This window comes from Nocardioides sp. S-1144, assembly GCF_005954645.2.
Lineage (GTDB): Bacteria > Actinomycetota > Actinomycetes > Propionibacteriales > Nocardioidaceae > Nocardioides > Nocardioides dongxiaopingii.
Map to the genome: position 1 here is coordinate 2163766 of NZ_CP040695.2, position 115343 is coordinate 2279108.

At 74.5% G+C, this 115343-nt stretch carries 106 protein-coding genes, 1 pseudogene and 1 riboswitch (2 of these 108 only partly in view); of the genes and pseudogenes, 50 read left to right on the forward strand and 57 right to left on the reverse strand.

Features of this window, described 5'->3' with window-relative positions:
• The 4 genes from tatC to FE634_RS10210 all read left to right on the forward strand — a co-directional run.
• A protein-coding gene (gene tatC / locus FE634_RS10195; protein WP_137291849.1) for a twin-arginine translocase subunit TatC crosses the window boundary here: on the forward strand, positions 1-359 show its 3' portion. 490 nt of this gene lie to the left of the window's left edge; only the last 359 of its 849 coding nucleotides appear in the window; its start codon lies off the left edge, out of view; it ends in the stop codon at positions 357-359.
• A 4-nt stretch (positions 360-363) separates the two neighbouring features.
• The gene (locus FE634_RS10200) at positions 364-762 is read left to right on the forward strand and encodes a hypothetical protein (protein ID WP_138875803.1); all 399 of its coding nucleotides are present in this window, start codon (positions 364-366) and stop codon (positions 760-762) included.
• A gap of 70 nt (positions 763-832) precedes the next feature.
• Positions 833-1723, forward strand: coding sequence for a YegS/Rv2252/BmrU family lipid kinase (locus tag FE634_RS10205; protein ID WP_138875804.1), 891 nt, complete (start codon positions 833-835; stop codon positions 1721-1723).
• Complete coding sequence (locus FE634_RS10210; protein WP_138875805.1) at positions 1723-4560, forward strand: DEAD/DEAH box helicase; 2838 nt, start codon at positions 1723-1725, stop codon at positions 4558-4560. The genes FE634_RS10205 and FE634_RS10210 overlap by 1 nt, the downstream gene beginning before the upstream one ends.
• A gap of 1 nt (position 4561) precedes the next feature.
• Here the strand turns inward: FE634_RS10210 and FE634_RS10215 are convergent, their stop codons facing one another.
• The 5 genes from FE634_RS10215 to FE634_RS10235 are packed head-to-tail and all read right to left on the reverse strand — an operon-like array spanning position 4562 to position 8727.
• Positions 4562-5104 (reverse strand): hypothetical protein, encoded by a 543-nt coding sequence (locus FE634_RS10215; RefSeq protein WP_137291845.1) that lies wholly within the window; start codon positions 5102-5104, stop codon positions 4562-4564.
• Positions 5101-6192 (reverse strand): hypothetical protein, encoded by a 1092-nt coding sequence (locus FE634_RS10220; RefSeq protein ID WP_148240561.1) that lies wholly within the window; start codon positions 6190-6192, stop codon positions 5101-5103. The genes FE634_RS10215 and FE634_RS10220 overlap by 4 nt, the downstream gene beginning before the upstream one ends.
• The gene (locus tag FE634_RS10225; protein ID WP_137291843.1) at positions 6185-6532 is read right to left on the reverse strand and encodes a hypothetical protein; all 348 of its coding nucleotides are present in this window, start codon (positions 6530-6532) and stop codon (positions 6185-6187) included. Before FE634_RS10225 ends, FE634_RS10220 begins: the two co-directional genes overlap by 8 nt.
• Before the next feature lie 43 nt (positions 6533-6575).
• Positions 6576-7778, reverse strand: a complete 1203-nt coding sequence (locus FE634_RS10230; protein WP_138875808.1) for an NAD(P)H-binding protein — start codon at positions 7776-7778, stop codon at positions 6576-6578.
• A gap of 7 nt (positions 7779-7785) precedes the next feature.
• Positions 7786-8727, reverse strand: a complete 942-nt coding sequence (locus FE634_RS10235; protein WP_187366875.1) for a 5'-3' exonuclease — start codon at positions 8725-8727, stop codon at positions 7786-7788.
• 102 nt (positions 8728-8829) lie between these two features.
• Here FE634_RS10235 and FE634_RS10240 point away from each other — a divergent pair, with 102 nt between their 5' ends.
• Entirely contained in the window at positions 8830-9285 is a 456-nt protein-coding gene (locus FE634_RS10240; protein ID WP_187366876.1) for an Lrp/AsnC family transcriptional regulator, read from the forward strand.
• 136 nt (positions 9286-9421) lie between these two features.
• Here the strand turns inward: FE634_RS10240 and FE634_RS10245 are convergent, their stop codons facing one another.
• A complete protein-coding gene (locus FE634_RS10245) occupies positions 9422-10372 on the reverse strand; it encodes a type IV toxin-antitoxin system AbiEi family antitoxin domain-containing protein (protein WP_138875809.1) in 951 nt (316 codons plus the stop codon).
• Positions 10373-10574: 202 nt separating this feature from the next.
• On the reverse strand, positions 10575-12038 hold the full coding sequence (locus FE634_RS10250) for a KamA family radical SAM protein (protein WP_138875810.1): 1464 nt from the start codon (positions 12036-12038) through the stop codon (positions 10575-10577).
• A gap of 157 nt (positions 12039-12195) precedes the next feature.
• Here FE634_RS10250 and kdd point away from each other — a divergent pair, with 157 nt between their 5' ends.
• From kdd to FE634_RS10290, 8 genes are all read left to right on the forward strand, one after another.
• Complete coding sequence (kdd, locus tag FE634_RS10255) at positions 12196-13257, forward strand: L-erythro-3,5-diaminohexanoate dehydrogenase (protein ID WP_138875811.1); 1062 nt, start codon at positions 12196-12198, stop codon at positions 13255-13257.
• Entirely contained in the window at positions 13250-14671 is a 1422-nt protein-coding gene (locus FE634_RS10260) for an amidohydrolase (RefSeq protein ID WP_138875812.1), read from the forward strand. Before kdd ends, FE634_RS10260 begins: the two co-directional genes overlap by 8 nt.
• Complete coding sequence (gene kamD, locus FE634_RS10265) at positions 14671-16263, forward strand: lysine 5,6-aminomutase subunit alpha (RefSeq protein ID WP_137291837.1); 1593 nt, start codon at positions 14671-14673, stop codon at positions 16261-16263. The genes FE634_RS10260 and kamD overlap by 1 nt, the downstream gene beginning before the upstream one ends.
• Positions 16260-17012, forward strand: a complete 753-nt coding sequence (gene kamE, locus FE634_RS10270; protein ID WP_262347646.1) for a lysine 5,6-aminomutase subunit beta — start codon at positions 16260-16262, stop codon at positions 17010-17012. Before kamD ends, kamE begins: the two co-directional genes overlap by 4 nt.
• Entirely contained in the window at positions 17012-17464 is a 453-nt protein-coding gene (kal, locus tag FE634_RS10275) for a 3-aminobutyryl-CoA ammonia lyase (RefSeq protein WP_138875813.1), read from the forward strand. Before kamE ends, kal begins: the two co-directional genes overlap by 1 nt.
• Before the next feature lie 398 nt (positions 17465-17862).
• Entirely contained in the window at positions 17863-19416 is a 1554-nt protein-coding gene (lnt, locus tag FE634_RS10280; RefSeq protein ID WP_262347647.1) for an apolipoprotein N-acyltransferase, read from the forward strand.
• A gap of 1 nt (position 19417) precedes the next feature.
• Entirely contained in the window at positions 19418-20167 is a 750-nt protein-coding gene (locus FE634_RS10285; RefSeq protein WP_138875815.1) for a polyprenol monophosphomannose synthase, read from the forward strand.
• A 76-nt stretch (positions 20168-20243) separates the two neighbouring features.
• Positions 20244-20723 (forward strand): FxsA family protein, encoded by a 480-nt coding sequence (locus FE634_RS10290; RefSeq protein ID WP_148240562.1) that lies wholly within the window; start codon positions 20244-20246, stop codon positions 20721-20723.
• Positions 20724-20755: 32 nt separating this feature from the next.
• On the opposite strand, the gene FE634_RS10295 is transcribed toward FE634_RS10290, so the two are convergent.
• The 4 genes from FE634_RS10295 to FE634_RS10310 all read right to left on the reverse strand — a co-directional run bounded on the left by FE634_RS10295 (position 20756) and on the right by FE634_RS10310 (position 25292).
• Entirely contained in the window at positions 20756-21142 is a 387-nt protein-coding gene (locus FE634_RS10295; protein WP_137291833.1) for an RNA polymerase-binding protein RbpA, read from the reverse strand.
• Positions 21143-21317: 175 nt separating this feature from the next.
• Positions 21318-22694, reverse strand: a complete 1377-nt coding sequence (locus tag FE634_RS10300) for an MFS transporter (protein WP_137291832.1) — start codon at positions 22692-22694, stop codon at positions 21318-21320.
• A complete protein-coding gene (locus tag FE634_RS10305; RefSeq protein ID WP_246060470.1) occupies positions 22694-23494 on the reverse strand; it encodes a glycerophosphodiester phosphodiesterase in 801 nt (266 codons plus the stop codon). Before FE634_RS10305 ends, FE634_RS10300 begins: the two co-directional genes overlap by 1 nt.
• A 277-nt stretch (positions 23495-23771) precedes the next feature.
• Positions 23772-25292: a helix-turn-helix domain-containing protein gene (locus FE634_RS10310; RefSeq protein ID WP_137291830.1), complete on the reverse strand. Its 1521-nt coding sequence runs from the start codon at positions 25290-25292 to the stop codon at positions 23772-23774.
• 107 nt (positions 25293-25399) lie between these two features.
• Between FE634_RS10310 and FE634_RS10315 the strand changes: the two genes are divergently transcribed.
• Positions 25400-26416 (forward strand): zinc-dependent alcohol dehydrogenase family protein, encoded by a 1017-nt coding sequence (locus tag FE634_RS10315; protein WP_138875817.1) that lies wholly within the window; start codon positions 25400-25402, stop codon positions 26414-26416.
• Positions 26417-26435: 19 nt separating this feature from the next.
• Here FE634_RS10315 and FE634_RS21020 read toward each other — a convergent pair whose 3' ends face one another.
• Entirely contained in the window at positions 26436-26582 is a 147-nt protein-coding gene (locus tag FE634_RS21020; protein WP_170981398.1) for a hypothetical protein, read from the reverse strand.
• 164 nt (positions 26583-26746) lie between these two features.
• Here FE634_RS21020 and FE634_RS10320 point away from each other — a divergent pair, with 164 nt between their 5' ends.
• Positions 26747-27721 carry a helix-turn-helix transcriptional regulator gene (locus FE634_RS10320; RefSeq protein ID WP_262347648.1) on the forward strand — a complete coding sequence of 325 codons (975 nt, stop codon included), beginning with the start codon at positions 26747-26749 and terminating at the stop codon, positions 27719-27721.
• Positions 27722-27746: 25 nt separating this feature from the next.
• On the opposite strand, the gene FE634_RS10325 is transcribed toward FE634_RS10320, so the two are convergent.
• The 4 genes from FE634_RS10325 to FE634_RS10340 are packed head-to-tail and all read right to left on the reverse strand — an operon-like array spanning position 27747 to position 31810.
• On the reverse strand, positions 27747-28760 hold the full coding sequence (locus tag FE634_RS10325; protein WP_148240563.1) for a hypothetical protein: 1014 nt from the start codon (positions 28758-28760) through the stop codon (positions 27747-27749).
• A gap of 55 nt (positions 28761-28815) precedes the next feature.
• Positions 28816-29667: an ABC transporter ATP-binding protein gene (locus FE634_RS10330; RefSeq protein ID WP_138875819.1), complete on the reverse strand. Its 852-nt coding sequence runs from the start codon at positions 29665-29667 to the stop codon at positions 28816-28818.
• Complete coding sequence (locus FE634_RS10335) at positions 29664-30722, reverse strand: FecCD family ABC transporter permease (RefSeq protein ID WP_138875820.1); 1059 nt, start codon at positions 30720-30722, stop codon at positions 29664-29666. Before FE634_RS10335 ends, FE634_RS10330 begins: the two co-directional genes overlap by 4 nt.
• A complete protein-coding gene (locus tag FE634_RS10340; RefSeq protein WP_138875821.1) occupies positions 30719-31810 on the reverse strand; it encodes an iron chelate uptake ABC transporter family permease subunit in 1092 nt (363 codons plus the stop codon). Before FE634_RS10340 ends, FE634_RS10335 begins: the two co-directional genes overlap by 4 nt.
• A 74-nt stretch (positions 31811-31884) precedes the next feature.
• On the opposite strand from FE634_RS10340, the gene FE634_RS10345 reads away from it, so the two are divergent.
• From FE634_RS10345 to FE634_RS10355, 3 genes are read left to right on the forward strand one after another with little or no spacing between them, the layout of a single operon-like run.
• On the forward strand, positions 31885-32907 hold the full coding sequence (locus tag FE634_RS10345; protein WP_148240564.1) for an ABC transporter substrate-binding protein: 1023 nt from the start codon (positions 31885-31887) through the stop codon (positions 32905-32907).
• A 26-nt stretch (positions 32908-32933) separates the two neighbouring features.
• A complete protein-coding gene (locus tag FE634_RS10350; RefSeq protein WP_138875823.1) occupies positions 32934-33740 on the forward strand; it encodes an alpha/beta fold hydrolase in 807 nt (268 codons plus the stop codon).
• Between the two features lie 37 nt (positions 33741-33777).
• Positions 33778-34407: a GrpB family protein gene (locus FE634_RS10355; RefSeq protein WP_138875824.1), complete on the forward strand. Its 630-nt coding sequence runs from the start codon at positions 33778-33780 to the stop codon at positions 34405-34407.
• Positions 34408-34419: 12 nt separating this feature from the next.
• Here FE634_RS10355 and FE634_RS10360 read toward each other — a convergent pair whose 3' ends face one another.
• Positions 34420-35145 (reverse strand): VOC family protein, encoded by a 726-nt coding sequence (locus FE634_RS10360; protein WP_138875825.1) that lies wholly within the window; start codon positions 35143-35145, stop codon positions 34420-34422.
• Positions 35146-35249: 104 nt separating this feature from the next.
• Here FE634_RS10360 and FE634_RS10365 point away from each other — a divergent pair, with 104 nt between their 5' ends.
• Genes FE634_RS10365 through FE634_RS10375 form a run of 3 tightly spaced genes read left to right on the forward strand, consistent with a single transcriptional unit; the run spans position 35250 to position 38543 of the window.
• Complete coding sequence (locus FE634_RS10365) at positions 35250-37364, forward strand: HelD family protein (RefSeq protein ID WP_262347649.1); 2115 nt, start codon at positions 35250-35252, stop codon at positions 37362-37364.
• A gap of 11 nt (positions 37365-37375) precedes the next feature.
• On the forward strand, positions 37376-38029 hold the full coding sequence (locus FE634_RS10370; RefSeq protein ID WP_138875826.1) for a nucleotidyltransferase domain-containing protein: 654 nt from the start codon (positions 37376-37378) through the stop codon (positions 38027-38029).
• 10 nt (positions 38030-38039) lie between these two features.
• Positions 38040-38543, forward strand: a complete 504-nt coding sequence (locus FE634_RS10375; protein ID WP_222847700.1) for a GNAT family N-acetyltransferase — start codon at positions 38040-38042, stop codon at positions 38541-38543.
• A gap of 8 nt (positions 38544-38551) precedes the next feature.
• Here the strand turns inward: FE634_RS10375 and FE634_RS10380 are convergent, their stop codons facing one another.
• Entirely contained in the window at positions 38552-39547 is a 996-nt protein-coding gene (locus FE634_RS10380; protein WP_138875827.1) for a phosphotransferase enzyme family protein, read from the reverse strand.
• A 60-nt stretch (positions 39548-39607) separates the two neighbouring features.
• Between FE634_RS10380 and FE634_RS10385 the strand changes: the two genes are divergently transcribed.
• On the forward strand, positions 39608-40084 hold the full coding sequence (locus tag FE634_RS10385) for a group II truncated hemoglobin (RefSeq protein WP_137291818.1): 477 nt from the start codon (positions 39608-39610) through the stop codon (positions 40082-40084).
• Positions 40085-40150: 66 nt separating this feature from the next.
• The gene (locus FE634_RS10390) at positions 40151-40501 is read left to right on the forward strand and encodes a hypothetical protein (protein ID WP_138875828.1); all 351 of its coding nucleotides are present in this window, start codon (positions 40151-40153) and stop codon (positions 40499-40501) included.
• 594 nt (positions 40502-41095) lie between these two features.
• Here FE634_RS10390 and FE634_RS10395 read toward each other — a convergent pair.
• Positions 41096-41767 carry a histidine phosphatase family protein gene (locus tag FE634_RS10395; RefSeq protein ID WP_138875830.1) on the reverse strand — a complete coding sequence of 224 codons (672 nt, stop codon included), beginning with the start codon at positions 41765-41767 and terminating at the stop codon, positions 41096-41098.
• 223 nt (positions 41768-41990) lie between these two features.
• On the opposite strand from FE634_RS10395, the gene FE634_RS10400 reads away from it, so the two are divergent.
• Positions 41991-43217, forward strand: a complete 1227-nt coding sequence (locus FE634_RS10400; protein WP_138875831.1) for an HNH endonuclease signature motif containing protein — start codon at positions 41991-41993, stop codon at positions 43215-43217.
• A 22-nt stretch (positions 43218-43239) separates the two neighbouring features.
• Here the strand turns inward: FE634_RS10400 and FE634_RS21025 are convergent, their stop codons facing one another.
• On the reverse strand, positions 43240-43446 hold the full coding sequence (locus tag FE634_RS21025; RefSeq protein WP_187366877.1) for a hypothetical protein: 207 nt from the start codon (positions 43444-43446) through the stop codon (positions 43240-43242).
• Positions 43447-43584: 138 nt separating this feature from the next.
• On the opposite strand from FE634_RS21025, the gene FE634_RS10410 reads away from it, so the two are divergent.
• Positions 43585-45387, forward strand: coding sequence for a CocE/NonD family hydrolase (locus FE634_RS10410; RefSeq protein ID WP_138875832.1), 1803 nt, complete (start codon positions 43585-43587; stop codon positions 45385-45387).
• Between the two features lie 7 nt (positions 45388-45394).
• Here the strand turns inward: FE634_RS10410 and FE634_RS10415 are convergent, their stop codons facing one another.
• Positions 45395-46138 (reverse strand): sortase domain-containing protein, encoded by a 744-nt coding sequence (locus FE634_RS10415; protein ID WP_262347650.1) that lies wholly within the window; start codon positions 46136-46138, stop codon positions 45395-45397.
• Complete coding sequence (locus FE634_RS10420; RefSeq protein ID WP_138875833.1) at positions 46125-46994, reverse strand: LLM class F420-dependent oxidoreductase; 870 nt, start codon at positions 46992-46994, stop codon at positions 46125-46127. The genes FE634_RS10415 and FE634_RS10420 overlap by 14 nt, the downstream gene beginning before the upstream one ends.
• Positions 46995-47041: 47 nt before the next feature.
• On the opposite strand from FE634_RS10420, the gene FE634_RS10425 reads away from it, so the two are divergent.
• Both FE634_RS10425 and FE634_RS21775 read left to right on the forward strand, forming a co-directional pair.
• Positions 47042-47497: a hypothetical protein gene (locus FE634_RS10425; RefSeq protein ID WP_137291809.1), complete on the forward strand. Its 456-nt coding sequence runs from the start codon at positions 47042-47044 to the stop codon at positions 47495-47497.
• Positions 47498-47528: 31 nt separating this feature from the next.
• Positions 47529-48860 carry a peptidylprolyl isomerase gene (locus FE634_RS21775; RefSeq protein WP_138875834.1) on the forward strand — a complete coding sequence of 444 codons (1332 nt, stop codon included), beginning with the start codon at positions 47529-47531 and terminating at the stop codon, positions 48858-48860.
• Here FE634_RS21775 and FE634_RS10435 read toward each other — a convergent pair.
• On the reverse strand, positions 48857-49297 hold the full coding sequence (locus FE634_RS10435) for an OsmC family protein (RefSeq protein ID WP_148240565.1): 441 nt from the start codon (positions 49295-49297) through the stop codon (positions 48857-48859). The genes FE634_RS21775 and FE634_RS10435 overlap by 4 nt on opposite strands.
• Positions 49298-49420: 123 nt before the next feature.
• Here FE634_RS10435 and FE634_RS10440 point away from each other — a divergent pair, with 123 nt between their 5' ends.
• From FE634_RS10440 to FE634_RS10465, 6 genes are all read left to right on the forward strand, one after another.
• Positions 49421-49702 (forward strand): Fe-S cluster assembly protein HesB, encoded by a 282-nt coding sequence (locus FE634_RS10440; protein WP_137291806.1) that lies wholly within the window; start codon positions 49421-49423, stop codon positions 49700-49702.
• A 128-nt stretch (positions 49703-49830) separates the two neighbouring features.
• Positions 49831-50415 (forward strand): CAP domain-containing protein, encoded by a 585-nt coding sequence (locus tag FE634_RS10445; protein WP_138875835.1) that lies wholly within the window; start codon positions 49831-49833, stop codon positions 50413-50415.
• Between the two features lie 27 nt (positions 50416-50442).
• Positions 50443-52911, forward strand: a complete 2469-nt coding sequence (gene pepN / locus FE634_RS10450; RefSeq protein ID WP_138875836.1) for an aminopeptidase N — start codon at positions 50443-50445, stop codon at positions 52909-52911.
• 9 nt (positions 52912-52920) lie between these two features.
• Entirely contained in the window at positions 52921-53742 is an 822-nt protein-coding gene (locus tag FE634_RS10455) for a formate dehydrogenase accessory sulfurtransferase FdhD (protein WP_138875837.1), read from the forward strand.
• Positions 53743-53820: 78 nt separating this feature from the next.
• The gene (locus tag FE634_RS10460; protein ID WP_138875838.1) at positions 53821-54996 is read left to right on the forward strand and encodes an exonuclease SbcCD subunit D; all 1176 of its coding nucleotides are present in this window, start codon (positions 53821-53823) and stop codon (positions 54994-54996) included.
• Positions 54993-57974 (forward strand): AAA family ATPase, encoded by a 2982-nt coding sequence (locus FE634_RS10465; RefSeq protein ID WP_148240566.1) that lies wholly within the window; start codon positions 54993-54995, stop codon positions 57972-57974. Before FE634_RS10460 ends, FE634_RS10465 begins: the two co-directional genes overlap by 4 nt.
• Before the next feature lie 50 nt (positions 57975-58024).
• Here FE634_RS10465 and FE634_RS10470 read toward each other — a convergent pair whose 3' ends face one another.
• On the reverse strand, positions 58025-58582 hold the full coding sequence (locus FE634_RS10470) for a type 1 glutamine amidotransferase domain-containing protein (RefSeq protein WP_138875839.1): 558 nt from the start codon (positions 58580-58582) through the stop codon (positions 58025-58027).
• A gap of 190 nt (positions 58583-58772) precedes the next feature.
• Positions 58773-59465, reverse strand: a complete 693-nt coding sequence (locus tag FE634_RS10475) for a sulfotransferase family protein (protein ID WP_187366671.1) — start codon at positions 59463-59465, stop codon at positions 58773-58775.
• 37 nt (positions 59466-59502) lie between these two features.
• Between FE634_RS10475 and FE634_RS10480 the strand changes: the two genes are divergently transcribed.
• The 3 genes from FE634_RS10480 to FE634_RS10490 are packed head-to-tail and all read left to right on the forward strand — an operon-like array spanning position 59503 to position 63176.
• Positions 59503-61044, forward strand: coding sequence for a TldD/PmbA family protein (locus FE634_RS10480; protein ID WP_148240567.1), 1542 nt, complete (start codon positions 59503-59505; stop codon positions 61042-61044).
• Entirely contained in the window at positions 61044-62438 is a 1395-nt protein-coding gene (locus FE634_RS10485) for a metallopeptidase TldD-related protein (protein WP_138875841.1), read from the forward strand. The genes FE634_RS10480 and FE634_RS10485 overlap by 1 nt, the downstream gene beginning before the upstream one ends.
• Positions 62439-62483: 45 nt before the next feature.
• Positions 62484-63176: a hypothetical protein gene (locus FE634_RS10490; RefSeq protein ID WP_138875842.1), complete on the forward strand. Its 693-nt coding sequence runs from the start codon at positions 62484-62486 to the stop codon at positions 63174-63176.
• A gap of 80 nt (positions 63177-63256) precedes the next feature.
• Here the strand turns inward: FE634_RS10490 and FE634_RS10495 are convergent, their stop codons facing one another.
• From FE634_RS10495 to FE634_RS10565, 14 genes are all read right to left on the reverse strand, one after another.
• Positions 63257-64786 (reverse strand): CYTH and CHAD domain-containing protein, encoded by a 1530-nt coding sequence (locus FE634_RS10495; RefSeq protein WP_138875843.1) that lies wholly within the window; start codon positions 64784-64786, stop codon positions 63257-63259.
• Between the two features lie 35 nt (positions 64787-64821).
• Positions 64822-66081: a serine hydrolase domain-containing protein gene (locus FE634_RS10500; RefSeq protein ID WP_148240569.1), complete on the reverse strand. Its 1260-nt coding sequence runs from the start codon at positions 66079-66081 to the stop codon at positions 64822-64824.
• Positions 66078-68993: an aminomethyl-transferring glycine dehydrogenase gene (gene gcvP / locus FE634_RS10505; RefSeq protein ID WP_148240570.1), complete on the reverse strand. Its 2916-nt coding sequence runs from the start codon at positions 68991-68993 to the stop codon at positions 66078-66080. The genes FE634_RS10500 and gcvP overlap by 4 nt, the downstream gene beginning before the upstream one ends.
• 79 nt (positions 68994-69072) lie before the next feature.
• Positions 69073-69182, reverse strand: a riboswitch (glycine riboswitch).
• 249 nt (positions 69183-69431) lie between these two features.
• Positions 69432-70046, reverse strand: coding sequence for a MerR family transcriptional regulator (locus FE634_RS10515; RefSeq protein ID WP_137295553.1), 615 nt, complete (start codon positions 70044-70046; stop codon positions 69432-69434).
• A gap of 217 nt (positions 70047-70263) precedes the next feature.
• Positions 70264-70734: a bifunctional nuclease family protein gene (locus FE634_RS10520; protein ID WP_137295554.1), complete on the reverse strand. Its 471-nt coding sequence runs from the start codon at positions 70732-70734 to the stop codon at positions 70264-70266.
• 77 nt (positions 70735-70811) lie between these two features.
• Positions 70812-71579 (reverse strand): transcriptional regulator FtsR, encoded by a 768-nt coding sequence (ftsR, locus tag FE634_RS10525; protein WP_137295555.1) that lies wholly within the window; start codon positions 71577-71579, stop codon positions 70812-70814.
• 7 nt (positions 71580-71586) lie between these two features.
• Positions 71587-72120 carry an FHA domain-containing protein gene (locus FE634_RS10530; protein WP_138875845.1) on the reverse strand — a complete coding sequence of 178 codons (534 nt, stop codon included), beginning with the start codon at positions 72118-72120 and terminating at the stop codon, positions 71587-71589.
• Between the two features lie 118 nt (positions 72121-72238).
• Entirely contained in the window at positions 72239-72625 is a 387-nt protein-coding gene (gene gcvH / locus FE634_RS10535) for a glycine cleavage system protein GcvH (protein WP_138875846.1), read from the reverse strand.
• A 72-nt stretch (positions 72626-72697) separates the two neighbouring features.
• The gene (locus FE634_RS10540; protein WP_262347377.1) at positions 72698-73489 is read right to left on the reverse strand and encodes a DUF881 domain-containing protein; all 792 of its coding nucleotides are present in this window, start codon (positions 73487-73489) and stop codon (positions 72698-72700) included.
• Positions 73486-73818 (reverse strand): small basic family protein, encoded by a 333-nt coding sequence (locus FE634_RS10545; RefSeq protein ID WP_134765958.1) that lies wholly within the window; start codon positions 73816-73818, stop codon positions 73486-73488. Before FE634_RS10545 ends, FE634_RS10540 begins: the two co-directional genes overlap by 4 nt.
• Positions 73815-74708 (reverse strand): DUF881 domain-containing protein, encoded by an 894-nt coding sequence (locus FE634_RS10550; RefSeq protein WP_138875847.1) that lies wholly within the window; start codon positions 74706-74708, stop codon positions 73815-73817. Before FE634_RS10550 ends, FE634_RS10545 begins: the two co-directional genes overlap by 4 nt.
• A complete protein-coding gene (locus FE634_RS10555; protein ID WP_137295559.1) occupies positions 74701-75321 on the reverse strand; it encodes a CDP-alcohol phosphatidyltransferase family protein in 621 nt (206 codons plus the stop codon). Before FE634_RS10555 ends, FE634_RS10550 begins: the two co-directional genes overlap by 8 nt.
• Before the next feature lie 35 nt (positions 75322-75356).
• A complete protein-coding gene (locus FE634_RS10560) occupies positions 75357-76406 on the reverse strand; it encodes a hemolysin family protein (RefSeq protein ID WP_138875848.1) in 1050 nt (349 codons plus the stop codon).
• The gene (locus FE634_RS10565; protein WP_137295561.1) at positions 76403-77809 is read right to left on the reverse strand and encodes a hemolysin family protein; all 1407 of its coding nucleotides are present in this window, start codon (positions 77807-77809) and stop codon (positions 76403-76405) included. Before FE634_RS10565 ends, FE634_RS10560 begins: the two co-directional genes overlap by 4 nt.
• Before the next feature lie 201 nt (positions 77810-78010).
• Between FE634_RS10565 and FE634_RS21030 the strand changes: the two genes are divergently transcribed.
• Positions 78011-78163 carry a hypothetical protein gene (locus FE634_RS21030; protein WP_187366672.1) on the forward strand — a complete coding sequence of 51 codons (153 nt, stop codon included), beginning with the start codon at positions 78011-78013 and terminating at the stop codon, positions 78161-78163.
• Here FE634_RS21030 and FE634_RS10570 read toward each other — a convergent pair.
• Complete coding sequence (locus FE634_RS10570) at positions 78144-78914, reverse strand: spermidine synthase (protein ID WP_148240571.1); 771 nt, start codon at positions 78912-78914, stop codon at positions 78144-78146. The two genes, FE634_RS21030 and FE634_RS10570, sit on opposite strands and share 20 nt — an antisense overlap.
• Before the next feature lie 39 nt (positions 78915-78953).
• Between FE634_RS10570 and FE634_RS10575 the strand changes: the two genes are divergently transcribed.
• The 4 genes from FE634_RS10575 to FE634_RS10590 all read left to right on the forward strand — a co-directional run bounded on the left by FE634_RS10575 (position 78954) and on the right by FE634_RS10590 (position 83803).
• Positions 78954-79268 (forward strand): DUF1330 domain-containing protein, encoded by a 315-nt coding sequence (locus tag FE634_RS10575; RefSeq protein WP_137295563.1) that lies wholly within the window; start codon positions 78954-78956, stop codon positions 79266-79268.
• Positions 79265-80029: an enoyl-CoA hydratase gene (locus tag FE634_RS10580; RefSeq protein ID WP_262347378.1), complete on the forward strand. Its 765-nt coding sequence runs from the start codon at positions 79265-79267 to the stop codon at positions 80027-80029. Before FE634_RS10575 ends, FE634_RS10580 begins: the two co-directional genes overlap by 4 nt.
• A 109-nt stretch (positions 80030-80138) precedes the next feature.
• Positions 80139-82067 carry an N-acetylmuramoyl-L-alanine amidase gene (locus tag FE634_RS10585; RefSeq protein WP_138875849.1) on the forward strand — a complete coding sequence of 643 codons (1929 nt, stop codon included), beginning with the start codon at positions 80139-80141 and terminating at the stop codon, positions 82065-82067.
• Between the two features lie 59 nt (positions 82068-82126).
• Positions 82127-83803 (forward strand): metallophosphoesterase family protein, encoded by a 1677-nt coding sequence (locus FE634_RS10590; RefSeq protein WP_138875850.1) that lies wholly within the window; start codon positions 82127-82129, stop codon positions 83801-83803.
• 19 nt (positions 83804-83822) lie between these two features.
• Here the strand turns inward: FE634_RS10590 and FE634_RS10595 are convergent, their stop codons facing one another.
• Positions 83823-84635 carry a CPBP family intramembrane glutamic endopeptidase gene (locus FE634_RS10595; RefSeq protein ID WP_262347379.1) on the reverse strand — a complete coding sequence of 271 codons (813 nt, stop codon included), beginning with the start codon at positions 84633-84635 and terminating at the stop codon, positions 83823-83825.
• Between the two features lie 51 nt (positions 84636-84686).
• On the opposite strand from FE634_RS10595, the gene FE634_RS10600 reads away from it, so the two are divergent.
• From FE634_RS10600 to wecB, 8 genes are all read left to right on the forward strand, one after another.
• Positions 84687-86324, forward strand: a complete 1638-nt coding sequence (locus FE634_RS10600) for an ABC-F family ATP-binding cassette domain-containing protein (RefSeq protein WP_148240572.1) — start codon at positions 84687-84689, stop codon at positions 86322-86324.
• Positions 86325-86356: 32 nt separating this feature from the next.
• On the forward strand, positions 86357-86497 hold the full coding sequence (locus FE634_RS21035; protein WP_170981679.1) for a hypothetical protein: 141 nt from the start codon (positions 86357-86359) through the stop codon (positions 86495-86497).
• A 194-nt stretch (positions 86498-86691) separates the two neighbouring features.
• A complete protein-coding gene (locus FE634_RS10605; protein WP_262347380.1) occupies positions 86692-87987 on the forward strand; it encodes an MFS transporter in 1296 nt (431 codons plus the stop codon).
• A complete protein-coding gene (locus FE634_RS10610; RefSeq protein ID WP_138875851.1) occupies positions 87984-89012 on the forward strand; it encodes a TolB-like translocation protein in 1029 nt (342 codons plus the stop codon). The genes FE634_RS10605 and FE634_RS10610 overlap by 4 nt, the downstream gene beginning before the upstream one ends.
• The gene (locus FE634_RS21335; RefSeq protein WP_138875852.1) at positions 89009-90166 is read left to right on the forward strand and encodes a hypothetical protein; all 1158 of its coding nucleotides are present in this window, start codon (positions 89009-89011) and stop codon (positions 90164-90166) included. The genes FE634_RS10610 and FE634_RS21335 overlap by 4 nt, the downstream gene beginning before the upstream one ends.
• Positions 90163-91053, forward strand: coding sequence for a WecB/TagA/CpsF family glycosyltransferase (locus tag FE634_RS21340; protein ID WP_138875853.1), 891 nt, complete (start codon positions 90163-90165; stop codon positions 91051-91053). The genes FE634_RS21335 and FE634_RS21340 overlap by 4 nt, the downstream gene beginning before the upstream one ends.
• Positions 91046-92302 (forward strand): UDP-N-acetyl-D-mannosamine dehydrogenase, encoded by a 1257-nt coding sequence (gene wecC, locus FE634_RS10625; RefSeq protein WP_138875854.1) that lies wholly within the window; start codon positions 91046-91048, stop codon positions 92300-92302. The genes FE634_RS21340 and wecC overlap by 8 nt, the downstream gene beginning before the upstream one ends.
• A complete protein-coding gene (wecB, locus tag FE634_RS10630; RefSeq protein WP_316043810.1) occupies positions 92299-93543 on the forward strand; it encodes a non-hydrolyzing UDP-N-acetylglucosamine 2-epimerase in 1245 nt (414 codons plus the stop codon). The genes wecC and wecB overlap by 4 nt, the downstream gene beginning before the upstream one ends.
• 34 nt (positions 93544-93577) lie before the next feature.
• On the opposite strand, the gene FE634_RS10635 is transcribed toward wecB, so the two are convergent.
• From FE634_RS10635 to FE634_RS10655, 5 genes are all read right to left on the reverse strand, one after another.
• Positions 93578-94246 (reverse strand): hypothetical protein, encoded by a 669-nt coding sequence (locus FE634_RS10635; protein WP_148240573.1) that lies wholly within the window; start codon positions 94244-94246, stop codon positions 93578-93580.
• Positions 94247-94257: 11 nt separating this feature from the next.
• Complete coding sequence (locus tag FE634_RS10640; RefSeq protein WP_148240574.1) at positions 94258-95241, reverse strand: right-handed parallel beta-helix repeat-containing protein; 984 nt, start codon at positions 95239-95241, stop codon at positions 94258-94260.
• 95 nt (positions 95242-95336) lie between these two features.
• Positions 95337-96647, reverse strand: coding sequence for an O-antigen ligase family protein (locus tag FE634_RS10645; RefSeq protein ID WP_138875857.1), 1311 nt, complete (start codon positions 96645-96647; stop codon positions 95337-95339).
• Positions 96644-97324 (reverse strand): YveK family protein, encoded by a 681-nt coding sequence (locus tag FE634_RS10650; RefSeq protein ID WP_148240575.1) that lies wholly within the window; start codon positions 97322-97324, stop codon positions 96644-96646. Before FE634_RS10650 ends, FE634_RS10645 begins: the two co-directional genes overlap by 4 nt.
• Complete coding sequence (locus FE634_RS10655; protein WP_138875859.1) at positions 97311-98534, reverse strand: glycosyltransferase family 4 protein; 1224 nt, start codon at positions 98532-98534, stop codon at positions 97311-97313. The genes FE634_RS10650 and FE634_RS10655 overlap by 14 nt, the downstream gene beginning before the upstream one ends.
• Before the next feature lie 74 nt (positions 98535-98608).
• Between FE634_RS10655 and FE634_RS10660 the strand changes: the two genes are divergently transcribed.
• A complete protein-coding gene (locus FE634_RS10660) occupies positions 98609-99508 on the forward strand; it encodes a glycosyltransferase family 2 protein (protein ID WP_138875860.1) in 900 nt (299 codons plus the stop codon).
• Here FE634_RS10660 and FE634_RS10665 read toward each other — a convergent pair.
• From FE634_RS10665 to FE634_RS10710, 11 genes and pseudogenes are all read right to left on the reverse strand, one after another.
• Entirely contained in the window at positions 99421-101337 is a 1917-nt protein-coding gene (locus tag FE634_RS10665) for an asparagine synthase-related protein (RefSeq protein ID WP_138875861.1), read from the reverse strand. The two genes, FE634_RS10660 and FE634_RS10665, sit on opposite strands and share 88 nt — an antisense overlap.
• Positions 101334-103754 carry a glycosyltransferase gene (locus FE634_RS10670; protein ID WP_148240576.1) on the reverse strand — a complete coding sequence of 807 codons (2421 nt, stop codon included), beginning with the start codon at positions 103752-103754 and terminating at the stop codon, positions 101334-101336. Before FE634_RS10670 ends, FE634_RS10665 begins: the two co-directional genes overlap by 4 nt.
• Position 103755: 1 nt before the next feature.
• A complete protein-coding gene (locus tag FE634_RS10675) occupies positions 103756-105276 on the reverse strand; it encodes a lipopolysaccharide biosynthesis protein (RefSeq protein ID WP_222847567.1) in 1521 nt (506 codons plus the stop codon).
• On the reverse strand, positions 105273-106448 hold the full coding sequence (locus FE634_RS10680) for a DegT/DnrJ/EryC1/StrS family aminotransferase (RefSeq protein WP_148240577.1): 1176 nt from the start codon (positions 106446-106448) through the stop codon (positions 105273-105275). The genes FE634_RS10675 and FE634_RS10680 overlap by 4 nt, the downstream gene beginning before the upstream one ends.
• Positions 106445-107110 carry an acetyltransferase gene (locus FE634_RS10685; protein ID WP_148240578.1) on the reverse strand — a complete coding sequence of 222 codons (666 nt, stop codon included), beginning with the start codon at positions 107108-107110 and terminating at the stop codon, positions 106445-106447. Before FE634_RS10685 ends, FE634_RS10680 begins: the two co-directional genes overlap by 4 nt.
• Entirely contained in the window at positions 107107-108285 is a 1179-nt protein-coding gene (locus FE634_RS10690) for a DegT/DnrJ/EryC1/StrS family aminotransferase (protein WP_262347381.1), read from the reverse strand. The genes FE634_RS10685 and FE634_RS10690 overlap by 4 nt, the downstream gene beginning before the upstream one ends.
• Positions 108282-109298, reverse strand: coding sequence for an NAD-dependent epimerase/dehydratase family protein (locus tag FE634_RS10695; protein WP_262347382.1), 1017 nt, complete (start codon positions 109296-109298; stop codon positions 108282-108284). The genes FE634_RS10690 and FE634_RS10695 overlap by 4 nt, the downstream gene beginning before the upstream one ends.
• Positions 109295-110320, reverse strand: coding sequence for a Gfo/Idh/MocA family protein (locus FE634_RS10700; RefSeq protein ID WP_262347383.1), 1026 nt, complete (start codon positions 110318-110320; stop codon positions 109295-109297). Before FE634_RS10700 ends, FE634_RS10695 begins: the two co-directional genes overlap by 4 nt.
• Entirely contained in the window at positions 110205-112439 is a 2235-nt protein-coding gene (locus FE634_RS21605; protein ID WP_316043811.1) for a DUF4082 domain-containing protein, read from the reverse strand. Before FE634_RS21605 ends, FE634_RS10700 begins: the two co-directional genes overlap by 116 nt.
• 166 nt (positions 112440-112605) lie before the next feature.
• Positions 112606-115227, reverse strand: a pseudogene (locus tag FE634_RS21780) (N,N-dimethylformamidase beta subunit family domain-containing protein); the annotation flags it as partial.
• On the reverse strand, positions 115220-115343 hold the 3' end of the coding sequence (locus tag FE634_RS10710; RefSeq protein WP_148240579.1) for a glycosyltransferase. The gene runs 767 nt beyond the window's last position; the window shows 124 of its 891 coding nt (coding positions 768-891); its start codon lies off the right edge, out of view; its stop codon occupies positions 115220-115222. The gene FE634_RS10710 and the pseudogene FE634_RS21780, both read right to left, overlap by 8 nt.

Below are 115343 nucleotides of genomic sequence, written 5' to 3' on the forward strand. Positions count from 1 at the left end.
ACGGCCTGGAGAACCTGGTTGAGTTCGGCGAGTACTTCAGCTTCCTGACCCGCATGCTGCTCGTCTTCGGCATCTCCTTCGAGATCCCGCTGTTCGTCATCATGCTCAACCTGGCCGGGGTCGTCACCGGCAAGCAGCTCGGCCGCTACCGCGCCTGGATCATCCTCGGGACCTTCATCTTCGCGGCCGTGGCGACGCCGTCGACGGACCCGTTCTCGATGATCATGCTCGCCCTGCCGATGCTGGTGCTCTTCCTCCTCGCCGAGGTCATCGCCCGCTGGGTCGACCGGGCCCGCGGCCGGCGCGGCTCGGCCACCGGCACCGACCGCTGGGACGACGACGCGGTCTCCGACCTGTGAGGCCATGAGCGCCGCCCCCCGCGCGATCGAGCCGGTCGACCCGTTCGACCTGCCGGAGGTGCTCGGCACCGCCGCCGTCACCTGGACCGCCGACGACGGTCTCGACGGCCACCTCGTCCGGGGCCACCTGCTCCCGGACGGCGGCGACCCGGTCGGGTGCGACCTGCTCGCCGTCGACCAGGCCTACCCGTCGGCGGTCGCCGACGACGGCACCCGGCTGCGCGTCCACCAGGCCTGGCAGCACGGCCAGGTCGGCCTCGCCACGTGCGGTGGACGGCTGACCATCCTCGTGCCGGGCCGCACGTTCACCGCCGAGACGGTGCTGGAGTCGGTGCGACGCTTCGCCAAGGCCCTCGGCGCGTCGCCGTCGAGGTACGCCGTGCTGCTGCGCCTGGGCCCCTGAGACCGGCTCGTGGCCGCCGGACGCCGGGCGGGTGCCGAGCGGCTCACACGCCAGGTCCTAGGCTCGGTGCGTGTCGTCGTCGCGCGAGATCGCGCTCCTCACGAACCCCGCCGCCGGCAAGGGCCGCGGGCTGCGGGTGCGCGACGAGGTGCTGCCCCGGTTCCGGTCCGCCGGGCTGACGGTGCGCTCCCTCGTCGGCCGTGACGCCGACGAGGCGCTCGACCTCGCGCGCGCGTCGGTGGCCGACGGCGTCGAGGCGGTCGTGGTCGTCGGCGGGGACGGCATGGTCAACCTCGGCCTCCAGGTCACCGCGTCGACACCGACCGCGCTCGGCATCATCCCGGCCGGCACCGGCAACGACGTCGCCCGCACCGTCGGGCTGACCCGCAAGGACCCGATGGCGGCCGCCGACCGCATCGTGCGGGCCCTGGCGACGGGGGAGCGGCGCCGGATGGACCTGGCCCGCACCGGCGGGCGCTACTACGCCACCGTGATGGCGGCCGGCTTCGACGCCGTGGTCAACGAGCGGGCCAACACGATGCGCTGGCCCCGCGGCCAGATGCGCTACAACCTGGCCACCCTGGCCGAGCTGCGGACCTTCACCCCGCGGCCCTACGTGCTCGACCTCGACGGCACCGAGGTCCGCCTCGAGGCGATGCTCGTCGCGATCGGCAACGGCCCGTCGTTCGGCGGCGGCCTGCGAATCGCCGAGGGAGCGCTGCTCGACGACGGCCTGCTCGACGTCGTCGTCATCAAGCCGATGTCGCGCCTCGGGCTCGTGCGCACGTACCCGAGGCTCTTCCGGGGTACCCACACCACCCACCCGCAGTACGAGCGGCACCGCGCCCGCCGCGTCACCGTCGCCGCGCCCGGCATCGTCGGGTACGCCGACGGGGAGCGGTTCGGACCGCTGCCGCTGACCATCGAGTGCGTCCCCGACGCCCTAGGAGTGCTTGCCTGATGTCCCCGTCCGACCCGAGCGACACCGGCCTGACCCCGGCCGAGCGGTACGCCTCGTACCGCAAGCAGGCGCGGCACCCCGTCGTCCGCGACTTCGCCGCCCACTACGACTTCCCGCTCGACGACTTCCAGGAGCGGGCCTGCATCGAGATCGAGGAGGGCCGGGGCGTCCTCGTCGCGGCCCCCACCGGCTCGGGCAAGACGATCGTCGGCGAGTTCGCGATCCACCTCGCGATGGCCACCGGCCGCAAGGCGTTCTACACGACGCCGATCAAGGCGCTGTCCAACCAGAAGTACCACGACCTCGTCGACCGCTACGGCCCGGAGAACGTCGGCCTGCTCACCGGCGACAACGTCGTCAACGGTGAGGCGCCCATCGTGGTGATGACCACCGAGGTGCTGCGCAACATGCTCTACGCCGGCTCGCGCACCCTCATCGGGCTCGGCTTCGTGGTGATGGACGAGGTGCACTACCTCGCCGACCGCTCCCGCGGCGCGGTCTGGGAGGAGGTGATCATCCACCTGCCCGACTCGGTCACCCTGGTCTCGCTGTCGGCGACGGTCTCGAACGCCGAGGAGTTCGGCGAGTGGCTGGCCACCGTGCGCGGCGAGACGACCACGATCGTCGAGGAGCGCCGCCCCGTGCCGCTCTACCAGCACGTCATGGTCGGACGGCGCCTGCTCGACCTCTTCGCCTCCTCCGACGTCGACGCGGCCGCCGGCTTCGTCAAGGAGGGCGCCCCGGTCAACGACGAGCTGGTGAAGATCGCCCGCGACGACTGGGCGTCGTCCCGGCTCAAGGACCGCCGCACGCCCAAGGGGCAGCGTCACCACCGCGGCGGGTCCGGGACCGGCGGCGCCAAGCAGGTCGGCAACGGGCGCCGGGTCTGGATCCCGAGCCGCTACGACGTCGTCGACCGGCTCGAGAAGGAGGGCCTGCTCCCGGCGATCTACTTCATCTTCAGCCGGGTCGGCTGCGACGCCGCGGTCAGCCAGTGCCTCAACGCCGGGCTCCGGCTGACGACGCCGCAGGAGCGCGACGAGATCGTGGCGCACGTGGACTCCGCGTGCCGCGACCTGCCGCCCGAGGACCTCCACGTGCTCGGCTACCACGACTTCCTCGACGGGCTGTCGCGCGGCGTGGCCGCCCACCACGCCGGGATGCTGCCGGCGTTCAAGCAGGTCGTGGAGGACCTCTACCTGCGCGGGCTGTGCAAGGTCGTCTTCGCCACCGAGACGCTGGCGCTGGGCATCAACATGCCGGCCCGCACCGTCGTCATCGAGAAGCTGTCGAAGTGGAACGGCGAGACGCACGCCGACATGACGCCGGGGGAGTACACCCAGCTCACCGGTCGCGCCGGGCGCCGCGGGCTCGACGTGGAGGGCCACGGCGTCGTCCTGTGGCAGCCCGGGATGAATCCGCGCGAGGTGGCCGGGCTCGCCTCGACCCGCACCTACCCGTTGCGCTCGTCGTTCCGGCCGTCGTACAACATGGCGGTCAACCTGGTGCACCAGTTCGGCCGGGAGCGCTCCCGCGAGCTGCTCGAGCAGTCCTTCGCACAGTTCCAGGCCGACAAGGCCGTCGTCGGGCTCGCCCGCCAGCTCGCGAAGGGGGAGGACGCGCTCGCCGGCTACGCCGAGGCGGCGACCTGCCACCTCGGCGACTTCATGGAGTACGCCGGGCTGCGGCACCGCATCGGCGAGCTCGAGAAGACCGCCAGCCGCAGCAACCGCAACGACCGGCGCGCCGAGACGATCGAGTCCCTCCGCCTGCTCAAGGTCGGGGACGTGATCCAGGTCCCGGTCGGCAAGTTCGCCGGCTACGCCGTGGTCGTCGACCCCGGCTGGTCGCCCGAGAACCCCCGGCCCTCCGTCGTGACCGCGGACCGCCAGGCACGCCGGCTCGCGCTGATCGACTTCCCGTCGCCGGTGGTGGCGGTCAACCGGGTCAAGGTCCCGAAGAACTTCAACGGCCGCAACCCCCAGATGCGCCGCGACCTGGCCTCGGCCCTGCGGGACCGGACGCACGGGCTGGTGCCACCGCCGCCCGGTGCGGGTGGCGCGGCGTCGTCCGGGGCGCCCCGGAGGTCCCGGCCGCCGGAGATCGAGCAGGAGATCGGCGACCTGCGGGCCCGGCTGAAGGCCCACCCGTGCCACGGCTGCGCCGAGCGCGAGGACCACGCCCGGTGGGCCGAGCGGTGGTTCAAGCTCGACCGCGACTCCGCCACCCTGCGGCGGCGCATCGAGCAGCGCACCAACACGGTCGCGCGGCAGTTCGACCGCGTCTGCGAGGTGCTGACCGCCCTGGAGTACCTCGACGGCGACGAGGTCACCGACCGCGGCCGGCACCTGATGCGGCTCTACGGCGAGATGGACCTGGTCGCGGCCGAGGCGGTCCGGCTCGGTGTCTGGGACTCGCTGACGCCCTCCGGGCTCGCCTCGGCGCTCTCGGCGCTGGTCTTCGAGACCCGGCGCGCCGACGACGGCGGGGCCCCGCGGGTGCCCGGGGGGGCGATCGGTGCCGCCCTCGACGAGACGCAGCGGCTGTGGGCCGGGCTCGACGCGCTCGAGCGCGAGCACAAGCTCGACTTCCTGCGGCCCCCGGACGTTGGTTTCGCCTGGCTCTCCTACCGCTGGGCCGAGGGCGACGACCTCGACGACCTGCTCGGTGCCTCCGACCTGTCCGCCGGCGACTTCGTCCGCTGGACCAAGCAGCTGCTCGACCTCGCCGGCCAGGTCGCCGACGCCGCCGGCAGCTCGACGCTGCGCACCAACGCCCGCGAGCTGACGCGGCTGGTCAAGAGGGGCGTGGTGGCCTACTCCGGCCTGGCCGAGTGACCTACCGCTCCCGGGCCAGGGCGAGCAGCTCCCGGGCCCGGGCGACGTCGGCGTCCGACGCGCCGGTGCGCTGCTGGGCCGCCAGCAGCGGCACCGCCTCGAGGTGGTGCCGCACCGCCTCGGTGACGGCGTGGCTCGCCGCGTCGAGGAACCAGTCCTGCGAGACGAGGTGCGGCACCTCGGGGGCGACGTCGACCTGCCAGCCGAGGAGCCCGAGCGCGCGGACGTGCACCAGGGAGTCGGGCGACCCGCCCTCGCTCACCAGCCGTGCCTCCAGTGCGCGGAGCGCGCTCGCGCGGGCCCCGATCGCGTGGTGGCCGGGGTCGATCGACACGCCGTGGCGCCGCTCCAGCGCCGCCCGGAAGGCGGCGTCGCGGCGCGCTCCGACCAGCGCACCGATCTCGGCGATCCGCTCGGCCAGGCTCGCCCGGGTGGCGATGGTGTAGCACCCGGGGGCCAGCCACAGCGTCACCGAGTCGTGGGTGAGCCGGGCGCCCATGACGCCGTTGCGGGTCTCGACCTCGAGGGCGAACGGGACGGTCACAGCCCCGGCGGCCTTCCGACGTTGACGGGGTCGGTGGCGTTGCCCTGGGTCACCTCGGCCAGGTCGGGGCGCGGCATCGTGAAGCTGCCGTGCAGCGCCGGGTCGAAGACGGTGACGGTGTCGTCGTCGGGGATCTGCGGGTGCTGGTTCGGGTTGCGGCGCTCGACCATGCCGCCGAGCTGGCTGCCGAGGTCGTGCAGGCTCGTCCGGAGCCGGCTCTCCTGCAGGAGGAGGTCGGTGTTGAACGAGGACAGCCTGCTCCGCAGGTCGGCGATGACGTCGAGCGGCTTCTCGCCCGAGATCTCGACCGAGGTGGTCTCGACGATGCCGGCCGCCGAGCCGGCGACGGCGATCGAGGAGGTCGCGATCGTGAAGGAGGCCGCCGCCACGGTGGTGCTGGCCCCGAGGGTGAAGGGGATCGCCACCACCCCGACCAGCGCGCCGAGCAGACCCAGGGCCGCCGACGCACTGATGTCGCCACCGGAGCCGAGGCAGCCGTCGACGGCCGCCCGGGCGGCGTCGACCAGCGCGCAGACGTCCTTGCGGGCCTCGTCCCACAGGGTCTCGGCCCCGAGCAGGGGACCGCGCAGCCCCTCGACGGCGGAGAACTCGTTCCAGACCACCGCCGGGATCCGCGGGGCGAACGAGGTCTTGAAGGTCTGGGCCGCGATGCCGGCCCAGGTCGGGATCAGCCCGTCGATGCTGGTGAAGCCGTCGTAGGCACTGTTGGGCCCCACGTTGCCCGAGCTGACGAAGTCGGCGTGTCCGCCGGGGCCGACCACGAGCTGGGCCAGCGCGCCGTCGAGCTGGTCGGCCAGGGACCGGAACGCCGACGGCCGGGGCATCTCTGCGAACGGCTCGAAGAGCCCCACGAGGTCGTCGAGCTCGGCGTCGATCTGGGTGGTCAGCTGGCGCTCGGCCTCGCGCCGGTCGGCGAGGAAGTCGTCGAGGTCGGAGTCGTTCGGGTACCTGGACGCGTTCGCGACGGCCCAGTCGCTCAGCTCGAGCACCAGCTGGACCTCGGCTGCGCGGTCGCGCAACGCCTCGACCGCCGAGACCAGGCCCGAGTAGGCCGTCTCGTCAGCCATGGTCGGGGTCCGCGGCGTCGAGGAGGTCGAAGTAGCCGCGGACCTCGTCGTCGGCGACCGCGTAGTTGTTGTCGGCGCACCAGATCAGGGCGTTGCCGCAGTCGGCGAGGAGCGCGGCGTTCGCCGTCAGCATCGACACGACGGCGGCGGCCGCCTCGTTCCAGGCGCCGCTGAAGGCGTCGGCCCCCAGCCCCACGGTGCCTGGTCTGTCGTTCGCCCCGGTCGGGTCCATCCCGCTGACGACCGCGGACGCCGCGCTGTGGGCGGCCCCCATGTCCTGGATCTCCTGGCCCGCCACCTTGAGGTCCCAGAGGGTGGTGGCCAGCGTCGTGTCCGTCATGGCGGCTCCCTGCCCGCGTCGGGCCTCCTCGAAACGGCCCGGCTCAGCGCGGCGGGGCGACGCCGGTGATCGCCCAGGCCGCGCCGACGGAGTCCTCGTCGCGGATCGAGGCGGCGACGACCTCGGCGAGGTCGGCGCGCGACACCGGACCGGGGGTGACGTCGAGGCCCAGGTCGACCTCGCCGGAGGCCGGCAGGTCGGTGAGGGCCGAGGGCCGGAACGCCGTCCAGGCGAGCCCGCTGCGCGCGGCCACGGCGACCTGCTCATCGCCGTCCCACCCGCCGGGCACCACCACGAGGCGCTGGACGCCGGCGCGGAGCGCGCCCTCGACGACGTGGGCGGGCGAGGGGGTCGCGACGTGCACGACGGCGGCGCAGCCGCGCAGGGTGCAGGCGACCGCGCCGGCGCCCTGGGCCTCCAGGTCGAGCATCCGGACCTCGGCACCGAGCCGCTCGAGCGGCGCGCGGTGCGCCTCGTTGCGCACGACCGCGATCGGCGGGGCCGGCTCGCGGCGGGCCAGTGCCTCGACGACGCGCCGTCCGAGCCGGCCGTGGGCCCCGACGACGGCGACCCGGGGGCTGTCGGGCCAGCGGTCCGCGGACGCCCGCGTGCTCCACGGCGCCGTCGCGCCGGTCAGCACGGCCAGGTCGGGGCGGTGACGCCGGAGCCAGGCCAGCACCTGCTGGTGCTCGACGGCGCCCTTCTCGCCGAGGAGCGTGGCGCGGACCTGCCGCGGCGTCAGCCCGAGCCACTCGGCCAGGACCGTCGACGTCGGCGACTCGAACCGGGGCTGGTCGAGCAGGTCGTCGTCGAACAGGGCGAAGCGCAGGCAGTCCAGCGCCTTGTCGGCGCCGAGCCGCTTGCTCGCGGCGAGGTCGAACGAGGTGTGGGTGACCGAGGCGATCCAGGGCCACGGCAGCGTCGTCCAGGCGACGTCGTCGGGCAGGTCGGGGATGCCGGCGCCCTCGTGCAGGTGGACGCCGTCGGCGTCGAGCCGGAGCGCGACGACGGGGTGCGCGGCCGCGCGCAGCGCCCGGACCCCGCGCAGCCCGGCCGTCGTCCCGAGCGCGCCGACGACGCCGACCACCAGGGCGCTCATCACCTGCGGGCCGTCGAGGTCCCGGGTCAGGAGAGCACCGAGGCAGCCGACGGCGAGGAACACCATGAACGTGGTGAACGCCAGGGCCATGCCGGTGAGCCAGCGCAGGCCGGCGCCGGGGGCCGGGGCGACCTCGAGCGGTTCCACCGGCGGCTCAGCCGCCGAGCACGCCGAGCAGGCGCGTCGTCGGCGACTCCAGGCCCCACTGCTCGGCGAGGGCGAGCAGCCGGTCGGGGTCGGCCGGGGTCGAGGGCAGCGCGAGCCCGCTGCGGTCGAGGTCGATGTCGCGGGCGACGGCCACGACGGTCGGGGCGACCTCGAGGTAGTCGGCGGCGGCCTTGATCTTGGCCCGCGGCCCGGGGCCCATCCCGGAGTCGGGGTCGAGGGCCGCGGCGATGATGCCGGCCATGTCGCCGTGGCGCTGGAGCAGGGTGGCGGCGGTCTTCTCGCCGACGCCGGGCACGCCGGGGAGGCCGTCGGAGGCGTCGCCGCGCAGGGTGGCGAAGTCGGCGTACTGGTGGGCGTCGATCGCGTACTTCTCGCGGACCCACCCGTTGTCGACCTTCTCGTGCCGCCCGACGCCCTTGCCGATGTAGAGGACCCGGACCTCGGCGGCGTCGTCGACCAGCTGGAAGAGGTCGCGGTCGCCGGTGACGATGTCGACCGGCTGCCCGGCGCCGGTGACGAGGGTGCCGATGACGTCGTCGGCCTCGTAGCCGGGCGCGCCGATGACGGCGATCCCGAACGCCTCGAGCACCTCGCGCAGGATCGGGACCTGCCGCTCGAGCGGGTCGGGGACCTCCTCGACGTCGGGCGCGGAGGCGACCTCCTCGACCACGCGGTGCGCCTTGTAGGAGGGGATCAGGTCGACGCGCCACTGCGGGCGCCAGTCGTCGTCCCAGCAGCAGACCAGGTCGGTCGGGCGGTACTGGTCGACGAGCCGGCTGACGTAGTCGAGCATCCCGCGGACCGCGTTGACGTTGGTGCCGTCGGGGGCGGCGTACTCCGGCATCCCGAAGAACGCGCGGAAGTACATCGACGCGGAGTCGAGCAGCAGGAGACGGCCGGGCTCGGTCGGGCTGGTCACCCGGCGCATCCTGCCACGGCCCGGGGACGGGCCGGACCGGCCGGATCGCCGACCTGGTCACCCGTCGGCGGATCGCCACGCCCGGCCTCGGTTGCCACTAGCCTGACGCCCGTGACCACCGAGCTCGAGTCCACCGACCGCCGGATCCTCGAGCTGCTCGCCGCCGACGGCCGGATGTCGTTCACCGACCTCGGCAAGGCGACCGGGCTCTCGACCTCCGCGGTGCACCAGCGCGTCAAGCGGCTCGAGCAGCGCGGCCTGATCCTCGGCTACGGCGCGACCGTCAACCACGACGGGATCGGGCTCCCGCTCACCGCGTTCATCTCGATCCGCCCGATCGACCCCTCGCAGCCCGACGACTGCCCGGAGCGGCTGCGCGGCATCACCGAGATCGAGTCGTGCTGGTCGGTGGCCGGCGAGGAGTCCTACATCCTCAAGATCCGCGTCCCCACCCCGGCCGCCCTGGAGAACCTCCTCGCCCGCGTCCGTGCCGCCGCCAACGTCTCCACCCGCACCACCATCGTCCTCTCGACCCCGTACGAGAACCGACCCGTCGTCGGCTCCTGACGCGGGGCGCCGGGGCGCGGTTTCCCCGGTCGACCGGGGAAGTCTGAACTGGGGGGCCGGGATCCCGGCCGACAAGTTCAGGTTTGGCCCGCCCAGTCAGGCGCCAGCGCCATCGGCGCACGCAGGCCAGGCGGGGTCAGGCGACGGCAGCGGGACGGAACTGCGAGCGGATCCGGTCGGCGGTCTCGGCCGGGCGGTCGAGGTCGGCCCAGACCACCCGCACGCACCGCCACCCGGTGAGCCGACAGATGAGTTCCTCGCGCCGCTGCTCGCGGACGACGACGTCCTTGGCCGTCTCGTCGGCCTCGAGCAGCTTGCCGTACTTGATCCGGCCGTCGAACTCCACGAACACCCCGAGCTCGGGCCACGCGAGGTCGACACGGTGGACGACGGTGCCCCGGGCGTCCCTGATCGGGTAGTTCGGGATCGGCGTCGGCAGCCGCTGGGCCCAGCAGAGGTACCGGAGGCGTGTCTCGCCCACCGACTCCGACCGGCCGTCGACGCGGCGCAGCACGAGGTCGGTGTGGAGCGTGTCGGGCCAGTGGTTCATCAGCGCGAAGCGTGACGCCAGGCGCTCGGCGTCCGTCAGACCCCGATGGACCAAGTCGTCGATCACCACCATCGCCTCCTCGAGGCCGACCAGCGTGGTGATCTCCAGCGCGGCCCGCGTCGGGCTCGCGACGAAGAGGCCCCGGTGGAGGACGGCGTCGCCGTCGACGAGCCGTCCGCGGTGCTGCACGACACCGGCCTGACGGCGTCCGGAGCGGCCGTCGCGGCGCGTCAGGTGCGCCTCGCTGAGGTCGAAGCCCCACAGCGGCGCCGCCCACTCGTTGACGGCGCTGGTGTGGCTGAGCATCACCTTCGTCTGCGCCTGGCGGTACGCCGCCCGCGCCAGCAACGCGTGGCGCTCGGCGTCGCCGAGCTGGCGCCACCGCTCACCCGAGGTGTACGCACCGTGGCGCACCCGCTGCCACACCCTCGCCTTGACCAGGCTGCTGATGGCGTGGTCGTGGTAGCCGAGCGCCTCGGCCTCGCGCCGCAGGAATACGCCGTGCTGGTCGCAGATCTGCAGGAGGACGGGATCCATGGGGCCAGGGTGTCCCAGCCCGCGCCCGCGCGCACGGCCGATCGAGAGGGCTGTGGACGACGCTCGCCGCGGGCGCTCCGGTGCCGCGCGGACGAGGCGGGCGGCGTCCGGGACTGGACGGGCAAAACCTGAACTTGGGGGCCGGGACAGCGGCCCCCAAGTTCAGACTTCCCCGGTCGACGGGGAAATCCCGCCGCCGGCCTCAGTAGGCCTGGAGGGCAGCGGTACGCCGCGAGGCCTCGGCGATCTCGGCGGCCTTCAGGGCGGAGGTGTCGAGGTCGCCGTGGGTGGCCCACCAGGCCTGGCCCTCGGCGGGGAGGGTGTGGATCGGGTCGTAGTACTCGTAGGTGCGGTCGAGGGCGTCGGACTGCTCCATCTCGATGGAGGTGCGGTAGTTCTTCGTCCAGTGGGAGATGCCGCGGACCTCGTCGTAGGAGGCGAGCTGGTGCACCCAGCGCTTGCCGACGAACGGGACGTCGCACACGATGCGCGGCGTCGCGAAGCCCGGCAGGTAGCCCATGATGTGGTGCTGCAGCCGCTGGGCGTCCCCGACCGAGACCCGCCAGTGCTCCGAGTACGGGATCATGTCGCACATGTAGAAGTAGTAGGGCATGATCTGCGCGCCGTCGAGCAGCCGGAAGCACAGGTCGAGCAGGGCGTGCGGGTCGGCGTTGACGCCGTTGAGCAGCACGCCCTGGTTGCGCACGTCGCGGACGCCGGCGTCGAGCATCGCGCGCGAGGCCTCGGCGACGAGGGGCGTGATCGAGTTGGCGTGGTTGGCGTGGGTGTGGATCGCGATCGAGACGCCGCGCGAGCGGGCGATGGCCGCGACGCGGGCGACGCCCTCGCGCACCTCGGGCTGCAGCCAGTGCTGCGGCAGGCCGATGAGGGCCTTGGTGGCGAGGCGGATGTCGCGGATGTTGTCGACCTCGAGCACGCGGGTGAGGAAGTCCTCGAGGCGGGGCCACGGCATGTTGGCGACGTCGCCGCCGGAGACGACGACGTCGCGCACCGACGGGGTGCGGCGCAGGTAGTCGATCATCGAGTCGATCCGGGCGGTCGGCTTGGCGACGAACTTCAGCTTGTCGACCATCGGCGTCGAGTTGCCGACGAGGTCCATCCGGGTGCAGTGGCCGCAGTACTGCGGGCAGGTGGGCAGCAGCTCGGCGAGCACCTTGGTGGGGTAGCGGTGGGTGAGGCCCTCGGCAACCCACATGTCGTGCTCGTGCAGGGAGTCGCGGGTCGCGTGCGGGTGCGAGGACCAGTCGGTGCGACGGTCGCTGAACACCGGGATCATGTAGTGGCGCACCGGGTCGGCGTAGAAGGCGTCGGTGAGCGAACCGGGACCGCCGACCGGGGCGTGCGGCGCCATCGTGTTCATCATCTGCGGCGGCACCAGCATCGACATCGTCGCCCGCTCGGCCTGGTCGCGCTCGAGGTCGGCGTAGAACCGCTCGTCGACGAGGTCGCCGAGCAGCTCGCGCAGCTGCTTGACGTTCTTGACGCAGTGCGCGCGTTGCCACTGCACCGAGGCCCACTCCTCGGCGGTGACGTCCCTCCAGCCCGGGAAGCGGGTCCAGTCGGGCTCGACGAGCTCGACGGCGCGGTACGGGTAGGGCTGGCCGTCCTCGAGGCCGGACAGGCTGAGCGAGGTCTCGACGGTCATGGCATCTCCTGCGGATCGGCTGCGGTACGCGTGCGGGCGCGTCGGTTGTGGCGCGCACCACGCTCGGCTCTAGACTACGTGGAGATCATCCTGCCTGCACATCAACATGCCGGACGATTTCCCGTAGCACGCCGAACGTGACGAAGGACCCGCTGCTGTGACCCTCCCCGAGAGCGACCCGACCGGACTGCACCGCGTGCTGGACCGGCCCGCCGTCCTGCCCCAGGCCGCGCGCCGCCTCGACACCCGTCCCGAGCTCTGGGACGACGAGGTGCGGATCCGCGTGGAGCGGCTCAACCTCGACGCGGCGTCCTACCGCCAGCTCGAGCGCACCCACACCACCGACGGCCGGGTCGACGGCGACGCCGTGCGCGCCGAGGTGCTCGCGATCGTGGCCGAGCGCGGCAAGATGCAGAACCCCGAGACGGGCTCCGGCGGCATGCTGGTCGGCACCGTCGAGGAGGTCGGCGCCGGCTCGCCGCTCGGGCTCGCCGTCGGCGACCGGGTGGCCACCCTGGTCTCGCTCACCCTGACCCCGCTCGTCGTCGAGGACGGCCTGGCCGGCTGGGACGGCCTGGGGGAGCAGGTGCCGTGCGACGGGTACGCCGTCCTCTTCGGCCGCTCCATCGCCGCGGTCCTGCCCGACGACCTCGACCCCGCGCTGAGCCTGGCGGTCATGGACGTCTGCGGCGCGCCGGCGCTGACCGCCCGCGTCGTCGGTGAGTACGTCGGCGACGGCCGCCCGCCGACGGTGGCGGTCGTCGGCGGTGGCGGCAAGTCCGGGTCCCTCAGCCTCGCGGCCGCGCGCGCGGCCGGCGCCGCCCGCACCATCGGCGTCGTGCCGCACCAGGCCGAGGCCGACCTGCTGGTCCCGACCGGCCTGGCCGACGAGGTCGTCGTCGCCGACGCCCGCGACCCGATCGCGCTGCGCGACGCCGTCGCAAGGGCCGGCGGTCCCGCCGACGTCACCGTGGTGTGCGTCGACGTGCCGGGCTGCGAGGGTGGCGCCGTGCTGGCCACCGCCGACCGCGGCACGGTCATCTTCTTCTCCATGGCCACCTCCTTCCCCGCCGCCGCGCTCGGCGCAGAGGGCCTGGCCGCCGACGTCCGGATGCTCGTCGGCAACGGCTACGTGCCGGGTCACGCGGCGTACGCGCTCGAGCTGCTCCGTGGTCACGACGGCGTGCGCCGCCTCTTCGAGGGTCGCCTCCATGGCTGAGCGGCTGGTCCTGCGCGGGTCCGCCGACGGCACCGACCTGGCCGTCGAGGACGGCGTCGTCGCCGCCGTCGGCCCCGACCTCGACGGGTCCACGGTCGTCGAGCTCGACGGCGCGACGGTCCTCCCGGCGTTCGTCGACCACCACGTGCACACCGTGCGCACCGGCTTCGCCCTCACCGGACTCGACCTGACCGGCAGCCCCACCCTCACCTCGGCGCTCGACGCGCTCGCCGCCCACGCCGCGGCCAGCCCCGGGGCGGGCGTGCTCCTCGGGCAGGGCTGGGACGAGACCGGCTGGGCCGAGGGCCGCCCGCCCACCGGCGACGAGCTCGAGCGGGCCGCCCCCGGACGCCGGAGCTACCTGACCCGCGTCGACGGGCACTCCTCGGTCGTCTCGCCGGCCCTGGCCGCGCTCGTCCCCGGCGTGGCCGACCTCGACGGGTGGACGCCGGACGGACGCGTCGAGCGCGACGCCCACCACGCCGTCCGCGCGGTGCTCGAGACCCTGATCACCGACGCCGACCGGCTCGACGCGGCGCGCGCCGCGTGCCGCGCGATGGCCGCCCAGGGCATCGCCACCTTCCACGAGAACGCCGCGCCCCACATCGGACCCGAGACCGAGATCCCCCTGGTGCGCCGGGCCGCCGAGGAGGTCGGCCTGCGCGCGGTCGTCTACTGGGGCGAGCTCATGGCCGTCGACACCGCGCGCCGCCTCGGCGTCGCGGGGCTGGCCGGTGACCTGATCGCCGACGGTGCGTTCGGCTCGCGCACCGCCGCGCTGCGCTCGCCCTACGACGACGCGCCGCACACCTGCGGCCACGGCTACCTCACCGCCGAGCAGGTCCGCGACCACGTCCTGGCTTGCGACGAGGCCGGCCTCCAGGCCGGCTTCCACGTCATCGGCGACGCCGCCCTCGACGAGGTCGCCGACGGCTTCGAGCTCGCGGACGCGGTGCACCCCGTGCGTCCCGGCCACCGCCTCGAGCACGTCGAGCTGCCCTCCGACCACGTGGTCGAGGTGATGGCCCGCCTGCGCATCACCGCCAGCGTCCAGCCGGTCTTCGACGCCCTGTGGGGCGGGCCCGACGCCATGTACGCCGCCCGCCTGGGCGCCCGCTGGGCCGAGAGCAACCCCTTCGCGCGACTGCACCGTGCCGGCGTGCGGCTGGCATTCGGGTCGGACTCCCCGGTGACCGCCCTCGGACCCTGGGCGGCGATCCGGGCGGCGGTGGAGCACCACCACCCCGACCACCGCGTGCCCCACGACGTCGCCCTGGCCGCCCACACCGGCGGCGCCACCCTCGCGGTCGGCCAGCCCGCCGACCTCGCGGTGTGGCGCGACCTCGACGCCGAGCAGCCCACCCTCGTCCGCCTGCTCGTCGGCGGACGCACCCTCCACGAAGGCGACGCCTGATGCCCACCCCCGCCCGGACCACCAAGCTCGACCTCGACCCGGCCACCGTCAAGCACGCCCGCAGCCTGGCCCGCAAGGCGGGCCGGCCGATCGTGACGATGGCCAAGAAGCACACCACCGTCGCCGTCGAGCGGGCCACCCTGCGCCTCGCGGGGCTGTCCGGCGCCGACGAGGAGGGCTCGCCCTGGGTCAACCGGCTGATGGACGCCGTCCGCGCCGACGTCGGCCTCGAGCACGGCGTGTCCCTCCCGGTCTGGGACGCGCTCGTGCGCGGCGAGGCCGACGACCTCGCGGTGCTCGCGCAGAAGGCCGCCGCCGGCTCGGTCCGGTTCCGGCTGCCCGAGGGCAGGGACGCCGTGCGGGCGCGCACCGCGAGCCGGCGCCAGGTCGCGCGCGGCATCAAGACCGTCGACAAGCGGCGCGTCGAGCGCGAGCGGCTCATCAAGCGGCACGGCGACGCCCCGCGGCAGCCGTGGATCTACCTGATCGTGGCCACCGGCGACATCTACGAGGACATCCCGCAGGCCCAGCAGGCCGCGCGCGAGGGCGCCGACGTGATCGCCGTCATCCGCTCGACGGGCCAGAGCCTGCTCGACTTCGTGCCGGAGGGTGCCACCCGCGAGGGGTACGCCGGCACCTACGCCACGCAGGAGAACTTCCGCCTGATGCGCGCGGCCCTCGACCAGTCGTCGAAGGAGCTCGGGCGCTACGTCCGGCTGACCAACTACGCCAGCGGCCTCTGCATGCCGGAGATCGCGGCGCTCGCGGGCCTCGAGCGGCTCGACATGATGCTCAACGACTCGATGTACGGGATCCTCTTCCGCGACATCAACCCGGTGCGCACCTTCGTCGACCAGCGCTTCAGCCGCCAGGTCCACGCCCGCGCCGGCATCATCATCAACACCGGCGAGGACAACTACCTCACCACCGCCGACGCCGTCGAGGCCGCGCACACCGTCACCACCAGCCAGCTGCTCAACGAGTACTTCGCCAAGGAGGCCGGCCTCGAGGACTGGCAGCTCGGCCTCGGGCACGCCTTCGAGATCGACCCCGCCGTGCCCGACTCCTTCCGGATGGAGCTGGCCCACGCGCTGCTGGCCCGGGAGATCTTCCCCAGGGCGCCGCTGAAGTGGATGCCGCCGACCCGGCACATGACCGGCGACGTCTTCAGGGGCAACCTGCTCGACGGCTTCTTCAACCTCGCCGGGGCGCTCACCGGCCAGGGCATCCTGCTCGTGGGGATGATGACCGAGGCCGTGGTGACGCCGTGGATCTCCGACCGCGACATCGCCCTGCAGAACGTGCGCTACGTGATGGAGGCCGCCGGCCGCCTCCACGAGGACTTCCACCCGGCCCCGGGGGGCTTCATCGTCGAGCGCGCCAACCAGGTGCTCGCCGAGTCCATCGAGCTCCTCGACCGGATCGTCGACACCGAGCACGGCCGGGGCCTGCTCGACGCCATCGCCGACGGCACCTTCGGCCTGATGAAGCGCCCGGCCGACGCGGGTCGCGGGCTCGACGGCGTCGCGGCGAAGTCGAGTGCCTACTACAACCCCGCCACCGAGATCCTCGACGCCAAGGAGGCGCTGTGACCACCGAGTCCACCAGCCCGATCCGGCCCTACGGCGACACCACCGGGGACGGGATGGTCCAGCTGAGCTTCACGCTGCCGATGCCGCACTCCAAGGTGGCCGACGGCTCCGCCGTCCAGCTGGCCAACAAGATGGGCATGGATCCCGCCCTGGTGGTCCACAGCAAGCCGATGGGCCCCGACTTCACCTTCTTCGTCGTCTACGGGCGCGTCAACCACCTCGTCGACCCCAGCCAGGTGACCGTCGTGGAGCGCGACTACCCGCTGCTGACGCCGAAGGAGGTCAACGCCGCCGTGAAGCGCTCCCTGCGGCGCCGGCTCACCGTCGTGGGGGCCTGCATCGGCACCGACGCCCACACCGTCGGCATCGACGCGATCCTCAACATCAAGGGCTTCGCGGGGGAGAAGGGCCTGGAGTACTACCGCGAGCTCAAGGTCGTGAACCTCGGCGCCCAGGTCTCGGTGCCCGAGCTCGTCGAGCGGGCCCGCTCGGAGAAGGCGGACGCCGTCCTGGTCTCGCAGGTCGTCACCCAGCGCGACGCCCACCTGCTCAACACCCGCGAGATGTCGGCAGCGTTCCGCGAGTCCTACCCCTCGGACAAGCGCCCGCTGCTCATCGTCGGCGGTCCGCGCTTCGACGAGAAGATGGCCGGCGAGCTCGGGGTCGACCGCGTCTTCGGTCGCGGCACCACCCCCGGCGAGGTCGCCTCCTTCATCGCCCACAGGCTCGCCGCCGGGAGGGCCGCCTGATGACCGACCCCACCGTTGCCACCACCTCCGACCCCGCCGCTGGACCCGCCGCTGGACCGGCCGTGGGCACCCGCGTCGTGCACCGGCGCTACGTGCCCTACTCCCACGCCCACTACGCCGGCAACCTCGTCGACGGCGCCTACAGCCTCGGCCTCTTCGGCGACGTCGCCACCGAGATGTGCATCGTCACCGACGGCGACGAGGGGCTCTTCGCCTCCTACTCCGACGTCCAGTTCGTGGCGCCGGTCCGCGCCGGTGACGTGCTGGAGGTGACCGCCGAGCTGGTCCGCGCCGGCACCCGCTCGCGGGTCATGGACTTCACCGTCCACGTCGTCGCCCGGGGCGCCGCCACCGACGACGCCCCCGGCGCCGCGGCGCTGCTCGACCCGCCGGTGCTGGCGACCTCGGCGACCGGCACCGTCGTCGTCCCGCCCCGGTCCGCGCGCGTCTAGCGCAGCGCCGCGGCGCGTCGTCGGTGACACGCCGCGTGGACGGACAAATTCGTGGGTCAGTTTCCGGACGGGGGCACCGCGCTGACCTGCAGGTTTCCGCGTCGTCGCAGGTCAGCGCCGTGTTGACAGGCCGGACCCGGCCGACGCAGTCTGTCCCGTCCGCTCATGCAGGTCGTGTGAGGCGGACCGGGGTCCGAGTGGCCTGGGACGTCCGGTGTCACCGCCAGCAGCGCGACGTCCCTGGCCCGCGGAGGTCGGTCCGCTCCACGAGAGCGACCCGGGAGGACCCTGCGTCCCTAGACAACGACCCCGCCACGGCAGCCTGTCGTGCGTGCGGGCGGCCCGAAGGGCGCAGGGTCCTCCCGGAGCCCTGCATGGTCTCCCGGTACCGTTCACCCGTGCTGCGCCGGACCCTCGTCGCGTCGCTCGCCGGGGTCGCGCTGTCCTTCGCCTACGAACCGGTGGCCGTCGCCTACCTCATGCCGTTCTGCCTGGCGGCCTACGCGCTCACCACCCGCGGGCTGCGGGCCCGGGCCGGCTTCGTGGTCGGCCTGGCGTTCGGCGTCGGGTTCTACTTCGTCCACATCTACTGGATGAGCCCCTCGATCGGCGCGCCCGCCTGGCTGGCGCTGGCCGGCATCGAGGCGCTGTTCTACGGGCTGCTGGGCGCCGTGGCGACCCTCCTGCACCGGTTGGCGTCCTGGCCGGCGTGGCTGGCGCTGGCCTGGGTGGCGATGGAGACGATCCGCTCCACCTGGCCCTTCAGCGGGATGCCGTGGGGCCGGCTCGGGTTCGGCGTCGTCGACACCCCGCTGGCGCCCGCGCTGGCCTACCTCGGCACCAACGGCGTCAGCCTGGTCGTGGCGTTCCTCGGCTTCCTGCTGGCCCGGCTGCTGCTCGCCGCCCGGGGCCGGGAGCGGCGCGACGAGCGCCTCTTCGCCGCCGCGGCGCTGGTCGCGGTCACCGCCGTGGCGCTCGTGCCGGCGGTGGCGCCCTGGCGCCTGGCCGAGGCGGGGGAGACGACCGTGGCCGCCGTCCAGGGCAACGTGCCGGGCCGCGGCGACGACGTCCTCGCCGACGTGGAGGGCCTGACGCAGAACCACGTCGACGCCACGGTCGACCTCGCGGCCCGGGTCGCCGCGGGCGAGGCGCCGCAGCCGGACTTCGTCGTCTGGCCGGAGAACTCCACGGCGCGCGACCCGTTTCGCGACACCTCCATCCGCACCGGCATCGAGACCGCGGCGGACGCCATCGGTGTGCCGGTGCTGGTCGGCGCGATCGTCGACGACGGCGAGGACCACGTGCTCAACCAGGGCATCGTGTGGGACCCGGTCACCGGTGCGGGGGAGCGCTACACCAAGCGGCACCCCGTCGCCTACGGCGAGTACATCCCGCTGCGCGGCCTGCTCGAGCCCACCGGGATCACCGAGCAGGGCCAGCTCGCGCGGATCCCGCGCGACATGGTCAGCGGCCGGCGCGCCGAGCCGCTCGTGGTCGCCGGCGTCCCGCTGGCCGACGCGATCTGCTTCGACATCGCCTACGACGACGGCCTCGCCGTCCAGATCGAGAACGGCGCGGAGCTGCTCGCCGTCCAGACCAGCAACGCCAGCTTCATCTTCACCGACCAGATCGAGCAGCAGTTCGCGATCACCCGGGCCCGGGCGATCGAGACCGGCCGCTACGTGGTCGTCGCGGCCACCAACGGGGTCTCGGGCGTCATCGCCCCTGACGGCAGCGTGGTCGACCGCACCCAGCGGCGCACCCAGGACGTCGTCGTGGAGACCGTGACGCTCTACCGCGGCGCGACGCCGGCGATCGCCGTCGGCGAGGTCCTGAGGCTGCTGTCGTACCTGACGACGGTCGTCGGGACCGCGTGGGCCCTCCTGCTCGGCAGACGGTCACGCAGGGGTGTCGGTGCCGCGCCGGGCCGCGCCGTCGGGGAGGATTCCTGAGATGTCCGCCCCGACCACGGTGATGGTGCTGCCGACCTACGACGAGGCCGAGAACCTCGCGTGGATCGTCGCGCGCCTGCGCGCCGCCGAGCCCGAGGTCGACGTCCTCGTCGTCGACGACCAGTCGCCCGACGGCACCGGCGACATCGCCGACCGGCTGGCCGCCGACGACGACCGGGTGCACGTGCTGCACCGCGCCGCCAAGGGCGGTCTCGGCGGGGCCTACCTGCACGGCTTCGCGTGGGCGCTCGAGCACGGCTACGACGTGGTGGGCGAGATGGACGCCGACGGCTCCCACCAGCCCGAGCAGCTCCACCGGCTCCTGGACGCCCTCGGGGACGCCGACCTGGTGATCGGGTCGCGCTGGGTGCCCGGTGGCAGCGTGGTCAACTGGCCGCTGCGCCGCGAGGTGCTCAGCCGGGGCGGCAACCTGTACGTGCGGCTGCTCCTCGGCATCGAGGTCAGGGACGCGACGGCCGGCTTCCGGCTCTACCGGCGCTCGACCCTCGAGGCCATCGCGCTCGACCGGGTCCGCTCGACCGGCTACGTGTTCCAGACCGACCTGGTCAGCCGGACGCTGCGCGCCGGCCTGACCGTGCGGGAGGTCCCCATCGAGTTCGTCGAGCGGGTGCGCGGCGACTCGAAGATGAGCGGCGCGGTCGCGGCGGAGTCGCTGCGGCGGATCACCGCCTGGGGGCTGCGGGAGCGACGGGCGCAGGCCCGCCGGCTCTGGGGCCGCGTCCACCGCTGACCTGCCCGGCAGAGGTGCCCGGCGAGGGCGCCGTCGACCTCCTCGGACGCCGCCGGTTGGTCCGTAGACTGGCGCCATGGCCCGGCGTCGACGTCTCTCGTGGTTCCTGCTGGTCGCCTTCGTGGTCGTTCCGATCGCCGAGCTCTACGTGCTGATCCAGGTCGGCCAGGTGATCGGTGCCTGGTGGACGATCGTGCTGCTCGTCGCCGACAGCATCCTCGGCAGCTGGCTGGTCAGGCGCGAGGGTGGCCGGGCGTGGCAGGCGCTGCGCACCGCGCTGGAGACCGGGCGGATGCCCGCGACAGAGCTCGCCGACGCCGCCCTGCTCCTCGTCGGCGGCGTGCTGATGCTCAGCCCCGGCTTCGTGACCGACCTCGCCGGCATCCTGCTGATCCTGCCGCTCACGCGGCCGCTGTTCCGCCGTGTGCTCGCCGGTGTCGTGGCCCGCCGGCTCACGGTGCTGGGCCCGCTGGGGCCGACCGGCGGTGCCCGTGGCGGCCCCGGACAGACCGATCGCCCCGGACCGGTGGTCCGGGGCGAGGTCGTCGAGGAGTAGCGCGACGGTGGTGCCGCGCTGGTCCGTCGACGTCAGACGGTCGTGCGGCTGCGCTTCTTGGTCGGCCGGTGCAGGTGCGCCGGGCCGATCTCGCCGCCGCGGAGCAGGTCGAGCCGCTCCTTGAGGATGTCCTCGAGCTCCTTCTCGGAGCGCCGCTCGAGCAGCATGTCCCAGTGGGTGCGGACCGGCTTCTCGGCCTTCTCGACGCGCTCGATGCCGGAGGTGCTCAGCCCCTCGGCACCGCACCGCGGGCACTCCCAGACGGCCGGAACGTCGGCCTCGACCGACATCGTGATCTCGAACTCGTGCCCGTGGGTGCAGCGGTAGCCGACCTGCTGACGGGCGGCGAACTCGATGCCTCGCTCGTCCTCGAAGCTCTGTCCTCCGAGTCGTGCGCCACGCAAGGTTCGCTCTGCCATGGTGCACACCTCCCAACTGCGTGTAGTCCGCGTCGTCGTGTTGCGTCGGGCGGGTGCGCCCGTTGCTGGTCCAACCGTACCCAGCCGGCAAAGATTCCATTCCCGTTCGGCCGCGATGCTTCCCCCGCGCCCGCTCGGCCCCGGACCGGTGGCCGGCCGGTGCCCGCGCGGTGGCTCAGACGGTCGAGGGGACCGCGTTCCCGGCCTCGCGGATCCCGCGCTCCGGGTCGAGGCGCAGCAGGAAGAAGGCACCGATGACGAAGAAGACGATCAGGGCCAGCAGCGCCGGGCGGTAGGAGTCGGTGAGCTGGAACATGACAGCGAAGACGAAGGTGCCGAACCACGAGGTCCCGCGCTCGCAGGCGTTGTACAGCGCGAAGTACTCGCCCTCGCGACCGCGGGGGATGAGCAGGCTGAAGAAGGAGCGCGACAGGGCCTGGGTGCCGCCGAGGACCAGCCCGATGGCGACCGCGATCGCCATGAAGAGCGGCACGTTCTCCTCCGGCAGGAAGAAGGCCAGGACGACGATGACGACCCAGGCGTAGGTGCCGTAGAGGATCGGCTTGTAGCTGCCGTGCTTCTGCGCGAACCGTCCGAACAGCAGCGCGCCGCCGAAGGCGACGAACTGGATCAGCAGGATGGTGCCGATCAGCACGCTGTCTCCGAAGCCGAGCTGCTTGGAGCCGTAGGTCGACGCGGCGTAGATGACGGTCTGGATGCCGTCGTTGAAGAACAGGTACGCCGCCAGGAAGGTCAGCGTCATCGGGTAGTTGCGCAGGTCCTTGAGGGTGCGCCACAGCTGGCCGAAGCTGCGGTCGAACACGTTGCCGGTGATCTCCAGGCGCTCGACCGGCGGCCGGTCCTTGAGCCGCACGAACGGGATGATCGTGAACCCGGCCCACCAGATGACCGCCGACAGCAGCGAGAGCCGCACGGCCATCCCGCTCGACAGGCCGATCGCGTCGTGCCCGAGGAACATGCCGAGGTTGACCGCGAGCAGCAGGCCGCCGCCGAGGTAGCCGAACGCCCAGCCCTGCGAGGAGACGCGGTCGCGCTCCTCCTCGGTGGAGATGTCGACGAGGATCGCGGAGTAGCTGATCACCGAGCAGCCGGCCAGCACGCTGGCCAGGACGATGGCGACCGCCCCGATCTGCCACTGGTCGTCCTTCATGAAGAACAGCAGCGAGCCGCACGCCGCGCCGGCCCACGCGAAGCCGGCCATGTGCCGCTTCTTGTGCGCGGACCGGTCGACCATCGCGCCCACGACGGGCAGCAGGAACGCGCTGAAGATCGTGGCGAAGCTGGTCAGGTAGAACGGGAGGGAACCCGCGGCGAGGTCGAGGCCCAGGACGCTGACGGTGTTGCCACAGCTCGCCGCGTCGTCGAGGTCCTCGGGGCAGCCGGCCGCCTTGCCGGCGACCTCGATCATGTACGGGGCGAACATGACGCTGAGCACGGTCGTGTAGAACGCGCTGTTGGCCCAGTCGTACCAGTACCAGGCCTTCTGCTCCTGGGCGCGCTCCAGCGGCGCGAGGTCGGCGATACCGGTCATCAGGTCTCCCTCCAGTGGCCGCGCTCGGCGAGCACGTCCCTCAACACGTCCGTCCGGTCGGTGAACAGGCCGTCCACGCCCCGGTCGAGCAGCACGCCCATCTCGTCGGCCTCGTCGATCGTCCAGACGTGCACATGCTTGCCTGCGGCGTGCGCGGTGCGGACCAGACGCGCCGAGGCGACCACGAGGCGTCCGCGGCGGTGCGGCACCTGCACGGCGTCGAACGGCGCGCGCCGCCGGGGCCGCAGGAGGAAGGCCACGACCTCGGCGGGCGCCGCGGACGTCGCCACCCGGCCCCCGGTCAGCCTCCGGAAGTCCCGCACCCGCGCGACCGAGAACGAGCCGACCAGGACGTCGTCCTCGAGCCCGCGGGCCGCGACCAGGTCGGCCAGCGGCCGGACGGCGCCGTCGGACTTCAGGTCGATGTTGAACCGGGTGCCCGGCAGCTCGTCGAGCAGCGACGCCAGGGTCGGCACCTCGGCCCGGCCGCCGATCCGCGCGCGCCGCACGTCGGCGTGGGTCAGCCCCGCGATCGGCCCCTGCTGGTCGGTGACGCGGTCGAGGACGTCGTCGTGGAAGGCCAGCAGGACGCCGTCGGCGGTGACGTGGACGTCGGTCTCGAGGTAGCGGTAGCCGAGGTCGACGGCGTGCCGGAAGGCCTCGAGGGTGTTCTCGAGGCCCTCCAGCCCGGGGTGGTAGGCACCACCGCGGTGCGCCAGCGCCAGGACGGGCGCCGGCCCGTCGAGCACCTCGTCGAGGTAGGGCCGACCGGTCCGCGGGGTCGGAGGCGTTCGAGGCACGGGGTGAGTATGGCCGCCCTTCGCCCCGGGCGGGCAGAGCATCCCTACTCAGGTGGTGAGGGTGCGGGCGCGGACGTCGAGCCCGTGGTCCTCGGGGGTCGAGCGAGCGAGCTCCGGCGAGCGCCGACGAGACCCCTGCCCCCGAGGCCCGCCGGCCGGGCATCGGTGGTCCAGTGGTCTCGACGCGCTCGTACGGCTTCGCAGGCTCAGCCGTGTCGCTTGCTCGACCTGGCCACGCCCACGCCGTGCGCTCGTTCCTCGCGCGCGGCTGCGTGTCTCAGAAGTCGCGGAAGGTCTCGATGGTGGCGCCGAGGAGGTTGAGCCGCTCGGCGAGGTCCTCGTAGCCGCGGTGGATGACGTAGGTGCTGCGCAGCACCGACGTGCCCTTGCTGGCCAGCATCGCGAGCAGGATCACCACGGCCGGCCGGAGCGCGGGCGGGCAGACGAGCTCGGCGCCGGAGAACGACGTCGGACCTTCGATCATCACGCGGTGCGGGTCGAGGAGCTTGACCTGGCCGCCGAGCTTGGTGAGCTCGGTGAGGTAGATCGCCCGGTTCTCGTAGACCCAGTCGTGCAGGAAGGTCTGGCCCTCGGCCACGGCCGCGATGACGGCGAAGAACGGCAGGTTGTCGATGTTGAGGCCCGGGAACGGCATCGGGTGGATCTTGTCGAGCGGCGCGCGCAGCTGCGAGGGCTTGGTGGTCAGGTCGACCAGCCGGGTGTGGCCGTTGCGGGCGACGTACTCCTCGGTGCGGCTGTACTGGAAGCCCATCTCCTCCAGCACGGCGAGCTCGATCTCGAGGAACTCGATCGGCACCCGCTGGATGGTGATCTCGGACTTGGTGACGATGGCGGCGGCCAGCAGCGACATCGCCTCGATCGGGTCCTCGCTGGGGGCGTAGTCGACGTCGACGTCGATCGAGGCGACCCCGGTGATGCGCAGCGTGGTGGTGCCGATGCCCTCGACCCCGACGCCGAGCTTCTGCAGGTAGAAGCACAGGTCCTGGACCATGTAGTTGGACGAGGCGTTGCGGATCACGGTGACGCCCGGGTGCAGGGCGGCGGCCATCAGGGCGTTCTCGGTGACGGTGTCGCCGCGCTCGGTGAGCACGATGGGCCGCTCGGGCTCGATCGCCCGGTTGACCTGCGCGTGGTAGCTGCCGTCGGTCGCCTTGACCTCGAGGCCGAAGGGCCGCAGCGCGGTCATGTGGGGCTCGACGGTGCGGGTGCCGAGGTTGCAGCCGCCGGCGTAGGGGAGGTCGAAGGACTCGGCACGGTGCAGCAGCGGACCGAGGAACATGATCACCGAGCGGGTGCGGCGCGCGGCGGTCTCGTCGATCTGGCTGAGGTCGAGGTGCTTGGGCGGCACGATCTCGAGGTCGTTGTCGCTGTTGAGCCAGCGGGTCTTCACGCCGAGACTGTTGAGCACCTCGAGCAGCCGGTTGACCTCCTCGATCCGCGCCACCTTGCGCAGCGTGGTGCGGCCGCGGTTGAGCAGGGAGGCGCACAGCAGCGCGACCCCGGCGTTCTTCGACGTCTTGACGTCGATGGCCCCGGTCAGGGTGGTCGGCCCCTGGACGCGCAGGTGGGTGGGGCCGAGCTCGACGATCTCGGAGTCGAGCGCCTCGCCCACCCGGGCGAGCATCTCGAGGGAGAGGTTCTGGTGCCCCTTCTCCATCCGGTTGATCGCGCTCTGGCTCGTGCTGAGCAGGTCGGCGAGCTGGCTCTGGGTCAGGCCACGGTGCATCCGGGCGTCGCGGATGAGGGTCCCGATGCGGCTCTTGTAGTCGATCGACATGTCACTCACGGTAACTCACATGTGAGATACGGCAAGAACCGACGGGGGTGCGTCGCACCACCCTCCCGGACGGCGCGCCCCGGGCGGCGGGCTGTCAGGATCGGGGCATGAAGGCCACCGTCATCCATGGACCGCGCGACATCCGCTTCGAGGAGGTCCCCGACCCGAGGATCGAGCTCCCGACCGACGCCATCGTCAAGGTGCACACCTCGTGCATCTGCGGTTCCGACCTGTGGCCCTACCGCGGCGACGACGAGACCACCGAGCCGCACACGATCGGCCACGAGTGCCTCGGCGTCGTCGAGGAGGTCGGCGCCGACGTCCGCGACGTGCGCCCCGGCGACTTCGTCATCGTGCCGTTCGACCACTGCGACAACACCTGCTCGGCCTGCCGCAACGGCGCGCACTCGGCCTGCGAGAACCTCGGCATGACCCGCAGCGGCCAGGCCGAGTACGCCCGGGTGACCCAGGCCGACGGCAGCCTGGTCAAGACCGACGGCGTGCCGGACGCCGACCTCGTCCCCTCGCTGATGACGCTCTCCGACGTGATGGCCACCGGCTGGCACGCCGCCGTCTCGGCCGGCGTCCGCCGGGGCGGCACCGCCGTCGTCGTGGGCGACGGCGCGGTCGGGCTCTGCGGTGTCCTCGCGGCCTCGCAGCTGGGCGCCGAGACCGTGATCGCGATGTCGCGGCACGAGCCGCGCCAGGAGCTCGCCCGGCGCTTCGGCGCCACGCACGTCGTCGCCGAGCGGGGCAAGGAGGGCGTGGCCGCGGTGAAGGAGATCCTCGGCGGCGTCGGTGGCGACGCCGTCCTCGAGTGCGTCGGCAACGGCCCGGCGTTCGAGCAGGCCTTCCGGGTCGCCCGCCCGGGCGCGACGGTCGGCATGGTCGGCGTGCCGCACGGTGTCGAGGCGCCGCTGCGGGTGATGTTCTCCAAGAACGTCGGCCTGGCCGGCGGCATGGCCCCGGTGCGCCGCTACCTGCCCGACCTGCTCGAGCGGGTGCTGCGCCGCGAGATCGACCCGGGCCTGGTCTTCGACCTCACCCTGCCGCTCGACCAGGTGGCCGAGGGCTACCGCGCGATGGACGAGCGCACCGCGATCAAGGTGCTCCTGCAGCCCTGAGTCCCGTTCCGGTCCCGGGTCAGGCGTAGGCCGGCAGTCGCAGGCCGGCCGGCTGGCAGGCGCACGTGTCGGAGCAGGCCAGGTAGGTGTGCAGCGCGTGGCCGCACTGCTGGCACGGCCGGTCGTGCGAGATGTGCGTGCCGGTGTGCGGTGCGGTGTCGAACATGGTCGTCCCCCGTTGCGGATGCGTCGTCGCTCGACGATAGGAGACGCCGTCGGGTCGCGTGATACGACCGCACCGGATCTGGTCACGACGGGCCAGGCGAACCACCCGAACGGACACCGGCCGACGCGCGGCGCGGGCCCTATGCGGACGCTATCGTTCCTCGGGTGCCGGACCCCCTCCTGGACGACGTCGGACCGACCGCGCGGGCCCTGGTCGCGCTGGAGCTGATCCACGACCGCCCCGGCGTCTCGGGCGAGCACCTGGCCCGGCGGCTCGGCGTCTCGACCCGGGCGGCGCGGCGCTACGTCGGCATCCTGCGCGAGGCCGGCATCCCGGTGGAGTCCACGCCCGGCCGGTACGGCGGCTACCGGATCGGCCGCGGCTTCCGGGTGCCGCCGCTGATGTTCTCCACCGACCAGGCCCTGGCGCTGGTGATGGCCGCCGTCCGCGGTCGCAGCGCCGTCGGGGGAGCCACCGCGGTCGAGGAGGCCCTCGACAAGATCATCCGGGTGCTGCCGGCGGCCCTCGCCGAGCCGGCCGAGGCGCTGCGCCTGGTCGGGACGACCGACTCCGGTGCCGGCGGGCCCGACCCGCACCTGGCCAGCGCCCTCGCCCGCGCCGCCCACGACGGCGTCCGCGTGCGGCTGCGCTACCGCAGCCGGCCCGAGGCGGACCCGCGCTCGATGGACGTCGACCCGTGGGGCGTCAACCTGCGCCACGACCGCTGGTACCTGCTGTGCTGGTCGCACTCGGTCGACGAGCGCGCCGTCGACGCCAAGCGGGTGCTCCGCATCGACCGCATCGAGGCGTGCACCCCGCGCCCGGAGACCTTCACCCCGCCGAACGGGCTCGACGTCGCGGCCGTCGTCGACGAGCACATGGCCGAGGGCTGGGGCGCCGACGTGTCGGTGCTGGTCGAGGCGCCGGTGGCCGACGTTGCCCGCCGGCTCCCGCGCCACCTCGGCCGGCTCGAGGAGGTCGACGAGGACCACACCCGCCTCATCGGCAGCATGGACGACCCCGCGTGGTTCGCCCTCCAGCTGATCCGGCTGGCGGCGCCGTTCGTGGTCGAGCAGCCCGACGAGCTGCGGGCCGCCTGCCGCCGGATCGGCGAGCGGTTCCTCGCCGCCGGGTCGTGACGGCGGCCGCGCCGGGTGGGGTGGCTCAGGTGTCGCCCCGTGCGGTCGCGTCCGGGAGCGGCGTCCGGCGGCGCAGCGTGAGGGCGGCGAGGACGAGCACGAGCACGAGGTAGCCGATGTTCTGGCTGATCTTCTCGGCCCAGGTGGTGTCCTGGGGGAGCGGGGCGAGGAACCCGACGAGGGTCCTGGCGACCAGCGCTCCGCAGGCCAGCGCCGCCAGGTGACGCGGTGTCCACCCGGTCGACCGCGCCCACCGGGCCACGCCGCCCCCGGCCACGACCAGCAGCACCAGGTGGAGGCCGAGACCGCCCCACGACATCGGGGTGAGGTCGAAGGCGGCCAGCGCGACGAACCCGGCGGCGAGGCAGGTGCGCACGGACGGGCCAGGCCGCTCGCGCGCCGGCAGGGGACGACCGAGCGGGCCGAGCGCGAGGACGACGAGGGCGACGACGACGGCGGCCGACACGGCGTACCGCAGGGCGTCGACCGCCGGGGCGTGCTGCGCGACGTGGTCGCGGTTGAGGGCGACGGCGACCAGCACGAACCCCACGCCGACCACGCCGAGGCCGGTGCGGCCGAGCCAGGGGCGCGGGTCCCCGGCCAGGGACTCCGCGACGACCAGCGGGGCCGCCACGCTCATCAGCGCGTGCCCGACGACCCAGACGACGACGGCGCTCCAGCCGATGCCGCCGAACGAGGCGGCGCCGACGATGTCGCCCCAGCCGTCGAGGTCGTCGCGGGTGCGGGTGAAGACCGAGAGGTCGACGACGGTGGGCATCGCCACCCCGAACGCGCCGGCGAGCAGCAGCCGGCCGGTCCACCCGCGCTGCGTGCGCACCGAGACCTCCCGCACGAGGAGCACGGCGCCGCCGTACAACGGCGCGAGGAAGAGCACGAGGAACGCGAGCCCGCCCGGGCCGCCCAGGTCGCCGAGGTAGGCCTGGAGGAGCTCGGCGCAGACCGGCGCCAGGAGCAGCGCCGTGACGACGCCGACGGCGCGGGCACGGGGGGCGGCGGCGGGCCGCGCACGGGTGGTCACCGGCCCAGTCAACGGCGCCCGGCGCCGGCGCGGATCCGTCCCGCGTCGCTCCCGGTCAGACTTTCGTCCGGTCCTGCACGTGCCCCCGGCTGGTCGGGACGACGAGCGGGGTCCCCGACACCGGGTCCTCGATCACCAGGCACGGCAGGCCGAACACCTCGTGCACCAGGTCGGCGGTGAAGATGTCGCGCGGCGGCCCCTGCGCGGCGACGGCGCCGTCCTTCATCACCACGAGGTGGGTGGCGTAGCGGGTGGCCTGGTTGAGGTCGTGCAGCACGGCGACCAGGGTGCTCCCGCCGCGGTGCAGACCCGCGAGAAGGTCGAGCAGGTCGATCTGGTGGGCGATGTCGAGGTAGGTGGTGGGCTCGTCGAGCAGGAGCAGCGGCGTCTCCTGGGCCAGGGCCATGGCGACCCAGACCCGTTGCCGCTGGCCGCCGGAGAGCTCGTCGACCGGGCGCGAGGCGAGGTCGGCGACGCCGGTGGCCGTCATGGCCCGGTCGACGGCGGCCTTGTCGGCGGCCGAGAAGCCCCGGATCAGACCCTGGTGCGGGTAGCGGCCGCGACCGACCAGGTCGGCCACCGTGATGCCGTCGGGCGCCAACGACGTCTGGGGGAGCAGGCCGACGACCCGCGCCGCCTCCTTGCCGCGGTAGTCCGATACGGCCCTGCCGTCGAGGACGACGCGCCCGGAACTCGGCTCGAGCAGCCGCGCCAGGGCGCGCAGCAGGGTCGACTTGCCGCACCCGTTCGGGCCGATGATGACGGTGAACGAGCCGTCGGGGACGGCGATGCTCAGGTCGGTCGAGACCACCCGGCGGTCGTAGGCCAGGGTGACGCCCTCGGCGCCGAGGCGACTGCTGCCCGGAGGTGCGGCCGGGTCCGTCGCGGGGGGCGGGGTGCTGGTCATGTGACCTTCTTCCGGGCTTCGGAGGCGAGGAGCCAGAGCAGGTAGAGGCCGCCGACGACGACGGTGACGACGCCGACCGGCAGGTCCTGGGGGAACCAGTGCTGGGCGGCGAAGTCGGCCAGCAGCAGCAGGAACGCGCCGGTCAGCGCGGAGGCGAGGAGCGGCAGGCCCGCCGAGCGGCACAGCCGGTGCGCGATCTGGGGCGCCGACAGCGCGACGAAGGCGATCGGTCCGGCCACGGCGGTCACGGCCGCGGTCAGCGCGACGGCCGCGACGACGAGCGAGAGCCGGACCGGCTCGACCGCGAGCCCGTGGGCGCGGGCGGCGTCGTCCCCGAGCTCGAGCTGGCGCAGCCCACCGCTCAGGACGGCGACGACCGGCAGCAGCGCCGCGACCAGCACCAGCGCCGGCAGCGCCTGCTCCCACGTCAGCAGGTTGAGCGAGCCCGCACCCCAGGTGGCCGCGGCGACGGCGACCTCGAGCTTGGCCCGCAGCAGCAGGTAGGTGTTCACCGAGGCGAGCAGCGCCGTGACGGCGATGCCGACGATGACCAGCCGGAACCCCGCGACCCCGCCGCGCCAGGCCAGGGCGTAGACGAGCAGCGCGGTGCCGATGCCGCCCGCGAGCGCGCCGCCGGCCACCGCCGTCGCCGACGAGCCGACGGTGGTGATCACGACCAGCGCACCGGTGTAGGCGCCGGTGGAGAACCCGATGACGTCGGGCGAGCCGAGCGGGTTGCGGGTCAGGCTCTGGAACACCGCACCCGCCACCCCGAGCGCCGCGCCGAAGACCAGCGCCGCGACGATGCGGGGGAGCCGTTCCTCGAGCACGACGTGGCGCCGGTAGCCGGCCCCGAGGTCGCGGATCGCCCCGACGACCTCCGCCGGGGACAGCTCGAGGCTGCCGGTGCCGAGCGCCACCAGGCCGAGGACGCCGCACGCGAGGGCGAGCACGAGCGACACGACGCCGGCGCGGGTGCGGGTCCGGCGCACGGCACCGGCACGGGAGCGCTCCGCCGAGGCCGGTGCCTCGGGCAGCCCGGACGCGGGGGTCACAGCGCCGCCACCCGGTAGCGACGGGCCAGGACGGCCAGGACGGGCGCACCGATCACGGCGGTGACGATCCCGGCCGGGATCTCGCCGACCGGGAGGAGCAGGCGGCCCACGACGTCGGCCACCACCAGCAGCACCGGCGCGAGGACGACCGTGAAGGCGAGGATCCACCGCTGGTCGGGCCCGGAGATGCGCCGGGCGACGTGGGGCACCATCAGCCCGACGAACGCGATCGGGCCGGCGATCGCGGTCGCGCCGCCGGCGAGCAGGGTCACGCCGACGACGGCCAGCACGCGGGTGCGCAGCACGTGGGCGCCCAGGCTCGCGGCGAGGTCGTCGCCGAGCGCCACCGCGTTGAGCGCCCGCCCCAGCAGCAGCGCCAGGACGATCCCCACCAGCACCCAGGGAGCGGCCGGTGAGATGACCTCCCAGCCGCGGGTCTTCAGCGACCCGGCCTGCCAGGAGCGCAGCGCGTCGAAGGCGCGCGGGTCGGTGAGGACGAGCCCGGAGGTGACCCCGTTGAGCAGGGCGGCGAGCGCGACCCCGGCCAGGGTGAGCCGGGCGATGCTCACGGAGCCGCGGTGGACCGCGCCGATCAGGTAGACGACGACGGTCGCGAGCGCGGCGCCCAGGAACGCCAGCCAGAGGTAGGTCGAGGGGGCGACCACCCCGGCCACGGCGATCCCCATCGCGATCGCGAACGCGGAGCCGGCGGTGACGCCCAGGATGCCCGGGTCGGCGAGCGGGTTGCGGGTGACCGCCTGGATGAGCGCGCCGGCCACGCCCAGGCCGGCGCCGGCCACCACGCCGGCCACGGTGCGGGGGATCCGGTCGGAGGTGACGGCGATCGAGTCGAACGTGCCGTCGGAGCCGTGCCACACCGCGTCCCAGACGACCGAGAGCGGGATCTCCTTCGCGCCGACCACGAGGCTCAGGGCGCAGGCCGCGACGAGCAGGAGCACGCACGCGAGCAGGCCCAGGAGGCGGACCGGGAGCGTCCGCTCGGGCGAGCCCGGTCCGACCTCGGCCTCGACGGCGGCTCCCGCGTCGCGGGGTGTCGCACCCGTCGACGGCGTGGGGGCGGTGGTCATGGGAGCAGGTTAGGCTGTCCTAAGCCCAGCGCCCACCACGGCGCGGTCCTTCCCGTCCCCGAAAGGGTCCCTCGATGTCCCACTCCGCCCTGCGCCGCGGCCTCGCCCTCGTCGCCGCCAGCGTCCTCGCGCTGACCCTCTCGGCCTGCACCGACTCGAGCGAGGAGTCCGACGAGCAGGGCACCGACAGCTCCTCCGGGGAGTCGACCGACGGCGCGTTCCCGGTCACGGTGGAGACGAAGTTCGGTGCCGTCGAGATCACCGAGAAGCCCGAGAAGGTCGTCGCCCTCGGCTGGGGCGACGCCGAGGTCGCCCTCGCGCTGGGCGTCCAGCCGATCGGCGCGTCGGACTGGCTGGCCTTCGGCGAGGACGCCAACGGCGTCGGTCCCTGGGCCAGCGACCTCTACGACGAGACCCCGGAGTTCTTCGGCACCACCGAGCTCGACACCCAGGCCATCGGGGCCCTGGAGCCCGACCTGATCCTCGACGTCCGCAGCGAGGGGACGCAGGAGCGTCACGACGCGCTGACCGAGATCACCCCCAACGTGATCAGCATCCCCGAGGGGGCCGACGGCTGGACGACGACCACCGAGGAGCAGGTCACCATGATCTCGCAGGCGCTCGGGCTCCCCGAGGACGGCGAGGAGCTGCTCGCCGACGTCGACGCCGCGTTCGCCGACGCCGTCGAGGCCCACCCCGAGTTCGCCGGCCGGACCGCGACCGTCTCGGCCAAGACCAGCGAGGGCTGGGGTGTCTACACCGCCGTCGACGCCCGCCAGCAGTTCATGACCGAGCTCGGCTTCGCCGAGAAGCCCGAGGTCGCCGCGCTGGGCACCGAGTCGTTCTCCGTGCCGGTCGCGGGCGACCAGCTCGAGCTGCTCGACGCCGACGTCGTGGTGAGCTTCCCGATCTTCATCGAGGCCTCCGCGATCACCGGCGACGACCTCTACAACGCGCTCCCGGCCGTCGAGGACGGGCGCTCGATCCTCATCGACGACCCGGTCCTGGCCAACGCCTTCTCGGCCGCCACGCCGCTGAGCATCCAGTACGCGATCGACGCGATCGTTCCGCTGCTCGCCGACGCCACCGCCCGGTAGTCCCCGGCGGCCACTAGGCTCCGGGGGTGCTGCACACGACCGAGATCGGCTCGACCGGTGAGCGGGTCGTCTTCCTGCACGGGCTGTTCGGCCAGGGCCGCAACTTCGTCCCGATCGCCCGGGCGCTCGAGCCGGACCTGCGCTCGCTGCTGGTCGACCTGCCCAACCACGGCCGCTCCGGGTGGACCGACTCGGTCGACTACGTCGCCGTCGCGGACGCCGTGGCCGCCGACCTCCGCGACGGGTTCGCGGCCGCCGGGCCCGTGCACGTCGTGGGGCACTCGATGGGCGGGAAGGTCGCGATGGTGCTCGCCCTGCGCCACCCCGAGCTCGTCGACCGGCTCGTCGTGGTCGACATCTCCCCGGCCGACAGCGCCGGGGCGGGGGAGTTCGAGCACCTCCTCGACAGCCTCGCCGCGCTCGACCTGACCTCCGTGGTCCGGCGCGCCGACGCCGACCGGGCGCTCACCGCGCCGATCCCGGACGACCGGGTCCGCGGCTTCCTGCTCCAGAACCTCCGCGCCAGCGACGGCGGCGGCTTCGCCTGGCGGGCCAACCTGGCGCTGCTCCGGGCCGGGTTGCCGAGCATCGCGGGCTTCCCCGACGCGGACCGGCTGGGCGACGGCGCGGGCTTCGACCACCCCGTGCTCTGGGTGGCCGGCGAGCGCTCGTCCTACGTCCGGCCCGAGCACGAGCCCGCCATGCGCCGGCTCTTCCCCCGCACGACCCAGGTGACGATCAAGGGCGCCGGGCACTGGGTGCACAGCGAGCGCCCCGAGGCGTTCGTCTCGGCGCTGCGGGTCTTCCTGCGCGCCGGACAGAGCCAGGGCTGATCCCGCACGGCCGCGCGGCACGCCCTAGGTTGGCCCCGTGGCCGTCCACCCGCTCTGGAACCCCTACGAGGTCCCCTCCGCCGAGGAGATCGACGCAGCCCGGGTCGCAGCCTCCGCCCGCGCCCCGGAGACCGTGGAGGTCGTGCCGCCCGACCCGGCCTGGTCGCAGTGGTACGACGCCGTCCGCTCCCGCGTGGTCGCGGCGCTGGGGGAGCAGGTGGTCTCGATCGCGCACGTCGGCTCGACGTCCGTGCCGGGGCTGCCGGCCAAGCCGGTCGTCGACGTGGACCTGCTCGTGCCCGATCCCGCCCACGAGGAGGCCTGGCTGCCCCAGCTCGAGGCGGCCGGCTTCGAGCTGCGGGTGCGCGAGCCGGAGTGGGAGGAGCACCGCTGCCTGCGCGGCACCGACCCGGCGTGCAACCTCCACGTCTTCGCGCCCGACTCCCGCGAGTCGCGGCGGCACCGGATGTTCGGTGCCTGGCTGCGGACCCACCCCGCGGACCGGGAGCTGTACGCCTCGGTGAAGCAGGAGGTCGCCCGGCGGGGGTTCACCGACGCGATGCTCTACAACAACGAGAAGGCGTGGGTCATCTACGACCTGTACGAGAAGATCTTCGCCGCCGACCCCGAGCACCCCCACGACCCGCACCCGCGTCCCGACCGCTGACCCCCGGGTGCGTCACGGCCCCGCGAGCACGCAGAGCTCGTTGCCGTCCGGGTCGGCCAGCACGACCGGGTCGAGGCCCGGCCTGGCCGATCCCTGACCGATGTCGGCGGGCGAGGCCCCGAGCGCGACCAGCCGCGCGACCTCCGTGGCCTGGTCGCTGCCGTCGTCCGGGGCGAGGTCGAGGTGCCAGCGGTTCTTGCCCGTCTTGACGTTGACCGGCGGACCGCCCCAGGAGATCTTCGGGCCCCCGTGCGGCGCCTGGATCGCGGTCTCCTCGTCCTGGTCCCAGACCAGGGGCCAGCCCAGCGCCGCGCTCCAGAAGTAGCCGACCGCCTGGGTGCCGTCGCTCGACAGCGCCCCGAGGAACGGACAGCCCGCGAGGAAGCCGTTGCCGGGCTCGATGACGCAGAGCTCGTTGCCCTCCGGGTCCGCGAGCACGACGTGCGCCTCCTCGGGGCCCTGGCCGACGTCGAGGTGACGCCCCCCGAGCTCCAGCACCCTGGCGACGGTCTGCTCCTGGGCCTCCAGCGACGTGCTCGTCAGGTCGGTGTGCACCTGGTTCGGCCCGGTCTTCGGCGCCCGGGTCGGGCGGAAGCGGATCAGGAAGCCGGTGTCGTCCGCGGGCTCGAGGGTCAGACCGTCCCCGGTCGGCGTCCACCCGAGGACGCCGGACCAGAAGCCGGCGAGTCCGGGCGGGTCGTGCGCGTCGATGACCAGGGCGTCGAGTCGGAGCGACATGGCCCGACGCTAGGACCGGACCCGGGGGCGGTCAACGCACTTTCGACCGTCCGGATTGGTACGGTCGGTGGCTGCTCCCGTCGACCGCCTCGGAGGTTCCTGCCGTGTCCCGCGACCCCGCCCCCGACGCCGGTGCGGACGACGTCGAGCTGGCCGCCGAGGTCGAGCACCTGGCCGAGTCCCGCCGCCAGCTGGCCAGGATGCGCCGGCGCACGGCGTCGCTGGACGGCGCGGCCGCGGGTGACTGGGTCAGCCAGGAGGTCCTCACGGCGTCGCTGGCCCTCCGCATGGAGCAGCTGGCCGACGACCCGACGGTCCCGCTGTTCTTCGGCCGGCTCGAGACGACCGAGGGGCCCGGGACCGACGCGGAGTCGCTGCACATCGGGCGGCGCCACGTCTCCGACGAGCTCGGCGACCCGCTCGTCGTCGACTGGCGGGCACCGGTGAGCCTGCCGTTCTACCGGGCCAGCGCCCGCGAGCCGATGGGGGTCAGGGTCCGCCGCCGCTACGGCTTCCAGGAGGGGCGCCTCACCGCGTTCGAGGACGAGGACCTCACCGGCGGCGCGGGGGACGGCGACGGTGCTGACGAGGGCTTCTCCGAGATCCTGGAGTCGGAGATCGAGCGCCCCCGGGTGGGCCCGATGCGCGACATCGTCGCCACGATCCAGCCCGAGCAGGACGTGATCGTGCGGGCCGAGCTGACCCGGACCATCTGCGTGCAGGGGGCGCCCGGCACGGGCAAGACCGCCGTGGGCCTGCACCGTGCCGCCTACCTCCTCTACGCCCACCGCGACCAGCTGCGCCGCCAGGGCGTCCTGGTCGTCGGGCCGAACGCGAGCTTCCTGCGCTACATCCGCGAGGTGCTCCCGGCGCTGGGTGAGGTGGAGGCGACGCAGTCGACGATCGACGAGCTCGTGGTGGCCGGCGCGTCGGGCCGGCGGGCCGTCGAGGTGCGCACCACCGACCCGGCCGCCGTCGCCGTGCTCAAGGGCGACGCCCGGATGGCCGTCGTCCTCGAACGGGCGGTGTGGGGTCGGGTCGCGGCCCCGACCGAGCCGCTGGTCGTGCCGTGGGGGTCGCGGCGCTGGCGGGTGGCGGCCGACGACGTCGCCGAGGTGCTCGACGGGCTGCGGGCCCGCGGCGTGCGCCACGACGCCGGCCGGGCGATGCTGCCGCAGGCCCTGGCCCACCGCGTGCTTTCGGCGATGGCCGACGGCGGCGAGTCGCCCGACGACCGGGTCCAGGACGCGGTGGCGCGGTCCCGGCCGGTGCGCGAGTACGTCAAGCAGCTGTGGCCGCAGGTCGATCCCGCCCGTGTCGTGTGGCTGCTGCTGTCCGACCCGGCGGCGCTCGAGGCGGCGGCCGCGGGAGTCCTCGAGCCGGCCGAGCAGGAGGCGCTGCGGTGGGCCAGGCCGTCGCGGGCGCCGGGCTCGGCGCGGTGGTCGCTGGCCGACGTCGTCCTGCTCGACGAGGCGGGCGACCTGCTCAACCGGACGCCGTCGCTGGCCCACATCGTGGTCGACGAGGCGCAGGACCTGTCACCGATGATGCTGCGGGCGCTGGCGCGGCGCGCGTCCACGGGCTCCCTGACCGTGCTCGGCGACCTCGCGCAGGCCACCACGCCGTGGGCGACCCGGTCGTGGGCGGAGGCGCTCGGTCACCTCGGCAAGCCGGACGCGCACGTCGAGCAGCTCACCCGCGGCTTCCGGGTGCCCGGCGAGGTGATCGAGTACGCCGCCCGGCTGCTGCCGCACATCGCGCCCGACCTCGAGCCGCCGACGTCGGTGCGGCGCTCCCGCGGCGAGCTGGTCGTCTCCACCGACCCCGTCGCCGACGTGGCGCTGCGGGTCGGCGAGCGGGTCGGGTCGGTGGCGGTGGTCGTGCCCGACGCCCGGGTCGACCACGTGGCGGCGTCGCTGCTCGAGGCCGGGGTGCGCCTCACCCGCCTCGGCGAGGACGGCTCGGGCGAGACCTGGGGGGAGGGGGCCTCGGAGCTCGACGCGCACCTCGACCTGGTGCCCGCGAGCCTGGCCAAGGGCCTGGAGTTCGACCACGTCGTCCTGCTGGACCCGGAGGGGATCGTCGCCGGCGAGCCCGACCGGGTGACGGGGCTGCGGCGCCTCTACGTCTGCCTGACCCGCGCCGTGACGTCGCTGACCCTGCTCCCGGACGGCGACCTGCCGGCCGAGCTCGGCCCGCCGGACGCCGAGCCCCGGTAGCGTCGTCCGGCGTGAGACCACCGCTCGGGCCACCCGACCCCGCCCCGCCCCGAGCCGGTCACCTCGGACCCGCGGCGTTCGACCGCTGGTACGGCGGCTGGGACCCGCTCGACCCGACGACCATCGCGGCGTTCATGGACGGCTTCGACCGGCCCTGGTGGATCATCGGCGGCTGGAGCATCGAGGTCTTCACCGGCGTGCCGCGCGACCACGAGGACATGGACATCTCGATCCTGTCCGACGACGCCGAGGCCTTCCGGCTGTTCCTGGGGGAGCGGTGGACCCCGTGGAACGTCGACGACGGGTGGTTCCGTCCCTTCGACGACCGGTTCACCGACGTCCGGCCCGACAGCCAGGTGTGGGTGCGCCGGGACGCCCGGTCGCCGTGGGTCCTCGACGTCCCCTTCACCCCGTCGACCGACGGGCGCTGGGGCAACAAGCGGCACCCGGCGCACACCGAGGACCTCGACGACGTCACGTGGGTCGCGCCGGACGGGCTCCGCTACGCCCGCCCCGAGGTGACCTTGATGTTCAAGGCGGCCCAGGTGCGCGAGAAGGACCGCCGCGACGCCGAGGTCGCCCTGCCGATGCTCGACGCGCGGGCACGCCGCTGGCTGCGCGACACCGTCGCCCTCCTCGACCCCCGGCACCCGTGGGCCGACTAGCCTGCTCGCCGTGAGCGCCCCCGACCTGGTCCGCATCGGCCCGGACGACTGGCGCGAGTTCCGCGCCGTGCGCCTCGCGGCGCTCGCCGACGCCCCGGGCGCCTTCGGTGCGCGCCACTCCGAGTGGGCCGACGCGACCGAGGAGCGTTGGCGCCGCCGGCTGACCGACGTCCCGTTCACGGTGGTGGCCAGGGGGGTCGACGGGCCGGTCGGCGTGGTCTCGGGCGTGGCGTCGGGGGAGTCGGGGGAGTCGGTGGAGCTGATCTCGATGTGGGTCGCCCCGGGCGAGCGGGGCACCGGACTGGCCGGGCGGCTGATCGCCCTGGTGGTCGACTGGGCCCGCGACGGCGGACGGCGCACGGGGCTCATGGTGCGCGACGACAACCTCGGTGCGATCCGCGCCTACACCCGCGCCGGGTTCGTCGACCACGGCGTGCCCGACGACTGGCCGGCCACCGAGCCGGCCGAGCGCCGGATGTGGCACGAGGGCACGCCCGCCCGACCTCGGCCCTGACGACGCTCTCACCCCGCGGTGCCGCGCGGACCCACGTGGTCCAGCGCCGACGCGCCCCACCCCGCCGGGTCGTCACCGGCCGGGACGGCGGCCAGGGCCTGCCACAGGACCAGGGCGTCCCACCAGGCGGCCTCGACCGGGCTCAGTGGACGCACGGACTCGTAGCCCGCCAGGAACCCGGCCCGGACGTCGGACGACACCGGTGCCCAGCCGCGGAACCGGGTCCCGAGCAGCACCGCCGAGCGCGCCAGCTCGACGACGGCGTGGTCGACCCGCGCCTCCTCGAGGTCGAGCAGGGCGGTGACCGTGGCGCTCTCGCCCTCGCACAGGATGTTCGCGGCCCGCACGTCGCCGTGGACGAGCTGGACCGGCAGCCCGTCGTCCGGGGCGCGGGCGGCGAGACCGCGCAGGGCCTCGCGGGCGGGCGTCAGGACCCCGTCGTCCGTGGCGCCGAGCCACGTGGCGATGCGGGCGGCCGGGGCGGCCACCTCGGGCGTGGGGGAGTCGGACCAGGTCGCGCGGGGGTACGCCGCGAGCGCGCCGTGCAGCCGCGCCAGGACGGCTCCCGCGGCCCGCACCTGCTCGGGGCGGCCGACGTCGAGGAGGTCGCCGGGCACCACGCGCTGGAGGTTCATCGAGACGCCCGCGACCCTGACCTGCGGGACACCGCCGAGCGAGCGGAGCGGCGCCGACACCGGCAGCCCCCGCCTGGCCAGCCACCCGGTGAGCCGGGCGACCGCGTCGAGGTGGGCGAACCGGTCGGGAGCCGCCGACCACTTCGCGAGCACCGGTCCGGCCGGCGTCGCGAGCCAGGCGAGGGCGTTCGAGTCGCTGATGACGACCCGATCGACCGACCCGACCTCGAGACCCCACTCCGCCTCGACGACCGCCGCCACCCAGGCCGCGGCCGCGACGGCGTCCGCGAACCCGAAGCGCGTTCTCAGCGCCGCGTGCGGGTCGCCGTCCTCCCAGAGCAGCTCCACCGGCACCGCGACGTCGCCCATCCGGCCATCCCAGCACGTGGACCTCGCGGAAGCGGCGCACGGTCTGCGAGAGTCGGTGCCATGGGAGTCGAGGAGCCGGGTCTGCCGACGCTGTTCGAGTGGGCCGGGGGAGCCGAGCCGGTCCGCGCCCTGATCGACGCGTTCTACGACCGCGTCGAGGCCGACGACCTGCTCGCGCCGTTCTTCCCGGGCGGCGTCGACGAGCGGCACCGGTCGCACGTGGCCGCCTGGTGGGCGGAGGTCCTGGGTGGCCCGACGGCCTACACCGACGAGCACGGCGGCTACGAGACGATGCTGGCCCACCACCGCAACCTCGGCATCACGCCCGAGCAGCGCCACCGCTTCGTGGCCACGATGAGCCTCGCGGCCGACGACGCCGCCCTGCCCGACGACCCGGAGTTCCGCGCCGCGATCATCGGCTACGTCGAGTGGGGGACCCGCCTGGCGATGGGCAACTCGGTGCGTGGCGCCGCCGTCGCCGAGCACGCGCCCGTGCCGCGATGGGGCTGGGGAGTGGCGCCGCCGTACCAGGGGTGAGCCCGGGTGCCGCGGAGCCACAGGGTCTGGTCTGGTGGTCGTCCCGGACGTGGCAGGGTGCGCACCGTGAGCGACGCCGAGCAGCCCACCCGCCCCGGGATCTGGAGCGACCTCGCCCCGACCCTCGTCTGGATGGGGCTGTTCCTGATGGTCTGCGTGATGGGCTTCCTGCTCCTGTACCCGCCGCACGTCAACTTCGAGGACCGCAGCGAGGACTCCGCGTCGGGCACCGTGTGCTCCTCGGTGGTCTCGGTGGGCCGGCCCCGCGCCGACAGCAGCACCGTCAGCCGGGGCGTCGACGACCTCGGCAGGGCTGGCTACGACGAGGCCGAGGCGGCCTGCGACGGCCGGCGGACCGGCGCGGTCGCAGCGGTCGCGGTGCTGGCGGTGCCGCGTCGCTGTCGGGATGCTGGCTGATGATCGCCCGGTCGCGGCGTCCGCCGTTGAGGGACGTCACCTGAGCCGTCCGTGCTCCGTCCGGGCTAGTCGATGCACTGGCTCCAGGCGCCAGCACGCCAGGCGCCGGCCTCGGTGCGCCAGACCTCGACCTGGAGGACACGCGATCCCCGCCTGTCGAGGAGGTCGACCACACGCACTGCATCCTCGTCACCCGCACCGACGTCGTGACCTCGTGCTTGCGTCCGCACCGACACGACTCGACCCTGCCCGTCGAAGTCCAGCATGGCGTCCTTCAAGTCACCCCAGGTGGCACCGTCCGCCACGGGCTCGTACGAGCTCTCGCAGTCCCCGTCGCTGCTGCTCCCTGTGGCGCCGCACCCGTCGAGAAGCGAGCACGACAGTGCCGCCAGGCACGCGCGAACCACCGTCGTCCCACCCATGGGACAGAGTGTGCACAACGTGGTGGCTCCGAGGCCGGTTTCGCAGGTTCCTCGGTTCGCCGATAAGTGACATTATGTCAGGTCGAGCGGTGTGCGAGTACTGGGTTCGTCGTACGCCACGCGCTCACAGCCATCGCTCCGAGTATCCTCTCCCCCGTCACTAGCGCCGCGATCAGATGACTTCCTCTGCGCTCTCGCCGGTGACGTCGTGGGCCCGTTCGTCAGTCAGATCTTGCCCACCGACGGGGTCTGCGACCCAGCGCGTCAGGGTCCAACCCGAACCGGCGTCGCGATCGAGCACCCCCATGCCAGTGTTCGCAAGACGCAGATCTGTCGCATCCTCGGGACGAAGTCCAGCAGCGAGCGCCACCCAGACGCGAATGGCCGCGCCGTGACTGACGACAGCGACGGCGGTTTCGTGCGGATGTTCCTGAACGAGCGCATCGATCGCCGCGTCGTAGCGATCAACGAACTCACGTCCCGAGGGTCCGCCAGGCATCTTGCAACCAAGGTCACCGTGCATCCACGACGCCAGACAGGCGGCATAGGCGCGTACCGAGGCCTCGTCCGACGACATCTCCAGGTCACCCGCCGCGATTTCCTCCAACCCTGTACGCATCTGGACCTGGACGCCCAGATGGTCCGCCAGCGGTCGGGCAGTGAGCTGCGCCCGGACCAGCTCTGAGGCGTAAACCGCACGCACGTTCTCCGATGCAAGCACTCCTGGGATTGCTTGAGCCTGAATGATGCCGAGGGCCGTGAGTTCCGCGCCGGGGAAACTCGTATCCAGTGCGCCGGACACGTTGCTGGGTGTCTGGCCATGTCGGAGCAGGTAGAGACGCACACCCCGACCCTAGGCTCGGCTGCCACACCCGCCAGCCGGGGACGCATCGTTGCATGCCTCAAGGGCAGGACGGCCCCCTCACTGGGGACCTGGGCTCCGCATGACGGTGCGGGCGATGGTCGATGGCGACACGTCGCAGGAGCGAGGACTCGGGACCAGGGCATCGTCCACAGCATACTCGAACACACTGGCGACTGTCTGCTCACGAGCGTAGAATTGGTGCATGAGCAGGTATCCCGACGACCGTGTGGTGGGACATCCCGTCGCGCGGTTCGTCGGGGTCCTGGAGGCCGAGCTGGCGGGTCTCTCGGACGCCCAGACCTGGTCGCTCGGCGCCGAGGCGACCGCAGACCTGGTCCCCCGCCTCGCCGCGGTGATCGCGGGCGTGCAGGAGCTCGAGGCCCGCCTCGTCCGGCACGCCGAGGACATCGAGATGCCCGGGACGATCGGGGCCAGGTCGACAGCGCAGTGGTTGGCGCGGATCACCCGCGTCACCGGTCGCGAGGCTTCGCGCAAGGCGCGGCTCGCCCACGACCTCGCGGCGCACGAGCCGACCAGGGCAGCGATGGCCGCAGGTCGGGTGCACGCCGAGCAGGCCCAGGTCATCGCCGCCGCGGTCGACGACCTCGGCGACGAGCACACGCACCTGAGCGACCAGGCCGAGGCGCACCTCCTCGGTGAGGCGGCCCACCACGACGCGCACGACCTGAAGGTCCTCGGCCGCCGGATCCTCGAGACCATCGACCCCGACAAGGCCGACGAGCACGAGGCCCGCCTGCTCGGGGCCGAGGAGGCCCGCGCCTGGAGGAAGACCCGCTTCACGCTGTGGGACGACGGCGAGGGCCTCGCCCACGGCACGTTCGCGATCCCGACGGCCCAGGCCTCGATGCTGCGCAAGGCGCTCGCGGCGCTCGCCGCCCCCAAGCACGTCCGCGCCACGGAGGGCGCCGGGTCCTACGACTTCGACAAGCCGACGCCCGAGCGGCTCGGCCGCGCCTTCGGCGAGTACGTCGAGCGCTACCCCGCCGACCGGCTGCCGTCGATGGGTGGCACGAACGCCACGGTCGTGGTCACGATGACCCTCGGGACCCTCCTCGGCGACCTGCAGGCCGCCCACCTCGACACCGACGTGGCGCTCTCCCCCGGCCAGGCCCGGCGGATGGCCTGCGAGGCCGGGATTATCCCCGCCGTCCTCGACGGCGCCGGCCACGTGCTCGACGTCGGACGGCGGCGCCGCTTCCACAACCCGGCCCAGCGGCTCGCGATCGCGCTGGAGCAGCGCCACTGCCAGCACCCGGCCTGCACGACGCCCGCCGCGTACTGCCACACCCACCACGAGGTCCCGTGGAGCCGCGGCGGCACGACCAACACCACGGACGCCGTCCTGCTCTGTCCCTTTCACCACCACCAGGCCCACGCCTCCGGGGCCAGGTACCCGTTGCGCACCTGAGCCGGGCGCAGTGTCCGACTGTTCAGGTCCGTCGTTCGCGCACGGCCACGGCGGCGACGATCGCGACCGCACTCACGCCGAGGCCCACGGAGAGGACGACCCCGAGCGTGCCGGGGACGTCGTCGCGGACGAGGCCCGCGACCACGCCAACGACGGCGAGCACCAGGGTCGCGACCCCGATCCAGAACAGCGTGAACGTGCCGGCACCCCACGACGACCGATCTGCCATGCCCGTGATCCTACGGACGGCGCCGAGCAGCACGACGACGCCGAGCGCGCAGCCCACGCGGCGCGACCCGGCCGATCCGACACCCGGTCCCGGGCCCGACCCTTGCGCTCGAGCGGCGTCCGTGCTGGTGTCACGCTCGTGACGTCACGTTCTCGGACCCTGGCCCTGCTCGTCGCGCTCGTGCTGCCGCTCGCCGGCGTGAGCGCTGCGGCGGCCCGTCCGGCTGCGCCCTCCCCCGGCCCCGTCGACGCCATGGCCGACGTTCCGGCCTCGACGGCGGAGCGGGCCGAGGCACTGAGCCCGCTCCACCCGTCCCGGCCGCCGCGCAACGACGCGGACCAGCGGGACCTCGTGGTCACGCGGGTGTTCGTGACGACGTCGGTCGACTCCGACCGCGATGGCCGACCGGACGTCGTGCGCGTGGTGGTGACCCGGCCCCGGCCGGGTGTCGTCGGTGGACGCCGCCTCGCGACCGTCGCGCAGGTGTCGCCCTACTTCTCGTGCTGCGCCGGCGCGCCCAACCACGACGTCGACGTCCCGCTCGGCCAGGCCCGTCGTCCGTCGGGGGCGCCCGGCAGGATCAAGGACTACCTCCTGACCGGCATCCGCACCGACGGCGCCGCCTGGGCCCGCAAGGGCTACGCCTACGCGCGGGTCGCCTCGCTCGGCTCGAACGGCTCCACCGGCTGCCCGACGATCGGGGACGACCTGGAGGCGGCCGGCGCCGTCGCGCTCGTCGACTGGCTCAACGGCCGCACCACCGCCCGGACGGCGTCCGGTCGCCTGGTGCGCGCCCGCGGCTGGTCGACCGGCAACGTGGGGATGACCGGGGCGTCCTACGACGGGACGCTGCCCAACATGGCCGCCGCCACCGGCGTGGCGGGGCTGCGCGCCATCGTGCCGCTGTCGGCGATCTCGAGCTGGTACCACTACTACCGCCAGGCCGGCCTGGTCGTGGCCCCCGGCGGCTACCAGGGCGAGGACGCCGACGTGCTGGCGCGCTTCGACTACACCCGCCGCGACCGGCGGATCTGCCGGCCGGTGATCGCCGATCTCGAGCGGGACCAGGACCGCGCCACCGGCGACCACAACGACTTCTGGGCGGCACGGGACCTGGTGCCCAGGGCCGGTGACGTGCGGGCCGCGGTCCTGATCGGGCACGGGTTCAACGACACCAACGTCAAGCCCGACCAGGCTGCGCGGTGGTACGCCGCGCTGCGCCGCGCCGGCGTCCCGGCCAAGATCTGGTGGGACCAGGGCAGCCACGGCACCCCGGTCCCCCAGCGCCTGGTCGACCGGTGGTTCGACCACTTCCTGTACGGCGTCCGCAACGGGGTGGCCGGCGGCAAGCGGGCCGCGGTGAGCGACGGCGGCACGACCCGCTGGTACCGCTCGTGGCCCCGGCCGGGGTCGAGCCCGCGCACCTGGACCCTGCGTGCCGGTGGCGGGCTCGCGCCCGGCGGCCGGTCGTCCGCGGCGCGCCGCACCTTCACCGACGACGCGTCGCTCAGCGCTGCCGACGTCTGTGCGAGTCGGGAGCGCGAGCACGCCGCGATCTTCCGCTCCGCGGTCCTGCGCCGGGGCCTCGACCTCAGCGGCACCCCGCGCGCCGACGTGCGCCTGACCTTCGACGCCACCGCCGCGAACGTGACGGTCGCGCTCTGCCAGGTCGACCCCGCCGGGCGCGGCTCCTTGCTCACGCAGGGCTTCGCCGACCCCCAGAACGTCGGCTCGCCCACCCGGGGCACCCCGCTCGTGCCCGGTCGACCGGTCGACGTCCGCGTCGAGCTCCAGCCGCTCGACCGGGCGCTGCCGCCGGGTGCCCGGATCGCGCTGGTGGTGATGTCGAGCGACCGCGACTTCACCCTCCGACCGCCGGCCGGCACCCGGGTCACGCTCGCCGCGGCCCACAGCTCGCTGCGGCTCCCGGTGGTGCGCTGAGCAGGGGTCAGGCCGGCCGGGTGCGCACCAGCACGCCGATCTTGTCGATGCGGTGCTCGGGGTTGTCGAACTCGTCGGACCAGTAGTTGCCCTCGGCGTGGTCCTCCTGGGTGCGGCAGGTCGAGATGGTGATCATGGCGCGGACCGGGGTGGCACCGGGGCGACCGGGGACGGCGGCCCGCTGCTCGGCCAACGAACGGGCCGAGCGGAACGAGGTGATCCGCGTGCCCCGGATCTCGTAGACGTACTCGACGCCGCCGGCCCGGACGACGACCCGGTCGCCGCGCCCGAGGTCCGGCAGGAACTCCAGGATCCGGGTGGACGACGTCCGGTGGCCGGTGACCTGGTAGTTCCCGACGCCACCGGGCCCGACGCCGCCGCGCGGCCCGAAGGGGCTGGCGGCGATCCCGGTGTTCTGGATGGCGTGGCCGGCCGCGTCGTCGGTGTGACCCCGGTAGGCCTCCACGCGCAGGTCGGCGATGTCGAGCTCCGGGATCGACATCCGGGCATCACGCGGCCGGCCGTCGCTGACGACGTACGCGGGGGCCGGCGACGGCGTCTCGGCGACGTCCTCCCCCGGTGCCGACGGTGCGGCGGACGGGGGTGCCGAGGGAGCGGTCGACGACGTCACGGCCGGGTCCGGAGCGGCCCGTCGCGACCCCTCCGCCGAGCCGTCGGTGGCGCAGGCCGCCAGGGCCACGAGCGCCGTCAGGGCGAGCGCGGCCGGACGGCGCGGGTCAGAGGTCGGCAAGGCGCGGCAGCACCTTCTCCACCACGTCGGTGGTCCACCCGACCGGGTCGGCGGTGGCCGGCCCGACCGTGACGGTGTCGATCCCGAGCGCGGCGTACCCGGCCATGTCGGCGAGGAAGCCCTCGGGATCACCCTGGGGATCGGCGGCGAGCACGACGCTCTTCTCGATGGCGTCGTAGTCGGTGCCGAGGGTGTCGCAGTGCCCGCGGAGCACCTCGAGCTTGTGGCGCACGACGTCGTGGCCCTCGGCGAACAGGTTGCACATCTGGGCGTACTGCGCGACCAGCCGCAGCGTCTTCCGCTCCCCCGACCCGCCGACGAGGATCGGCGGGTGCGGCCGCTGGTACGGCGGCGGGACGTTCACGGTCTCGGCGAGCCGGTAGTGCCGCCCGTCGTAGGGCCCCTCGTCGTCACCCCACATCTGCAGGCACACCTGCAGGGTCTCCTCGAGCCGCTCGAAGCGCTCGGCGGTCGGCGGGAACGGGACGCCGAGGCCGCGGTGCTCGCGGTCGTACCAGGCGGCGCCGATGCCGAGCATGGCGCGACCGCGCGAGAGCCGGTCGAGCGTGGTGACGGTCTTGGCGAGCAGGCCCGGGTGCCGGTAGGTCACCCCGGTCACGAGGAGGCTGAGGCGGACGCGCTCGGTGACGCCGGCGAGGTAGCCCAGCGTGGTGTAGCCCTCGAGCATCGGCTCGGCCGGGCCGCCGAGGTCCTCCATCTGGAACCAGTGGTCCATCACCGCCAGGAGCGAGACGCCACCCTGGTCGGCGACGCGGGCGGTCTCGGTGAGCCGGTCCTCCAGCGTCGTCGCCCAGTCGGGGTGGCTGAAGTTCGCGTAGTGCACACCCAGCTTCATGCCTTTGAGCGTAGTCAGCCCCCGGTGACCCGTGTCACGGTCTGGGCGTGGACGACGAGCGCGAGACCGACCGCCCCTCCGAGGAGCACCGCCGCCCCGACGGCGTCAGCGACGACACCGTCGAGGCGCTCGGCAAGCTCTCGGCGGCGCTGGACCACGTGGAGGACGCCCGCGGCCACCTCTACGCCTTCCACCGCCTCTGCGGCAGCGCGGAGTCGACGCTGGAGGAGGCGACCGAGCTGATCCGGGCGGCCGGCCACGACGACCTCGCCGACGCGCTCGACCGCGACCTCCTCGGGCGCAACGTGCTCCCCGGCATGTGGTCCTTCCAGATGGTCGAGGGCTACGACGACGGCTACTACGCGACCGCGAAGGGACTCCAGGAGCGGGCGCTGGCCGACCTCGTCGAGGGCCGGCGGCACCTGTTCGAGGCCGAGATGAAGGAGCTGCGCCGCACCCGCGGACGCCCCGGTCACGCGGCCACGCCGGACAGCGGGAGCTGAGCACCCCGGGGGCTCCCCTACGATCCACCGCATGGTGAAGCGCTCCCTGGCCCGTCCCGGATCCCTGCTCGCGGCCGTCGTCCTGGTCCTCGGCCTCGCCGGCTGCGGCGACGAGAGCGGCTCGCCCGACGAGGGGTCGTCGCCGTCCGCGTCCGCGTCCGAGGGAGCCGACGACAGCACGGGCGCCGAGGCGAGGACCCACGAGCCGCAGCCCGAGAACGCCGAGGGCGCGCCCTGTACCTACACCACCGGCAGCGAGGCGGCTCGCGCCGTCGAGCCGCCGCCCGCCGCCGCGGCCTACACCGGGACGGTCGAGGTGGTGCTCGAGACGTCCGCGGGCGACGTCGACGCCACGCTCGACGCGCAGGCCGCGCCGTGCACGGTGAACTCGTTCACCTCGCTGGCCAGCCAGGGCTACTACGACGACACGCCGTGCCACCGGCTCACCACGCAGGGCATCTACGTCCTGCAGTGCGGCGACCCGACCGGCACCGGCTCCGGCGGCCCCGGCTACTCCTTCGCCGACGAGCTGACCGGCTCCGAGACCTACCCGGCCGGCACCCTGGCGATGGCCAACGCCGGGCCGAACACCAACGGCTCGCAGTTCTTCGTCGTCTACGACGAGACGCCGCTCCCGCCGTCCTACACCGTCTTCGGCACCATCGGCGCCGACGGGCTGGCGGTCGTGCAGTCCATCGCCGACCGGGGCACCGACGACGGCTCGGGCGACGGTGCCCCGGCCGAGGAGGTCACCCTCGACTTCGTCGCGGTCGGGGAGGCCGTCGACGGTCCGCCCGCCGCCGTGCCGAGCGGGACCTGCACCTACCCCTCCGACGGCAGCGGCACCACCTCGTCGGTCCAGCCGCCGCCGGCCCGGCCGAGCGCCGACGGCGACGTCGCGATCACGATCGCCTCCACCATCGGCAGGCTCAGGGCCACCCTGGACGCGGCTGCCGCGCCGTGCACGGTCAACTCGTTCACCGCCCTGGCCGAGCAGGGGTTCTTCGACGGCACCTCGTGCCACCGGCTCACCACGCAGGGCATCTTCGTGCTCCAGTGCGGCGACCCGACCGGCACCGGCAGCGGCGGCCCCGGCTACTCCTTCGCCGACGAGCTGAGCGGCTCCGAGACCTACCCGGCCGGCACGCTGGCGATGGCCAACGCCGGAGCCGACACGAACGGCTCGCAGTTCTTCATCGTCTACGGCGACAGCGAGCTGCCGCCGAGCTACACGGTCTTCGGCACCGTCTCCCCCGCCACCCTCAAGGCGGTCACGCGGGTCGGCGACGCCGGCGTCCGCGGCGGCGGCCCCGACGGGGCGCCCAAGACCGCGGTCACCCTGCAGAAGGTCACGGTCGGCTAGGGAGCCTCGGGGGCGAGCTCGTAGGCGACGTCGGAGCCCAGGCCGACGGTCCGCGAGACCGTGCAGATCCGGTCGTGGGTCTGGGCGAGCACCCGCGGCAGGATCGCGCGGGCGGCGTCCCCGGCCTCGCCCTCGGGGAAGACCGCGTCGAAGAGCAGGCGGAGGTCGGTCATCCGGCTGCCGGTGTCGTCGCGACCCTTGTGCCCCTCGGAGACGACGTCGAACGACGTCGGCTCGGCGCGCCGCGACGTCAGCTCCTCGACGTTGATCGCGGCGCACCCGGCCAGGGCCGCCAGCAGCAGCTCGACGGGGGTGAAGTCGCTCTCGGTGACACCGACGTCGATGGTGCCGCCGGCGGCGTTGGTGACCCGGAACGAGCCCCGGTCGAGGCGGGTGAGGGAGACCGCGCGGTAGGTGTCGGGGGTGGCGTCGCTCATGGCACCAGCGTGGCACGCCGCGCCGACCGACACGCCCGGGACCGGGCCCGCCTTGAACGCGCGGGCCGAGTCCGCCACCGTGGAACGGGTCAGAGCACGACCGAGCCAACCCGGAAGGCGAGCATGCTCACCCTCACCGAGAACGCCCGCGCGATCGTCCGCGACATCACCACCCAGCCCGGCCAGCCCGAGTCCGCGGGGCTGCGCATCACCAGCGACGCCGACCCGTCGTCGTTCGCCATCGCGGCCGCCGAGTCGCCCGAGCCGGCCGACCAGGTGGTCGACCAGGCGGGCGCCACGGTCTACCTCGACGAGCAGGCCGCCGCGCTGCTCGACGACAAGATCCTCGACGCGGCCGTCGACGACGCCGGGCGCGTGGAGTTCGCGCTCGCCTACCAGGCGTAGACCCGCACCACCGCGCACCACCTGCGACCGACCCCGGGCCACCCGCCCGGGGTCGGTCGTCCCTCGTGGGGCCCTCGCGCGCCGGGCCGCCGCCCGGACCCGCAGCCGGCCCGGACGACAATGACGGCATGAGCCGACCGCACCCGCCCCTGGCACTGCTCGTCCCCGCCCTGCTCGTGGTGGCCCTGCTGGCCCCGGCGGCCCGGGCAGCCGCGGACCAGACGCCCCCGTCCCCCGCCACCGTGACCGCCACCGTCACCGACGCCTCCCGCACCCACGGCGCCCCGGCCGTCCGCCTGGGCCGGGTGCTCGAGCTGGTCAACCGGGCCCGCTCGCAGGCCCGCACCTGCGGCGGCGTCGAGCACCGCGCCGTCCCCCGGATCGTGCGCGAGGCCCGCCTCGACCGGGCGGCCGGGAGGTTCGCGCGCCTGATGGCGCGGCGCGACTTCGTGTCCCACGAGTCGCCGGACGGCAGCGACCCCGGCGACCGGATCCGGCGCGAGGGCTACCGGTGGACGTCGTACGGCGAGAACGTCGCCGCCGGCCAGGCGACACCGGCCGCGGTGGTCCGGGCCTGGCTCGGCAGCCCCGGCCACTGCGCGGTGATCATGAGCCCCTTCCGCGAGATCGGGATCGGCCACGGCCACCGGGCCGGCGCGACCTACCGGCACTACTGGGTGCTCGACCTCGCCTCCCGCCGCGGCCGGGGCTGATCAGGAGGCCCGGTTAGGGTCGGCGCCATGAGCGTCGCGTCCACCCGGAGCCTGTTGCACACCGAAGCCCTCGCCCGCCGCGAGCTGCTCGACGTCACCTCCTACGACGTCGAGCTCGACCTCGCCTCGGACGAGGCGAGGTTCCGCTCCGTCACGACGATCACCTTCGAGAGCCGGGGTGGCGCGACGTTCGTGGACCTCAAGCCGGTCGGCCTGAACGGGGTCCGGCTCGACGACCGCCCCCTCGACCCCGACCTGCTCTCCGGCGGCCGCCTGCCGCTCGAGACCACGCCCGGCACCCACGTGCTCGTCGTCGACGCCGTGATGCCGTTCCGCAACGACGGCGAGGGCCTGCACCGCAGCGTCGACCCCGCCGACGGCCGGCACTACGTCTACGGCATGTCGTTCATGGACGCCGCGCCGACGGTCTTCGCCTGCTTCGACCAGCCCGACCTGAAGGCGCCGTACACGCTGCGCGTCCGGGCCCCGCACGACTGGGTCGTCGTGGGGAACGCCCCGGCCGCCCTCGTCGACGGCGGCGGGCAGCAGCCCGGCACCTGGGAGCTCGGACCGACGCAGCCGCTGTCGACCTACTTCGTCACGCTGGTCGCCGGGCCGTACCACGTCGTGCGCGACGAGCACGACGGCATCCCGCTCGGCCTCAGCAGCCGGCAGAGCCTGGCCCGGCACCTCGACAAGGACGCCGACGAGCTGCTGACCATGACGCGGCAGTGCTTCGACGAGTTCCACCGGCTCTTCGGCATCCGCTACCCCTTCGGCGACTACCACCAGGCCTTCGTGCCGGAGTTCAACGCCGGCGCGATGGAGAACCCCGGCTGCGTCACCTTCCGCGACCAGCTCGTCTTCGACACCCGCGTGACCCGCGGCAAGCGGATCCTGCGCGCCACGACGGTCGCGCACGAGATGGCGCACCAGTGGTTCGGCAACATCACCACCCCCCGCTGGTGGGACGACCTCTGGCTCAACGAGTCCTTCGCCGAGTACATGGGCAACCGGGTCACCGCCGAGGTCACCGAGTACGACGACGCGTGGACCCACGTGTCGTGGTCGCGGCGGCAGTGGGGCCTTCGCGCCGACCAGCGGCCAAGCACCCACCCCGTCGCCGGCAACGGCGCCGAGGACGCGCTCACCGCGCTGCAGAACTTCGACGGGATCTCCTACGCCAAGGGCTCCAGCATCCTGCGCCAGCTCTGCACCCGGCTCGGCGACGAGGTCTTCCTCGCCGGCGTCGTCGACCACCTCGACCGCCACCGCTTCGGCAACGCGACCATGCACGACCTCGTCGCGAGCTGGGAGCGCGCCGGCGCCGAGGACCTCTCCCCCGTCGTCGGGGAGTGGCTGCGCAAGGCCGGGCCGGACGTCGTCCGCCACGACCGCGAGCGCGGCCTGGTGCTGCGGCACTCGCCCCCGGCGGCCCCGGCCGAGCGGTCCCACCTGTTCGACGTCGTCGTGCTCACCCCCGGCGGGGCCACGACGACCCCGGTGACGCTGACGGCCGACGAGACGCCGGCGCCGCCGGTCGCCCCGGGCGCGGCCGTCGTCCTCGACCCGCACGAGGAGAGCTGGGCGGTCTACGTGCCCGACGGCGAGACGGTCGCCGCGCTGGTCGACGTCCTGCCCGGCGTCACCGACCACCGGCTCCGCGCCGGGACCTGGAACAACGTCAAGAGCGGCTACGCCGAGGGCGCGATCGCCCCCGACGCGGTCGTGGCCCTGGCCGTCGCCGCGTTCCCGGCCGAGGACACCGAGGACACCGGCCGGCACACGATGCCGTGGCTCCTCGGCGAGGTCGTGCCCGCCGCGGCGACCGGGGCGCTCGAGCGCCTCCACCGCGCCGCGGTCGCCTCGCTGGTCCTCCAGCAGCCCGGCTCCGAGCTGCAGCTCTCCGCCTACCGCGCCGGCATCCGCACCGCGAGCGACCCGGCCACGCTGCGCGCCTGGCTGCAGGCGAGCCCCGACGGGATCACGCTCGACGACGACCTGCGGTGGCGGCTCCTGACCCGCCTGGCCGTCCTCGGCGGCACCGACCGGGCCGAGCTCGACGCCGCCCTCACGGCGGCCGAGAGCTCGGCCAACCGGGTCCACCACACCGGGGCGACGGCGTCGCTGCCGACCCCGGAGGCGAAGGCCTACGCCTGGGAGCGCTTCACCGGCGCCGTCGAGGTGTCGAACTACGAGCTGGAGGCCGCCGGGACCGGCATGTGGCGCGGCGGGCAGGAGCAGCTGACCGCCGAGTACGTCGACCGCTACGTCGCCGACCTGCCCGGCACCGGCGCGGTGCGCAGCGGGTGGGTGCTGGCGGTCGCGGCGACGGCGTTCTTCCCCGCCTCGCACGTCGACGCCGCGACGCTCGAGCGACTCCGCACCCTGCTTGCCCCCGGGGTGCTGGAGCCCGCCGTCGCGCGCCGGGTCGCCGACGCCGTCGACGACCTCGATCGCCAGCTCGCCGTCCGTGCCGCCTACCCGGTCGCCTGAGGTCGAGCCGTGAGAGAGCGCCGTCCCGGCCCCTCGGTCCGCCTCCGGGTCACCGAGGTCACCACTGGTGACCAGGGTCCCGCCCGTGAGCGGGAGGACCGGGTGATCACCGAGGAGCCCCTCGAGATCCGGCTGCAGTGGCCGGGGGCACCGGCCCGCCGGGTCTGGGTGACGATGCGGACGCCGGGCAACGACTTCGACCTGGCCGCCGGCTGGGTGCTCCACGAGGGCCTGGCGCCCCGCGTCGACCGCGTCGCCTACTGCACCGACACCACGCTGCGCCCCGAGCAGGAGTTCAACGTCGTCACGGTCTCCCTCGACGCCGAGCCGCCCGAGCTCCCCCACCAGCACGCCGCGCAGTCCGCCGGCTCGTCGGCCTGCGGGGTGTGCGGCACCGACAGCGTGACGAGTGCGCTGGCGGGTGAGGTCCGCCGGTGGGAGGGCGAGCTGCCCGGCGACGACGTCGTCCGCGGGCTGCCCGACCTCATGCGGGCGCACCAGCGGGTCTTCGACCGCACCGGGGGCGCGCACGCCGCCGCGCTCGCCACCGCGGCCGGTGAGCTGCTCGTCGTCCGGGAGGACGTCGGGCGCCACAACGCCGTCGACAAGGTCAGCGGCGCCCGGCTGCTGGCCGGCCTGCCGCCGGCCGAGGCGTGCCTGGTGGTGAGCGCGCGGGCCGGCTTCGAGCTGGTGCAGAAGGCGGTCGCCGTCGGCACCGGGTCGCTGGTGGCCGTCGGCGCGCCGACCAGCCTCGCCGTCGACCTGGCCCGGCGGTCCGGCCTCGTGCTGTACGGGTTCACCCGGCCCGGCCGCGCGGTGCGCTACTCCTGAGGGGCCGGTCCGCACCGGCCGGCTCCGGTCGGCGCGTGCTCCGAGCCGCTGTCGGTGCCCACCCCTAGCGTGGTCGTCATGCGCATCCTGCACACCTCCGACTGGCACCTGGGCCGGTCGTTCCACCGGGAGGGGATGCTCGCGCACCAGGAGCGCTTCGTCGACCACCTGCTCGAGGTCGTCGAGTCCGAGCGGGTCGACCTGGTCGTCGTCGCCGGCGACGTCTACGACCGCGCGCTCCCGCCGGTCGACGCGGTGCGGCTGGCCGACGAGACGCTGGTGCGGCTGGCGCGGTCGCGGGCGGCCGTCGTCCTCACCAGCGGCAACCACGACTCCGCGCAGCGCCTCGGGTTCTCCTCGCGGCTCATCGACGCCGCCGGCGTCCACCTGCGCACCGACGTCGGCGCGGTCGGCACCCCGGTGCTCCTCGCCGACGCCCACGGCCCGGTCGCCGTCCACGGGATCCCGTACCTCGACCCGCACGCCGTCGCCGACCCGTGGGGCCTGGAGCAGCGCTCGCACCAGGCCGCCCTCACCGAGGCGATGCGTCGGGTGCGCCTCGACCTGGCCGGGCGGCGCGGCACCCGGTCGGTCGTGCTGGCGCACGCCTTCGTCGCCGGCGCCCAGCCCTCCGACTCCGAGCGCGACATCAGCGTGGGCGGGGTGGCCCGGGTCCCGACCTCGGTCTTCGACGGCGTCGACTACGTCGCGCTCGGCCACCTCCACGGCTCCCACGTCCTGGGCGACCGGATCCGCTACAGCGGGTCGCCGCTGGCCTACTCGTTCTCCGAGGCCGGGCACCGCAAGGGCTCCTGGCTGGTCGACCTCGCCGCCGACGGCGCCACCCACGCCGAGCTGGTCGAGGCGCCGGTCCCGCGACCCCTGGTGCGGCTGCGGGGCACCGTCGAGGAGCTGCTCAGCGACCCCGCCCTCGCCGAGCACGAGGCCTCGTGGGTGGAGGCCACCCTCACCGACCCGGCCCGGCCGCTGCAGGCGATGGAGCGCCTGCGCCGCCGCTTCCCCCACACGATGGTGCTGGCCTTCGCCGCCACCCGCACCACGATCGGCGCCCCGGGGGCCTCCGCCGCCGACGCGCGCCGCGACCACGACGTCGCCCGCGAGTTCATGGTCGAGCTGCGCGGCACCGCGCCGGGCGCCGACGAGCTGCGCGAGCTCTTCCGTGCCGTTGACGCGTGCTGCGACGACCCCGACACCGACACCCTGCTGCGCCCGGCCACGGAGGTCGGGTCGTGAGGCTGCACCGACTGGAGATCCAGGCGTTCGGCCCGTTCGCCGGCGCCGCGAGCATCGACTTCGACGACCTGTCCGAGGCCGGGCTGTTCCTGCTGTCCGGGGCCACCGGCGCCGGCAAGACCAGCGTCCTCGACGCCGTCTGCTTCGCGCTGTACGGCGACGTGCCCGGCGACCGCAGCCAGGCCAAGCGGCTGCGCTCCGACCAGGCCGACGCCACCACGCCGCCGCGGGTCACACTGGAGGCCACGCTCGCGGGACGCCGCTTCCGCATCGTGCGCTCCCCCGCCTGGGAGCGCCCCAAGAAGCGCGGCGCCGGCACCACCACCGAACCCGCCAAGGTCACGGTCTCGGAGCGGGTCGGCCCCGACTGGCAGCCGCTGTCGAGCCGGCTCGACGAGACCGGCGACCTCGTCGTCCGGCTGCTCGGGCTCGACCTCACCCAGTTCACCCAGGTCGCGATGCTGCCGCAGGGCCGCTTCCAGGCCTTCCTGCGCGCCCGCTCCGACGAGCGGCACCGCCTGCTGCAGCAGCTCTTCCGCACCGGCCGCTTCGAGGCGGTGGAGCGCTGGCTGCGCGAGCGCCGGATCGCCCTGGGCCACGAGTCCGCCGCGGGGCACCAGCGGGTCGCCGACGTCGTCAGCCGGGTCAGCGAGGCCGCCGCCGCCCCGCTGCCCGACGGCGTCGACGTCCACGACCTGGCGCCGGCCGTCGACGACGACACGCTGCGAGGGTGGGTCGAGGCCTGCCTGGCCGAGGCGGTGTCCGCGCGTGAGGAGTCGCAGGAGCGCCTCGCCGCGGCCGGGGTCGAGGAGCAGGCCACCCGGGTCAGTCTCGAGGCCGCCCGCGCCGACGTCGCCCGCCGCGAGCGTCTCGTCGCCGCGCGCCGCGAGCGCGACGCGCTCCTCGACCGCACCCCGGCCCACCGCGCCGACCGGGCGCGCCTCGATGCGGCCCGCCGCGCCGCCGTCGTGGTCCCGTGGCACCACCAGGCCGGCGCCGCGGGCGCCGCCGCGACCCGCGCCACGGCCGCTGCCGACGCCGCCCTCGGTGCCGTGGCCGACCGGCTCGGTGAGGTCCCCCGCACCGAGCGGCTCCCCGCCCTCGCCGACCGGGCCCTCGCCGCCGCGGCCGAGGCCCGGGCCCAGCGACCGCACGCCGACCGGCTCGCCGCCGTCCGGCGCGCGCTGCGCGACAACGACGACCGGCGCGCCCAGCTCGCCGACGATCTCGGCCGGGTGCAGCACGAGCGCGCGGTGCGTCCCGACCGGCTCGCGGTGCTGCGCGCCGACGTCGCCCACGCGCGCGACGACACCCGCCGGGTCGACGTCCTCACGGCGTCCGCCCAGGACGCCCGGTCCCGTCTCGACGCCCACGAGGAGGTCGTCGTGCTCCGCGCCCGGGTCCAGGAGGTGCGCGAGCGCTGGCTCGAGACCCGCGAGCAGACCTTCGTGCTCAAGGACGCGCTGCTCGCCGTCCAGCGGCTGCGTCTCGACGGCATGGCCGCCGAGCTCGCCGTGGCCCTGGTCGTCGGCGGCTGCTGCCCGGTCTGCGGGTCGGGCGAGCACCCCGCGAAGGCGCGGCCGGCCCCCGGCGCGCCCGACGCCGCCACCGAGAAGGCCGCCCTCAACGCCGTGGCCGACGCCGAGGTCGTCGAGCACGCCCTCGACCAGCAGGTGCGCGAGCTGGAGCAGTCGCTCGCCGCGGCCGAGGCGCGCGTGGGCGACGACCCGGTCACCGACCTCGCCGAGCGGCTCGGCTCGCTGCAGGACGCGCTCGCCGCGGCCCTGCGCTCATCCGGCCGGCTGCCCGAGCTGGAGGCGAGGCTGAGCACCGACGAGCGCGCCCTGGTCGACCTCGAGCACCGGTGCGACGAGATCCTCGCCGCCGACTTCCGCCTCGCCGGCGAGCGCGGCGGGCTGACGCAGGAGGAGGCGACGCTCGGCGCCCAGCTCGCCGCCGTCCTCGGCGACCACGCCGACCTCGACGCCGTCCACGAGGCGCACCGGCGCACCGCCGAGCTGTGCCGGGCCGCCGACCGGGCCGCCGAGGAGGCGCGCGCCGCCGCCGACGGCCGGCTCGAGGCCGACCGGGCCGTCGCCGTGGCGGTCTCCGACGCCGGCTTCGACCACCTCGCCGACGCGCTGGCCGCGACGCTGGAGCCGGGGGCGCTGCGCGCCCTCGACGGGGCCGTGACCCGGCACGAGCGCCGGCTGGAGGCCGTCACCGAGGTGCTGCGCGACGCCGGCCCCGACGACGCCGCGCCGCTGCCCGACGTCGAGCTCCTGGACCGCCGGCACGTAGAGGCCCAGGCGCGGGTCCGGGCGGCGGCGGCCGACGTCAGCCGCTACTCGGCGCGCACCGAACGGCTCGCGGGCCTGCTCGACACCCTCGACGACGAGCTGGCGGCCTGGGCGCCGGTCCGGCGCGACCACGGGGTCGTGGCCCGGCTCTCGGCGTTCGTCGAGGGCAAGTCGGCCGACAACCTGCTGAAGATGCGGCTCTCGGCCTACGTGCTGGCCTACCGGCTCTCGCAGGTCGTCGCGGCGGCCAACGAGCGGCTCGCCCGGATGAGCGACCAGCGCTACTCCCTCGAACACACCGGCCAGCGGGGCGCGGGCGAGTCCCGCGGCGGACTCAGCCTGCTCGTGCGCGACGACTGGTCGGGCGAGTCACGTGACCCCGCGACCCTGTCGGGCGGGGAGACCTTCGTGGTCTCCCTCGCCCTCGCGCTCGGGCTGGCCGACGTCATCTCGCACGAGGCCGGCGGCGCGACGCTCGACACGCTCTTCGTCGACGAGGGCTTCGGGTCGCTCGACGCCGACACCCTCGACGACGTCATGGACACCCTCGACTCGCTGCGCGACGGGGGCCGGGTCGTGGGCGTCGTCAGCCACGTGGCGGAGATGCGCGACCGGATCCCCACCCAGCTGCACGTGGCCAAGCACCGGCGCGGCTCGACGGTGAGCCTGCGCCGGTAGCCGGGCCCTGATGCAGCCGGTCGGGAGGCGGCCGGTCTGAGGGTGGCCGGTCAGGAGGTGCCGGCGGCTCCGTGCGCGAGCGCCTCGAGCAGCGCGTTGTTGAACGCCGGGATGTCGCTCGGGTTGCGGCTGGTGATCAGGTTGCCGTCGGTGACGACCTCCTCGTCGCGCCACTCGCCGCCGGCGTTGCGGATGTCGGTCTGCAGGCTCGGCCACGACGCGACCGCGCGTCCGCGCACGACGTCGGCCTCGACCAGCACCCAGGCCGCGTGGCAGATCGCGGCGACCGGCTTGCCGGAGGCCACGAAGTCGCGGACGAAGGCCACCGCGTCGGCGTCCAGGCGCAGGGCGTCGGGGTTCGCCACGCCGCCGGGCAGCACCAGGGCGTCGTACTCGCCGGCGTCGGCCCCGCCGACGGTCGCGTCGACCTTTTGCGACCCGGCCTTGTCGAGGTGCTCGTACAGGTCGGCCTCCCCGGCCTCGGGGGCCAGCAGCACCGGCTCGTGGCCGGCGTCCACGACCGCCTGCCACGGCTCCACCAGCTCGGCCTTCTCGATGCCCTCGTTGGAGGTCAGGAACGCGATCTTCTTGCTCGTGTCAGTAGCCATGTCTCGACGGTAGGCAGGCCCGACCGCCCCACCCACCGCCCCAGCGGGTGACCCAGCCCCTCGCGACTCGGCGCGGAGGTCGAGTCAGATCACGCCGAGTCGGCGCGGAGGTGAAGTCGGATCGCGCCGAGTCGGCGCCAGCACTCAACCCGAACGCCGACTCGGCGGGTGGGGGCAGGCAGTCAGGCAGTCAGTGCAGGGAGGTCCAGGTGGAGACGTCGAGGCCCCAGTCGCGCTCGAGGCGGTCGGCCTGGGGCCGGTAGAGGGTCCGGAGGGTCTCGCGGAGGCCGGGGGTCCAGTCCCACTCCGCCCGGGACGACGAGCTGGACTCCTCCTCCACGGCGGAGAGTGGCACCGGGTCGAGGCCGAGCGCCGACCAGAGCCGGTCGACGGCGGCCTGGGCGTCGGTGCGGACCTGCTCGTAGACCAGCACGTGCATCCGGTCGCGGCCGACCGCGGCCGCCCACATGTCGAGCTGGTCGGCGTAGCAGCCGGTCCAGGTCTGCACGGTGATCGGCACCGGGTAGGGCCACGACCGGCCGCGGGTGGCGGCCAGGCGCATGGCGGAGCGGTAGCGCTCGACCGGGTCGCGCAGCACCACCAGCACCGGGACGCCGGGCAGCAGCCGCGCCGCGACGGCCGGCGTCGTGGCGTGGCGCAGGTACTGCGGCGTCCAGTCGCCGCGGCGCACGCCGTCGTCGGGAAAGAGGTCGAGGTACTCGGCCTCCGGCACGACGCCGTCGCCGACCTTGTGGAGCAGGTGCTGCTCCTTCTTGCCGTTGGTGCCCAGCCCGACCATGGGGTGCTGCACGAGGAGGTCGGTCAGCCAGGTGGTGCCGCTGCGCTGGGCGCCGATGCCCAGCCACGACGGTCCGATACGCACGAGCAGCACCCTAGTGGGAGGGACTAGGTTCGCTCCCATGAGTGGACTCGATCCCACGTTCGCCGACCTGCCCCACCGCGCGCTGGGCGACGCGGCCCTGACCCGGGCCCGCGAGCTCGGCGTCACCCACGCCGACTTCCGGCTCGAGCGGGTGCGCTACCAGGACCTCTCGGTGCGCGACGGCGTCCTCCAGGGCGCCAGCGACGCCGAGGACCTCGGGTTCGCGGTGCGGGTGATCCACCGCGGCTCGTGGGGGTTCGCCGCGGGCGTCGTCCTGACGACCGACGAGGCGGTGCGGGTGGCCGAGACCGCGGTCGCCGTCGCGAACGTCGCCGCCACGATGACCAGCCGCCCGGTGGAGATCGCCGACGAGCCGGTCTACGACGACGTCACGTGGGTCAGCGCCTACGACGTCAACCCGCTCGACGTGCCGGTCGCCGAGAAGGCCGCGCTGCTCATCGACTGGACCGAGCGGCTGCGCGCCGGCGCCGCCGTCGACCACGCCACGGCGTTCGTGCAGCAGGTGCAGGAGAACAAGTACTACGCCGACCTGGCCGGCACCCGCACCACCCAGCAGCGGGTGCGGCTGATGCCCGGGTTCGAGGCGATGGGTGCCGGCGCCGACACCTTCGACTCGATGGCCAGCATCGCTCCCCCGGCCGGTCGCGGCTGGGAGTACGTCGTCGGCAGCCGGGACCGGGGCGCGTGGGACTGGGACGCCGAGATCGCCGAGGTCCCCGAGCTGCTCGCGGAGAAGCTCAAGGCCCCGAGCGTCGAGGCCGGCACCTACGACCTCGTCATCCACCCGAGCAACCTGTGGCTGACCATCCACGAGTCGATCGGGCACGCCACCGAGCTCGACCGCGCCCTGGGCTACGAGGCCAACTACGCCGGCACCTCGTTCGCCACCACCGACAAGCTGAACCACCTCCAGTACGGCACGCCGGTCATGAACGTCACCGGCGACCGCACCGTCGACCACGGCCTCGCCACGATCGGCTACGACGACGAGGGGGTGCAGACCCAGAACTGGGACATCATCAAGGACGGCGTCCTGGTCGGCTACCAGCTCGACCGGCCGATGGGGGTGATGCTGCCCCAACTCAACCCCGGACCCGACGGCCGCGGCCGCTCCAACGGCTGCGCCTACGCCGACTCCTCGGGCCACATCCCGATCCAGCGGATGGCCAACGTCTCCCTCCAGCCGGACCCCTCGACCGACGCCCCCGGCACCGCCGACCTGATCGGCCGCGTCGAGCGCGGGCTCTACGTCGTCGGCGACAAGTCGTGGTCGATCGACATGCAGCGCTTCAACTTCCAGTTCACCGGCCAGCGCTTCTTCACGATCAAGGACGGCGAGCTCGTCGGCCAGGTCCGCGACGTCGCCTACCAGGCCACCACGACCGACTTCTGGAACTCGATGGAGGCCGTCGGCGGCGAGGACACCTGGGTCCTCGGCGGCGCGTTCAACTGCGGCAAGGCCCAGCCCGGCCAGGTCGCGGCGGTCAGCCACGGCTGCCCGACGTCGCTGTTCCGCGACGTCCGGATCCTCAACACCCTCGAGGAGGGCGGCAACTGATGAGCACTCCCCTGCACCCCCAGAGCCTCGTCGAGCAGGCGCTGGCCGCGTCGGTCGCCGACGACTGCGTCGTGATCGTGCGCGACCACACCAGCGCCAACCTGCGCTGGGCCAACAACACCCTCACCACCAACGGCGTCATGCACGGCGTCTCGGTCACCGTCGTCTCGTTCGTCGGGGCGGCCACCGGGTCGGTCACCGGCAGCGCCACGACCCAGGCGCAGGTCACCGCGCTGGTCACCGCCGCCGACGCAGCCGCCCGGGCCGCCTCCCCGGCCGAGGACGTGAACCCGCTGGTCCGCGACGTCCCGGCGAGCACCGACTGGGACGACGCCCCGGAGCCGACCGACATCCACGTCTACGACGTCTTCGCCCCGGCCCTCGGGGAGGCCTTCCGGGTCGCCGACGCCGGGCGCCGGGTGCTCTACGGGTTCGTCAACCACGAGATGACGACGACCTACCTCGGCTCCTCCACCGGGCTGCGACTGCGTCACGTGCAGCCGACCGGCCACTACGGCTGCACCGGCAAGACGACCACGCCGGAGGGGCGCACCGAGAGCGCCTGGGTCGGCGGCGCCACCCGCGACTTCACCGACGTCGACGCCCTCGCGATCGAGTCCGAGGTCGCCCGCCGGCTGGCCTGGGGCCACCGTCGTGTCGACCTGCCCGCCGGGCGCTACGACACCATCCTGCCGCCGACCGCGGTGGCCGACCTGATGATCGACGCCTACTGGTCCGCGGGCGCGCGCGACGCCTGGGAGGGCCAGTCGGTCTACAGCCGCCGCCCCACCGGCACCCGGATCGGGGAGACGATCGCCAGGCGCGGCGTCCACCTCTACAGCGACCCGGCCCACGACCCGCTCCGGTGCGCGCCGTTCACCGTCGCGACCTCGTCGGGCAACACCTCCTCGGTCTTCGACAACGGCCTGCCGCTCGGGCGCACCGACTGGATCCGCGACGGCGAGCTCACCTCGCTCCTGCAGACCCGGCACTCGGCCGCGATGACCTCGCAGCCGGTGACGCCGGCCGTCGACAACCTCGTGCTCGACGTCGACGGCGGGCGGGGCAGCCTCGCCGACGTCGTCGCGGGCACCGAGCGCGGTCTCCTGCTCACCTGTCTCTGGTACCTCCGCGAGGTCGACCCGCAGTCGCTGCTGCTCACCGGGCTGACCCGCGACGGCGTCTACCTCGTCGAGGACGGCGAGGTCACCGGGTCGGTGAACAACTTCCGGTTCAACGAGAGCCCCGTCGACCTGCTCCGCCGGTTCACCCACGCCTCGGAGACCGTCCCGAGCTTCAGCCGCGAGTGGGGCGACGACTACTTCTCCCGCACCGCCACGCCCGCGCTGCGGGTGCCCGACTTCAACATGTCGAGCGTCTCCCAGGCGGTCTAGGCGAATCCCCGGTCACGACCGGTCCGTCCGCCGTAGGGTTCGGCCGTGCCTCGTCGTCCTCGTGCGGTCCTCCTCGCCGCCGCCCTCACCTGCCCCGCCCTCGCGCTCGGCGTCCTGGTGCCCGTCGCGCCGGCCCACGCCGACCCGCCACGACCGGGAGCGCCGGTGACCCAGGACGACCGGGTCGTCGTGCGCGGCGGCGGGAGCGTGTTCGTCGACGCGATCGGCAACGACACCGATCCGGACGGCGACGACCTGGCGGTCTGCCGGGTGGACATCCCGGACGGCGTTCCGCTGACCTCGGGCCAGAACATCCTCATCGGGACCGCGGCCGACGACGACGACCACGACGACCATGACGACCGCGACGACCGGCCGGTCGACCTCACCTCGACCTCCTTCCGGCCGGGCACCTACCGGCTCACCTACTACGCCTGCGACCGCGACTTCCTGACCCCGGGGACCATCACCGTGGTCGTCGAGCGCACCCGGCCGGTGCGCGCCCGGAAGGTCGCACCCCACGTCGTCCGCCTGGCCAACCCGGACGACCGGCGGGTGACCGTGCTGGTGTTCGGCGGCTCTCCCGTCGAGCCCCGCGTCGCGCAGCGGGTGGTGCAGCTGCCTCCCGGTGCGGCGAAGCGCGTGCGCACCCGGGGCCGGATCCTGACCTGGTTCGCGTTCGCCCCCCGCGGCGGCAACGCCGGGCAGGGCGAGGTCCGAGGTCTCGGGCGCGCCTGAGACCGCCGGCCGGCGGGCTCCCGCCCGCTCCTGTCCCGCTGCTGTGCGGCGGGTGTGGGCGGTGGGCGCCGGTGGCCCGCTCAGCCCAGCCAGCGCCGCAGCTTCTTGCTGTCGAGGCGACCCCACGCCGCGGCGAGCTCGCCCTCCAGCACGGACGCGCGTGACTGCTCCCGCTCGTGCAGGACGCCGTAGGTGAAGGCGCTCTCGCCGTCGGCGGTCGCGCGGGCCGCCATCCGGCGCAGGTCCGCCCGGACCACGACGGTGTCCTGGCGCTCGCCGAGCACCCGGGTCACGTCCTGGGCGGCCTTGCGCAGCCGCCGGGCGTCCGAGCCCCACAGCGGCTCCAGCACCTCGCAGGCGTGGCGCAGCCGCTTGGCCGCCTTGCGCACGTCGTGCAGCGCCTCGTCGTGCGCCGGACCGGCACCGTCGCTCGCGGCGACCGCCTCGGCGACGCCGACGGCCTCGCGCAGGCGCCGCAGGTCCTTGCGGACCCGCTTCGGCAGGACCTCCGCGGCCGGCCGGTCGGCGCGCTCGGACCACGCCGGCGAGGCGACGAGCCGGTCCAGGCGCCCCAGCAGCCGCAGGTAGCGCCGGGAGGCCAGGACGTCGGCGGCGTGCGTGCCCGCCGCGCGGCGCCGGTCGGCGTGGGTGCGGTCGATCCGGCGGCGGACCGGGCCCACGACCTGGCGTCGCGGGACCTCGGACACCAGGGCCCGCAGCCGGTCCTGCGCGACCTCGGCGTCGCGGCCGGCGCCCAGGGTCCGGGCGACCCAGCGCAGCTCGGCGCGCAGCGGGTCGGTGCGGTCGCGGTCGAGCAGCGGCCCGAACGTCGCCAGGGCGGCGCGGAGCCGCCGGGACGCGACCCGAAGCCGGCGGACGCCGTCGTCGACACCGCGCCGCACGTCGCAGTCGGCGCGGAGCAGCGCGGCGACCTGCTCGGCGAGGCGGGCGTGCAGGACGGCGGAGGCAGGCCCGTCGAGGGCGCGTCGGGTGAGGGCCTCGGCCGGCTCGGGCAGCCGGTGGGCCAGCACCGAGGCGATCTTGCGCTGCACCGTCCGCGGCAGGATCCCGGCCGCGGCCAGCGGCGCGTCGGCGGCGTCGAGGAACGCCGGCGGCGCCGTCACGAGCTCGACCTCCACCTCGCGCCAGGTCACGGCGTCCGCCCCGAGCCGGCCGACCGCGCGTCCGGTGACCCGGTCGTCGGCCACCTCGGCCAGGACGGCGTCCTCGGCGTCGAGCAGGAGCCGGGCGGTGCGGAGGGTCTCGACGTCGGCGACCGGTCGCAGGTCCCGCCCCCGGGTCCAGCCGAGCACCTGTCGGGCGAGCCCGGCCGGGACGGTCTCGGTGCGGCCCAGCGGGCGGTGGAGCTCGTCGCGCCCGAGCCCGGCCGGCACCTTGAGGTGCCAGCCCGCGTCGTCGCCGCCGGTGCGCCGCCTCAGGGTGACGCCGTGGCGCACCAGGGCCAGGTCGTCGGTGTCGACGTAGGTGGCGACCAGGGTCGCCGTCGTCGGCTCGGTGACGCGGACGACGCCCGGCAGCTCGGTCAGGTCCGGCAGCTCGGCGTCCGGGTCGACGGCGTAGGCGCGCTCGATCTCGTGGTGGTCCCTCACGGGCCAAGTAGTAGCCGACCGAGGTGAACGGCGCCTCAGCGACCGGGGATCGGCGCCGCGGGGTCGTAGGGCACCCGGGTGTAGACGAACGTCGCGCACTCGAGGTGGGTGGGGTGCACGTGCAGCGTCTCGCCGCGGTGGTAGCCCGAGACGCCGACGATCGTGGCGTCGTCGCGCAGCTCGAAGGTGTGGGCCAGCGACCCGCTCTGGAGCGACCGGACCTCGAGCCGGTCCGAGGACCAGCGCAGCTCGACGGCGGAGTTGCCCCAGAACCAGGTGCCGAGCAGCGGCTCGACCGACGGCGGCACCGAGGTGGTCGGTACCCACGGCTCGACCGGTGCCGGCTCCTCGGCGAGCAGCAGGTCGTGCGGGACGCCGTCGGCGTCGAGGCCGGTCGTGGCGTTGGCCAGGACGACGGCCCCGTCGCCGCTGGCCGGCTCGACGAACAGGCTGGCCAGGAAGCCGGGCATCGAGCCGGTGTGCCCGACGAAGCGCCGCGCGCCGTCCGGGCCGAGGTCGAGCACCCGCAGGCCGAGCCCGTAGGACGGGTCGAGGCGCGGCGCCCCCATCTCGGCGAGCGTGGCCGCCGCGAGGACGTCGGGTCGCCGGCCGGCGAGGAACGCCGCCCACACCGCGAGGTCGGCCACGGTGCTCCAGGCCTGTCCGGCCGGCGCCATCGCGCCGGTGTCGGTGTGCGGCTCGAGGGCCAGCCGACCGGTGAAGTGCTCCACGCTGTGCCCCTGCGCGTGGGGTCCGCGCTCGGCGTCGGGACCGTACGTCGTCCGCGTCATCGCGAGCGGTTCGAGGAGCCGGGCCGCCACGACGTCCCACCACGGTGCCCCGCGCAGCCGGGCCACGACCTCGCCGAGCAGCCCGTAGCCGAGGTTGGAGTAGTGGAACCACTCACCCGGCCCGGCGACCGCGCCGGTGCCGTCGTTGGCGGCGACGAGGGCCTCGAAGTCGCCGCCGGTCGAGCGCTCCCACCACGGGCCGGCGGGCTCGCTCTGCATGCCGCCGGTGTGGCCGAGCAGGTCGGCGATCGTGAGGTCGGCGTAGCCGACGCCGGGCAGGAGCCGCCCGACCGGGTCGTCGAGGGCGAGCGCGCCCTCGTCGCGCAGCTGGAGGATCAGCGCCGCCGTCATGGTCTTGGTGATCGAGCCGATGCGGTAGGCCGTGGACGGGTCGGCGTGCACGCCGGCCGACTCGACGAGCGCGCCGTCGCGCAGCACGCCGCCGACCACCGAGGGCAGTCGGCCGCGCCGCTGCAGGGCCGCGAGACGGACCCCCAGGCTCACGCGCTGCCGGCCGGCTCGAGCTCCGGCTCGGCGAACGCCTCCGGCGAGGGGCAGGAGCAGACCAGGTTGCGGTCGCCGTAGGCCTGGTCGACGCGGGCCACCGGCGGCCAGTACTTGTCCGGGTCGGGCCCGGTCGGGAACACCGCCAGCTCGCGGGAGTAGGAGCGGTCCCACTCGCCGAGGAGGGCGCGCGAGGTGTGCGGGGCGCCCCGCAGCGGCGAGCCCTCGGGGGTCCACTCGCCCGCGCCGACCCGGTCGATCTCGCCGCGGATGGCGATCATCGCGTCGCAGAACCGGTCGATCTCGGCGAGGTCCTCGGACTCGGTCGGCTCGACCATCAGCGTGCCGGCCACCGGGAACGACATCGTCGGGGCGTGGAAGCCGTAGTCGACGAGCCGCTTGGCGACGTCGTCGACGCTCACGCCGGTCTCCTTCGTCAGCCCCCGCACGTCGAGGATGCACTCGTGCGCCACCAGGCCGCCGTGCCCGCTGTAGAGCACCGGGAAGTGGTCGGCGAGGCGCTTGGCGACGTAGTTGGCGGCGAGCACGGCGCTCGCGGTCGCCCGGGTCAGGCCCTCGGCGCCCATCAGCCGGATGTAGGCCCACGAGATCGGCAGGATGCCGGCCGAGCCGTACGGCGCCGCGCTGATCGGGCCGATGCCGGCGCGCTTGGCCTCCTCGGGGTGCATCGCGTGCGAGGGCAGGAACGGCGCGAGGTGCTCGCGGACGGCGACCGGACCGACGCCCGGCCCGCCACCGCCGTGCGGGATGCAGAAGGTCTTGTGCAGGTTGAGGTGCGAGACGTCGCCGCCGAACTCCCCGGGCTTGGCGTAGCCGAGCAGCGCGTTCAGGTTGGCGCCGTCGACGTAGACCTGGCCGCCGTGGGCGTGGACGATCTCGCACAGCGTGCTGATCGTGTCCTCGTAGGCGCCGTGCGTCGAGGGGTAGGTCACCATGATCGCGGCCAGCGTCTCGGCGTGCTTCTCGCACTGGGCCTCGAGGTCGGCGAGGTCGACGGTGCCGTCGTCGCCGGCCTTGACGACGACGACCTTCATGCCGGCCATCACCGCCGAGGCGGCGTTGGTGCCGTGCGCCGAGCTGGGGATGAGGCAGACGTCGCGGGTCAGGTCCCCGCGCGAGCGGTGGTAGCCGCGGATCGCGAGCAGCCCCGCGAGCTCACCCTGCGAGCCGGCGTTCGGCTGGATCGAGACCCGGTCGTAGCCGGTCACCTCGGCCAGCCAGCCCTCGAGCTCGTCGACCAGCCGGCGGTAGCCGGCGGCGTCCTCGGCCGGGGCGAACGGGTGCAGGTCGGCGAAGCCGGGCAGGCTCACCGGCTCCATCTCGGTCGTCGCGTTGAGCTTCATCGTGCACGAGCCGAGCGGGATCATGCCGCGGTCGAGCGCGTAGTCGCGCGCGGAGAGCCGGCGCAGGTAGCGCAGCATCTGGGTCTCGCTGCGGTGGGCGTGGAAGACCTCGTGGGTCAGGTACGGCGTCGTGCGGCGCAGCCCGCCGGGCAGCGCGTCCTCGGTGGCCCGGTCGAGGGCGTCGAGGTCGAGCTGGCCATGCGGCACCCCGAAGGCCCGGAGCACGGCCTCGACGGTGGAGCGGGTGGTCAGCTCGGACGTGGAGATCCCGACCGCGTCGTCGTCGACGCGGCGCAGGTGCAGGCCCAGGGCGCGGGCCGCCGAGACGACGTCGTCGGCGCGGCCGGGCACGGCGACCGTCAGGGTGTCGAAGAAGTGCTCGTGGGTGGGCGCGAGCCCGGCGTCGGTGAGGGCCCGGGCCAGGACGGCGGCGTAGCGGTGGGTGCGGGTCGCGATCGACCGGAGCCCGTCGGGGCCGTGGTAGACGGCGTACATCGAGGCGACGACGGCGAGCAGCACCTGGGCGGTGCAGATGTTCGACGTCGCCTTGTCGCGGCGGATGTGCTGCTCGCGGGTCTGGAGCGCGAGCCGGTAGGCCGGGCGGCCCTCGGCGTCGATGGAGACGCCGACGAGGCGGCCGGGTAGGTGCCGCTCGAGGCCGGCGGCGACGGACATGAAACCGGCGTGCGGGCCGCCGTAGAAGAGCGGGACGCCGAAGCGCTGGCTCGAGCCGACGACGACGTCGGCCCCCATCGCGCCGGGGGCCTCGAGCAGGGTCAGGGCCAGCAGGTCGGCGGCGACGACCGCGAGCGCACCGCGCTCGTGGGTGGCCTCGATGATCGGCCGGGGGTCGAGGACGCGGCCCGAGGCGCCGGGGTACTGGACCAGGACGCCCGAGAGGGCGCCGTCGGGCAGGTCGGCCGGCAGGCCGTCGGTGAGGTCGGCGACGACGACGTCGATGCCCATGGCCTCGGCCCGGGTGCGGACCACGTCGATGGTCTGCGGGAGCGCGTCGGCGTCGACGACGAAGGGGCCGCTCGCCCTGCGGTTGCCGCGGCGCACGAGGGTCATCGCCTCGGCGGCGGCGGTGCCCTCGTCGAGCAGGCTCGCGTTGGCGGTCGGCAGACCCGTGAGGTCGCCGACGACGGTCTGGAAGTTCAGCAGCGCCTCGAGCCGGCCCTGGCTGATCTCGGGCTGGTACGGCGTGTAGGCGGTGTACCAGCTGGGGTCCTCGAGGACGTTGCGGCGGATCACCGGCGGCGTGATCGTGGCGTGGTAGCCCAGGCCGATCATCGGCTCCCCCGGCCGGTTGGACGCCGCGATCGCCCGCAGCTCACGGGCGGCGGCCGCCTCGGTCAGCGGGGCCGGGAGGTCGAGGGCCTCGGCGCTGCGGATCCCGCCCGGGACCGCCGCGGCCATCAGGGCGTCGAGGGAGTCGAAACCCAGCGTGGCCAGCATCGTGGTGACGGCGTCGGCGTCGAGGCCGATGTGCCGCTCGACGAACGGCAGGGCGCCGTCGAGGTCGGACAGGGTGGGGTGCTCGGACACGGAGGCTCCTCGGATCGACAGACCGGCGGCCCTCCCCCTCTGTCACCCCCGCCGGCTGCGACGGGTGCTCCAGAGGTGCCTGCTCCGCGCGGTCCGGGTGCCTGAGAGGTTCCGGGGAGGAATTGCCCCTTCGGCGCTTGCCCATGACCAGCCTCGGCCGCGGGACGAAGTCTCTCCCGCGCGGGATCGACAGCGGTGACCACGCTACCGGACCCGTGACCACCCCTCCGAACCGGCGCGCGGCCCACCGAGCCCGACACCCAGCCCGACACCCAGCCCGACACCCAGCCCGACACCCAGCGCGACACCCGGCGCGACACCCGGCCCGACACCGAGCCCGCCGGACCCGGTCGGGGCGGAAAATGACGTCCGCCCCGCGGCCCACGAGCAGCCACGAGGCGGACGGACAACCGTGGTGTCCGGTGGAGCGGGGGTGCCTCAGCCGATCTTGCGGGCCTGACGGCGGGCGGCGAGCTCGTCGCTGGCCGACGACGCCGCGGCGGCGGTGTCGGCGGCGGTGTCGTTGGCGCGCTCGCTGGGGAGTGCGGCGAGGGTGCCCTCGATCTCGCGCCACACGCCGCCGATCGCGATGCCGAACACGCCCTGGCCACCCTGGAGCAGGTCGATGACCTCGTCGTTGGAGGTGCACTCGTAGACCGAGGCGCCGTCGCTCATCAGCGTCACGCGGGTCAGGTCGTCGGTGCCGCGCTCACGCAGGTGGGAGACGGCGGTGCGGATCTGCTGCAGCGAGATCCCGGCGTCCAGGAGCCGCTTGATGACCTTGAGGATGAGGATGTCGCGGAAGGAGTAGAGCCGCTGCGACCCCGAGCCCTTGGCACCCCGCACAGTCGGCTCGATGAGCCCGGTGCGGGCCCAGTAGTCGAGCTGACGGTAGGTGATGCCGGCCGCGTTGCACGCGGTCGGGCCGCGGTAGCCGACGTCGCTCGGCAGCGGCGAGACGTCGTCGGTGAACAGGAGGCCCTGCTCGTCGGCCGATTCGAGCGCCAGATCGGTGGCCGGATCGGATCCGGTCCGGGGGTTCTGCTCGTTCACACGGTCCTCCGCAGGTCTACTTCGCAGGTAGCAACTCGAGGGAAGGACGCCGTGATGACATCGGTGGAGTTACAACGAAGACAGTTCAAGGTACGACGGCCGGCGTGGTCGGTCAAAGAGGTGCCCGGCGTGTCGAACCCTCATTCTCAGGCTGAGGGTGACCCTGTGCCGTGCCCGTTCCCGCCGGTGGGCGGCACGGGGTGGCGGACCGCAGGGGTCAGCGGTCGGCCTCGAAGTCCTCGGGCGTGACGTGGTCGAGGAACTCCCGGAACTTCTCGACCTCGTCCTCCTGCTCGGCCGGGACCGCCAGGCCGGCCTCGTCGAGGACGTCCTCGGCGCAGACGATCTTGGTGCCGGTGCGCAGGGCCAGGGCGATGGAGTCGGAGGGGCGCGCGCTGACCTCGACGCCGGAGCCGAAGACCAGGGTGGCGAAGAAGACGCCGTCCTTGACGTCGGTGATCCGGACCTCGGCCAGCGAGTTGCCGGTCGCCTCCAGCACGTCCTTGAACAGGTCGTGGGTGAGCGGGCGCGGCGGGACGACGCCCTGCTGCGCGAACGCGATCGCGGTGGCCTCGACGGCGCCGATCCAGATGGGCAGGTAGCGCTCGCCCGTCACCTCCCGGAGCAGGACGATCGGTTGGTTCGAGGGCATCTCGACCCGGACTCCCATGACATCGACCTCGCGCACGTGCCAACCCTACGCTCCCCCTCCACGCGAGCCACGCGCGAGCGGCACCGGCGCGGCCCGGACCGGTCCGCGCGGGCTCAGGAGCGCTTGAGCCCGGCCTTGACCAGGGTGGCGTGCAGGCGCACCGAGAGCGCCGCGATCTCGTTGACGGCGGCGTCGGCCCGGTCCCGGGCGCCGGCGTCGCGGCCCCCGCGGATCGGGGCGACGACCTGCTGGACCATGCCGACCTCGCGGTCGGCGGCGGCGCGGAAGGCCCGCAGGTGGCGCGGCTCGAGGCCGAACGCCGCGAGCTCGCGGGCGGTGCGGGCGATGACGAGCGCGTCGGTGTCGTAGTGGTGGGTGCCGGTGCGCGGGGCGACCAGGCCGAACTGCTCGAGCTCGTCGAGCATCGCCTCGTCGATCTCGGCGACCTTGACCAGCTCGCGCCGCGAGAGCCGCAGCTGGTCGCGCCGCGCGAAGGACTCCGCGGACGGCGTGCCGTCGCTGGCGAGCGCCACGGTCGGGACCGTCGGCACGACCGGGTCGATCGGCGGCGGCTCCAGGCCCCGGTCGATCGCGTCGAGGTGCTCGCGGATCACCTTGTGCGGCAGGTAGTGGTCGCGCTGCATCGTGAGGACGTACCGCAGCCGGGCGACGTCGTCCTCGCTGAACTTGCGGTAGCCCGACGGCGTGCGCTCGGGCTTGATGTGTCCTTCGGACTCGAGGAAGCGGATCTTGGGGATGGTGATGGTCGGGAAGTCCGCGCGCAGCAGGTCGAGGACCTGGCCGATGTTCAGCCGGCCCGAGGACCGGGGGTCGCTGCGGGACCCACCGGCCGGGTCACCTCCCGAGATCGCGCTGGGCACCGGTCCCTCAGAGCGCCTCGTGGCCGGAGAAGAAGACCAGTCGGTACTTGCCGATCTGGACCTCGTCGCCGTCCGAGAGCAGCACCTTCTCGATCCGGTCGCGGTTGACGTAGGTGCCGTTGAGGCTGCCGGCGTCGGCCACGGTGAAGGAGTCGCCCTCCCGGTCGAAGACCGCGTGGTGGCGCGAGACGGTGACGTCGTCGAGGAAGATCTCGCTGTCGGGGTGCCGGCCGGCGTTCACGACGTCGGAGTCGAGGAGGAACCGGCTGCCGGCGCCGGGGCCCTTCTGGACCACGAGCAGGGCGTGGCCCAGCGGGAGCGCGTCGACCGCGGCCGCGTCGACCGGGTTCAGCGCGCGGTCGGAGGTCTCGGACTTCTCGACGCCCGTGCCGATCTGGATGGTCGCGGTGGACTCACCGATCGGCTCGCCGCTCGCCGCGGTCGGGAGGTTCGGGTCGAGGGCGAGCAGCCGGGTGCCGCACTGGGCGCAGAACCGAGCGTCGTCGGGATTCTGCCTGCCACAGTTGGTGCAGAACGGCATCGGTTGTTCCTTCGTGTGCGGGGTCCCTGAACCCTCAACGCCATGGTGAGGTTGATGGTTCGGGCGAACGTACCAGGTGGGCCTGGCCGGTGGGACGGCTTCGCGGAGCCGTGCGCACTCAGCCCTTGAGCGTGGCCACGTAGGCGTCCGGGGCGAGCAGCGCGTCCACGTCGCCCGGGGACGCCGGGACGACCTCGAAGAGCCAGCCACCGCCGTACGGGTCGCTGTTGACGAGCTCGGGCGTCGCGTCGAGCGACTCGTTGCGCGCGACCACCTCGCCGGTCAGCGGCGCGTAGACGTCGCTGACGGACTTCGTCGACTCCAGCTCGCCGCAGGTGCTGCCGGCCTCGACGCTGTCGCCGACCTCGGGCAGGGAGACGTAGACGATGTCGCCCAGGGCGTCCTGGGCGTAGTCGGTGATGCCGACGCGCACCGACCCCTCGTGCTCGCCGGGGCTGCGCACCCATTCGTGCTCAGCGGTGTACTTCAGGTCCTCGGGGTACACAGGCGCTCCTCGTGACGGGTCCGAACGGGCACGAGAAGGCTAGCGCCTCCCGCTGCACCGGCGGGGTGGTGGTCAGTCGGGCTGGGCGTACTCCGGCTGCACCGGCTCGCGCACGGCGTCGATGTCGAGGGAGTCGAGCTCCTCGACCTCGATCTCGCCGCCGTCCTTGCGGACCTCGGCCCGCGGCCCGAGCGCGAAGGAGATCGAGCCGGCCAGGGTGCTCGCGTCGCCGATCGCGTCGACGACGTAGGGCGCCTCGAGCAGCGTGCCGTCGACCTCGATGCCGCCGACCCGCTCCTCGAACGACGTCTGGGCGATCACCCGGACCTCGCCGTTGACCTGGATCGCCTCGGCGCCGACCGAGCGCAGCTCCTGGATGACGTCGAGCATGCTCGAGACCGAGATGGAGCCGGTCTCCTCGGTGATCGTCGCCCGGATCCCGGGGCCGGTGACCGGCACCAGCCCGGCGAGGACCTGGAGGTTGTCGACCTCGTCGCGGGCCCGGTCGAGCGCGGCCTGGCGCTGCGTGGACTCCGACTGGAGGTCCTCGCGGTCGCTGGTGAGCCGGTCGATCTCGGCGCGGGTGCGCTGGGTGGTGCCGGCCAGCCCGTTGAGGACGTCGATCAGGTCCTGCTCGCGCAGCCCCGCGTAGGTGGAGTCCTGCTCGGTCGTGCGGATCTGGGTGACCGCGGCGAACCCGACCAGGGCCAGCAGCACCGCGACGATGAGCTGGGTCCGCGACGGGCGCAGCAGGGCGCGCCCCAGGCGGGCGCGGCCGGTGAGCCGCGGCGCGGGCACGTCGGCGCCGTCGCCCGGCTGCGGGGTCGGCTGGGGGCTGGGCTGCTCGTCGCCCGTCGTGCTCATGCGTGGAAGAGGTGGCGCCGGATCGCCGCGACGTTGGAGAAGATCCGGATCCCGAGCACCACGATGACGCCGGTCGACAGCTGGCCCCCGACGCCGAGCCGGTCGCCGAGGTAGACGATCCCGGCCGCGATCACCACGTTGCTGACGAAGGAGACGACGAAGACCTTGTCGTCGAAGATGCCGTCGAGGTAGGCCCGCAGCCCGCCGAAGACGGCGTCCAGCGCCGCCACCACCGCGATCGGCAGGTAGGGCTCGAGCCCGAGCGGGACCTCGGGCCGGAAGACGAGCCCGAGCACGACGCCGAGCAGCAGTCCGAGAGCGGCGATCATGACAGGGGCTCCTCCTTCTCCTTCGTGGTGCCGGCGGATCCCGACTCCGCCGACCGGAGGACCAGGGCGGAGTCGGGCGCGGACGGCAGCGACAGCTCCTCGACATTGTCCTCGACGGTGTAGTCGAACCCGTACACCTGGGACGTCGACACGAACTTCAGCCCGGTCGTGGTGTCGAACAGCCGCGCCGACAGGGTCCGGGTGTCACCGATGGCCTCGACCGTGTACGGCGCCTGGATCCCGACGCCGTTGACCCGGATCGCGGCCCCGCTGGTGCGGATGGCGGTCACGGCGGTGAGCCGCTGCCCGTTGACGGCGATCGCCTCGGCGCCGGCCTGCCAGAGGCCGTTGACCAGCAGGTCGAGGTCGCTGTCGTGCACCTCGTTGTTCTCGTCGGCGTCCGGGGCCTCGGTCACCACGACCCGGACACCCTCGCCGGTCACCGCGCTGAACCCGGTGCGGACCGCGAGGCGCCGCTCGGTGACCGCGACCTCCTGGCCCACGTCGACCAGCCCGCTGACGTCGTCCTCGAGGGCCAGGTTGCCCTCACGGAGCGCCGCGACCCGCTCCTGCTGCGCGGCCCGCCGGTCGCGCTGGGCCTCGATCCGGCCGATCAGGCTCTCCCGGCTGGCGTCGTCGACGTCGGCGTTGCGGGTGGTCTGCACGAACGCGGTGGCCGCGAGGAGGCCGAACACCGCGACGACCACGGCCGCGGTGCGCGGCGGCCGGCCGCTGGGCGGGCGCGGTGCGCCGGCGGCCCGGCGCTCCGCGGCGTGCAGGTAGTCCTCGTCGAGCGACTGCTGGGTGATCAGGGTGAGCAGGGGCAGCCGGACCCGGTCGGGCAGCTCGTGGGGCGGCGCCGGCGTCGCGGGGCCCGGCCGCTCAGCCATCGGACCGGGGGTGGGCCGGACGACGCTCGGTCGTCTGCAGCAGGCGGTGGACCTGCCAGGTGTAGAGGACGCCGGCCCACCAGTAGAGCCCGATCCCCCAGAAGGCGAACGCCCAGCCGAAGACCTCCGCCAGCGTCGCGACGGTGCCGTCGCCGTCGCCGAGCAGGAGGAGCGGGAAGGCGTAGAGCAGGTTGGCGGTCGCGGCCTTGCCCAGGAAGTGCACCGGCAGGGCGCTGAAGCCGCGGGTGCGCAGCAGCGGCACCAGACCCCACATCAGCAGGTCGCGCAGCGGCAGCGACACCGCCATCCACCACGGGATGATGTCGCGCAGGGCGAGGCCGACGACGACGGCCAGGATGTAGAGGCGGTCGGCGACCGGGTCGAGGATCTGGCCGATCACCGACTGCTGGTCGAGCTTGCGGGCCAGCCAGCCGTCGAGGTAGTCGGTGACGCCGGAGACCATCAGCACGGCCAGGGCCCAGGCGTCGGCCTCGGGCACGAGCACCAGCCACAGGAACAGCGGGATGCCGAGCAGCCGCAGCGCGCTCAGGGCGTTCGGGATCGTCCAGACGAGCGCGCGCGGCCCGTCGGTGTCCCCTGCTTCGCCCGCCACGCTGCCAGATCCTAGTGGTGGCGTGCCCCCGGTCCTCAGACGCTCTCCTCGTGGTGTGCCGCGTCGCGGATCTCCCCGACCAGCTCCTCGATGACGTCCTCGAGCGCGGCGACCCCGAGCGTGGCGCCGCTGCCGTCGACCACCCGGGCCAGGTGCGCCCCGCGGCGCCGCAGCACCTCGAGCGCCTCGTGCAGCGGGGAGTCGTGGACGACGGTCGCGAACGGCCGCACCCACTTCTCGTCGATGGGACGCTGCCGCAGGGCCTCGTCGGGCTCGAGCACGTCCTTGATGTGGAGGTAGCCCACCAGCTCGCCGTCGTGGTCGGCGACGGGGAACCGGCTGTAGCCGGTGCTCGCGCACAGGGCCTCGACGTCGGCCGGGCTGGACCCGGGCGCGACCGTCGTCAGGGTCGAGGACGGCAGGCAGACCAGGTCGACCGACTTCTCGGTGAACCCGAGCGCGCCGGCGAGCCGGTCGTACTCGTCGGCCTCGATGAGGCCCTCGCCGCGCGACTCCTCCACGAGCGCAGCGACCTCCTCGCGGGTGTAGGTCGAGCTGACCTCGTCGCGCGGCTCGACCCGGAGCAGGCGCAGGGTGGCGTTGGCGACGGCGTTGAGGGTGACGATGATCGGGCGCAGCACCGTGACGACGCCGACCAGTGCCGGTGCCAGCACCAGCGCGGCGCGCTCGGGCCCGGCGATCGCGATGTTCTTCGGGACCATCTCGCCGAGGACGACGTGCGCGGAGACCACCACCACGAGCGCGAGGACGAACGCGACCGGGTGCACGAAGCCCTCCGGGACCCCGGCCCGCTCGAAGAGCGGCTCGATGAGGTGGGCCAGCGCGGGCTCGCCGACGGCGCCGAGCCCGACCGAGCAGATCGTGATGCCGAGCTGGGCCCCGGCCATCATCAGCGAGACCCGCTCCATGGCGTGCAGCGTCGTGCGCGCCATCCGCGAGCCGGCCTGGGCGCGCGGCTCGATCTGGCTGCGGCGCGCGGAGATGAGGGCGAACTCGGCGCCGACGAAGAAGGCGTTGAACCCCAGCAGCAGGACCGCGACGAACAGGGCGGTGTAGTCGCTCACGCGCCACTCCCCCCGTCGGGGCGGCCGGCGTGCTGCGCGGCCGCGTCGTCGCCGTCGACCGGGGCGTCGTGCACGAGCAGGGCGAGGCGGTCCACGCGCAGCCCGTCCATGTGCTCGACGGTCAGCACGGCGAGCCGCTCGCGCGGCGGTCCCTGCTGCGCGGCCTCGGAGGTGTCGGGCACGGCGATCTCGGCGACGTCGCCCGACGACGGGATCCGGCCGAGCACCTGGAGCACGAGACCGGCGATGGTGTCGTAGTCCTCGCTCTCGGGCAGCGCGACGCCGGTGACGTCCTCCACCTCGTCGGGGCGGAGCAGGCCCGACAGCGACCAGGTGCCGTCGCGTCGCTGCCGCGCCCGGGCGCCGAGCCGGTCGTGCTCGTCGGCGATGTCGCCGACGATCTCCTCGATGACGTCCTCGAGCGTGACGATGCCCGCGTGGCCGCCGTACTCGTCGAGGACGACGGCCATCTGGAACCCGTCGGCCTTGAGCAGCGCCATCAGCGGGTCGAGCCGCAGCGAGTCGGGCACCACGATTGGGCGGACCATGAGGTGCTTGACCTTGGTGGTCGCCCGCTCGTGCAGCGGCAGGGCGACGGCGTTCTTGACGTGGACGGTGCCGACGACGACGTCCTCGTCGTCGAGCACCGGGAAGCGGGAGTGGCCGGTGCTGCGGGCCAGCTCGAGCACGGCGCTGGCCCGCTCGTTGGCCTCGAGGGAGTGGGTGCGCACCCGCGGCGTCATGATCTCGCCGGCCGAGCGCGACCCGAACTCGACCGAGCGCTCCATCAGCTCGGCGGTGTCGGCGTCGAGGGTGCCCTCGTGGGCCGAGCGCTGGATCAGCGAGGCGAGCTCGGTCGAGCTCCGGGCCGAGCGCAGCTCCTCCTGGGGCTCGATGCCGAGGCGGCGCACGATGGCGTTCGCGGAGCCGTTGAGCACCTTGATCGGGCCGCGCATGAAGGCGGTGAAGGTCCGCATCGGGAGCTGGGTGGCGCGCGCGGTCGCCATCGGGAGGGCGATGGCGAGGTTCTTGGGGACGAGCTCGCCGAAGACCATCGTCAGGATCGTGCTGACGACGAACCCGAGCGCGACCGCGGTCGGCCCGACCCCGCCGTCGGGGATCCCGAGGGCGCCGAGCGGGTCGCGGATCAGCTCGGAGATCGCCGGCTCCGCGAGGTAGCCGATGCCCAGGTTGGTGACCGTGATGCCGACCTGGGCGCCGGAGAGCTGCGTCGACAGCGAGCGCAGCGCCGACTGCACCCCGCCGGCCGAGGCGTCGCCGGCGGCAGCGGCCCGGTCGACCGCCGCGCGGTCGACGGTCACGAAGGCGAACTCGGCGGCGACGAAGACGCCGCACATGAGGATCAGCAGGAGGGCGACCCCGAGCAGGATCAGGGGGGTCATCGGGGCGCCTCACCGGGGAGCGGCGGGCGCTGCGTACTTTGAGAGCCGTCCATCGGGCGGTGCAGATCCTTCACGTCGCGGTACGGGAGAGCACAGCCTACGACGCCGGTGCGTCCACGACGTTTCGCGGGCGGGTCGGCGCGGAAGCCTGACCACACGGTCGAGGCACGCTCGGCCCCGACGCCGCACCGGGAGGTCGCCGTGCCCCAGCAGGATCTCGCCCCGTCCAGCACCGCCGGCCCCGCCGCGCGCCCCCTCGCCCGGGTCGCCGAGCAGGCCGCCGACCAGGCGCTGCAGGCCGCCGCCGACGCCTCGGTCTGGCTGCTGTTCCGGATCAGCCGGGTCCGGTCCTGACCCGTCCGCCGCCGAAGCCGTCGCTGACCTGACGCTCGTCGAGCACCCGGTACGGCGCGGCCGACGTCGCCGCACTGCGCTGGAGCGTCGCGAGCAGCCCGTCGAGGGCGGGGCCGGTCCCGGCGACCAGCAGCAGGTTGCCCGCGCGCCGCCCGCGCAGGGTGGCAGGCTCCGCGCTCAGCACGACCCGGCCCACCGCGGCCCGCAGCCCGGCCACCGCCTCGCGGCCGCGGGCGAACGGCGCACGGTCGGCCAGGTTGAGCAGCACCACTCCCCCGGGCGCCAGGACGCGGGCGAGGTCGTGCAGGAACGGCGCCGCCGTCAGCTCGTCGGGCACCACGCCGCCGGCGTAGGCGTCGACGACCACGACCTCGGCGTGGCCGTCGCGCAGGGCGGCGACGCCGGCGAGCCCGTCGACGGGGCGCACCTTGATGCCGCTGCGGCGCGGCAGCGGCAGCTCCTCGCGCACCAGCGCCGTGAGCTCCTCGTCCGGCTCCAGCACGACCTGCGGCGAGCCCGGCCGGGTCGCGGCGACGTAGCGCGGCAGGGTCAGCCCGGCGCCGCCGACGTGCACCACCCGCACCGGCGCCCCGGCCGGGGCGACGGCGTCGAGGACGTCGCCCATCCGGCGCACGTAGTCGAAGGCGAGCCGGGTCGGGTCGGCCAGGTCGACGTGCGACTGGTCGTGTCCGTCGACGACGACCCGGAACGCGCCGGGGTGCTCGGTGGCGACGACCGCGCGCTGGATCACGTGGTCATCCTGCCGGGTCGCCGTGCCAGGCTGGGTCCCATGACTGCCTACTGGATCAGCACCTACCTCGAGGTCAAGGACGAGGAGAAGCTGCGCGCCTACGCCGAGCTCGCCGGCCCCGCCCTGCAGGCCGCCGGGGCGACCTTCCTCGCGCGCTCGACGGCGGCCGAGGCCTACGAGGCCGGCCGCCTCGAGCGCTCGGTGCTCATCGAGTTCGCCAACCTCGACGCGGCCCGGGCCGCCCACGACAGCCCGGCCTACCAGGAGGCGCTCGTGGCGCTGGGCGACGGCGCCGTGCGCGACCTGCGCATCGTCGAGGGCGTCGAGCCCGCCACCCCGGTCGACCGCCCGTGACCAGACGCCCCTCGACGCAGGAGACCGACGTCGACGGGGTGCTCGGCGTGCGCCGCGACGGGCCGGTCTCGGTGCTCACCCTGCGCCGGCCCGAGCGCCGCAACGCCCTCGACCTGACGCTGTGCCGCGCCCTCACCGCCGCGTCGGGGGCCGAGGTCGCGGCCGGCGCCCGGGCCCTCGTCGTCACCGGTGAGGGCTCGTCGTTCTGCGCGGGCGCCGACCTCACCGGGGTCTACGGCGATGAGTTCCTCGACGCGCTGTACGGCATGCTCCACGGCCCCGAGGGCCTGACCGCGCTGCCGGTGCCGGTGGTCGCGGCCGTGAACGGTCCCGCCATCGGGGGCGGCACCCAGCTCGCGATGGCCTGCGACCTCCGCGTCGCCGGAGCCGCCGCCCGCTTCGCCGTCCCGACGCCGCGCAACGCGATGGCCGTCGACGCCTGGACGATCCGCACCCTCGCCTCGCTCGCCGGGGGCGGGGTCGCGCGCCGCCTGCTGGTGGCCGCCGAGACGGTCGACCGCGACCAGGCGCTGGCGTGCGGGCTCGCCGACCGGTCCGGCGACGTGGCGGACGCCGTCGCGTGGGCCCACGAGCTCGCCGCCCTGGCACCCCTGGCGATCGCGCACAACAAGGCGGTGCTCAACGGCGCCGACGACGACGTCGTCGCGGCCGGCTTCGCCGCGTGCTGGGCCAGCGACGACGTCCGCGAGGGCGCCGCGGCGCGGGCCGAGAAGCGGCCGCCGGTCTTCGCCGGGCGCTGAGCCTCGCGGGCCCGGCGCGGCGACCTCCGCCGCGTGGAGGTGGACACGGACCGCCGGGAGGGGCTTGGGTGGGAGGAGCCGTCTCGGGCTCGGATCTCAGGAGGATCACGTGGGCACCCATCTCAGTCGTCGTCACTTTCTGCTCTCCTCGGGCGTCGCCGCCGCGGCCGTCCCGCTGGCCGGCGCCGGTGGCCCGGCCGTCGCCGCCGCGGCGCCGCGGGTGCGGGTCGACACCCACCCGGTCTTCGACCGCGCCGGCCGGGCCCACGGCGTCCCGCCGGCCGTGCTCGCCGCGCTGAGCCACGCCCAGACGCGGTGGCAGGACCACGACGGCCGGCCGAGCTCCTCGCTCGGCTACGGACCGATGCACCTCGTCGACGGCGCCGCCGCGGCCCGGGCCCGCAGCCGGGTCGGCAAGGACGCCGGGTCGACCCCGGCCGTGCTCGACACCCTCGGCGACGCCGTCCGCGTCTCCGGGATCGGTGTCGACGCCGTCCGTTCCGACCCCGCGGCCAACATCCGCGCGACCGCGGCCCTGCTCGCCGACCACCAGCGCCGGGCCGGTCGCCCGGTGGGCGTCGACACCGATCCCGCGCAGTGGTTCGCCACCGTCGCCGCGGCCAGCGGCTTCGCGACCGCGGCCGGCCAGCTCGACGTCGCCGACACCGTCGTGGCCACGCTGCGCTCGGGCGGCCGGGTCGAGATGGCCGACGGGTCCCGCCTCTTCCTCCCGGCGAGCCGGGAGACCGCCGTCCCCGAGCGGCAGCGCGCGCCCCTGCGCAAGCGCGCGGCCCTCGCCCGCCGCGAGCGCGACCGCGACGGCACCGAGTCGCCGCGCGGGCTCGACGTCGAGTGGATCCCGGCGCCCTACGAGCAGTACGGCGTGGGGCCCGGCGACTACGGCAACCACGACCTCGCCGACCGCCCGCGCTCCCCGAGGATCACCCACCTCGTCGTCCACGACACCGAGGGCGAGTGGGAGGGCGTGCTCGACCTCGTCACCGACCCGACCTACGTGTCGTGGCAGTACTCGCTGCGCTCGGCCGACGGTCACATCGCCCAGCACGCGCTGGCCAAGGACGTCTGCTGGCACGCCGGCAACTGGTACATGAACATGCACTCGATCGGCCTCGAGCACGAGGGCTTCGCCGCCCAGGGCGCGCCCTGGTACTCCGAGGCGATGTACCGGACGTCGGCCGCGCTGGTGCGTCACCTGGCCAGGAAGCACGACATCCCGCTGGACCGCGCCCACGTGATCGGCCACGACCAGGTGCCCGGCACCACGACCGCGACCATCCCCGGCATGCACTGGGACCCGGGCCCGTTCTGGGACTGGGAGCACTACTTCGACCTGCTCCGCGCGCCCCTGTACCGCGGCACGTCCCGGCGTCGCGCCCAGCGGGGCGACGTCGTCCGGATCCTGCCCGGCTTCGTGGGCAACCAGCAGCCGGTCACCGGCGCCACCCCCGCCGGGCCGCGCGACACCAACTTCGTCACCGTGCGCGTCGCCCCGGCGCCCGACGCCGCGCTCGTCAACGACCTCGGCCTGCACCAGAGCGGTCAGCCCGCGACGACCGAGGTCTCCGACATCAGCGCCCGGGCCACCGCCGGCACCGAGTACGTCGTCGCCGACGTCGACGGCGACTGGACCGCGATCTGGTTCCTCGGCACCGTCGGCTGGTTCCTCAACCCGCGGCGGCACCCGACGGCGCGGGTCGTGCAGCACCCGGTCGGGCGGGTCCGGCCCAAGCGCGGCACCACCGCGAAGGTCTACGGCCGCGCCTACCCGGAGGCGGAGGCCTACGCCGACCCCGCCGACGTGCAGGCCGTCTCGCCGCTGCTCTACGTGCTCGGCGAGGGGCAGATGTACGCCGTCGGCGACCTCGACCCGGTCACCGACTACTACAAGGCCAAGACGTTCTCGCTCGACACCCCGGGCGACCACGTCAACACCGTCGGGCGCGACCGGTACGTGCAGATCAACATCGGCCACCGGATCGCCTTCGTGCGCCGCGCGGAGGTCGACGTCCTGCGCTGAGGGCCGGGCCGGGGGCGCGGGTCGCGGGGCGTGGGGCGGCTTCACCTACCCTTGCGCCCATGCGCCGGGCCCTGATCATCGCGCGCCGGCTCGCCGTCTGCGTGGTGGTCGCCGGGCTGCTCGGCCTCCCGCTGGCCCTGTCCTGGGCGGTGACGCACACCGAGGTCACCCAGCAGATCGGGACGTCGCCGACGACGTTCACGCTCTCGACGCAGGGCCACAGCGAGGTCCGGCTCGGGATCGCGGGCACCGTCTACCTGCCGATCTCCTCGGGGCCGGTCGGGGTGGTCGCGACCGTCGACGGGCCCGGCGACCCCGGGGCCGGCGACGGGGACCTCGCGGCCTACGTGCGACCCGAGATGCTCCAGCTCTACACCGGGCTCTTCCACGACCCCGAGGCCGCCGTCGACGAGTACGTCTCGCTCGTGGAGGACGAGCTGCGCTCGCAGCTGTTCAGGGCGACGGCGTTCGTGGCCGGGCTCGGCGGCCTGGCCCTCTTCGCCCTGCACGAGCTGCTGCCGGTGCGGCTGACCCGCGGCACCCGCCGCGACGCCGTCCGGATCGGGCTGTCCGGGGCCCTGGTGCTGGCGATGACGTCGGGGCTGGCCGTGGTGCAGCTGCGCGGGTCGGACGGCGGCCGTGGACCCACCACCGGCGTCTACGCCCTCTCCGCCCTCGACGGCACGCCCGCGGCCGGGTCGACCACCGACAGCCCCGTGCTGCGTGCCCTCCTGGGTGGCGCGATCTCGCGCGCCCAGGTGCTGGTCGACCGCCAGGAGGCCGACGAGCGGTCGTACCGCGCGAACGCCGAGGCGGGCCTCGACGACCAGCAGGACCTCATGGTCGGACCGGAGGAGGGTGAGCTGGCGGTGATGATGCAGTCCGACATGCACTGCAACACCACGATGATCCGCCTCCAGCGCCGGGTGTTCTCGATGCTCTCCGACACCTACGGCACCGACGACCGCCCGGTCCCCTCGCTGCTGGCGATCGCCGGCGACCTGACCACCAACGGCACCGCCGCCGAGGGCGTCTGCATCCGCACCGAGGCCGACATCTCCGGGGACGCGCCGATCGCGGCGATCTCCGGCAACCACGAGTCCGACGTCAGCGAGGAGCAGATGGGCGACGCCGGGATGGAGGTCCTCGACGGCTCCGTCGTCGAGCTCGGCGGGTTCCGGCTGCTCGGCGACGGCGACCCGTCCCGCTCCGAGCTGTTCGGCGCGACCCGGCAGCGCGGCGACGAGACCCAGGCCGGCCAGGGCGAGCGGCTGCGCGGCGTGGCCGAGGACGCCGACGACGAGCCCGACCTCCTCGTGGTGCACGAGGGGTACGCCGCGCAGGCGTTCCTCGGCATCGACTCCGTGACCCGGTTCCTCGACGAGGCGACCGGCGACCTGACCACCCCCGTCGAGGACGACGTCGACGACGTCCCGGCCTCCGCGGTCTTCTACGGGCACTGGCACAACGACCGCGAGCCCCGGGTCGTCTGGAACGACGACGGCACGTGGACGCTGGTGATGGAGCTCAACACCAGCGGCGGCGCCGTCGACACCCCCACCATCAACAACTTCTCGACGCCCTGGTCGAGCCCCCAGCAGGTCGCGACCTTCCCGGTGCTCTTCCTCGACGAGGACACCCGGCTGGTCACCGGCTACCAGCTCTACCGCTTCGAGACCGACGGCACCGTGACGGTCGAGCCGCGGGTCGAGGTCGGGGCGGCGCCGACCGACTGACCGGTGCCGGGAGCCTCGCTCAGGTCGGCAGCCAGGAGACCTGGCCGGCCAGGACGGCGTAGCCGACGAAGGCCCCGACGTCGAGCAGGGTGTGGGCGACGACCAGCGGCGTCACGCGGCCCCAGCGCTGGTAGAGCCAGCCGAAGAGCAGGCCCATCACCAGGTTGCCGACGAACCCGCCGACGCCCTGGTAGAGGTGGTAGCTGCCGCGCAGCACCGCGGCCAGCACGATCGCGCTGGTGGCGCCGAACCCGAGCTGGCGCAGCCGGACCAGCACGTAGCCCAGGACGACGAACTCCTCCAGGACGGCGTTCTCGAGCGCCGAGAGCACCAGCACCGGCACGTGCCACCACACCGAGGTGTCGAGACCGGCCGCGACGACGGTCAGGTTCAGCCCGAGGGCGTGCATCACCAGGTAGAAGGCGAGCCCGACCGACCCCACCCCGGCCGCGATCGCCGCCCCCCGGGGCAGGTCGCCCCACCCCGCGCCGCGGAACCACACGTCGCGCAGGCCGGTCCCCGAGCGCACCAGCAGGTAGCCGGCCAGGGCCACCGGCACGACCGCGAAGGCGATCGCCATCAGCTGGTAGGTCAGGTCGAGCCACGGCCGCTCGGGGGCGTAGGAGGAGTTCATCGTCGTGGTCTGACCGGCGATCCCGCCCGGCGCCGTCGCGGCCGCGACCAGCCGGACGGCGGCGTACAGGCCGGACTTGCCCAGCGACAGCGCGAGCACGATCACCAGCTCGGCGACCAGCAGCCCGCGGCCCGGCATCGGCCCGCGCCCGGGGGTCAGCGACCAGCCGTCCGGCTGGGGGGCGATCACGGAGGTCACGCCGGCCATCCTCGCGCGGGACGCCAAGCCGACCCGCACTAGGATCGCCCGGTGAGTGCCACCCTCGTCGCCAAGGACCTCTCCGGCGGGCACGGGCACCGCGTCCTGTTCGAGGGGCTCGACCTCACGGTCGCCCCCGGCGACGTCGTCGGCGTCGTCGGCGCCAACGGCGCGGGCAAGTCGACGCTGCTGCGGCTCCTGGCCGGCGCGGCGACGCCGTTCGCGGGCACCGTCGCCGCGGCACCGCAGGACGCGTTCGTCGGCTGGCTGCCGCAGGAGCACGAGCGGGTCCCGGGCGAGAGCGTCGCGACCTACCTCGCCCGGCGCACCGGCGCCGCCGAGGCCACCGCCGCCATGGAGGCGACCGCCGCGGCCCTGGGCAGCGACGTGCCGGGGGCCGACGACGCCTACGGCGTCGCGTTCGACCGGTGGATGAGCAGCGGCGCGGCCGACCTCGACGACCGCGTCGGCCCGGTGCTCGCCGACCTCGGGCTGGACGTCGGCCCGTCGGCCGCGATGACGTCGCTGTCCGGGGGCCAGGCCGCCCGGGTGGCGCTGGCGGCGCTGCTGCTGAGCCGCTTCGACGTCGTCCTGCTCGACGAGCCGACCAACGACCTCGACCTCGACGGCCTCGCGCGCCTCGAGGCGTTCGTGCAGGGGCTGCGCGGCGGCGTCGTCCTGGTCTCGCACGACCGCGAGTTCCTGGCCCGGTGCGTCACCCGGATCGTCGAGCTCGACCTCGCCCAGCACCAGGTCGCCGTCCACGACGGCGGCTACGAGTCCTACCTCCAGGAGCGCGAGGTGGCCCGCCGGCACGCCCGCGAGGCCTACGAGGAGTACGCCGGGACCCGGGCCGACCTCGTCTCCCGGGCCCGCACGCAGCGCGAGTGGAGCTCGCAGGGCGTGCGCAACGCGATGCGCAAGAGCCCCGACAACGACAAGATCCGGCGTCGCGCGGCGACCGAGTCCTCGGAGAAGCAGGCCCAGAAGGTCCGGCAGATGGAGTCGCGGATCGCCCGGCTCGAGGAGGTCGAGGAGCCGCGCAAGGAGTGGGTGCTCCAGTTCGACATCGCCGCCGCCCCGCGGTCGAGCTCGGTCGTGGCCACCCTCAACGAGGCGACCCGCACGCTCGGCGACTTCACGCTCGGACCGGTCTCGGTGCAGGTCTCGGCCGGCGACCGGGTCGGCATCACCGGCCCGAACGGGGCCGGCAAGACCACGCTGCTGCGGCTGCTGCTCGGCGAGGACCCGCCCGACTCCGGGTCGGCGTCCCTCGGCGCGTCGGTCGCGGTCGGCGTCATCGACCAGGCCCGCACCGGCCTGCCCGACGACGTGCCGCTCGGAACGGCGTTCGAGACCGCCGTCCCCGAGCTGACCCAGGCCGAGGTGCGCACCCTGCTGGCGAAGTTCGGGCTGCGCGCCGACCAGGTGACCAGCCTCGTCGGCCGGCTCTCCCCCGGTGAGCGCACCCGCGCCGCCATGGCGCTGCTCCAGGCCCGTGGGGTGAACCTGCTCGTGCTCGACGAGCCGACCAACCACCTCGACCTGCCCGCGATCGAGCAGCTCGAGCAGGCCCTCGACTCCTACGACGGCTCGCTGTTGCTCGTCTCCCACGACCGGCGGCTGCTCCAGAACGTCCGGCTCGACCAGCGCTGGCAGGTGACCGCGGGCCGGGTCACCGGCTCCTAGATCGCCTCCCCCGCTCCGGGTAGCGTGGTCGCATGAGCATCCTGAAGAAGCTGGCCGCGACCGGAATCGCCACCAGGGCCGTCAACGAGGCGCGCAAGCCCCAGAACCAGGCCAAGATCAAGGCCGCGGTGCAGAAGGTCAAGGACCGCAGGAAGCAGGGCCGCCCGCGCTGACCCGACGGCGTGCCCTTTCTTGGGTATAGCCCCCGATCACTCCCGACGCGGTCGCCCGCTCTTCCTAGGTTCTAGGCGTCGTCACCGGTGCGGGCACTCCGCGCCGAGCGTGGGGCGCGGGGAGCCGGGGGGCCAGATGTCGCAGGGACGGGCGCAGCGCGTCCCCGGTCACGCCCGGGTCGGGTCGTGCTGAGGTGTACGTCTCCCTCCGTGACCGCCCGGCGCCGACCGGCGGCGACGTCGACAGCGTGGTGGCACGTCGCCGGGGCCGCCAGGCCCGGCGGGCCCGCCGGGGCCGGGTGGCTCCCGTCGTGGTCACCCTCGGCGTCGTCAGCCTGCTCACCGACATCTCCTCGGAGTCGGTCGCGGCGGTCCTGCCGCTCTACCTGACGGCGGTCGTGGGGCTCTCCCCCGCGGCGTACGGCGTGGTCGACAGCCTCTACCAGGGGGTCGGCGCGCTGGTGCGGGTCGCCGGGGGCTGGGCAGCCGACCGGGGCGGGCACCCCAAGTGGGTGGCCCTCGCCGGGTACGGGATCTCGTGCGTCGCCCGCCTGGCGCTGCTCGTCAGCGCCGGCCTGGCCACCGTCGCCACCGTCATCGCGGTCGACCGTGTCGGCAAGGGGATCCGCACCGCCCCGCGCGACGCGATGATCTCGGCGGCCTCGGCGCCCGAGGACCTCGGCCACGCCTTCGGGGTGCACCGCGCCCTCGACACCACCGGCGCCGTGCTCGGGCCGCTGATCGCCTTCGCCCTGCTGTGGTGGATCCCCGACGGCTACACCGTGGTGCTCGTCGTCTCGGCCGGGTTCGCCGTCCTCGGCCTGGCCCTGCTGGGCCTCCTCGTGGACGAGCCGCGGCCCGCCTCGCAGGCCGCTCCCCCCGCGACGGCGGAGCCGTTCCGCTGGCGGACGCTGGCCAACCCGCGACTGCGCCGGCTGCTGCTCGTGACCGGCGGGCTCGGACTGCTCACCGTCGGCGACGGGTTCGTCTACCTCGCGCTGCTCGACCGCGGCGAGTTCGCCGCGCACTGGTTCCCGCTGCTCTACGTCGGCACCAACGTCGCCTACCTGGCCCTGGCGGTACCACTGGGGCAGCTGGCCGACCGGGTGGGTCGCGCGCGGGTCGTCGTCCTCGGCCACGCCGCGCTGGTCGGTGGCTATGCCTGCGCCGCCGTCCCCCTGCCCGGGGCACACGCGACGATCGCGGCCCTGGTGCTGCTCGGGACCTTCTACGCCGCCACGGACGGCGTGCTGGCCGCGCTCGCCGGCCGGTTGGTGCCGGACTCGATGCGCGCCAGCGGCATCGCGTCGGCGCAGACCACGGTGGCTGTCGCCCGGATGCTGTCGTCGACGCTCTTCGGGCTGCTGTGGTTCGCGCTCGGTCCCGGCGTCGCCCTGATCGCGGTCGGCGCCGTGCTGGTCGTCGCGCTGCCGGTCGCCCTGGTGATGCTGCGGGGCCTCGACGAGGCCGGCGACGGGTGCGCGGCGTGAGCGCCCGGGTCCGGGCCGCGGTCTTCGTGGCCGTCCTCGCCGTGGTCGTGCTGGGCGTCGGCGGCTTCGTCCTCACCCAGGCCGCGACCCAGGAGGAGCGGTTCTCCGCACCGCTGGCCGTGCCGACCACCCCGCTGGCCGACGTCGCCGACGTGCCGCGCCTGGTCTTCCGCCACACCGGCGTGGACGACCACTACGGGCTCGTGGCGGTCGTGCCGCTCGACGACCCCGGCGGGCCGCGCGCGTTCACCGACGTCGCGTGCGACCGCGTCGCCGCGAGCGCGGGCCCGACACCGGTGGTGTCGTGCCTGCGCGCCGAGCGCGGCCTGGTGCCGCGCTTCGACCAGGTGCTGCTCGACCCCGCCTGGCAGGAGACCGAGCAGCGCCCGTTGCGGGGCATCCCGAGCCGCACCCGGCTCTCGCCGGACGGCTCGCTCGTGTCGTCGACCAGCTTCGTCTCCGGCCACTCCTACCTGCAGGCCGGCTTCTCGACCGTGACCGAGATCCACGAGGTCGGCGGCGACAGCCTCGGCAACCTCGAGCGCTTCGACCTGGTCGTCGACGGTTCGACGACCACCGCCCGCGACCGCAACATCTGGGGAGTCACCTTCATGGACGCCGACACGTTCTACGCGACCGCCGCGACCGGGGGCCGCACCTACCTGGTCCGGGGCGACCTCGGTGCGCGCACCCTCACCGCCGTCCGCGAGAACGCCGAGTGTCCCTCGCTCTCGCCGGGCGGCGGCCAGGTGGCCTACAAGGTCGCCGGCGCCCGGGGCCGGCCCGACTCCCACTGGACGATCGGGGTGCTCGACCTCGCTACGGGCACGGAGCGCCTGCTCACGCAGCAGCGCACGAGCGTCGACGACCAGGTCGAGTGGCTCGACGACGACACGCTGCTCTACGGGCTCCCACGACCAGACGAGGCCGGGGTGACCGACGTCTGGTCGAGCGACGTCGACCCCGACGCCGAACCGCGGCTGCTCGTGGCCGATGCCTGGTCCCCGACGGTGGTGCGGGCGTGATCTCCGGACTCCCGCCCCGTGTCGACGCGCTCGCCGAGGTCGACCCCACCGCGGCCGGCCGCGTGCTGACCCTGCTCGACCGCGCTCCCGACGCCATCGCGGCGGCCTACCTGCCGGAGACCGGGGAGATGGCGCAGACCGTGCGCGGCGTCCCCGGCCCCGACGGCGTCGAGCTGCGTGCCGAGGGCACGAACCTGCGCTACGCAGCGATGGCGGCACTCGGCCTGGCCCGCGTGCCAGAGGCGGTCCAGCGCCGGACCCTGGCGGGCCGGTCGGCACGCGACCTCGCCGCGTCGGTGACCGAGCGGGCCCGCACCGACGCCGACCCGGGTGCCGTCGCGCTCGCCGCCTGGGCCAGCGCCGAGGTGGGCGGGGACCCCGACACCGAGCTGCTGGGCCGCTGCCGCGCCGCGCTCGACGCCGACGCGCCGATCACGACCGTCGCCCTCGCCTGGACCGTCGTCGCCGCCGTGGCCGCCCACGACCGGGCCGACACCGCCGAGCTGCTCGACCTCGCCGTCACCCGCCTCCGCGTCCAGGCCGGCGAGGCCGGGATCTTCCCGCACGTCGTCCCGGCAAGCAGTCAGCCGCGGTGGCGGCGCCACGTGGGCAGCTTCGCCGACAGCATCTACCCGGTCCAGGCCCTCGCCCGCGCCGCCGCGCTGACCGGCGACCGGCCCGCGCTCTGGCTCGCCGAGCGGAGCGCGGCCCGGCTCTGCACGCTGCAGGGCGAGCACGGGCAGTGGTGGTGGCACTACGACGTCCGCGACGGCGAGGTCGTGGAGCGCTACCCCGTCTACAGCGTGCACCAGCACAGCATGGCGCCGATGGTGCTGATGGACCTGGCCGACGCCGGCGGGCCCGATCGGCGCGCCGAGATCGCCGCTGGCGTCCACTGGCTCGACCGGCACCCCGAGGTCGTCGAGGACGTCGTCCACGAGCGGCACCGGCTGGTGTGGCGCAAGGTCGGGCGGCGCGAGCCGCCGAAGGCCGCCCGCGGGCTCAGCGCCGTCACGACGGCCGTGCGACCCGGCTGGACCGCGCCGGGTGTCGATCGCTGGCTGCTGCCCCGCGTCGTCGACCACGAGTGCCGGCCCTACGAACCGGCGTGGCTCCTGCACGGCTGGCTCGCACCGGCGGGGGCGACGACGTGAGCACACCCTCCGTCTCTGCCCCGCACCCGCACCGGGTCCTCTACGGCCTCGACGTCGACGCGCTCCGGCTCCCGGAGGTCGTGGACATCGCCGCCCGCACCATCGACGAGCACGGCCGGCTCCTCGTCGGTGTCGTCAACGCCGCCAAGATCGCCAAGCTGCGCGTCGACCCGGTGCTGCGCGACTCGCTGCTGACCGCCGACGTCCTGCTCGCCGACGGACAGTCGGTGGTGTGGGCCAGCCGGCTGCTCCGCCGTCCGCTGCCCGAGCGCGTCGCCGGCATCGACCTCTTCGAGGCGCTGCTCGGCCTCGCCGATGAGCGGCACCTCCGGGTCTACCTGCTCGGGGCGACGCCCGAGGTGCTCGAGCGGCTCCGCGCCGCGGTCGCGGACCGCTGGCCCGGCCTGGTCCTGGCCGGTTGGGCCGACGGCTACTACCGCGCCGAGGAGTCCGACGAGGTCGCGGAGCGGATCGCGGCCAGCCACGCCGACCTGCTCTTCCTCGGCATGACGACCCCCCGCAAGGAGAACTTCGTCGCCGCGTACGGCAGCAGCCTCGGCGTACCGGTCGTGCACGGAGTCGGCGGCTCCTTCGACGTCCTCGCCGGCGTCACCCAGCGGGCCCCCGAGGCGTGGCAACGCGCCGGCCTGGAGTGGGCCTACCGGGTGCGGCAGGAGCCGCGGCGGCTCTGGCGGCGCTACCTGGTCACCAACACGGTCTTCGTCGGGCTCACCGCCGCCGAGCTGCTGCACCGGCGCGGCGCCTACCCACGACCGGGCGCACCCGAACCGGCCCCGACCCACCACCCCGACCCGCACACGGACCAGCACTCGGACCACCTTCCGGGCCACCGCCCGGACGACCGCAGGGAGAAGCACCATGGATGAGCAGTTCACCGGACGCGTCGCGATCCTCGGCCTCGGCTACATCGGACTCCCGACCGCGGTCGTCCTGGCCACCCGCGGCATCGAGGTCGTCGGGGTCGACGTCAACGAGGCCACCGTCAAGGCGGTCGCCAACGGCGAGGTGCCGTTCGTCGAGCCGGACCTCGCGGTCGCCGTCAGCGGTGCCGTCGCCATGGGCAACCTGACCGCCAGCACCGAGACCCCACGGGCCGACGCGTTCATCATCGCCGTCCCGACGCCGTTCGCCGACGACCACCAGGCCGACCTGCGCCACGTGCGCGCGGCGACCGAGCAGATCGCCCCCGTGCTCGAGCGCGGCAACGTGGTCATCCTCGAGTCCACGTCGCCCCCCGGCACCACCGAGCAGGTCAGCCGCTGGCTGGGAGAGCTGCGGCCCGACCTGGTGCTGCCCCACACCTCCGAGGGCGTCGCCGACGTCCACGTCGCGCACTGCCCCGAGCGGGTGCTGCCGGGTCGGATCATGATCGAGATGGTCACCAACGACCGCGTCGTCGGCGGCCTGTCGCGCCGCTGCGGGGAGCGCGCGGCCGCCCTGTACCGGGTCTTCTGCCAGGGGACCATCCTCACGACCGACGCCGCGAGCGCCGAGATGGCCAAGCTCGTCGAGAACGCCTACCGCGACGTCAACATCGCCTTCGCCAACGAGCTGTCCAACATCAGCGAGGAGATCGGCCTCGACGTCTGGGAGGTCATCCGGCTCGCCAACCACCACCCGCGCGTCAACGTGCTGACCCCTGGCCCCGGCGTCGGCGGACACTGCATCGCGGTCGACCCGTGGTTCATCGTCGGGGTCGCGCCGGACAGCTCGAGGCTGATCCGGGCGGCCAGGGGGGTCAATGACGCCAAGCCGCACCACGTCGTCGAACAGGTGCTGCGCACGTGCGGCCGCTTCCGAGAGCCGACCGTCGCCTGCCTCGGGCTGTCCTACAAGGCCAACATCGACGACCTGCGCGAGAGCCCGGCCGTCGACATCGTGGCCGAGCTGGCGGCGTCCCGGCCGGACCTCGACGTCCGGGTGGCCGAGCCGCTGGTCACGCGGCTGCCGCTCGAGCTGGAGATGTTCGCCAACGTGCAGCTGCAGGGCGCGCCCGAGGCGGTCGCCGCGGCCGACATCGTCGTCCTCCTGGTCGATCACGACCACTTCCGGTCGATGAGCCGCTCGCGGCTGGCCGGCAAGGTCGTCTACGACACCCGGGGGCTGTGGCGATGACCCCGGGACCTGTCATGGGAACAGCGGGTCCGCGCACGGTGATGGTGGTCTACGGGACCCGGCCGGAGGCGATCAAGCTCGCGCCCGTCGTCCGGGCGCTCCGGGAGTCGCCGGCGCTCCGCGTCGTGGTGTGCGTGACCGGCCAGCACCGCGAGATGCTCGACCAGGTCAACACGCTGTTCGGGATCGTCCCCGACCACGACCTCGAGGTGCTGCGCACCGGCCAGCAGCTGCACGAGCTCACCGGTCGCGTGCTGACCGGCCTCACCGAGGTCGTCCGCGCCGTGCGCCCGGACGCCGTGGTGGTGCAGGGCGACACGACGACGGCGTTCGTCGGCGCGCTCGCGGCGTTCTACGAGCAGGTGCCGGTGGTGCACGTCGAGGCCGGGCTGCGCACCGGCGAGCGGTACGACCCGTTCCCGGAGGAGCTCAACCGCAAGCTGGTCGGCCAGCTCGCCTCGCTGCACCTGGCCCCGACGCCGGTCTCGCGCGACAACCTGCTCGCCGAGGGTGTGCCGGCCGGCGACGTCGTCGTCACCGGCAACACCGTCATCGACGCGTTGGTCGACGTCGTCGGTCGGCGACTGCCGCTGGAGGACCCCGCGCTCGGCGTCCTCGAGGGGGCCGGGGGCGCACGCAGCGTCCTGGTGACCTCGCACCGCCGCGAGTCGTGGGGGGCGCCGATGGGGCGCACCGCGGCGGCGGTCGCGCGGCTGGCGACCCGGTTCCACGACGTCCAGTTCCTGCTGCCGGCCCACAAGAACCCCGTGGTCCGCGAGGTGCTGCTGCCGCCGCTGGCCGGGTTCGCCAACGTGACCGTCACCGAGCCCCTGTCCTACGCCGACTTCGCCCGCGCGATGGATGCCTGCACTCTCGTGCTCACCGACAGCGGCGGCGTCCAGGAGGAGGCACCCAGCCTCGGGAAGCCGGTGCTGGTGCTGCGCGACACCACCGAGCGGCCCGAGGCCGTCGTGGCCGGCACGGTGCGCCTGGTCGGCACCGACGAGGACGCGATCGTCGCCGCCGCCTCCCGGCTGCTGCTCGACCCCGTCGCCCACGCCGAGATGGCGCAGGCCGTGAACCCCTACGGTGACGGCCTCGCCGCCGCCCGGGTGCGGGCCGCCGTGGAGCAGCACCTCGGCGTCGGCCGCCGGCTCCCCGAGTGGTCACCGGCGTCCTCGCTCGAGCGCGAGGCCGCCACCCCTCTCCGCGAGACCCCTCTCGTCGACACCAGCGCCTGACTCCCACGCTGACCCGTCAGTGATCACTGACGGGTCAGCGGGGTGGGCGGGTGCGGAGGCGCCGGAGCAGGTTCAGGTGACGGTCGGACGCACTGGCGAGGACGACGGAGAGGGAGAGCCCGAGCAGGAGCGCGACGAGCATCGAGAGCGAGCGCCGGCCCTGGTGGTGGCTGACCTGGGGGACGGCCGGCGACAGGCTGGTCGTGATCCGGTTGTCGGCGGCGATCCGCGGGTCGTCCTGGAGCCCGAGGGTCACCGCCTCCACCCGCGCCACCAGCTCCCGCGTGCGGGCCAGGACGTCGGCCGGCGACGCCCCGGTGACCTCGATGCTCAGCACCGGCCGGTCGAAGCCGTGGGCCCACTGGCCGCCCGAGTCGGGCAGGACGATCGCGGAGCCGTTGTCGACGCCGGTGCCGAGCAGGCCGACGGCGTCGCTCGTCGCCCCGCGGTTGATCCCGCCGTGCGGGCCGGGGGCGACCATCCGCTGCACCTGACCGGCGATGGCGATCACGCTGGAGGACGCCGACGCGATCCGGTTCGGGGCCGCCGGCGTCGCCGGGGCGAGGAAGACGACGTCGACCCGGGCGGCGTAGACGCCGTCGACCCGGCCCAGCCCGGCCACCACGGCAAGCGTGACCAGCAGTCCCGCCAGCAGGACGTACCAACGCCGGCGGCAGGCCGCGATCGCGTCCCAGGTCGTCATCGTCGCCCCGCCTACCCGGCCGGTCGCAGGGTGTCGTCCCAGACGTTCTCGCGCCACACGTTGCCGGGGTCGCGGCGGTCGAACGAGGCCACCACGCCGTAGTAGCCGCAGCGGGGGTGGTAGCGCCGGCTGAACCGGTTGCGGATGAACCTGATGTTGCGGGTCGCGGTGTCGCCCGCGCCGCCGTAGACGCAGTAGCCACCACCGGCCAGCAGGTTGCGCCGGACCACGTTGTCGCGCTGGCCGCCGAAGTCCTGGTACATCGCCACCGTGGCGGTCTGGTCGAGCTGGTTGAAGATCGTGTTGTGCCGCACCTGGAGGCCGCCGCCGCCGTTGGAGGCGATCCCGACGTCGTGCGAGAGGCCCGCGACCTGGGCCATGTCGTGGATGTAGGAGTCACGGACGGTGCCGCCGCCGGTCGACACGCCGGCGCTGCAGCCGCTGATGTCGACGCGCTGGATCCACGGCCGGCTCTCCCCGATGTTGAAGACGCAGGCGATGTCCTGCGGGCTCCCGGACGGCGTCAGGATGGTGCTGTCGACGATCCGGAGGTTCTCGGCCCCGGGTCGGATGATGATCACCCAGTCGGCCGGTCCGATCCCGCGGCCACCGGTGACGCGGGTGTTCTTGATAGTGACGTTCGAGGCGGTCACGTTGATCTCGCCGCGCACGTCACGGCCGTCGATCACCATGCCGTCACGGTCGGCGTCGATGGAGCCCGAGCTGCGCAGGGTGGTGCCGTCCGGCACGCCCGTGTTGGTGGCGTCGGGGTAGCCGCACCGGCTGGGCCGGCGGGCACAGTTGCGGCGCTGCGCGCGGGGAACGGCGTCGCCGGCCGTCGCGGGCCGGGTGCGGGCGGCGGTGTCCGGGACGGCGGCGGGCGCGGCGGCCGCGGGGGCGGCCGAGCCCGGTCCGGGTGGTCCGTCGGCGCAGGCCACGGTGGCCAGCACGGCGAGGAGCACCAGGCTCAGTCGGGTGAGGGCACGCTGGAACATGGAGGATCCCTTGCTCCCACAGCGGCGGCCGCCCCGGGCGGAGCGCAATCTAGACGCTACCGTGCCCGCGTCGGCCGGCCACGTCTGCATCCGGGTCATGGGCGGTCCTCCAGTCGTCGGCAGGCCCCGGCGAGGCCGAGCACCAAGAACAGCACGCCGGCCGACATCGAGAAGCTCAATCCGTCGAAGAGGGCCAGGTTGACCGCGCCGGCGGCCACCGCGCCGAGCAGGCCGGTGGCCAGCTGGGCACCGAGCAGGTCGCGGGCGGCCCGGCGGGCCCGCACGGCGGACCACAGGGCGGCGACGAGCACCGCGAGGAACGCCGTCAGCCCGACCAGCCCGATCTCGATGGTCAGGCCGAGGTACTGGTTGTCGAGGATCCGGTAGGCCGGCAGGAAGGTGCCGAAACCCCGGCCGAACACCGGGGACGTCGCCACGAACTCGGCCGCGATGTCGTAGGACCCGGTGCGCGACAGCGCGCTGCTGTCGGAGCCGATCCGGGTGAAGAGGCCGAGGAGGCTGCCGAGCATCCCCGGCACGAGGAGGTACATGAGCACGCTCCCGACCAGGAGCGCCACACCGGCGACCGCACGCGCCGCGCGCGGCCAGCTGGCCAGGACGACGACCAGCGCCACCGCCCCGGCGACCAGCGCCGAGCGCGAGATCGACAGCGGGATGCAGATCCCAATCGCGGCGACCGGCACCCAGCGGCGCAGCGCGGACCGCTCGCGGTCGCCGTAGGCGAGGGCGAGCGCGAGGGGCAGCATCATGGTGATGACGGCGCCGTACTCGATCGGGTGCGTCGCGGTCGCGGAGGGCCGGCTGAAGCCCTCGCGCAGGGTGAGCGACGTCAGGCTGTGGTTGACCGCCAGCCCCGGGACGGAGATCTTGTCGACCAGGGTCTCGCCGGTGAGGAACTGGACGATGCCGAGGGTCGCCATCGCGGCGCTCAGCGCGACCACCCGCCGCACCAGCACGACCAGGCGCTTGCGGGAGGCGATGCCGTCGTTGCCGACGAGCAGCACGCCGCCCCAGCCCGCCAGCAGCACCAGCCCGAGGGTTGCGGTGCTGAACTCCTGCGGGTCGATCGGGCGGACCGTCGCGGCGACGAAGCTCGCCCCGACCGCGAACGCGAGCGCGACCAGCGCCGTCCGCACGGGGGCCGGGGCGGGAGCCGTCGGGGCCGAGCGCCCGAGCTGGTGGGCCGCCCACCAGAGCAGGCAGGCCAGGCCGAGGACGCCGGCCGGCGAGCCGGCACCGCCCAGCGGACCGATCACCAGCCGGTTCGGCACGGCCATCAGCAGCACGGCGTACCCGGTGAGCACCGAGCTCGCGTCGAGCCTCCCCAGCGCGGACGCCGGGGAGAGTGGGAACGGCGCCGCGGGGCGCGCCTGGAGCACCGTCACGACTTCCGGGGACCGGGCAGCGCGACCGCCACCGGTTCGGGCGACGCGGACGACGGTCGGCGGGTGTCGCGGCGCAGGCGGCGCCGCAGGAGCACCCCGTCGAGGGCCAGGACGACGAGCAGACCGAGCACCCCGCCCGCGCCGGCGGCGAGGACGGCGAGGCGCAGCCGGGTCTTCTGGACCACCTCCGGCTCGTCGGTGCGGGCGATCACCTGGGTGTCGATCTGGGCGCCGGGCTTGACGCCCAGGTCGTCCTGCAGCTTGGCCAGCACCTCCGGGACGGCGTCCAGGACGGCGTCGAGCAGTCGGTCGGCCTCGGCCGCCGACCCGCCCTCCGCGGTGGCCAGCACGATGGGCGCGCTGGTGGCGACGTCGCCGACCACCTCGTAGTCCCGGTCGGTGCCGGCGGCGTCCCGCACCTGCGCGCGCACCTCCTGCGAGGACAGCGTGCGGCTGAGGACGTCGACGCTCTGCTCGAGCCCGCCGAGGAAGAGGTAGGGGTTGCCGGTCACGCCGAGCGTGGTCTCCGGTGGCACCAGGACGACGCTGGCGGTCGACCGGTAGGTCGGACCGACCTGGCTGAGGGCGGCAGCGACTCCCCCGGCGGTCATCGCCAGGACGAGCGGCACGAGGTACCACCGCCGCACCAGCGCCTTGAACACGTCACGGACGAACACGTGCGGCCTCCTCTCGAGCCAGCTGCTCGTACAGCCCGCTCACCCGGTCGATCTTGTGGTCCCAGAGCCCGGTCGTCGCGACCCGCTCCCGCGCCGCGCGACCCATGCCCAGCCGGGCGGCCGGGTCCTCGGCGAGGCGTCGGACGGCGGCGGCGAGGTCGCGTGCCAGCTGCGCCGGCGTGTGGGCGGCGACCTTGATGCCGCACGCGTTGGTGACGGCCTCCCCGGGACCGCCGCGGTCGACGACGACGGCGGGCAGCGCGTGGCCCATCGCCTCGTAGGCGACGTTGCCGCCCGGCTCGCGGTAGCTGGGGAAGACGAAGACGTCGGCCTGCGCGTAGAACCGGTCGACCTGCTCGCGCGGCTGCGTGCCGTGGAAGCGCACCCGATCGGCGACCCCGAGGTCGAGGGCGAGCCGCTCGCACGGGCCGCGGTCGAAGCCGTCGCCGACAACGTCGAGGACGACGGGCAGGTCGCGCAGGTGCGCGAGCGCGGCGACGGCGTCGCGGGCGCCCTTGGTGCGGATCAGCCGGCCCACGAAGAGCAGCCGCAAGGGCTCGCCGGGCCGCGGTGCGGACCGTGGGGTGGCCGGCGGCAGCTCCCGGAGGGCCGTCTCCGAGAGCACCTCGAAGCGGCGCAGCGGCACCGGCGCGAGCGACTCCGCGACGTAGGGGGCGATGCCCAGCACGCACGCCGCCCCGGCGTACCCGGCCCGCAGCGCGCGGTCGTGGCGCATCCGCCAGGCGTCGACCCGGCGCAGGCCGGTCCACCACGGGGCGGTGTCCTCGGCGTCGAGGGCCGGCGGCGCGACCAGGCTGCCGCCGACCGGGCCCAGGACGTACGGGACGCCCTGACCGCACAGCGGCGTGGGGTAGCGCATCGCGACCGGCAGCGGCTGGTGGGCGACGTCGAAGTGCTCCCCGCGCGCGGTCGCGTCGCGGATCCAGCGGCGGGCGCGGACGTGGAAGGGCAGGTAGGCCGGTTTCATGAGGCTGTTGAGCCGCTCGGCGCGACCGAGCAGCGGCGGCTCCACCCACTCGACGACCCGCACGTGCGGCAGCGCGTCGACGGCGCTTGGCCGCGACCGCTTGCGGTAGGTCAGCAGCGTGACCTCGTGGCGGTGGCCGAGGCGCTCGGCCCACTGCGCGGCGACCCACGCCTCCCCCACGTCGGTCGGGTCGGTGGTCGGCGCGACCAGCAGCACCCTCATGGCGTCTCCCCCATCTGGGCGATGTGGTCGCCCGGTCGCGCGGTGGGCGCGGCCGGCGCTCCTACGGTGGGCCGATGACCTGCGACGTGGCCGTGGTCGTGGTGGCCTACAACAGCGCCGACGTCGTCGGCGACCTGCTCGACTCGCTCCCGGCGGCGCTGGGCGACCTCACCGCCGACGTCGTGGTGGTCGACAACGGCTCCGTCGACGACACGGTCGCGGTGCTGCAGACCCGCGGCGACTGCCGGATCGTCGAGTCCACCAACACCGGGTACGCCGGCGGCATCAACCGGGGTCTCCGCGCGGCGTCCGCCGCCCCGGCCTACCTCGTGCTGAACCCCGACGTGCGGCTCGACCCGGGAGCGGTGCGTCCGCTGCTGACCGCCCTCGACCGCCCTGGCGTGGGCATCGCCGCGCCCCGGGTCCGCACCGACGCCGGCGACCTGCACCACTCGCTGCGCCGCGAGCCGACCGTGCTGCGGGCCCTCGGGCTGAGTCGGGTCGGCGTCCCGGCCCTCTCGGAGTACGTGCAGGAGGCAGGCGCCTACGAGCGGCCGGGCCCGGTGGACTGGGCGCTCGGCGCCGTCCTCGCGGTGTCCGCGGCCTGCGCCGGGGCCGTCGGCGACTGGGACGAGTCCTACTTCCTCTACTCCGAGGAGACCGACTTCTGCCTCCGCGCCCGCGACGCCGGCTGGGCGACCTGGTTCGCGCCCGGGTCGACCGCCGTCCACGTCGGCGGGGCGTCCGGGCGCAACGACCTGACCCACACCGCACAGATCCTCAACCGGGTGCGCCTCTTCCGACGGCGCTCCGGCCCGGCGGCGGGCGCCGCCTACTTCGGCCTCACGGTGCTCTCGGAGCTCACCTGGGTGGCGCGCGGTCATCATCAGTCCCGGGCCTCCGTCCGGGCGCTGCTGCGTCCCTCGACCCGGCCGGCGGTACTCGGGTGCGGCACCCGGCTGGTCCCGCTCTGACCCGACTGGCAAGACCGGCCCGAGGGGACCGAGCGGCCCTCCTGCTCCTCGAGCGCGTTGAGCAGGTTCACCAGGAACGACACCGTCGTGGCTGCGGGGCGGTGCCGTCCGGCCGCGACCGCGTCGAGCCAGTCCTCCCGCAGGACGCCGAGCGACCGGGCGGGGTCGAGCAGTGCCGGTTCCGCGCACCAGTGCTCCAGCACCAACGACCTCAGCGTCTCGCCGCCGGCCGGCGGTCGGGTGGTGCTGTGCAGCCGCTGGGCCACCTTGCCACCCACCCGGCGGGCCTGGGTCGCCGCCAGGGCGGCCGAGCCGCGCCAGGTGCGGGTCGCGTAGGCGACGGGCGGCGGTCGGTGGTCGAGGCCGATGAGCGCGAGGTCGGGGTCGAGCTCGACGAGGATGCGGCTCAGCAGCCGCATGTTCTGCTTCACCGACGGGCCCACCGAGCGCGCGAGGTCGACGAAGGCCCGGTCGAGCATCGGGTTCACGGTCGTGCGGTCGGCGCACGTCGCGGAAGCGAGCACCCCGGCCCACCGCCCCGTCCGCTCCCACAGGTAGAGCTCGTCGGTCGCCGGCCACCACGGCCGGCCGGTCGCGGAGAGGGCCGCGTGCACGTCGCCGGCGACCTGCGCGGCAGCAGCCTCGGCGACGCCGGGCGCGAACGCCGCGGGGTCGACCCGCTCGTTGGGCGTCAGGCGCCATCGGGTCAGCGCGCCCGCGCGGGTCGGGGTCACCCGCAGGGGCAGCGGCGGCCCGACGTAGTAGAACCCTCGGGCCACCTCGCCGCCGAGTCCCGCCAGCCGTGGCCGTGCCGGCAGGTCCCGCTCGGCCCACAGCAGCACCGCGAGGCCCAGCGGGTCGGCGGCGCCGTCGACGCGCCGGGCGGCCTCGCGCACCTGGTCCCACGCCTCGGCCGGGGTCAGCGAGTCGAGGCCGTCGAGGTCGACGAGGTGGTGTCGCATGCCCTGCTCGCGGGCCAGGCGGGCAGCGATCTCGGCGTCGGGCGAGCCGGGGACGACGAGGGTGAGCGCCTCCAGCTCCGGGCGCCGCCGTGGTGGCACGGCCGCGAGCAGGATGCGGGAGTCGAGGCCGCCGGTGAGCTGGAGGACGGCATCGGGGTGGTCGTCCAGGAACGAGGTCACCGACGCGCGCAGCAGGTCGGCAGCGACCGCCTCGGGCGCCGCGTTCGTGCGGGGCGTCGTGGTCACCGCCCTCGGGTAGCGGGGTCCGCGGCAGCACAGCCGGCCGTCGCCGAGGGCCGCGCGCTCCCCCGGACCGAGCCGTCGCACGCCCACGTGCCACGTCCGGGACCCGGTCTGCCACCCGAGCTGGGACTGGGAGGCCAGGGCCTCCCGGTCGAGGCCCTCGCCGCGCAGCGCGCCGAGCACGCCGGCCGAGGACGACGCCGCGGCCCAGCCGTCGCCCCGGGTCACGTGGACGTGGCGGAAGCCGAGCCAGTCGACCCGCACCACGGCCTCCCCGCCGACGGCGCCCACGGCGGCGAACGGCGGCAGCACCGCCCTCAGCCGGGCCGCGTCGCCCGCCTCGTCGAGCTGGTCGTGGAACGGCTCGGCGAGCAGGACGCCGACGTCGTCCGGCGCGAGGTCGCCGGCGCGGCCGCGTGCGCCCCGCACGGTCACGAGGGTCCCGTCGTCGTCCGGCCGGTCCGCGGCGAGCGCTCCCCACCGCACCAGGAACGTGGCGGGCGCGAGGACCGACACGACGCCGTCGCGCCGGCCGCGGACCAGGGCCGCCAGCTCGGTGGCGTGCGCGTGGTCGGCCGCCGTCACCACGGCGAAGCCGGCACCGCGGGGCACCACGTGACTCATGGCGTCGTCCCCCGGGCTCCCGCGCGGCCGCAGCGGACGTCGTGGCAGATCGCGAGCAGCTCGCCGGCCCGCGCGGTCCAGGTGTGCTGCATCGCGAAGGCGCGGCGTCCGGACGCGGCCGGCCCGCCCCGTCCGGGACCCGCCTCGGCGAGCTGTCGCACCGTGGCCTCGGCGAAGCCGGCCGGCGACGTCGCCACGGTGACCAGCGCCGCCCCCAGGGCGCGGGAGGCCGGCAGGTCGGTCGACACGACGCTGCGCCCGGCGGCGAGGTACTCCAGGGTCTTGAGGGGATGACTGCCGCGGTTGAACTCCGTCACGGCGTACGGCGTGAGGCCGACGTCGATCGCCGACATGAACGCCGGCAGCCGGGCGAAGGGCTGGCGGTCGACCCACTGCACGTTCGGGTGGGCGATGAGGGCGTCCAGCCGGCGGCGGGTGGCGGGGTCCTGCTCGTGGCGGGGCCCGAGCAGCAGCAGCCGGGAGCCGGTGCCGGCGACCGCGTCGAGCGCGTCGAGGTCGAGCCGGTCGTTGAGCTGACCGACGACGCCGGCCAGCGGACGGTCCAGTGTCACCTCGTCCGCGGCTGCGATGCCGTCGACGTCGCGGTAGTGCTCGGCGTCCGCGCCGTTGGGCAGCACCCGGACCCAGGCCCCGAGGGCGGCCAGGTGCCCGGCCAGCTCTGTGGTGATCGCCAGGACGACGTCGCTGCGGCGCACGTTGGTGCGACGGCGGCGCTCGGCGTGGCCGGCGTCGCTGCCCAGCAGCGCGGCGCCTGCCACGAAGTCGTCGGTCTCGAAGTAGACCCGGACCGCGCGGCCGGCGCGCTGGGGCAGCGTCTGCTCGGGGTCGCTGACGACGACGACGTCGACGTCGAGGCCGCGCCGCCGGACGACGTGCGCGGCGTGCCTCGCGGCCAGCGACCGGGTGACGCGGCGCAGCACCGGACGACTCACGCCCGGCACCACGACGGTGTTGACCCGCACGACGCCCGGCCACGGCTCGGTGACCGGGGCGACGTCGACGCCCCGGCGGCGCCGGGCGACGAACGACATCGGCGGGTCGACCCAGACCACCGTCCGGTCCCGGGCCACGGCGGTCGCCAGGTGGCGATCGGTGCCGGCGACCGCGTCCCAGGAGGCGCCGGCGAACCAGAGCACGGCCCCGGCACCCGCCGGCGCCCGACCGTCGCGGGCGAGGGGGCTGGCGTTGAAGTCCTCGGTGGCGCCGGCACCGGCGATCCGGCGCGCACGACGCCGCAGGTGGTGTGCGGCGAACTCGCCGACCGAACGCGCGGAGGCGCCCACCGTCGCCGCCGACGACGGCCGATCAGCCAGCGCCGCCTCGTAGACCGCCTCCTGGCGGCGGGCCGCGGCGACGAGGGAGAAGCGGTCCTCCACGACCCGACGGCCGAGCGCGCCGGCAGCGGCGCGCCGCGCCGGGTCCTCGAGCAGCCCGGTCAGGAGGTCGGCGAGCACCTCGGCGGGGGTGCCGGCGCCGCTGGGGCCGTACCCGTACCAGCCGCGCCAGAGGAACCCGGGCAGGCTCTGCTCGGTCAGGGGCGCGACGTAGCCGCCCTCGCCGAGCACCACCAGGGGCGCTCCGAACGCCATCGCGCGCAGCGCCGAGCCACCCATGCCGAGCGCGACGTCGGCCACCGCGTACGCCGGGCGCGGGTCGGCGAGCTCGCCGGTGAGGACGACGGTGCCCGGCCCGTGGACCCGGTCGACCTCCTCGGACAGGGCCCGGACCTCGGCGCGGCACTCGCCGTCGCCGACGACCAGGAGGCGGGCCGGCGTCGTGCGCACGACCCTCGAGATCGCCTCGAGGGCCGTCACCACGCCCTCCAGCTTGAGCTGCCGGGCGAGCCGGGTCACCAGTACGACCGTCGGGCGACCGTCGTCGAGACCCCAGCGGGCACGGAAGCCGGCGAGGTCGAGCGGGACGTCGGGGCCGTTGACCGCCAGGTCGACCGGCGGTTCGAGCAGCGAGGTCCGCTGCCGGCCGCGGGCGCGCTCGTGGGCCGCGATCTGCTCGGTGCCGACCACCAGGTGCGACGTGCGCGGCAGGAACGGCGCGACGGCCATCGACATCACGGTGGTCACTGCGACAGCGGGGCTGCGGAGCGCGGCCAGGTGGCACTCGAGCCCGGGCGGCCACTCGTAGCCGTGCAGGACATCGACCTGCCGCTCGGCCGCGACCTGGGCCAGCGAGGCCACGACGCCGGGCGTGGGGCGGCGTCCGACCGGCGCGGAGGGGACAAACTCCAGACCGAGCTCGTGCACCCGCTCGACCAGCGGACCGGGCACACCGTGCACCAGGACGTCGTGGCCGCGCTCGCGCACGGCGGCGGCGAGCTCGACGGCGTTGAGCTGGCTGCCGCCGACGGACAGGTCGTGGGGGTAGACGAGGACGCGCACGTCAACCACGTCCGACGGTTGTCAGCCGGTGGGACCGCGCGGCCCGGTGCCCGCGGGGGGTGCGGGGCCCACGGACGACGTCCAGGTCGCCGCGGTGGCGCCACAGGACGGCGCCGACGGCCACGACCGCTCCGGTGCCGCACCCGGCGAGGGTGACGAGGTCGCCGGCCCCGATCCCGACGACCAGGGCGCCGGCGGCGGCCACCCCTGCGGCCAGCAGCAGCGCCGGACGCACCGCGCGGCCCAGGCTGGTCACCGCGACGCCGGCCCGGTGCAGCTCGCGCACATGGAGCGGCAGCCCGACCAGGACGCCGACCGCGGCGAGCGCGAGTGCCGCACCACCGATCCCGTCGAGCCGAACGCCGACCCAGACCGCCGGCACCAGCGCGGCGATCCAGGCGCACTGCATCGCCAGGAGGGCGCGCGAGCGACCGAGCACGACGAGGTAGTCGTAGGCGAGCTCGGTGAGGATCCTGACGGCGGCAAGGACCGCGAGCCACCGCAGGGCCTCGGCAGCCGGCGCCCACTGCGCGCCGTACACGAACCTGACGACAGGCTCGGCGGTCACGGCCAGCAGCCCGCACAGCGGCACCGAGACCACCGCGAGCGGCCGGAGCAGCCGCTGGAGGTCACCCCTCATCCGGTCGGGGTCGTGCCGCAGCCGGGAGAACAGGGCGGGCGCGACGCTGCGCAGAGGCTGGGAGAACATCGAGACCGGCCAGCCGGAGAGGTTGACGGCCAGCACGTAGTAGCCGAGCAGCACTGGACCGAGCACCATCCCGACGAGGAGCTGGTCGACGAAGCCGACCACGAAGATGACGACGCTCGCCCCGGCCAGCGGCAACCCGAAGGCCAGCAGCCCGGGCAGGTGGGCGCGGTCGAGCCCCAGCCGGAGCGGGAGCGGCGCGTAGCGCACCAGCAGCACCGCGGACAGCAGCGACCCGGCCAGCCGCCCGTAGGCCAGCGACCAGGCACCGCACCCGGCGAGCGCGAGGGCGACCGAGACGCCGGCGCCGACCCACACGTTGACCTGGTCGGCGACCATCCGCTGGTCCTGCCGGAAGGCGCGCTGCAGCAGCGCGGCCGGTGTCGCGACCACCCCATTGACCAGCACGCACAGGCTGAGCAGCCGCACGACGCCGGTGGCGCCGGGGTCGCCCATGGCCGCCGCGAACCACGGTGCCGCCCCCCAGGCGGCGCCGGTGAGGGCGAGGCTGGTGAGGACCGACACGGCCGTGACCGTCGGCGCGATGGCCACCGGGTCGTCGGGCCAGCGGACGATGGCGAGGCTGACGCCGAGCTCGTTGAAGCTCAGCAGCGCAACCAGCGCCACGAACGCCACCGCGTAGGTGCCGAACTCGGCGGGTCCGAGGATCCGCGCCAGGACCACCCCGATCGCCATCGTCCCGACCCGGGCGACGACGGTGTTGGTCAGGCTCCACGCGAGCGCCCGGCCGGCGGCCGCCGCCGGCTCCGGTTGCGGGGGGCCGCCCGTCTCGGGCCCGGTCGAGGGCGAGGTCACCGGCGGGCCCCGACGGGTGCTGCGACGGGTGCTGCGACGGGTGCTGTGACGGGTGCTGTGACGGCGGCGGTCAGCACCGAGACCACCCGCTCCTGGGCCTCGGCGGTGAGGTGCGGGTACATCGGCAGCGACAGGATCTCGCCGGCGGCGCGCTCGGCCACCGGGAAGCTGCCGGCGCCCAGCCCCAGCCCGGCGTAGGCCTCGGTCCGGTGCACGGGGGTCGGGTAGTGGATCCCGGCACCGATCCCGGCCTCGTGCAGCCGCGCGAGCACCCGGTCACGGTCGGCGACGCGCACGACGTAGAGGTGCCAGACGTGCTGGTTGCCCGCCGCCTCAGAGGGACGCCGGACGCCGGGGACGCCCTCGAGGAGGGCGTCGTAGCGGCGCGCGGCCCGCCGGCGGCGGGCGTTCCACGCCTCGAGGCGCGCCAGCTTGGCCCGCAGGACGACGGCCTGGACCGCGTCGAGCCGCGAGTTGACCCCGATCTCGGCGTGGACGTACTTCTGCTCCGACCCGTGGGCCGCGACCATCCGCACCAGGCGGGCGACCTCGGGGTCGTCGGTGGTGACGGCGCCGGCGTCGCCGGCGGCGCCGAGGTTCTTGCCGGGGTAGAAGCTCGTCGCCGCGGCGGCGCCGAGCGAGCCGGCGGGACGGCCGTGCCGGCGCGCGCCCTGGGCCTGTGCGGCGTCCTCCACGACAGGCACGCCGAGGTCGCGCCCGATGTCGAGGAGCGCCTCGACCGGCGCGCACTGACCGAACAGGTGCACCGGCACCAGGGCGCGGGTCCGCGACGTCACCGCCCGCCGGACGGCGGCCGCGTCGATCAGCAGGTGCTCGTCGTCGACGTCGACCGGCACCGGCACTGCGCCCAGCCGGGAGACGGCCTCGGCCGTGGCGACGAAGGTGTTGGCGGGCAGCACGACCTCGTCGTCGCGCCCGACCCCGACCGCGCGCAGCGCCAGCTCGAGGGCGTCGGTGCCGTTGGCGACGCCGACGCAGTGCCGGGCGCCGACGTGCGCGGCGTACTCGCGCTCGAAGGCGTCGACGACCGGGCCGCCGACGAAGGCGCACGCGGCGAGGACGTCGTCGAGCCCGGCGCGCACCTCGTCCGCGACCTCGGCCTGCTGGCTGACCAGGTCGACCAGCGGGATCGGGGTGGTGTGCTGGCTCATCGGTGTGCTCCTGTGAGGGTGGGGACCGCGAGGCGGCGGGCCGGGACGCCGGCCCAGACCTCGCCGGACGGGACGTCGCCGAGGACGACGGCACCCATGCCGACCGTCGCGCCGGCGCCGATGGAGACGCGCTCACGGACCGCGGCCCGCATGCCCAGGTAGGCGCCGTCGCCGACGACCACGGACCCGCCGAGGGCGACCCCGGCGCACAGGGTCGCGTGGTCGCCCACCTGGTCGTCGTGGGTGAGGGTGACGTGTGGCATCAGCACGGCGTGGCGCCGGACGAGGACGTTGGCGGTGAGCACCACCTGAGCGAGCAGGATGCTGCCGGGTCCGACCGTGCACCCGGGCGGGACGTCGGCGGACGGGTGGACAATGGTGGCGTAGCGGTGGTCGGCGACGCCGAGGGCGGCGAGCCGGTCGGCGACCCGGTGCCGGCCGGCGCCGCTGCCGATGCAGATCACCAGGTCGGCGTCGGGGCGGTCGACGACCTCGTCGATCCCGCCCGCGACGACGGCGTCGTCGCCGGCGCAGACCCTCCTCCCCCACGTGCGGGGGTCGTCGTCCAGCACCGAGACCTCGTCGTGCCGGTCGAGTCGCCGGACGACCGCCAGGGCCTCACGTGCGAGGCCGCTCGCCCCCACGAGCAGCAGCTCTCTCATCTCGTCGCGTCCACCTTCGGCCGGGTGTGGTCGTGGGCCACGAGCACGTCGACCACCCGGGCCTGCTCGTCGTCGGTCATCTCGTGGAAGAGCGGCAGCACCAGCGTCCGGTCGGTCAGCCGCTCGGTCACCGGCAGACCGCCGGGGGTGACCGCGGCGTCCGCGTGGGCCGGCTGGCGGTGCGCGGCCATGATGCCGCGGCGGGCCGAGACGCCGGCGTCCGCGAGCCGCACGAGGAGCCCGTCGCGGTCGGTGTCGTGGGTGTCGAGGACCTCGACCCAGAACGACTGGAAGTTCGAGGTGCCCCAGGGCGGGTCGGCGACGGCGCGCAGCCCTCGCGTCCCGGCGATGGCAGCCGTGTAGGCAGCAGCGAGCTCGCGACGGCGCGCGACCATCGCCGGCAGCTTGGCCAGCTGGACGAGGCCGACCGCGGCCTGGAGGTCGGTCATCCGGTAGTTGAAGCCGACCTCGCCGTAGGTCTCGGGCGGCGTCAGGACGCTCGCGTGCCGCTCGGCGGCCGAGACGCTCATGCCGTGCTCGCGCAGGCGCCGGGCGCGCTGGGCCCAGTCGGCGTGCGCGGTGGTGAGCATGCCGCCCTCGCCGGTGGTCAGCAGCTTGCGCGGGTGGAACGACCAGGCGGCGACCTCGGCGTCCGCCCCGACCGGCCGGCCGCGCAGCGTCGAGCCGGCGCCGCAGGCGGCGTCCTCGACCACGACGACGTGCCGGCCGGCGACGTCGTCGCACACCGCCCGGATCGCGGCGAGGTCGACCGGCACCCCGCCCTGGTCCACCGCGATGACCGCGGTGGTGCGCGGGGTCAGCGCGGCCCGCACGCCCTCGGCGGTCAGGTTGCCGGTCACCGGGTCGACGTCGACGAAGACCGGCCGGGCCCCGACGTAGGTCGGTGCGTTGGCCGTCGCGACGAAGGAGAACGACGGCACCAGGACGTCGTCGCCGGGCTGGACCCCGGCGACCACCAGGGCCAGGTGCAGCGCGCTGGTGCAGCTCGAGGTCGCGACGGCGTGCCCGGCCTGCTGGGCCACCGCGAAGCGCTGCTCGAACTCGGCCACGCGTGGCCCCTGCGCCACCCAGCCGGAGGCGAGGACCTCCGCGACGGCCTCTGCCTCGGCCGCGCCGAGCCAGGGCCGCATCACGTGCAGCGCCGGAGCGCTCACGAGACGGCCACCGGCCGGGCCGCGGCGATCTCCTCGCGCAGCGGGGCCCACCAGGCCACCAGCTCCCGCAGCCCGGTCTCGAGGTCGACCTCGGCGGTGAAGCCGAGGTCGCGGGCGGCGGCGGTGGTGTCGGCGAGGCGCCGGACGACGCCGTTGACGGCGCGCTCCGGACCGTGCTCGAGCGCGAGGTCGGAGTCCATCACCCGCAGCAGGGTGTGGGCGAGCCCGGCCAGGCTGGTCTCCGCGCCGCTGGCGACGTTGTAGACGGCGCCGTCGACGGCGCCGCCGGCGGTCGCGGCCAGCACGTTCGCGCGGGCGATGTCGCGCACGCAGACCAGGTCCATGGTCTGGGTGCCGTCGCCGAAGACGAGCGGCGGCACGCCGTCGGCGATCCGCTCCATCCAGCGCACCAGGACCTCGGTGTAGAGCCCGTGCACGTCCATCCGCGGTCCGTAGACGTTGAAGTAGCGCAGGGCCACGTGGCGCAGCCCGTGGGTGGAGCCGAAGGCGCGCAGCATCCCCTCGTTGAAGGACTTCGCCGCGCCGTAGAAGGTGTCGGCGTTGTGGTGGTGGTGCCGCTCGCCGGTCGGGAACTGCTCGGCCATCCCGTAGACCGACGCCGACGAGGCCGCGACCAGCCGCTGCACCCCGGCCTCGGCGGCGGCCTCGACGACGTTGAAGGTGCCGTCGACGAGCACCTCGAGCGCGAGCCGCGGCTCCTCGGCGCACTGGGTGATCCGCAGCGCGGCCTGGTGGAAGACCAGGTCCTTGCCGCGGGAGAGGTCGTGCACCAGGTCGCGGTCGCAGATGTCGCCCTCAACCAGGGTGGTGCGTCCCGAGGCCTGCGCCTCGGCGAGGTTGGCACGGCGTCCGCGCACCAGGCTGTCGAGGACGTCGACGTGCCGGACCCCGGCCGCGAGCAGCTGGTCGACCAGGGTGGACCCGATCGTGCCGGCACCGCCGGTGACCAGGACGTCGGCGCCGTCCAGCGGACCGCCGGCGGGCCGGTTCACACCGACTCCAGGGTGCGCTCGCCGACCGGCACGGGTGCTCCGCCGACCGCGAGGCTGGCGCTGGCCGCCTCGAGGACGCCGAGCACCCGCAGCCCGGCGGCGCCGCCGGTGCGGGGGTCGCGTCGCGCGTGGATGCTGTCGGCGAGCTCGGTGATCATCGCGCGCAGCGGCTCGTGCTCCGGCAGCGCCGGCGCCCAGGTGTCGCCGAGCCGGTAGGAGATCTGGCTCGTGGTGCGGTCGACCGCGTCCACCGACTGCTGGGTCAGGTCGACCCCCCGGTCGTAGACGCTGAGCCGCTGCTGCGGGTTGAGGTCGTCCCAGACGAGCGTGCGACGGGTGCCGCCGACGACCATCCGGCGGATCTTGGTCGGGCTGAGCCAGTTGACGTGCACGTGCGCCATCGCACCCCCGGGCAGCGGCAGCGCGAGGTAGCCGACGCAGGAGCGCCCGGCACCGAGCGGGTCGGCACCGTGGGCCGAGACCGACTCCGGGCGCAGCCCGCCCGGGAGCACGAAGTCGAGGATCGACAGGTCGTGCGGGGCGAGGTCCCAGAAGACGTCGACGTCGGGCTGCACCAGCCCCAGGTTGATGCGCACGGAGTCGACGAAGAGGATCTCGCCGAGGTCACCGGCGGCCACCATGTCGCGGATGGCCAGGACGGCTGGGGTGTAGCAGTAGGTGTGGTCGGCCATCAGGACCAGGTCGTGCTCGGCCGCCAGCCGCACCATCGACTCCCCCGCGGCGCGGGTGTGGGCCAGCGGCTTCTCGACCAGGACGTGCTTGCCGGCACGCAGCGCGGCCTCGGCGATCACCTGGTGGGTGTGGGCCGGGGTGGCGATGGCGACGACGTCGACGTCCGCGCGGTCCAGGACGTCCGCGAGGTCGTCGGTCGCGAGGGCGCCCCCCTCAGCGAGGGCCACGGCGCGGGCGAGGTCCAGGTCGCAGACGGCGGCCAGCTCCCACGCGCCGCTGGACCGGAAGTTGCGGGCCAGGTTCGGCCCCCAGTACCCGGCTCCGACCACTGCTGCCCGCAGCCGTCGCGCCGGAGCCTGCAAGCCTGGTGGTGGCGCGCTCGTCGTCATCTCGTGTCCCCCTGTCGGACCCGGCGTCGGGTCCCTGCACGTATTCGACTCGACCCGCCGCGGACGCGCGGGAGGTCGGCGCCGCGATACCCGACGTTGATGACGTGGCCGCCCGGAAGGTGACGTCGACGTAGTAGCTCGACGAGTTGTGGGAGCCGGTCGGGAACCCGCCGGCGGCGCCGTACAGGTATCGCCCGTTCTGGCCGGCCGGGGCGCTGAGCTGGCCCGCGGTCCACGCGGTCGCGAAGAACCCCGCGCCCACCGGGTAGCGACCCTGTGGCGCCAGGTACGACACGACGTAGGTCTGGCCGGCCCCGACGGGCACCGGCGTGGTGAAGGTCGCGGTCTGCCACCCGGTGGCACTCTCGCCGGTGAAGGTGACCGAGGCCAGGCGGGTCCCCGACGCCGTCCAGAGCGAGCCGACGTGGGTGCCACCGTTGCCCGTCCCCTTGTAGAAGCGCACCTGCGTCACCGCTCCGTCGACGGCCGGGGTGAAGACGGTGCCGAGCTCGACCGAGCCGCTGTCGGACGCCGCCGGCACCGGCGGTACCAGGCCCGCGAACAGTGACGCGCCGTCCGGGGTCGCCGCCTCGGTCCGGAAGGTCCAGGTCTGCTCGGGCAGGACGGCGCCCTCGGCGGACACCACCCCGGTCACCGAGACCGTCAGGTCGGTGTCCCCCGGCAGCAGCGACGACGGCGCGAGGGTCAGGGTGCGCCCGTCGGCCGAGCGGGTGAGGGTCGCCGGCAGGCCGGTGCTGCCCTGGAGGATGCTCATCGCGTAGCCGTCGGCGACCGGCGCCGACAGGGTGATCGTCGGCCGGGCCCCCCGCGACACCCCGGTCGCACCCGGCGACGGAGTGCGGCCGGTGACCGAGACCGAGACCGGTGTCGGGGCGAAGACCACGTCGACGAAGTAGTTGGTCGCGCCGTGGTCGTTGGTCGGGAAGCCGCCGCCGGCACCGTAGCGGAAGCGACCGTTCTGCTGGGCCGGTGCGGTCAGGTCACCACTGGTGAAGGGGCCGGAGAAGAAGCCGGGCGTCGAGGAGTAGCGCCCGTTCGGCGCGAGGTACGACACCACGTACAGCTCGCCCGGCGTCAGCGGGACCGGCGTGGACAGGGCGGCGCCCTGCCACCCGGTGGCCGACTCGTCGGTGAAGATGACGCTGGCCAGCCGGGTACCGGTCGACGTCCAGAGCGAGCCCGTGTGGGTGCCGGTGTTGCCCGGGCCCTTGTGGAACCGGATCGCGGTGACGCTGCCGGGCTTGGTCACCCGGAACGCCGTCCCGACCTCGACCGCCGCCGCGTCGGTCGTCGCGAGGTTGCGCGGCACGTGGTCGCTGAAGAGCGTCTGCGCCGTGACCGGGTCGGCGGCGCGGGTGCGGAAGGTCCACGTCTGGGCCGGCAGCACCGCCCCGTCGGTCGACACCGCGCCCGTCAGCCGGGCGCGGACGTCGACGTCGGCGGGCAGCGCGGAGGACGGCGTGAACGTGACCGACGTGCCCGCGGCGTCGAGCACCGACGAGCCGGGGAGCGCACTGCCGTCGGACTGCCGGGTGACCGCCAGGTCCCAGCCGCCCACCAGGGGCGCGGAGAGCCGGATCCGCACCGGTGACCAGCGGGGCACGGCGGCGGCGCCGGGCGCCGGCTCCCGGGCGGCCACCGAGATCTCCGCGGGGCCGCGCTCGAGGACGACGTCGACCAGGTAGCTGGCCCCGGAGGTGTTGCCCGGGTAGGCGTCGGCGTAGGAGTAGGCGCCGCCGTTGCGCGGCACCCGCAGCGGCGGGCGGTTGTACTCCGACGAGAACTGGCCCGGCGTCGCCGAGTACCTCCCGGCCGTGGTGCGGTAAGACGCGACGTACTCGGTGCCGGCGCTGACCGCCACCGGCTGGGCGAGGGTCAGGGTCTGCCAGCCGGCCGCCGACTCGTCGGTGAAGGTGCCCTGCGCGAGCCGGGTGCCCGACGTCGACCAGAGCACGCCGGTGTGGGTGCCGGTGTTGTTCGGTCCCTTGTAGAACCGCAGCGCGGTGACGGTCCCGGCGACGGTCGGCACGAAGCGCACGCCGAGGGTGACCGCGACGGCGTCGCGGTCCTCGAGCGAGGTCGGCTGGGTGCTGTCCTCGAAGAGGCTGCACGGGCAGACCCCCCGGGGTCGAGGGTGGCCGCGCGGTCGTGAACGACCAGGTGCCGCCGCTCCGGACGGGGTTGCCGAGCGCGTCGGTGGCCGTGATCGTCGCCGTGTGGCGCGTCGACGACGCCAGCGGCGCCGCCGGGGTGAAGGTGACCGTCCGGGTCGCGGCAGCGTACGAGGTGGTGCCGGCGACCGTGCTGCCGCCGGCGTCGCGCAGCACGACCGTCGGCCCGCTCGCCGGGGCCCGCGACAGCCGCGCGGAGATCGTGGTGCCGGTCGGCATCGACGTCGAGTCGACGAGCGGCGTGCGGTCGGTCAGCACCAGCGGGGAGGTGTCGGTCGTCGTGAACAGCACGTCGACGCCGTACGACGTGCGCTGGAAGCTGTTGTCGGGGAACTTGCCCGCGTCGGCGAAGACGCCGGCCGGCGGGGTCCCGAAGCCACCCTCGACCCGCAGCGGTGGCGCCTCGATGCCGGCCGACCAGAAGGCCCCGCCCTCCACGGCGAACCGGCCCTGGGGCGCGGTGTAGGACGCCACGTAGGTCTGCCCCGCGGCCACCGGCACCGAGCTCGAGAAGGACACCTGCTGCCACCCGGACGCCGTCTCGTCGGTGAAGGTCGCGGTCGCGAGCCGGGTGCCGGACGCCGTCCACAGCGAGCCGACGTGGGTGCCGCCGTTGCCGGCGCCCTTGTAGAAGCGGACGCCGGGCACGAAGCCGTCCATCGTCGGCCGGAACCGGATGCCGAGCTCGAGCGGATCGGTGTCGGTGGCGGCCGGCGTCCGGGGCACGGCGTCGCCGAGCAGCGAGCACGGGCAGCTCACCGTGAGCGAGCGGACGGCGGCGGCGCCGATGTTGGCGCTGTCGTCGACGGCGCGGACCTGCACCGGTGTGGATCCCTGGCCGTGCTGCCGGTAGGTCGCCGACCAGGACGTCGTCCCCGACGCCGGGTGCCACGACGCGCCGCCGTCGGCGGAGTACTCCACGCCGGCGACCCGGCCGCCGCCGGTGTCGGACGCGGTGCCGGTCACGGTCACCTGGACCCCGTTGGCCCGGGCCGCGCCCTCGGCGGGCGAGGAGATGACGACCGTGGGCCCCGTCGCGTCGTCCGACTCCACCGCGGCGACCAGCGGCGAGCCGAGGGTGGCGGGCTGCACGCCCATGTCGGCGAACAGGTTCACCTGCGCCTGCTGCATCCGCGGGTCGGCCGGCTCGGGCGCGAACGGGGAGTCGTGCTGCCCGTCCAGGCCCCAGGTCCACTGCACCGTGCCGGCGCCGAAGACCAGCGCCCGGCTCGGCGCGCGGTAGAGCGTGAGGTGGTGGGTCGTCGTGCCGGCCGCGACGGTGTTGCCGAAGTCCTGGAGGTACTCGGTCACCGGCCCGTTCGTCGTGGACAGGCGCACCAACCCCGGCGGACGGAACCCGTTGTCGACGTCCTCGTCGGACTCGTAGCCGACGGTGTGCGGCGCGAGGGCGACGCTGCCGCTGGTCTGGGTGGCGACCGAGGTGCCGCGCCAGAGCCGGTTCCGGCCCTCGGCCGCGGAGACGGTGAGCGGCAGGTCGCTGTAGTTGACCATGTACGCGGTGCCGGTCAGCGCGTTCTCCGGCACGCCTGCGCCCGCGCTCGGCGGCGCGTAGCGCGGGTCGCGCCAGGTGCCCGTCCACTCCGGCGACGGGTCGCTCTTGGAGCGGTCCCAGGTCTCCTTGTAGGACACCAGCGTCCGGTACGGCGTGTGGCTCGCGTCGGCCGACGGCTCGTAGCGCGTCTTCCAGTAGACCTCGTTGCCGCTGAGGAACTGCAGGTGTACGCCGGCGTCGCGCGCCGTCTCGACGTTGGCGCGCTGCGCCTTGCTCCAGTACTCGTCGTGGCCGACGGACAGGAACACGTCGTGGTTCAGCAGGCGCGCGCCGGACCGGTCGGTGTCTACCCCGGCGATGTAGCTGACGTCGTAGCCGTTCTTCTCGAGGAACCGGACCATCGGGTACTCGTTGGCGAAGTAGAAGTCGCGGCCGCCGGGACCGTCGCGGGTCAGCACCGGGCGGTTGTAGCTGATCTTGTAGGCGCGTCCGTTGGCGGCGCCGCGGTAGAAGTTCGAGCCGCCGTAGGTGTTGTAGGCCTGCCACGTGGGGTCGGAGGTCTGGAAGACGACGGCGGCGTCGCTCGCGTCGTCGCGGACGATGAAGGTGATGTGGCTGGCGTCGCGGTTGTCGGGCCGCTCGAGCCGGGCGACGTAGACGCCGGAGACGGCCGTGGTCGGGACGGTCCACGACGCCGAGACACCCCAGTTTCCGCAGTCGTAGAGCTCGGTGTCGAGGTCGGTGATGCAGGCAGGCTGCACCTGCGGGAGCGTTGCGGACGGGGTGATCCTCGCGACCTCGCGGGCGCCGGCGCCGTCGTAGTAGCCGGTGCGGTAGATCGTGATGCCGTAGGCCGTGGCGTCGGTGTCGATCTTGAAGTCGACCCGGTCGCCGAGGTCGACGCTGATCTCGGTGGCAAAGCCCTGGATCGAGGCGTCACCGGCGCCCTCGACGTCCCAGGTGCTCGCCGGGGTGCCCGGCTTGGTGTTCTCGCAGGCGACCGGGTTGCCACCGGGGCCGCAGGGCCCGGTGAGGGCGGAGGCCGCCGGGGCCACCACGGGTGCGAGGCCGACCGCGAGGAGGGCTGCCGCGGTCAGGCCGACCAGGAGCCGGGTCGTCGGGCGGATCGGGTGTTCAGGCACGGGAGCTCTCGTCTCTCAACCATGTGGTGTAGTCGCCGGCACGGACTGCGCGGCGACTCGATCGGCGGGCCAGGAGCGTGACTCCGAGGAAGACCGGGAGCCGCGGGGCGAGCCGG

Excerpts from the sequence above, each read along its gene's own strand:
- FE634_RS21775 (WP_138875834.1), top strand. The coding sequence starts at position 47,529 with ATGGTGAAGCGCTCCCTGGCCCGTCCCGGATCCCTGCTCGCGGCCGTC.
- FE634_RS10565 (WP_137295561.1), bottom strand. The coding sequence starts at position 77,809 with ATGACCCCCCTGATCCTGCTCGGGGTCGCCCTCCTGCTGATCCTCATG.
- FE634_RS10250 (WP_138875810.1), bottom strand. The coding sequence starts at position 12,038 with ATGACCGTCGAGACCTCGCTCAGCCTGTCCGGCCTCGAGGACGGCCAG.
- FE634_RS10360 (WP_138875825.1), bottom strand. The coding sequence starts at position 35,145 with ATGTCGCTCCGACTCGACGCCCTGGTCATCGACGCGCACGACCCGCCC.
- FE634_RS10550 (WP_138875847.1), bottom strand. The coding sequence starts at position 74,708 with ATGGCTGAGCGGCCGGGCCCCGCGACGCCGGCGCCGCCCCACGAGCTG.
- FE634_RS10420 (WP_138875833.1), bottom strand. The coding sequence starts at position 46,994 with ATGAAGCTGGGTGTGCACTACGCGAACTTCAGCCACCCCGACTGGGCG.
- kal (WP_138875813.1), top strand. The coding sequence starts at position 17,012 with ATGACCGACCCCACCGTTGCCACCACCTCCGACCCCGCCGCTGGACCC.
- FE634_RS10260 (WP_138875812.1), top strand. The coding sequence starts at position 13,250 with ATGGCTGAGCGGCTGGTCCTGCGCGGGTCCGCCGACGGCACCGACCTG.
- FE634_RS10210 (WP_138875805.1), top strand. The coding sequence starts at position 1,723 with ATGTCCCCGTCCGACCCGAGCGACACCGGCCTGACCCCGGCCGAGCGG.
- kamD (WP_137291837.1), top strand. The coding sequence starts at position 14,671 with ATGCCCACCCCCGCCCGGACCACCAAGCTCGACCTCGACCCGGCCACC.
- FE634_RS10480 (WP_148240567.1), top strand. The coding sequence starts at position 59,503 with ATGAGTGGACTCGATCCCACGTTCGCCGACCTGCCCCACCGCGCGCTG.
- FE634_RS10540 (WP_262347377.1), bottom strand. The coding sequence starts at position 73,489 with ATGAGCACGACGGGCGACGAGCAGCCCAGCCCCCAGCCGACCCCGCAG.
- FE634_RS10440 (WP_137291806.1), top strand. The coding sequence starts at position 49,421 with ATGCTCACCCTCACCGAGAACGCCCGCGCGATCGTCCGCGACATCACC.
- FE634_RS10435 (WP_148240565.1), bottom strand. The coding sequence starts at position 49,297 with ATGAGCGACGCCACCCCCGACACCTACCGCGCGGTCTCCCTCACCCGC.
- FE634_RS21025 (WP_187366877.1), bottom strand. The coding sequence starts at position 43,446 with ATGGCAGATCGGTCGTCGTGGGGTGCCGGCACGTTCACGCTGTTCTGG.
- FE634_RS10330 (WP_138875819.1), bottom strand. The coding sequence starts at position 29,667 with ATGACCAGCACCCCGCCCCCCGCGACGGACCCGGCCGCACCTCCGGGC.
- FE634_RS10315 (WP_138875817.1), top strand. The coding sequence starts at position 25,400 with ATGAAGGCCACCGTCATCCATGGACCGCGCGACATCCGCTTCGAGGAG.
- FE634_RS10445 (WP_138875835.1), top strand. The coding sequence starts at position 49,831 with ATGAGCCGACCGCACCCGCCCCTGGCACTGCTCGTCCCCGCCCTGCTC.
- FE634_RS10590 (WP_138875850.1), top strand. The coding sequence starts at position 82,127 with ATGCGCCGGGCCCTGATCATCGCGCGCCGGCTCGCCGTCTGCGTGGTG.
- FE634_RS10200 (WP_138875803.1), top strand. The coding sequence starts at position 364 with ATGAGCGCCGCCCCCCGCGCGATCGAGCCGGTCGACCCGTTCGACCTG.
- FE634_RS10295 (WP_137291833.1), bottom strand. The coding sequence starts at position 21,142 with ATGGCAGAGCGAACCTTGCGTGGCGCACGACTCGGAGGACAGAGCTTC.
- FE634_RS10225 (WP_137291843.1), bottom strand. The coding sequence starts at position 6,532 with ATGACGGACACGACGCTGGCCACCACCCTCTGGGACCTCAAGGTGGCG.
- FE634_RS10460 (WP_138875838.1), top strand. The coding sequence starts at position 53,821 with ATGCGCATCCTGCACACCTCCGACTGGCACCTGGGCCGGTCGTTCCAC.
- FE634_RS10575 (WP_137295563.1), top strand. The coding sequence starts at position 78,954 with ATGACTGCCTACTGGATCAGCACCTACCTCGAGGTCAAGGACGAGGAG.
- wecB (WP_316043810.1), top strand. The coding sequence starts at position 92,299 with ATGACCCCGGGACCTGTCATGGGAACAGCGGGTCCGCGCACGGTGATG.
- FE634_RS10485 (WP_138875841.1), top strand. The coding sequence starts at position 61,044 with ATGAGCACTCCCCTGCACCCCCAGAGCCTCGTCGAGCAGGCGCTGGCC.
- FE634_RS10685 (WP_148240578.1), bottom strand. The coding sequence starts at position 107,110 with ATGAGAGAGCTGCTGCTCGTGGGGGCGAGCGGCCTCGCACGTGAGGCC.
- FE634_RS10545 (WP_134765958.1), bottom strand. The coding sequence starts at position 73,818 with ATGATCGCCGCTCTCGGACTGCTGCTCGGCGTCGTGCTCGGGCTCGTC.
- FE634_RS10385 (WP_137291818.1), top strand. The coding sequence starts at position 39,608 with ATGGGAGTCGAGGAGCCGGGTCTGCCGACGCTGTTCGAGTGGGCCGGG.
- FE634_RS10300 (WP_137291832.1), bottom strand. The coding sequence starts at position 22,694 with ATGACCGGTATCGCCGACCTCGCGCCGCTGGAGCGCGCCCAGGAGCAG.
- FE634_RS10235 (WP_187366875.1), bottom strand. The coding sequence starts at position 8,727 with ATGCGCCGGGTGACCAGCCCGACCGAGCCCGGCCGTCTCCTGCTGCTC.
- FE634_RS10680 (WP_148240577.1), bottom strand. The coding sequence starts at position 106,448 with ATGAGCCAGCACACCACCCCGATCCCGCTGGTCGACCTGGTCAGCCAG.
- wecC (WP_138875854.1), top strand. The coding sequence starts at position 91,046 with ATGGATGAGCAGTTCACCGGACGCGTCGCGATCCTCGGCCTCGGCTAC.
- FE634_RS21020 (WP_170981398.1), bottom strand. The coding sequence starts at position 26,582 with ATGTTCGACACCGCACCGCACACCGGCACGCACATCTCGCACGACCGG.
- FE634_RS10380 (WP_138875827.1), bottom strand. The coding sequence starts at position 39,547 with ATGGGCGACGTCGCGGTGCCGGTGGAGCTGCTCTGGGAGGACGGCGAC.
- FE634_RS10290 (WP_148240562.1), top strand. The coding sequence starts at position 20,244 with ATGGCCCGGCGTCGACGTCTCTCGTGGTTCCTGCTGGTCGCCTTCGTG.
- FE634_RS10400 (WP_138875831.1), top strand. The coding sequence starts at position 41,991 with ATGAGCAGGTATCCCGACGACCGTGTGGTGGGACATCCCGTCGCGCGG.
- FE634_RS10530 (WP_138875845.1), bottom strand. The coding sequence starts at position 72,120 with ATGCCGTTCTGCACCAACTGTGGCAGGCAGAATCCCGACGACGCTCGG.
- FE634_RS10635 (WP_148240573.1), bottom strand. The coding sequence starts at position 94,246 with ATGACGACCTGGGACGCGATCGCGGCCTGCCGCCGGCGTTGGTACGTC.
- FE634_RS10310 (WP_137291830.1), bottom strand. The coding sequence starts at position 25,292 with ATGTCGATCGACTACAAGAGCCGCATCGGGACCCTCATCCGCGACGCC.
- FE634_RS10345 (WP_148240564.1), top strand. The coding sequence starts at position 31,885 with ATGTCCCACTCCGCCCTGCGCCGCGGCCTCGCCCTCGTCGCCGCCAGC.
- FE634_RS10340 (WP_138875821.1), bottom strand. The coding sequence starts at position 31,810 with ATGACCACCGCCCCCACGCCGTCGACGGGTGCGACACCCCGCGACGCG.
- FE634_RS10660 (WP_138875860.1), top strand. The coding sequence starts at position 98,609 with ATGACCTGCGACGTGGCCGTGGTCGTGGTGGCCTACAACAGCGCCGAC.
- FE634_RS10665 (WP_138875861.1), bottom strand. The coding sequence starts at position 101,337 with ATGAGTCACGTGGTGCCCCGCGGTGCCGGCTTCGCCGTGGTGACGGCG.
- FE634_RS10285 (WP_138875815.1), top strand. The coding sequence starts at position 19,418 with ATGTCCGCCCCGACCACGGTGATGGTGCTGCCGACCTACGACGAGGCC.
- FE634_RS10640 (WP_148240574.1), bottom strand. The coding sequence starts at position 95,241 with ATGTTCCAGCGTGCCCTCACCCGACTGAGCCTGGTGCTCCTCGCCGTG.
- FE634_RS21035 (WP_170981679.1), top strand. The coding sequence starts at position 86,357 with ATGAGCATCCTGAAGAAGCTGGCCGCGACCGGAATCGCCACCAGGGCC.
- FE634_RS10470 (WP_138875839.1), bottom strand. The coding sequence starts at position 58,582 with ATGGCTACTGACACGAGCAAGAAGATCGCGTTCCTGACCTCCAACGAG.
- pepN (WP_138875836.1), top strand. The coding sequence starts at position 50,443 with ATGAGCGTCGCGTCCACCCGGAGCCTGTTGCACACCGAAGCCCTCGCC.
- FE634_RS10655 (WP_138875859.1), bottom strand. The coding sequence starts at position 98,534 with ATGAGGGTGCTGCTGGTCGCGCCGACCACCGACCCGACCGACGTGGGG.
- FE634_RS10245 (WP_138875809.1), bottom strand. The coding sequence starts at position 10,372 with ATGGATCCCGTCCTCCTGCAGATCTGCGACCAGCACGGCGTATTCCTG.
- FE634_RS10220 (WP_148240561.1), bottom strand. The coding sequence starts at position 6,192 with ATGGCTGACGAGACGGCCTACTCGGGCCTGGTCTCGGCGGTCGAGGCG.